The sequence below is a fragment of the Methanobacterium formicicum DSM 3637 genome (genome assembly GCF_000302455.1).
Lineage (GTDB): Archaea > Methanobacteriota > Methanobacteria > Methanobacteriales > Methanobacteriaceae > Methanobacterium > Methanobacterium formicicum_A.
Genome location: NZ_AMPO01000006.1, coordinates 1 through 115,343, shown reverse-complemented (window position 1 = coordinate 115,343; position 115,343 = coordinate 1). Strand labels below are relative to the sequence as shown.

Sequence of the window (115,343 nt, the reverse complement as noted above, 5' to 3'; positions counted from 1 at the left end):
AAAAAAGTTTTATTAGGCCTTTATGGAGTGCAGTGCCAACTAAAACTTTATTCACACCTTTTTTATCCAGCTGGTGCATGTCATCCTCAGTGATGCCCCCGCCTAAAATAATAGAGTTTTCTAGTCCTGTAAATTCATCTATTAATCCCCAGTTAATTCCACCTTCAGTTCCTACCCTGGAGATATCCAGGAGAATTATATGGGATGGTTTTAATTTTTCCAAATTTTCTCTTAAAATGTTAAAATCAAGTTCCATGTATTTGCTTAAAACTTTATTATCCATCACATCAATGCTTAGGATAATTCGTTCCCTATTAACCCTGCAAAATATTTCATGGAGGTCCTCCAAGTTTTTCAGGGTTTCTGTGGCCACTATTACTTTATCTGCAACTTGAAGAGCATCAGATACTGAATCAATATCATTGGCACCACAATCAAGCATCACCGGGATGAACTGGTTGATCTCACTCACTAAATCCCCATTAGAACCTTTCCCTTCAATGGCATCCAGATCGGCAATGTACAATTGTTCTGCTCCTTTGTCCAGAAGAGAACGAGCAATTTTAAAGGGATGAGAAGAAGGGTGGAAAACTGTTTGAAGTGGTTTGTATGTCTTTCTGTTTCCAGATTTTCCAGAAACAGCTATTCCGTCTTTTATATCTAAAACTGGTATTATCAATTAACTTCACCATTACCAACTTATATTGAATCACTTTTATGTTTTACCTTACTTCCTTTACCTTGAAAACATAATCAAAACCATTGCACATGCCTAAAATAATGAATTAGGTTAAAATGAATAAATAAGTTAAAATAATGGATAAATAGATTAAAATGAATAAATAAGTTAAAATAATGGATAAATAGATTAAAATGAATAAATAAGTTAAAATAATGGATAAATAGATTAAAATGAATAAATAAGTTAAAATAATGGATAAATAGATTAATATGAATAAATAGGCGATGTGAATATATTACTTGAGTTAATTAGGATAAATAGTTTAATCAAATAATAGGCAACAATCAATAAAAAAAAATAGAGGAAATCTGGTTGGTGGGAAACTCCCACCAGATAAGTCAACCCTGCACCATGATCAATTTTCCAGTATTGGGATCCTGATAAACCGTTCCTTTCTTAGAGTATCCCTGTCCCGATCCAGACTCTGATTGGGGTGTGTCATTGACTTCACTGCCCTGATTAATTTCAGCCATCTGCTTCATGGCTTCCATGGTCTCTTGACGTTCTTCCTGGGTCATGTTGGCAAAAACCACGTTTTGCATGTTCCAGGACATTACCAGGAATATCAGGAACCCCACTGCCAGTACCAGCATGGCATCCACCAGGTTGGCTGATCCTGCAGATGGGTCTTCTCCCTGACTATCATCCAACATACGACGGTGCTTGCGCCTTACCATGATCCATCACCTCAAGTGCAGCTTCACATAGAGCATCCAGATTGGACAGGTATTCCTCATACCATCGTCTCCTAACCTTGGATATTACATAAGCTATAGCTCCTGCTGCCAGTCCAACAACAGTAGTGTCAAATGCTATTATAATTGCATTGGCCAGAGTGTTAACATCTCCAGAACCCAATGCTGCCAGACCAGGACCCATAGGGATCAAGGTTCCCATCAAACCCAGAGTAGGCCCTAAACGAGTGACAATATCTGTTTTTTCCAGGCTCTTGGCTGCCATAGCCTCTTCCTTTTCAATGAGTTTTCTAGCCAGTGCTTCCCGGGATTTACTACCAAGTTCAGGGTGGGATGCAATTTTGATAATGATGGCTTTATAATTGTTGGGAACGCTACTTTTATCCATTACTTCTTTAATTCCTTCGGATGTTCCGGTATTGGTAAAATCACTGATAATTTTCTCTATTTCATCTGTACTTATTCGTATACGGTTGGTGTACTCTGATATTAAACCACCAAAGCTTATGATTGCATATAGCATGAAGGCTAGAAGCCCTACAATAACCGGTATGAGAAGGCTTTGGGATATAACGTGCAGAGCTGAACTCAACATTTCACTGCCTGGAATCGCTACCATTGAAATCACCTAAAAATTTGAAATTATACTTATTTTTCACTTTTTTCCCTAAATTTACCATTGTTACTATTTTTGATTGGTTGTTGATGATTGATCCAGGAAAGGGCTTCGCTTGCGGGATATGTAGTAACCAGCCACTGCAAGGACAATGATGGTGACCACTGCATAGACAAATGTCCATATATCCGGGATTTCAACTGGGCTCATTTGCTGGGTTAAAACTGTGCTGATGTTGGGAATGACTATGGCAGAGGTTAAAAAGTAGAAACCTGCAAACAACATGAAGTTACCCAAAAGGACAGGATAGGGCTTGTTTAGAGCTTTACCTAATAATCCTGAGATGAGGTAACAAACAGTCATGGTTATCATTAAAAATATCGCAGCGTATTCCCCCACAGCAAATGCAGAAGCACCGATCATTGGTGCGGCAATGATAATTGCTGCCACCGCTGCTCCAAAACAGCAGGGGCATGGTGCAATCATAGCCATGCAGGTGGCGGTGATACTATCCTTTTTGTGTATTTTCCATTCTTTGAGGGTATGGAATCCTGCATAAAGAATGATAACCGCCATTACAATACCTAAGACAGAACTGTAAGAATAGACAAAACCTTGTACCTGATCAATAAAATTACCCGCAATGTAAGTGAGTAACAATATGCCCCCACCATAACCCAAAATTATAGCTGCTGTTACTTTCTTTGAAAGGCCGGCAAAACCCATTGCCAATCCTATTTTTATTCCAAAAACCATTACCACTGAGAGTATTCCCAGTTGCCAGAGTAAATCCATCATTTTTAATCACACATCCTCATTTAACCACAATAAGAATTTAGTCAAATAGCTTATAATATTTTCGATCAGTTAAGTATTATTACTTTCCTGGCAATATCAGGTCTTATAGTAATACATTGAATTAATTTAATACTTATTCAATTGTTTCAGCAGTAATTGTAATACATACTGCACATTCATTGACAATAATTATCCATGATAATTAGAATCCTAAATTTAAAATCATAATTATCTCCCTAAAAAAAGAAGAAAAGGGGGTAAAAATATTTTATTTTTTAAATATCGCTCCCTTGAAGTAACCAAATCCTACCAGGCCTACCAGTATCAACACTCCCACAATAGCAACTATGGGCATGCTGGACTGTGGAGAAGAAGAACTCTTCTGGGATACTTCATATGTTTTGGAAGATCCATCACTGCCAGCAGTTTGGGCAGGTTCAGATGTAGATTGGGATTCAGATGCACCTTGAGCTCCACTTTCTGTGGCGGGTTGACTTCCCGATGAAGCACCAGCAGAAGAGGATGCACCGGGGGATGAAGCTGAACCGGTTGGCTGGGAAGGTGTTCCAGTTGAACCCATGGTCACAGTTTTACCGGTAGCAGCTTCCATAATAGCCACAAATTCCTGAATCTGTTCTGAACTTAGTGTGGACCCAACAACCACATAATTGGTAAATTCCACATTTCCACATGTGTGGTGACAGCAAACAACCCCATAATCACGGATAACTTTCATATAGATATCTTTGAGCTGAGATATAGTTGCTGAATCTGCTTCCCATAATCCTCTTCGGTTAGCTTCCAGTAACCAAGCAGCTGCTGAAGCAAATGCGTAAGGATTGGCATTCAAAAACTTCGCACTAACAACAGAATCAAAGAAGTATGCACTGGCAATTTGATTCCAAATGTTATTGGACACTGCCCCAGGAGTGACTACCGCCCATGCAAATAAATGTGCAATTTCACTGGCAATGTGGTTAGCCCCAGAATAGCCTTCGTTAAGCATACCTTCTCTCCACTTAGGATTTAAAATACGAGTCCAAACTTCAGTGGATAAAAACTGACCAAGAGTCTCAATATGAGGGTTAGATCGGGTATTTGCAATGTAAACATCCACATCCTTACCTGAAAGAGTTTTAGCAGCCAAAGTCATACCACCCAGGAATTGGAAAACGTCATCGTTGTCTAGAAGTCCATAGTTGTTATCTCTAACCATTACAGTTGCATCGACATTTTTTAACTGATTTTTAAAAGCTTCCAAACCATTGATACCATAAACACCACTACCGTAGATGTAAGACATTCTGGAGAGGTAGGTATCCACTAAATCCGCATCATCATCCCATTTAGATGTGGAGGGTATTAGCTGACCAAGTCCAGTTCCATAGGCTTCTGGTGGTGGTCCGAATATTCGTGCTCCCGCCAGAATATCAGCATCGGCAGAACTCATTCCACTCTGGGTGTATTTATTCAGATCTGCCAGGTAATGTTTCCGGACGTAGTTATCTTCAGGGCTTTCCTGCAGATTGGCAACCTGTCGGACTGCCTGATCGAGTATTCCCACCGTGTAGGAGAATGTGTCTCTGAAAAGACCACTGATGGTTATTAAGACATCTACTCGAGGTCGGTTAATGGTTACACCATTTACGTTTAGGGTTAAGTTCTCCAAAGGAGTGACTTTAACTCCAGTGAATTTACCGTATTTATCGTAACTTGGTTCTAACCCCATGTATCGGAGAATCATTGCCAAGCTCTGACCACAGGTTCGCATGGTCTCTGTGGACCAGACCACAATTCCCACAGTTTCAGGGAAACATTTATGTTCAGCATAATAAGCAGCTAACATTTCATCGGCCAGTTTGGAACCAATAACCCATGCAGTTTTGTCTGGTACTGATCGGGGGTCAAAGGAATAGAAATTGGTACCAGTGGGCAGAACATCTTCTGCTCTCCGAATAGGATCACCACCCAATGACGGTGATATATATTCTCCTCGTAGTGCAGCCAGTAAGTTCTGCATTTCATAATTCTGAGCCAATAAATTCCTGAGCATTTCCCGAAATTCATCGTTGTCCCGGTTAGCTGGATCGAAACTCACTATGGATTCCACCATCTGATCCAGAATTTCACCAGAAAGGGCAAGACCGAAGGTGTGCAATCCATAAGGCATGAGTGTTGCTGCAATATCTTCTAGATGATGCTGGATCTCATTTTTGATGGTTGCAAATGGAGTTGTTTCCAGGTTAAGGTTGATATCCTCATTCAAATTCAACTTGGCAATCAAGGCCAGAATTTCATTTTGAAGAATGGATCTTCTTTCTGGATCGCTGGTACTGTCGTAACTGTTCATCAGATCCTGCAGAGTTGCCAGATCACCGTATAGACCAGAAGCAATTAATGGTGCAGTTAAATGGTCAATAATAACTGCGTATCCTCTTCTTTTGGCTTGGGTTCCTTCTCCAGTGTTATCCACAATATAGGGATAAATATTAGGTATGTCTCCCAGGAGGATATCTGGCCAGTCATCTGCACCGAGTCCCACACTTCTACCAGGTAACCATTCCAGTGTTCCGTGTGTTCCCAGGTGTATCACTGCATTGGCCTGCATTGAGTTCTGTAACCACATGTAAAATGCTATGTACTGGTGTGTTGGTGGTAGAGTTGCCGAGTGGGCGATGTCTGTGGAGTTTTCTCCCCAGCCACGCATTGGCTGAGCACCCAGGAATATATTCCCCAACATGATACCAGGAATTACAATGCTTCCATTGTAAACCATCACACTTCCAGGGATAGGACCCCATGCTGCAATGACTTCCTGCTGTAGTTCTTCAGGCAGGGTACTGAACCACTGCATGTATTGTTCTATAGGTATGGTGATGGCACCAGCTTCCACCAGTTTCTGCAGTTCTCCAGGAGCCCAAGAACCAACATTGTTACCCACGGTGGTTAACACATTGATTATGTAATCAACAGAGTACTCATCAGGGATGGTGTAACCTTCTGCTTTTAGAGCTTTGAGTATTTCAGCTATACTGGCCGGAACATTGAGATAGGATGCTTCCACTCCATCTTTTCCACCTGAAAGATTGTAATAGATAATTGCTATTTTTTTCTCCGCATCAGGTAGTGTCTGGAGCTGTGTCCAGTTAAAAACTCGATTGGCCACTCTTTCCACCCTATCGGTTAAAGGTATGTACCTTTTAACACTGATCCCCGTGTAAGGATCTGTTTCGGCTGATACAACTCCTCCCAGCATAATAGGTTCGATCCTTCCCTCCATCTCTGGAAAAGCTACCTGCCAGTAGATCTCACTGGAAAGTCCGGAAGAGTCATTCTCCCAGTTTTCAAGATCAGACGCATAGATCGGTGCAAATATGGGTACACCCAGCTTTTCCAGTAAATCTATACTCTGGTTCAATGATGATACCATGTCACTACTGGTGTAGACCATGGTATAACCAACACATGCCACCATGGCACTTATCCTGGTGTTGTTGCCATCCATGAAGAAGTTGTTGATGGCATTTATTCGTCCGGGATTTCCATTGGTTATAACCAAAATTACGTTGAGCCCCTTTGCTTCCAAGCTTCTCAAGATTGCTTCCAATATAGCACCATTTCCATTGAGGAAAATGGTATTGTAAGCAACCATTCCAATCCAGGGAGCATTTTCATGGTAATGACCACTCTGTTGGGTGTACCAGTTGTAGTAATCACTCCAGCTGGTGTACATGGGTTTCGTAGAATCTGGGTGGTAGATGAACTCGGTGGGATAAATAACTGCACTTAAATCTCTGGATGGATCAACAGCCATTCCCACTCTTTGAAGTGCTTTGAGCTGGAATCTGGCCATGTTTTCTTCACCAGATTGATCCCAGTAGGTTCGTAGCTCTGTATCATTGGAATCTATGGTAGGGTCGTTTATGAATGTAACACCACATTTTATAGCCAGTATGGTGGCGTTTGTACCTGCAATGAGTTCTCTTAATTTGGCCACTGTATCTGTTTCACTTATCATTTGAATTACAATAATGTCTGCCTTGGCAGCCATCTGCCTTATCCTGTTTTCTATATCTGCATCTCCAGAGGTTATTTCCGTGTTGGTGAAATGGTTCAGGTTGAAGTAGTAACCTTCTTCCCTTAATGCCTCGTTGGAGTTAACAAACGTGGGAGAAACATTGGGTGATCCACTTAATATCAAGAGATTGTAAGCTCTTAGAGTTACATTAGCCTGACCATAAAGAGTAGGATCTGTGGAATTTTTGACAAATACCTGTACATTCACACTTTGAGGTACATGTCCCAGGGCACTTATGTTCAGGATGAAACTGGTCAGACTGCTGGCGAAATTAACCCGGTAAAGGTTATTGCCCAGACTGGTTACGGTTACACCATTAACCACGTTCCCGTTACTGTCAGTTACATTAACAGATGGTAACTTATTATCCGCCAGTGCCTCAGGATGCTCCAGGGTTATATTCAGTGTTATCTCGGGGTCAATTACTGTTTCACTGTTATTATAGCTTGAATTTTGAGTATAATTCCCATTGCCCATTACCTCCTGTGAATCTTCTGCTGATACTGCTCCACACAGGAGCAGTGCGAAAACAATTGTCGTTACTAGTAAAATCGTTTGTTTTCTCAAGATTTTCACCTCCTTTTTGTATTTTTTAAGCAAAATTGATTAAATTCAATAATGCTTGAAAGTGATTAAAGTATTCTTTAATATAAATTTTTCCATAATAATTGAAAAAAAATCAAGTAAAGTTTATATAATAGTAAGTCCAAGGAATGGTTGACATCCTATACCTACAATAAAAATATGACACCGGTAGGGTCCAGTAAACCTCCTTAGTTTTCCTAATGGTGTCAAATTAAGGGACCTAAAAACCAGACGGGTCCCTTTAACCCTATTTTAATATAAAAAGAATTCCCACAAACTTTGGGGACAGAAAGTGAAACTAACCATCATCCATCCAGCAGTCTATGTCCTATACTACTTCATCCTGATAATATTCGCATTCTTATACAACGATCCCTACTATCTTATATCATTTTTAATTTTAATCTCAGTTTTAATAGCGTTACAGGGCATCAGCCAGGAATTTAAAAGCATAATCAAGTTCTTCATTCCCATGTCCATTCTGATTATCATCTTGAATCCGTTAACATCCCACGTGGGAACCACCCAGATATATATTGTGGGAAACTTCTCCATCACACTAGAAGCACTGGTTTATGGAATTTTAATGAGTGTTTCCCTGTTAATTATATTGTTAGTATTCTCATCTTACAATCGGGCGGTTTCATATCAGGAAATGCTTTACCTTTTTTCAAAGCGCTTCCCCCATATCTCAATGGTAATCATAATGGCACTACGTTTTGTTCCCCTGTTAAGCTACAGATTAACTGAGGTAAATAAGGTCTCAAGTTTCAATGAAAAGAAAACTACCGATGGAAAAGGTGAATCCCGGATTGAAAAAATTAAAAAAACCGCAAATATGCTGGCAGTAGTTGTTTCATGGTCCCTGGAAGAATCCATGCTCACTGCAAAGTCAATGAAAGCCAGGGGATACGGCATTAAAAGAAGAACCAATTATCTTTCATATAAAATCCAAAGAATCGATTATATCTTTTTTCTATTTATAGGGATCACCGTCATGATAAGCATCTTTGGTCTCCTGGAAGGATACGGTAGAATTGAAGTTTACCCCACCATTAGCTTCAATATTTCAGAAAACGTTCTGAGCATTTACTACCTTGCATTCCTGTTTTTATTGAGTCCAATCATTTATTTAGAACTAAAAGAAAGGCTGTTGTGGCTAGATTAGAACAATGAAAGAACTAATCAAGTAATATGTGATTTTTAAATCTTACTGTCGGATTATTTAAGTTTACCAGTACCTGGAAAAGTTTACCCATACTTGAGAGTTTATCTATACTGAAAATGTTGAGGAGGATTATTAAATGAGTTTAATAAGATTTGAAGATTTCAGTTTCAAATACCCCCATACTGAGAATACACTTTCTGATATCACACTGGATGTGGATGAAGGAGAATTCATTTTACTGTGCGGACCTTCTGGTTCAGGTAAAACAACTCTTTTAGCTAATCTTAAAAATGAAATACGGCCCAAAGGAGACTCAAATGGTATTATTTATTATGATGGAGAAAATATAAAGGATCTAGAAGATGAAAAATCTGCCTCAGAGATTGGATTTCTGTTTCAAAATCCTGAAGATCAAATGGTTTCTGATAATGTTCTCCAGGAAATTGCTTTTCCCCTGGAGAATATGGGCCTATCCACCGGTGAAATTCGAAACAGAGTTGCAGAGATGACTGCATTTTTCGGCCTGGATAAACATCTATATAAAAAGGTCAATGAACTATCTGGAGGTCAAAAACAGCTGGTTAACCTATGTTCACTCCTGGTTTTAAAGCCCAGACTACTCCTTTTAGATGAGCCCACATCACAGCTTGACCCCATCGCTGCCTATGATTTTTTGTCCATTCTCAGAAGGTTGAATGAGGAGTTTTCCATTACCATAATTGCCACGGAACATAAAATAGATAACATGTTTCCTTTTATTGATAAAGCAGTGTTCTTAAGGGATGGAAGTATAAAGTACTGTGATAAACCACGCAGTATATGTTCTGAAGCATGGACAGATAATATTTTCAGTAATTACCTCCCCTATGTAACACGGATAAACTTCCTCCTCCAGTCCAAATATGATTTTTTAGGTGAAATGGATATCCCACTCAATATAAGGGAAGGACGTGCCAATTTAAATCTTTTAAATGATGAATTGAAAAAATCTCAAACATCCCTATACCCCTTAGACGCTACAGTATCTATAAACCCCACAATATCCTCAAATTACGATAAAGATGAAAATGGAAATGAAAACCTGGTTAATTCATCCCAGAATACCCTGATAAGCTGTAAAGATATCTGGTTTGGTTACGTGCCAGAAAATATTGTTCTAAAGGGAATTTCTATGGATATCCACCAGGGAGAATTCATCAGTATACTGGGAGGAAACGGAACCGGTAAAACAACCCTATTACAAATTTTAGCCGGACTTATTAAGGCAAAAAAAGGGAAAGTCAATTATCGAAAAAATTTAAAAATGGGATATGTCCATCAGAACCCCATGATTCATTTCAGGCAGGAAACAGTCATGGAAGAGTTTTCAGAATTCTCCCCAGAAATTACCCAAATCCATCAATCTGGGAATAAAAAAAGAGATAATCATGAAAAGGGATTTAAAATCTTTAAATCAATTTTTAAATCCAGAAAAACGAATGATTCCACGATAACAGCCTCGAACAATACCCGTTCTAAATCTTTAAATTCAAGCCCCAGTGTCCTCTTTGAAGATGAAAAAATACGATTTGAAGATGAAAAAAACCTCTTTGAAAATGAAAAATTGAAACTGATTGAACTTTTCGGATTGTCCCATCTTCTGGATAAACATCCTTACGATTGTAGTGGAGGCGAACAACAAAAAATAGCCATTGTAAAAGCGCTGTTAACACGCCCAGATATTCTGTTTTTGGATGAACCAACCAAAGGTATTGACCCGGTTAGTAAGTTACATCTTGCGGATTTAATGAAAAACTTACAAAACAACGGTTTAACCATTGTGATGACCACTCATGATATTGATTTTGCAGCAGAATACTCTAAAAGATGTATGCTGCTCTTTGATGGAGGAATACAGGTTGATGATTATCCCCGGGCAATTTTTTCCAATAATAATTTTTATACCACCTTCGTAAACAGGATGGTTAAGGATTACCTGCCAGATGGCATTACCATGAGCGATGTGAAGAAGGAATGGGTAATCTGAGAATTCTATTTTTTTAACTTATTTTTCGTGATTTTTAACTAATTCTCGGGGTAATTGTAACTCATTTTTCATGATTTTCAACTAATCTTCGAGGTAATATCCAGCTGCGGTAGATACCATAAACCAGTAGCGCCATCAGTAAGAATGCAGATAGGAGTTTAGCTGAAAAAGGGATGAACCCGGTGTAAGCATTAAGTTCACTGACTGTGACTGCGTTGAGGAAAAAATCACTGAATAGATTGACAGCGTAACCCACAATAAGGGACACAACCACAATGGACGCTAAGTAGATGGTGAAAAATCTTTTTTTGAATTTAGCCAGTATCATGGACAATGCTGCCATGTTGGTGGCGGGACCAGCATAGATAAAAACCAGTATGCTTCCTGGTGTGAATCCCATGAATATGAAGGCCAGTGCAAGGGGAATGGAAGCTGTGGGGCAGACATATATTGGAATAGCTACCAAGAGGAGTATAAAAAGGGATAAAACTGGATCAGATGCAAAGGTCCTTAAAAAATCCCAGGGCATGCCCATACTCATCAGGGTACCCATCAATGCAGCGAAAAGAAGTCCTATTAAAAGAGATGTGGAAACTTCTGAAAATGTGTCTTTAAATGAGTACCTAAAAACTTCCTTAAGTTTATCATATATTTCATCTGCCCTATCAGTGGTTTCATCTGCCCTATCTCTGGGCTCAGAATGTTCCTCTTCCGAATGATTATAATTATCAGTAACAGTATCTGCAAAGTCAAAGAGTTCCGGGTTACAACCACCGCAGTGTCCACCATCCCAGCTGTCAACAGTACAATGTGAATTATTTGAATTTTTAAAACTACCCGACTCTGTTTGAGGATTATTTTCGGTTAAAATTACCTTATTCGTTGCTTGGCCATCATCTCCAAATAAGTGTACCAGAATCCCAGCAGTTACTCCAGAAATTGCTGCTACAACTGGACGCATTAAAGTTAAAGGAAGACCCAGAAAGGAGTAAGAGGGCACAATGGAACTTACACTAAAACCGGATGTTGAAACCAAAAATGCTGCCGAAACTGAATCCCGGATCCCCTTATCTTTTAGGGCTATGGCTGCTGGTACAATTCCACAGGCACAGATAGGGAGAGGTAAACCAATAAGAATCCCCTTTAATATTCCACCTATAGTTGAATTACCTACTAATTTCCCCAGTAAATGAGAAGGAAGGAGAATGTGAATAAATCCTGCTAGTAAGAATCCTAACAAAATGAAAAATGAATTTTCAATGAGTATCTGGTAAAAAAATTGCAGGAAATTGACAATGAAACTCATAAATTTCACCTTTAGCCATAAAAATGTAGATTAAACTTTAAAATTACATATTTTAACCAGGTGCATGTGGGATGGATGCTTGATGGATTCAAAACACATTACTTGTAAAAGATTAAGCTTTAGTTACTCTACCTTAGTTTGTGATTAAACTTAATGAGTTATTAAAATGGTTACTAAACTAATTGCTTATTAAAATAGTTATTAAACTTAATGGGCATTAAATGTTAATGCATTCTTGTTAAAACAAAAAAAATTAGGAATGACATTTGAAATCTTCCCCTGGATTCCATTGGTTATCTGAATATTTCCAGGTTCCATTCCACATTTTATCGTTGACTGAGGCAGATACAAAAGCTTCATCTTTTGATTTGAAGACTATAGAAGTCCAGATGAGTGATTGGTCGGTTATGTTCTCTTTTTCCGCAACATATGTTTTTACTATCCCATCCAACTGATTAAAGAGTTTACTCTCTTCAGTGGAGTTTATTCCAATATAACAGTCTGTGCAGTTTACACAGTTGGAACAGTCCGCCCCTATTCCAGTTAAGGAACTAAAAATGGTAGAAAATACCATCAATCCGATTATTAATATAACTGCTATTAATACAATTTCCTTTTTCTTAATGACCATGCTACTTCCTTGTTAAAATTGTGGTAAAAACTTAATGGATTAGTGGAAGAAAATCAGTACACCAACAAATTAAATAAGTTTAATCTAACCAATTTTCAGAGATTATGGGATGATTTAGCATCAATGATTTAAACACCCCATTCTAGTTAACCTCAATCATTTATTTATGATTGGAAGGTTTAAACAATGAAGATATGAATTTAAATACATTGGATTCGCTTTTTCTCTCAGGTAAATGTTCAAAGCCACAGTTAGGGCATCTAATCATTTTACAGTTATGTGTGAGACATCCCTGGCAGGTGGCTGTTTTTTCATTTTCATCAAATACATGACCACAAATTTTGCATTTCATATATAACTCCTAAAAGATCCTCAAATTCGGGACCCAATTTTATACTAAAAATGATCAATCCATATTAGAATATTTAAATAAATCCATTTCAGGATATTTAAATTACTTGATATTTGATAAATCACTTAATATGTTTTAATAAAATCAATTAGGGGGTAACTAAGAGATTTTTACTTTGGCAGAGGATGATATATAACAGAACCCCCTAATTGTTAATTATTTAACTATAAATATGAAAAAAGGGTTTTTATTTAATCCTTTTTCCATCATTTATTTATCATTCAATCATTTTTCTTATCAGAGTCTCCATCTGGAGACTCAAGCTTTTCTTCATTAAGCTTCTTACCACTAATTCCACACCTTGAGCTCATTAAATCACCTCCTTCAAGTTGATTCTTGATTTTTTTCACTGTAATTCATCAAAAAATTTTATTCAAATATTCAGCAGTTTACCATATTAGAATCCCAGAGCATCCACTCTAAAATCCAGAAACATTCCATTTAATCCCCGGAACATTCCATTCTAAAATCCCAGGAGCATTCCTCCCTGGTAAACCACAAATGAAACTGCATAAGCCACCACAAAGGTGTACACTGCAGCAAATGCTGGCCATTTCCATGAGTTGGTTTCACGTCTTATGGTGGCTAAGGTAGCCATACAGGGTATGTAAAGGAGTATGAATACCATGTAGGCATAGGCAGATAGGGGAGTGAATAATTCCTGCATCACTGCAACAAAACCTGGATCTTCTTCCGGTGATTTTTCTTCGGCGTTAGATGCATCAGCAGATGATCCTTCTACAGGGGTTCCATTTGATACCTGTTCTGTCTGAGCTACTCCATTAGAAGATGTTGTTTCATTAGAAGATGTTTCTCCACTATTTGTTGCATCTGCCCCACCATCTTCACCCACTCCATAGAGGATACCAAATGTACTTACCACCACCTCTTTGGCCAGGAATCCATAGATTACAGCTACTGTGGCCTGCCATTCCCCAAATCCGAGGGGTGCAAATACCGGGGCCAGGGTGGTTCCTATCTGTCCGGTGATACTGTCCTGGGATGCATATTCCACTCCCACTGGGAGGCTACTGAGGGCCCAGATCACTACCGATAGTGCTAATATTATGGTACCGGCCTTCTTCAGGAAGAGTGCTCCTCTTTCCCACATGTGGATGAGGGCACCCTTGACTGTGGGCATTCTGTAGGGAGGTAGTTCCATTACAAATGGTGCTGACATTCCTTTGAACAGGGTTTTCTTGAATATGGCAGCCATTATAATTGCCACCACTATTCCCAAAAGGTACAGGGAGAATATAACCCATCCCTGGTATGCTGAGAAAAATGCAGCTACAATCAGTGCATAAACCGGTAACCGGGCACTGCAGGACATGAAGGGAACAATTAACATGGTCAGTAGTCGATCTCTCTCATTTTCCAGGGTTCTGGTGGCCATTATTCCAGGTACTGCACATCCAAAACCGAGTATCATGGGTATGAATGATTTCCCATGGAGACCAACCAGTTTGTGCATGAAACGGTCCATTACAAATGCAGCTCTGGCCAGGTATCCACTGTCTTCCAGGACACTGAGTACTAAAAACAGTATGAAGATTATGGGTACGAAAACCAGTACACCACCCACACCACCGATTATTCCATCAACAATGAATGATGTCAGGAATCCTTCACCCATATTAGCAGCTACTGTTTCTCCCAGCCAGCCAAAAGCGGTTTCAATATAGCCCCCCAGGGGGTCACCCAGAGTGAAGGTTATCTGGAAAGTGAGCCACATTATAAGGAGGAATATTGGTATTCCTAAATATTTATGAGTCACGATCCGGTCAATCATGTCGGATCGGGTGACTTTATCGATTTTAGGTTTTTTTACTGATTCAGAGACCAGTCCGGCTATGAAACCATACCGGGCATCGGTAATGGCTGCATCTGCATCATCACCAAAAACATCATTGAAATGTTTTTGCATCTTTTTAACGTTCTGAAGTACTCTTTGACCTTTTCCAGAATCTTCAATTTTCTTCGTGATTTCTGGATCATCTTCCAGTAATTTAAGAGCTATCCAGCTTGAAGGCGCATTTAAAACAGATAGTTTCTCATCGGTAGAGAGGTCCTGGTCAATGATTTCCTGGATTTGCTGGATATGCTCTGAAACCTCGTTTCCATATTCCAGTCTGCCCAGTACAATATTTGGTGATTTTGAAACTTTTACTATGGATTTGAGGAGTTCTTCACCCCCGGTTTCATCCACTGCTTCAATTTCAATCACCGGAACTCCTAAAAGCTCTGATAACTGTTTTTTGTTGATTTTAAGTCCTTTATCCCGGGCAAATTTGTTCATGTTAAGTGCTAAAACTAGGTTAGCACCTAATTCCATCATTTGAACAGTTAAATAAAGATTTCTTTCTATGTTGGCTGCATCAATAACATTAACAATAACATCTGGCTTTTCATCCACAATATAATCCCTGGAAACCACTTCCTCCACTGAATAGGCAGTTAAACTGTAGTTACCTGGAAGGTCAACCACTTCCATTTCATACTGGTTGTACTTGAAGGTTCCTTCCTTTTTTTCCACGGTTTTACCGGGCCAGTTACCTACGTGCTGCCGCATTCCAGTCCAGCGGTTGAAGAGGGTGCTTTTACCCACGTTGGGGTTTCCTGCCAGGGCTATTTTTAGTTTTTCCATTTTCACTACCTTTTATTTATTCAACTGGCTTCGACCATTATCTTCTGTGCCTGTCCTCGCCCCAGTATGAGGCGGGAACCCTTAACATCCACGATTAATGGCCCAGGGATGTCATTTTTTACTACTTTGATCTGGGAATCTTTGTATATTCCCATTTCCCGGAGTTTTTTTTCGAACTTGCCCCCGTGCCATACCTGGACGATTTTCAGGTTTTCATTTTCTGAGGCCATTGCTAAACTCATCATTGTATCTCAATCTCGATTTTTTTGGCATCTTCCTTTCTGAGGGAAAGTGAATAGCCCTTGATTTTAACTTCAATTGGATCTCCCAGGGGTGCTACTCTTTCTACTTTAATATCAGAGCCCCTTACAAGACCCATTTCCATTAAATGCTTTCTTACTTCACCTTTACCTTTGAAGGATGTTATTTTTCCAGTTTCGCCTTGTTTAAGATTGTTTAACGATTTTATCATGGTTAATTTGCCTCCCTATTTTTTTGGTTAACCCCTATTTTTGTGACTAAAAAAGTCAGAGTTAGGTTAGCCTAATTTTCTTAGGTATACCTAACTTTTTTATCATTTATAAATATTTCGATTATGATCCATTATAAGTCCATTATCATATCCCCTTTCAACTAAGGCTTATCATTTTAAAAAACAGCAAAAAAACAGCGGAAATATGAGTTCTAATTTGATTAAAATATAAAAATGTTGATTTAATAGAGTGTATAGGGAGTATTAAAGATTATAAAAAAATTCAATCACACTTTAAAAAAGAAAAAAGAAAAAGGGGAAAAATTGTTTTTATTAACTAGAACTTACCACCTTTGTAGAAGAATCCGACTCCACCTAATGCCAGAACAGCTATCACTCCAACAACGGCATAAAGCCCCCATGGAGTTCCTTCTGAACCTTGTGCACCAGCTTGAGTGACTTCATAGGCTTTTGCTTCACCAGGTTGAGCTCCAACAGAACCACTGGTTGAGTTAGTCACAGTAGCTGCACTAACATTAACCCCAGAAGTGTTAGACCCATTGGATGATCCCAATAAGGAACTACCAATTCCAGTAGTTGAGCCAACTAAAGATCCAGAATTTGTTCCTGTGGGAGTTGAACCTCCAGGTGTCTGAGAACCTCTCATCAAACTAATTAATTCAGCTTGGGTACGTTGAGGTACAGCACTATGAATGTAGCTCAGGGAATCACCGTATTCTCCACCTCCAGATATGATCATCTGCCATTCTTCTTCAGTTACAAATGTATCTGCAGTCAGAGATATTGATGGTCCAGAAATTAGGTTTGGTATACTCGCTAACTCCTCTTGACACTCAGGTGAGTTCCAGTCGTCGTATTTTTGTAGAATTTTGTATACTCTTATGTAGTTATCATAATTGTTACCATCTGAAAATTTAGGGGCAACTAAATTAATGATAGCTACTCTTCTGGTGTTGGTTTTACTGTCATAAACGCTGATTATTCCAACTTCACTACCTGCTGATTTCATTCTCTGGTTATAGTAAGTTCCATCTCCTGCAGATACTCCTAAGAGATATGATAAAATATCATCTCTACAGATGTCATTGGTAGATATGTAGGTGTACTGTTCATCTGCAGTTATTGGGAAGTTGTCATAGACGTAGTCAGTGATTAAGTATCCAGTTGTACTACCTCCACAAACGTGATTGTGCCATAACCATGCCATTAAAACATCGTATGGTGGGTCGTAAGGGATTACCTGATCTATGATACATCCAGCTTTGTCTTTAGCTTCCAGTATTCCTGTTGTTGAATTGTACCAAATAGTTTTAGTGATGACAGTTCCATTATATTCCAGACTGAACTGGAAGTACAGGTCGTTGAATCTTGCATTATGTACCGGCAGTAAGGTTGCTCTGGAAAGTCGGGAACCTAAGACATTATAGATTCCATCAAAAGTCATATCCATTACTTGGCCATTGACACGTACGTAACCTGCAGAAGTGAAGACTGTAAGATTATAGTCATCTTTCTCCAAATTAATGCCATCTGCTGCGAATAATGCAATAGCCATGTTTGCAGCGTCTTCTCCGATCTGTTTGATCTGATCCTGAGTCAAGTTTCCAGTTGTGTAGTTTGTGGCAACTCTCTGGTTTGCTACATTGGTTAAATTCAGGCCCAGTATGTAGTCCATGTCAAGCCCTAAAGCATCACATACAACATTTTTAGAGTCAACTCCTCCAGTTAGGTTGTTGTGAATTTGTGGGGTTATGTTTTCAAAGACGTACATTATCTCCACCAGGGAGTCAGGGTCATTTTCTAATTTATTGACTAACCATGCGTTGAACGCTAATTCACCAGCAATACCTGTGTATGCATTGTTACCTGTTTGTTGTTTGTATAACTGAAGTACAGCTTCTTCATTGAATCGCATTATGATGAGTGTTCCAGTATTGGTGGAATCGCACCATCGGATGAATCCAATCATGTTGTCAGCAGCACCTGAACCACTAGTTTCATATCCCACCCAAGAACGTTTTCCCGGGGTTAAATCTAAGGAATAGATTATTGCATCATCATCTGAGTTACCAGGTACACTGATAGCCCTGTAACTTGTTGCTTCAAGTTCTCCGGAATTACCATATACTCCAGGAGGGTAGTATTTCAGTAGAAGGCTGACCATGGCCTGTCCACTGATAGTTCCCAGACATACGTGACCGTGGTATGCGGCCTGTCTCAGGATGTCGGTGGAGAGCCCTTCCTTCCAGGCGTTTGCCAGACTGACATATCCAAATGCATGTTCACCTAGGGTTGGCGATACGGTGTTTTCCCATAATGCCTGATCAATGGCAGAGAAAGTTCCGAAGTATGCAGGGGTTAATGTACCGTTTTTGAAGAAAGCTGCAGTGAGTTCATTACCATTTCTTACAATGAAACAGAAATCCAGAGGGTCTGTTCTAATTGACTGGAATGTCAGCAGGTTTCCCTGACCATAACTTATTTCACCATGCGAACCGTTTAAAATTCCTTCCAAACAGTCTTCAGTAGTGGTACCATTATGATAAGCTAGTCCTGCTGTAGTTATACATAGAACATCGTCTGCTGTTGCAAAGTGTAGTAAGTTGTCTGCAGCTGCGGTGACATTGCGGCCAATTTTATAGCTATCAGTGGCTTGCATGTCAAAATCTGCAGTTCCAATAAACTCTGGATCGGTACCTGCTTGATTAACCGCTACCTGTTGAGTTTGGGCTATGTAACCTGGAGCTCTGACTATCACATTAAACAGGGTCCCGTTGGTAACATTCGCATATGTGAAGTTCAACTTGTAGAGTGTGTCTGAGTACTTTGTCTTGTCAAAAGTTACATTATTGTTATTGGAATCTGTTACTGCAATTTCAGGGTTAATCTTATCATCTGCATACTCGTATCCTACATCCACCCATAAAATGGGGTCAACAGGTTCAGAAGCATTAACATCAGAAAGATTACCTTCACCTCCAGTAGTAGATGAATCCGTAGCAGAAACTGCTCCACAAAGAATCAGTGCCATCATAGTCGCTATTACTAGTATTACTCCTTGTTTTCTCATCTTTTCACCTCCTTTTTCATTTTTAGTTTTGTTTGAACAGATATTCAATCGAATATATATTCATCACGACGTTATATCGTAGTAATACAATATATAAGCTTTGTGTTATTACTTAATAGCCCCATATAGGATTAATAGTAATAAAAAAAAATATGTTAATAAAAAAATAAGGATTTTTGCAGGTTTTTTAATACAATTAAAACATGATAATTATGAGATAAACAATATTAAAAGAACAGATGAAAAATGTTTATCCAAAACAATTAATTTCTAAATAGTTTAATTGTAAAAAAAACCTAAAATAGCCAAATAAACAAAAAAAACCATATAAAAAGAGTGATATTCAAAAAAGAATGCCATTTTTTATTAATCATTGTTAAAATACAAATACAGTATGAATTATCTAAAAAAGAAAAAAAAGAAAGGGAATGGTTTTTTATCGACCGAACTTACCACCTTTGTAGAAGAATCCGACTCCACCTAATGCTAGGACAGCTATCACTCCAACAATGGCATAAAGCCCCCATGGAGTTCCTTCTGAACCTTGTGCACCAGCTTGAGTGACTTCGTAGGCTTTTGCATCACCGGGTTGAGTTCCAACAGAACCACTGGTTGAGTTAGTCACAGTAGCTGCACTGACATTAACACTTGAAACATTAGCCCCATTGGATGATCCAAGTAAACCAGTTCCGCTTCCATTGGAGGAACTGATTAATCCAGTTCCTGGGGAGGAAGATCCAGTTCCGGATGGATTCGAACCACTGGCAAACCATCTTCTGGCAGTTTGTTGTGAATTTTCACCGTTTTCCCCTCCCTGTTGAAGAGTTGTAAATTGACTTCTTGACACGGTTCCCAAATACGTTGAAGTAGTTTGCTGATTATTTCTAACTCTGGGGTTGGGTATTCCATTGTACATGTCTATATAGGCCTGTATCTGGGCTTCTCGTTTAGCTTCGCTGGTTGTGAGATCAGACACATCAATATCAGCCCAGCTAAATGTGATTATGTATACTTTGCCCGTATTGGTATTGTTGTCCCATACTACCAGAATTCCTTCTTCAGTTCCGCCAGGTATCAGGTCTGAATCAACTTCATCATTGGGCAGTCTCTGGTTCATGTAGGTTCCCATTCCTGGAGAAACACCTAATAAATATATTAGACTGTCATCTTTGCAGTAGATACTGTTAGCTATGTAGTTGTAACTTTGACCTTCACTTAGTGGTATGTTGTTGAAGATGTAGTCAGTTATGAAGAATCCTGGCTGTACTCCTGGGCAGGCATGGTCATGGAACAAGAATGTTACTAACTGGTCAAATTTTGGGTTATTCCTCCATGCGTTGGCAATACTCTGTATATTAAAGAAGTTTCCATCTGGGAATACTTTGTTTAGATTGTTCAGTTGTGTTTTGTTGTTTAAAGCTGCGGGTCCTATATCATTTACTTTGTTCCCATCACTACCGTTTGTTACTATCCATTGTTTGGTTACTGGATCGTATCTCATGTAGAGTGCATTGAGGGTTGTTCCATTTGCATCACGAAGGGCAAATGTGTACCATAATGGTTTCCATAATCCCATGTGTATTGGTAGTAAAGTAGATCTGCTTAGTCGTGAGCCCAGAACTTCGAATATTCCATCCCAGGTTGCTTCGGTGGATTGACCATTTAAGTAAACGTATCCAGCAGACGTTAGAACCGCTAAGTCAGCATCGTCTTTTTCAAGGTCTATTCCAAGTTGATCTTTGAATATCTGTTTTGCTAGATTAGCTGCGTCAATACCTATCTGTTTTAACTGATCGTAGGTTAATTCTGTAGCACTAGTGGTACTTGCAGTTGCTCTGGTTGCGTTGGTTAAGTTCAGACTGTTAATGTATGCCATGTCTAATCCGTGAGCATCCTGAGCAGGTATGCGGACTGTTCCATTTGAGTTGGTAATGTTGGTTGCTGTTCCCAAGATGTAGTAGTACTGTTCTTCAGTGAGTCCTGTTTTTTCAGTTATGAACTCAACCAGTTGTTCGGGGTTAGTTTTAAGTTTGCCCAGTATCCATGTGTTGAATTTTAACTCCGCTAAGTCATTGTTTAGAGTTATTCCTGTTTCCTGTTCGAACTGTTGTCTGTTTTCTGCACGTTTGAACCTCATGATTATGAGTTCTCCAGTGTTGGTGTTACTGTACCATCGAATGAAACCTACCATGTTGCTAGTAGCTCCTGTAGGGGTGGTGTCATATCCAGTGTAACCACCTTTTCCAGCTGTGGCATCGAGGAAATACATTGCTGCATCATCATCTGAGTCACCTGGAACTCCTATAACTTTGTATGAGGTTATATCACCAGGAGAACCGGATCCTCCTGCCGTTTCCTGTATTGGAGGATAGTATTTAAGTAGTGCCTGAGTGATGGTGTATCCACTTATGGTTCCTTGACACACGTGACCGTGGAAGGCTGCTTCTCTCAACAGGTCTGATGGAGCTCCTGCATTCCAAGCGTTTGCAAGGCTGGCAAAGGAAAATGCATTTTCCCCACCTACAGATGCAATTAATTTGTTCCAATCTGCGGCTGACATATTTTCAGAGATGGTGCCCATGTAAACCGGGGTTGCAGTTCCATTCCTGAAACAGATTGCAATTAAGGAAGTTCCTCTTTTAACTATAAATGCAAAGTCCACAGGATCTACTGCAGTTTGCCTGAGCATTAACAGGTTACCTTTACCATAGGATACAAGGCCGTTTGAACCATTTAAAATACCTTCAATACAGTCTTCACTGGTACCTCCATTGAGTTGAGGTACACCTGCAGTGGTTATGGCTAAAACAGCGTCAGCAGTTGAAAAGTTCAGCTGTTGGTTTGCTGTGGAAGTTACTTCACGACCCAGTTTGTAGTTTTCAGTGGCCTTCATGTCAAAATTTAGATTTCCAATAAAATCTGGATCCGTGCCAGCCTGATAAACAGTCACCTGCTTTTTCTGGGTAATGTAACCCGGAGCACTAACCATTACATTAAACATGGTTCCATTGGTAACACCTGCATAGGTGAAGTTCAATCGGTAGAGTGTGTCTGAGTACCTTGTCTTGTCAAAAGCTACACTGTTATTATTGGAATCAGTAACTTTAATTTCTGGAGTTATGTTATCATTTGCATACTCGTAACCAACATTCACCCAGAGGATGGGATCGACATTACCCGAAGAATTAACATCAGAAATATTGCCCTCACCCCCAGTAGTAGATGAATCTGTAGCTGATACAGCTCCACATAGAATTACTGCCATCAAAGTTGCTATTACAAGTATTACTCCTTGTTTTCTCATCTTTTCACCTCCTTTTTATTTTACTTGAACACCTATTCAATCGAATATATGTTCATCGGCATTATATCGTTATAATACTATATATAATATTTATGTTATTACATTAGGTTAAATAAATGAAAAATCGTAATAATAAATATTTTATTAATAAAATTATGTTGATTTAGGCAGTTATAATGATACTAAAACATCTTCAATTAATCCTCCCACTGACAAATATAAACTCGTTTCAAGCGAAAAGAAGATATTAAATACAATATTTATGATTAGGACTTGCTCATTGAAGAAAATATAAAAATTTAGAAGTTAGTTTGAAAATATAGTAATAACCACATTGTTTTTAAATCTAAAAAATAAATTCTTTTCCTAAAGAGTATCTAATTTTTGAGGAAGGCTGCTTAATAGCATCGAATGATTTTAGGTGATGATATTGTAACCACATTGTAGGATCGGGATTCCATCTAATTTGGCAGCCAAATCAAGAACCTGATCTTTGCGACATCTCATCGATGAGTTGCCCTTGGAAAAGAACCCAACTCCATAAAGCTATAACCTATACACTTTCCACCATATATCTTAGCTTTTGGTTAACATGAATCATCATGGCAGATAAAAAAGATAAAAAAATAAAATGATTAATCTTTATTTTCTAAACATGTTTCCCCTGTAATAGAATCCAGCAGCACCTATGGCCAGAACAGAAATAATTCCCCCCACAGCATAAGCACCCCATGGTGTGCCACTGGAGCTTGGAGTTCCTACTTTGGAAGATTCATCAGATTTCCCATTATCATCAGTTGAAGTCCCTGATTCTGTTGTGGCAGTATTTGGAGAATTATTAATTGCATTATCAGTAGATGAACCCGTTGATCCAGTTGAATCCGAGGAGGGAGATGAACCTGTGGATGCAGATGAACCTGTGGAAGTTCCCTGAGATGAATCACCGCCTTGAACATTCGAATCCCCTTGGGAAGAAGTATGTATCCCATTTATATATTCTTGAACATTACTTGATCCACTGCCTCCAGCCAAAAGGTTATTCCACTCTTCTTCAGTAACCCAATCATCTCCAGTTATCCCTGTTGGTATATCTGGTTGATATGTCTCTGGTTGATATTGATACATAGCTGAAGCATTCCCACAGAAAATCACAGCCAATAAAACCACCAATACAATTACTCCTTTTTTCATCACATTTTCACCTTCTTATACAAGCTTATGAGAAATATAAAGACACTGAGACTAATCTTAGTAATAACATATATATTATTATTGTTATATTAAAAAATCCATAACATATAAATAATATTAATGGACCAGATAATAAGACATAATGCATATGTTCTTTTAAAGCAATTGAACTCTTTAAACTCGCATAATAGCCAAATAATCATGAAAAATGAAGATTAAACTAAATTCAGTTACTAAAAAAGAAAAAATTATTTTAGAGGATATTCCTTTCATCAACACTGCCTAAATTAGAATTAAACTAACAAGAATATTATATCAAATTTACTAGTTTACATCTTAGTGAGAACTTGATTTACTGACTGTAATGGTCAGTTTAACATGTTCAACACCTTTAAGTCTTTTAATTTTTTCTGTTAGGTCACGGATGTGTTTCACATCTCCCTTTACTACTATAATTTCCTGGCAGTATTTTTCACCTATTTCAGTACGCATAACTGCAGTTATCTGCTTTCTGAAATCATGCTGGATATCTGCAAGATCTTTCAGGACATCGGTGTAATGGTATTCAAATATAACCGCTATAGTGCCCATTCTTTCTCCTTCCATCTCCTGCATCCACTGGTAACGTATTATGTAATCCTCCAGAGCATCTCTGATTCCCTTAGACCTTGAATTATAACCTCTATCCCGTAGAACTTCATCGAATTCTCCAAGCAACTTTCGAGGTAAAGACATACTAATTCTCATCACTTATTAATCCCCCTGAATAATTAAATTGAATGTTAATAAGTTTTCAGATTCTTATTTCATAGAAAATTGGTTAATCTTGAGCTAATTAATGGAAAGGTTCCCTTAACTCTTTTTGGAGTCAAAGGATACCTATATCTCAAGAGAAAAATCTTACACTGAAAATAGGAAATTCCAGTTTAAACCAATTTCCTCTTCATCCACACAGCACCTATTCCCAATCCAAATACCAATCCAATTAACAGGCCAGATAAAAGTGGGGTTAAAAAGCCAGCACTGTTTGCTCCTGAAACATTTAACTTGGTTAAACCCTGTTGGATTGCATTTTGATTGGCATCCACCACAATAATTCGACTTGAAACTTCGGGATGTTGACCTATAAACTGTTGAACAGTGTCGGTGTAAGCAACTGCCAGAATTTTCTTATTTGAATTTTCAAGGGCGTGTTCCAGTTCATGGGTCACATCATCGGCTGATGCAAACTTGTAAACTGTGACATTCACCCCCATCTGATCCACTACAGATTTGGCCAGTTTTCCAGTGGAGTTATCCGCTATGATAATGTTTGACTCATTGGTGGTTACATGTACCCCATGGGCACTCACTGGCACCATGAATGCAGCAAGTATCAGGATTAAAATTCCTATTTGTTTTAGATTAATCATCACAATAACCCCACTTTATATTTGTTCCACCTTTGCCAGTTCCGGTTTTAGTTTAAATATGGACAGGATTATGAATACATTGATAATGCCCTCAATAACACCCACAAAGAGATAGAATGGCACTAGTGTGGCCATTAAAACCTCAAGGGTGGCAACACCCGCAATCAGCAATATTATGATCTGAGTTATGGTGGCCATAATTATTCCCATGAAGGTTCCTGAGAAAATACTCAACCGATCATCCAGTTCTTTCGTGAATTGGTAGAAGTAATAGGTTGAAAAACTCATCACTATCCCCATGGTCACCACATTAGCACCTAAAGAGGTTATACCCCCCATTCCCAGGAATAAGAACTGTACTATGAAACACAAAAATGCTACTGTAACCCCACTCAAAGGGCCTAGTAAAATTACCACTAAGGGTATTACGAATAAGTGTATTGGAATCCCGAATGGTGAGGGTATGGAAATTGAGGATACAACAACAGTTACCGCTGCAAGAATTGCTGTGTTGACGAGAATTTTCCCTTTATCCTCAGTTTTAGAAAGTTTATACATGTATATTGCCAGTACGGCAATGGTAATAATCCAGTAGATTGCAGCCTGCCATAACGGTATCAGGCCATCAGATAAATGCAAATTTATAACCTCCTTCAATCATTTTTTTGTTATTGAAATTTTTAGATAAAAAGAACTAATAACAATCTAAAATGCAAATTTAAACCTAATTTTCTCCCAAATAAAGTTTTTAAGAAACCACGGTTTTTATCTGCCAAAAATGCTCATTTGTAGCTTGCTTAGAGCACCACCTTCTTTGTAAGGGAAAGACATACCTATTAAACCAACAACCACCATTAAGCCAATCAATGCAGCAGGACCACCTGGTGAGGTATTTGAAGATCCAGTATTTCCACTGACCTCTTCAGAACCACCTGCAGAAGTAGTGGTGGCATTGTTATTGTCATTTACTGGAGTGTTAGTTGTTCCAGTTTGAGCAGATTCTGTTCCCCCGCTTGTACTTCCCGTACTTTTTGAAGTACTACCTGTAGAAACTCCGCTTGATGAACCTCCATATGTTGAAGTAGCACCTGAATCTGTTCCTGAAGAAGTAGATCCTGTTGAACCTGTGTCAGTAGTACCTGTATCCGTACCACCCCCGGTTCCAGGATCTGTAGGCACTTCTATAGGAGTTCCATGTCCCGGATGGGCTGTAACCGCACCACAAAAACAAAAAGTTATTGCTATCAATAATATCAGAAGAATACCTTCCTTTTTTATCAATTTAATGACATCATCTCCTTTATATTAAATATTTAAATTTCTTTTATTATGATGTATATAATATTTGTTATTACGATTTTGGATAATTAATCGTGATTTGTAATACAAATAAAAATTTTTAACTCACAAAGATTATTATAATTTAAAAAAAGAAAAAGGGGAAAATGGTTTATTTTTTGGATGTTGCCATTCCACCCACTAGCATCAAAACTGCCAGTACCAGCCCAACAAGTGGGAATCCAGTTGTTTGCATTGGCACTGTACTGCTGGCTGCATTTACACCTACACCAGAACCGGTTCCATTGGCGGTGGCTGCATTAACCGAAGCGTTGGAATTACCAGAAGTATCAACAGCTCTCTCACGAGTAGTAAGAGTCCGGTATAATACACTGCTTGCAATGGTTGGATCATAGGTAGTGGTGGTAAGCTGAGGCTGTAATCCGAAAACAGCTGCACTTAAAACACGCATATTAACACTGATATACGGGTCACCCACAGGCACAGTATCCATTGTCCAGATAACAGTTCTTGTGGCTTCATCGTATTCAACGTTACCCACATCCTTAGTGGCACCAATATATTCCAAACCCTCAGGTACAGTGAATCTCATCACTACATTGCGGGCTGCATCAGGCCCATCATTACTCAATTTGTAAGTAACAATAACCGTGTCGCCCACAGCAGGATTAGCCTTATTAGAACTGGTCCTAACATGCAGACTGGATTGTGGTACTTTTAGAGTTCCACTAGTACTGCTGGCCAAATGATCTAGATCTCCATCAAAAAAGGCCTGTACTGTGTAATTTCCACCAACAAGACTGACAGGGTAAGTCAGAGTAGCCACACCATTACCATTAGTAGTAGCATTGCCAGCGAACACACCATTAACCATGAACCGCACCGTTTTATTAGCGAGAGGAGCATAACCTAAAGTGTTAGCCTCTGAAAGCGTAGCAGTCAGATTAACAGTTGCATCTTTCTCTCCGGTAACATTACCAGTTGTGATCTGAGTAGGGTTCACGAATTTGGTGATGAACATGTCCCAGACACCGGTTCCGGTACCTTTATAGCCGTTATTTTTTTGGAATGCATCGGTTGTGGTTGGGAAATCTGCTGAGTTAGTGAATCCATATACATAGAATCCTCCTTGACCCAATACAAGGTTATTTGCCTGGTCTGTTGATGTTGCAGTTCCTGCAACTATGGTGTTTCCTCCTAGATAGGTACTGTAACTGAGTACTTTACCATCTGGACTGAGTCTACTCACGAAAGCATCATAGTTACCTGCGTTGGTTGTTTGGTAGGCGTTAGGTGTGGTTGGGAAATCTGTAGATGCCGTTTGTCCGGCTACATAAATAGTTCCGTCACTGTTTACTGCAATACCTGTTCCTGCATCATCCCCATTTCCTCCGAGGAGGGTGCTGAAGATTAAAGCCCCATTGGTATCCAGTTTGGTTACAAATGCATCTCCGTTGTTTTCATCAGGACCTTTGTAGGTTCTTTGGTAGGCACCTTCAGTGGTTGGAAAATTGGAAGAATAAGTTTCTCCGGTGATGTAAGCATTTCCTGCAGCATCCACCGTTAATTTAACTCCCTGATCAGCACCAAGTCCACCTAAATAAGTACTGTAGATAAGTGCTGTTCCATTTGGGTTCAATTTGGTTACGAAGGAATCCTGTGATCCTCCTCCAAAGATGTTTTGGAAGGCATTTTTAACCGGGAAATCCATAGAACATGTTTCTTCTCCAACAATGTAGGCACAACCTGCGCTGTCTATTGCAATGTCGAGTGGTTGTTCAGCCTGGCTTCCTCCAAGGTAGGTACTGTAAATGAGAGCAGTTCCAGTTGAGTTCAGTTTAGTGATAAAAGCATCAAAACTATCCTGGTATACCTGATCAAATTCATCTCCATTATGCCAGACAGGACCACCTTTAGTGGTTTGGAATGCACCTTCAGTGGTGGGAAAGTCCGGGGAATTGGTTATTCCAGTAATATATGCACATCCTGCATTGTCCACTGCAATACCCCAACCTCTGGTGAGGATTGTTCCTCCGAGGTAAGTGCTGTAAACCAGATTTCCAGTTGAGTTCAGTTTAAACACAAAGGCATCGGTTACATTACCATAAATTCTGTCGTAAGCGCCTTCTGTAGTTGGATAATCAGCAGATTGTGTGTGTCCTGTGACATAAGCGTTTCCTAAAGCATCCACTGCCAGGGAATTAGGAGTTTCTCTAAGAGTTCCGCCTAAAATGGTGCTGTAAATTAAATTTCCATTACGATCCATTTTAACCACGAAAACATCATAGTTTCCGCCTGGACCAATTCGAGTCACACCACCAGTAGGGGCGGGGAAGTCATTGGGACTTGTGTTCGCTGATTTAGTCACACCAGATATGTATATGTTACCCTGTTCATCCACAAATATTCCTTTTCCTTTTTCCCACTCACTTCCTCCGAAGTATGTGCTGTAATTTAGGAAGGGATTGTTAGGTAGAGATAGGATAGTGGCATTGTCCTGAGAAGAGGCATACCTTAAATCACCCTTGAATATAGCTTGTAAATTGTATATTCCGGTAACAGTAGGAGTGTATGCATAGGTAGCCACACCACTACTATCTGTGGTTCCAGTACCCACCACGGTTCCGTTGACTGAAAACTGGACAACTTTACCCTGAATGGGGTTGCTGCTGGCATCTTTTAAGAGAGCATTCAAATTCGCACTCTGGTTAGGAATTCCTTGAACATCATTTACAGTGAGTTGTGTTGATTGCTGACTGTTGTTCACATTCAAAAGAATAGTATAACTTCCAGTCAATCCTTCCAGGTTGAGAGCCGTTGCTTTGACACTGTATTGCCCATTGGGAGTGTTACTAGTATCCCAATCATAACTCCAACCATCATTTGGATTGTTATCGGTGGCCACATGACCATCACTCACATTAAAAACAACTTGGGTAATTTCACTATGACTTTCAGCCGTCGCATTAATATGAACTGTTCCGTTCACCTGCGTGTTATGTTGTGGGTTTGTAATAGTCACTGCAGGATAATTTGAATCATGCGCAGTTACAGAACCACAAAAACACAACGCAAACACCAAAACAATGAACAAAAGAATTCCACTTCTTTTTATTTGTTTTTGTTTTTTCATCATTTTCACCTCCTATTTTATTTAAACAAAAAAATAATTGAATAATATTATATTTATATATTGTTATTACAAAATTGTTATCCGCCACCATATAATAATAAAAATAATGATAAATATCATATAAAATAATGTTAGGAACCGGTAACTGACGACTATAAGTAATACTGATTTTGCATCCACCCATCATGACATGTAGCCCAAAAAATTTTAATGAACTGACATTTGAAAAGTACTAAATATACCATGATTTCATCGACAGAATACCCATTTTCTCATGGCTTAAAGTAAAAAATATAGATAAATAGAAAACTTAATGAGTTAAAAACAAATTAAAAGATTTTACAATACATATAAGATCGAAATTTTAAAATTTTAGGTCTTTCAAGTCGTTTATGATTCTAAATTTTAAAATGAACTTGAGATAAAAGGAACTTAAGATTTACAAGCAGAAAATACCATTATAACCAAGATAGTACCCCCTATAACATAGTTATTAGTTAATAATAAGTATTACAAATTAATATCCAGATACATCTTAAGAAACATTAAACATCCCATTAACCCCCTCAACTCAGGATCATAATATAAATTCAAGATATCAGGATTCATTAGTAATACATTATTTTATACAATGATTAATTATTTATATCAGATCAACTAACTGATAATAGTCTACAACCATTTCAACTCCCATTGTTTTGCCACATGGCGAGGGTCAGGGATCTGACTATCCACCAATACAATCCTTGAAAAACATTTTCAGATCCCTGATGATATTTATTTTTAAAGTTTTTATTTTCAATCAACCCCCATAAACTGATCATACCCCAATGATACGATCCACCCCAATGATACGATCTATTACATTTTTTAATACATCAACCCCTAAATGGCACAGCATAGTAATAATAAAAAACAAATAGAAAGTCTTAAATAAGAGCGAGTCCCATGCATTGATTGTACGAATAACACCAAATAAATTATTACTTCAAGGGTGATGAGAGGTGTTTTTGTATTAATCGATGAACTTGCCATTTTCCTCCTGCAAGACGTCTCCAGCAGGGATCACATCAGATCCCTTCTGGCAACATTATATGGGGCATCAAATTTTATTAATCTGCTCAAATGTATCCTATCCACACTGATGCCCCCTATAATCTATTTTCATATATTTTCCAGAATTTCAAAAACACAAAATACCATTTCATTTAAGTTTCAATAGGTGTCACAATGAGAAATAAATCCATTGAAAAAATAACAGTCATGAAAGAATTAGAAAGAATGGAAAAAAAACTAGATGACGGTGCTAATATGGTTTGGACTAATTTTCCATACAGTGTATCTAATCTAGCAGTTATTCGAAGTTCCCTGAAGGAATTAGAACTTTGTAATGAAAATTTCCGTATAAGTTTTGATGAGAATGATATTTTTATTGAAAAAGATAAATTTTTCATTGCAAAGGAAGAGGATTTGAAATTTAATAAAAATACAGAAAGTCCTTGTTGAGGCCCCCAAATACAATTTAAATGTTTTTTTCTCCTATTTATTTATTTTTATTAGACTAAACCATTTTTTATGCAATAAATTAAGTTTTAACTATTATAAATAAGTTGAAACTGTTCTAAATAAGTTTTAACTATTATAACTAAATTTTAACCACCCATTTTTAAGTTTACTTTTTTAGTAGTGCTCATTATTACGTTTTCCAAAAAACCCCCATATTAGTAATACTTAATTAAAAATATTTATTTATGAATGATACATTAAGTTCATGGGGAGGTAAAAAATGTTTGATAACTTGAGAACAAGAATACTGGCAGTTATTTTCACCGGAGCTATTTTGATTGCAATAGATGGGTCAACCATTAGCCCGATTCTGGAATCAATACAGAAATCATTTGGAGTTAATGAGAGTGTTATAACCTGGATATTCAACATGGAAATCCTGTTTTTACTACTGGCAACTCCGATAATGGCTAAACTATCCGACAAATATGGTCGAAAAAATATATATGTTTTAAACGCAGTTTTATTCTTAATTGGAACATTAACCGTGGCGTTTTCCCAGTCCTTTGAAATGTTACTTGTTGGAAGGGCATTGCAGGGTATAGGTGCAGTTTTATCAGTACTGGCCATCACAATAATTGGAGATTACTTTGATGAAACCCGTGGTACAATACTGGGTGCTTTTGGAGTTATAATAGCCCTGGTGTATGCTTTGGGGCCCGCTATATCTGGTTTCCTGGTGAGTTTTGGATGGCACTGGGTTTTCATAATAAACATACCCGTGGCAGCCCTGGTGGTTCTCCTGGGTTACTACCTTTTACCTGCAAGTAAAACCACCGAAAAATATTCTAGTTTCGACTGGAAGGGTATGACCTTCCTGGGAGTAGCCATTGCATCTATTGCTTACTTTATATTCAATCTCAGTGGAGAGGCATCAGCAAACACTCAGTATTATACACTGAGCATATTCATCCTGGCCCTTATTGGATTCTGGTGGGTGGAAAGAAAAGCCCTGGAACCAATTCTTCCCCTTGGTCTTTTAAAAAGAAAAGACACCCTGATTGCAAGTGTGGTAACCCTGGTGGGTTACCTGGCCATGGCTGGAACTTACTACTTCTCTACTTACGCATCCATGGCTTTCAACCTCAGTTATTCAACAGCGGCCTACATGATACTGCCCATGACCATTGCATCCCTCATAACCACACCAGTGGTGGGTAAACTCCTGGATAAAACCGGAGCCAAACCTATAATGGTGGTGGGTGGAGTCTTAACAGCAATTGGAATGCTGATCCTGAGCTACTCATCCAACCTTTACGTATTCGCATTTTCACTGGTACTCATAGGTATTGGGAATGCTTCCATAGTTGGTAACGCTCTTTACTACATTTTCCTGGATGAAACCGGAAAATCAGAAAGAGCATCAGGCCAGGCCCTTTTAAACATACTCCTGAACACCGGATCACTTTTAGGTGGGGCAATTTTAGCCTCGGCCCTGGACTTTACTGCTTCGGGTGCTGCTTCCTTCCGCCATGTTTACCTCTATCTGGCAGTGACCTACGTGGTCTTAACTGTTCTGTCACTGGGACTTAAAGGCAGAATTTCAGGAAGTAAAAAAACAGTTGAAGGATAATCAACAATTTATCCATTTTCATTTTTTTTATGATTCTGTTGATGAATCCGGAAAAGTAACAGATTTTAGGAAATTAAATGACATTCAAATAAAGTTAGATGAGATTTAGGAAAGGCTAGGGGATTTATGAATAAAAATAGGAATGATATGGATGTTTAATAGTCTTAGAACAAGAATATTGGCAGTTATTTTTGCAGGGGCCATACTTATTGCCATAGATGGATCCACAGTATACCCTATGTTAGAAGCAATACAGGACACTTTTGCAGTTAACAAGAGCACAGTAACCTGGATTCTCAATATTGAAGTGATATTTATAATGTTGGGAACTCCTTTGTTTGCCAAGTTATCCGACAGATATGGTAGAAAACCAATATACCTCACAAGTGCCATATTATTCTTATTAGGAACCATAACTGTCTCATTTTCCCAGTCATTTGAAATTTTACTTATTGGAAGGGCATTACAGGGTTTGGGGGCTGTGTTATCAGTACTTGCGGTTACCATTATTGGAGACTACTTTGATGAAACACGTGGTACAATACTGGGTGCTTTTGGAGTTGTGATATCCTTAACATATGCTCTGGGTCCTGCAATAGCAGGTTTTTTCGTAGATATTAACTGGCACTACGTGTTTATGATCAACATACCAGTAGCCCTGGCAGTGGTTTTGTTGGGTTACTTCCTTCTCCCTGCAGGTAAACCACTGCAAAAACACAGAAGTTTCGACTGGAAGGGTATGAGCCTACTAGCCATCAGCATCAGCACATTATCTCTTTTAGTATACAGTTTTAAAGGAAACTGGCTCACTGAAATTGCATATGATGAAATGATTTTATTCCCTCTCCTGATCATATCACTGGCACTATTCTGGTGGGTTGAACGAAAAACAGACGAACCTATTCTACCTATTGGTCTTCTGAAACAGAGAGACATTCTCATAGGAAGTTTAGTTGCTCTTTTAGGTTTCCTGTTCATGGCTGGAACCTACTATTACTCCACGTTTGCCCGGCATGCTTTCAATCTTAGTTATTCAGATGCAGCTTACTTAGTGCTGCCACATACCATTGCTGCCATGGTGGCAACCATAATTGTGGGTAAACTCCTTGATAAACTGGGAGCCAAACCAATTATGGTAGCCGGAGGAGCCATAGCCGTTTTTGGAATGCTACTCATGAGTTACTCTCCCACTCCATTCATTTTTGCCCTGGCTGCAGTGATTTTTGCCATAGGCAACGCAGGTATACTGGGTCAGGCCCTTTACTACCTGTTCCTAGATGAAACTGACAAATCAAAAAGAGCATCAGGCCAAGCCTTGTTAAGTATATGTTTAAATGTAGGGGCACTTTTGGGAGGAGTAATAATAAGTAAATTCCTGGATTTCAGTGCCTCTGCTGCAGGAGTTGATTCTTTCAGAGATATGTACTTCTTCCTGGCCCTATCCTACGTACTGTTAACCATTCTAGCCATATGTCTTAGGGGCAGACTTTTCTCAAATAAGAAACCAGCTAAAGGATAAATTTGTGAAATCTAAATGGTTAACCTTTCTTATTTTTTTTAAATTATTAAACTAAATTAATGTTAAGCTACAGTAATTTTTTGATATTCAGGGTTTTTCTGAATCATTTTAACATATTCATCCGGTGATGGGAACCAGGAGAGATTAACATTCTCTAAATATTCTTCTGCAGCACTTTTTCCTTTGAGAATTTCGTCATAAGTTGGCAAACGCCATGAAACTCCAGGTACAGGGATGTAACCAGTTATATGGTAAGTTATTTCAGGATCCAGTTTTGCAATGAATTCTGCAATACTTGAGATTTCATCCGCTTCCACCAGTCCTGGAATGTAGACACTGCTGGCATCAACATCAACTCCCCTTTCATAAATAGTTCTGAAATTTTCCAAGACCGGTTTATTGGACTGGCCAGTGAATCTCTGGTAAAAATCCTCAGAAAAACTTTTTATACTCACGGAAATAGCATCAATACTCTCAGGAGGTAGTTTAAAACCATTAGAGTGACCTATCTTGGTATAAACTCCCAGTTCATTCTTTGTAAAATCAGTTAGTTTGGAAAGTTGAGGGTAGGTGGTTATTTCTCCCCCTACAAAATGTGCACGTTCTATATCCAATTCACATAGTACTTTTTTGATTTCATCAAGCTTTAGGAATTTTTCCGGTTTTGATCTGCCTTCCAGTTTATACAAACACCAGTTACAGTTGAAGTTACACCCATAATTGTGGAGATTTGCTCTTTTAAATTCCTCTGAATAGGTTATTTTATGGATTGCCATTAAAAACACCGTTAATGAAGTTTAAAAAGTGTGATCCTGGAAAATTATTAAAAGTTTGGTAGCACCTATTCCAGGATCGTGCTACCTTTATAGGTTTTGATATAAAAACCTTCCGATAGCAAACTTTTTAATGAGAGTAGCACTATGTCAATATAAGGATTAAAAGTAAATTAAAATGAAAATGAGGGTTAAATATGGTTGTAGAAAGAGTGGGAGTATCTTTTGAACCAGAACTCCTGGAAAAATTTGATAAATTGCTTAAAGTCAAGGGTTACACCAATAGATCGGAAGCTATCCGTGACCTTGTCCGGAAATCAATAATAGAAGCCCATATTGAAAGTGAAGATGAAGACATCGTTGGAACCCTGACTATAATCTACGATCATGATGTGGGAGACGTTACCAATGAATTGCAACATTTTCAACATTTCCATTTAGGTGAGATCATAGCAACCACCCATGTTCACGTAGAAAAACATGCCTGTCTGGAAGTTTTGGTAGTTAAAGGAAAATCAAAAAGTATACAAAAATTAACAGACCACATAAAAGCCATTAAAGGAGTAAAGCACGGCGAACTGGTTATTACTAAATCAACAGTTTAATAATCACACAGGAGATATTATTGAATACCTATTAAAAACATAAAATTAAAAAACTAATTTTAGTCCTTTATTCTTATTGATCCTATCCAGATTATCCTCTTAGCTTAGAAATTAGCCCATAAATCCAGCAGGAACAAGTAAAGTACCCTTTTTAAATCCATTATTGAATATTTCACCCATAATCCCAGGACTACTATTAGTTTCCAATTTTTAACATGGTCAATCCTTAAAATCTGTAAATTACATGGTTTAACCATGGAATTTAGACAACTTTTCGGATTAGCACAGAGGTGTTGTTAACCTTACCCGTGGGAAGGATCATCACTTCTTTGTGGAAACCACGGGTGGCCTTCTCGGTAACTGGAGAATAGAGAATAGCCCTCATACCTGTGTAGGTCCTGTATAGGACTGGAGTTACTGTATCCACTGCTTCCCAGACATTGGCAAATACCCTCTCCTTGGGTTCGGCCAGGGCTGCCACCATTACCACAGTGTAATCAATATTCCGTAAACTGGTTTCATCACCCAGCACCACTTCTATCTCAGATTCCAGTCCTAATTTTTCAATAACCTTGCGGGATAGTTTAGCCACCTCGGGCAATACCTCCACACTCACGCACCGGGCTTTGAATATTTTATTTAGGAGGATCAATGTCAGGGGGAGTGGCCCTCCACCAATGAAAACCACCTTCTGTTCTGGGGTGAATTTCACCAGCTGGTTTTCGTTTCTTAAAAGACCCTGGTATCGCTGGTAGAAATGGAAAGATTCCAGTGTTTTCCAGGGATCATCTGATTTTAAAATTGATTTAGCATTGTCAGTTTCCAGTCTGGCCCCTAACCCCACATAGAACTTTCTGATTAATTGAAGTGCCTCATTCATCTTTTCATCATCTAGGATATGTTTGGCTGAGTCAAAATCAATCTCCTGATCATGGGCAATTTCTTCCACAGAATCAAGGAGAGGTATGATCTCATCCAGAGGCATTTCATCCACGGTATAATCCCCATAACCTTTAAGGGAATTTGCAATTTCTTTAATTTTATCCCAGTATTTATAACAACTCATATTCAGTCTCCGTAAAGCAATACAAACAATCTATAAAGGTATTTCAAATTCTAAAATTAAATGGGTTAATGAATTCTATAAATAACTTTTATACGTTTTGTGGTTATAGCTATTTAACCTTATCAATTAACATTGTTTTTAATTCCACTTAATTTGATACGAAAATTTTATATACCAAATATTAGTTCTTCATTAATATAAAAAAAATTATTGTTATTACAAAATAGGTCCAAACAGCCAAAATAGTAATAATATTAAGATCAAAATTAATGGAGAATTGAATATGAGCTACTTTGAAATAAAAAGGCTCCAAGAAGAGCATCTTGCCCAGTACGATGTTGAAAAATTCCTTTTTAAAATGATCAAAGCAGAATACGGTTATGGCTTTGTTCCAGAATACCACCAGGACATAATAGATCTGGAAAAATACTATCTCCATCCAGAAAGAAACAACTTTTTCCTGGCCATAGACCCCTGTACTGAAAAAGTTATAGGAACACTGGGTATTCGAGCTTACGATAAAAATTTCCCATTATTTAAAAACATTTACAATTCCCAGAATACTGCCAGCATATGGAGGGTTTTTGTGGAAAAATCCTGGCGCAGGAAGAAAGTCGCATCAACCTTAGTCCACAGTGCAGAAGATTTCTGTCAGAGAAATGATTATGAAAAAGTGTACCTCCACACCCATAAAACAGTTGAAGGTTCCCTAGATTTCTGGATTTCCAGTGGTTACCACGTAGTATCCGACACTGAAAATCATCTTAAAACTGTTCATATGGAGAAACTAATAGAGAATAAAACCAATGTAAAGGATGCTAACGAAGTAATGGTTTTCCAATGATAAAATAAAAGATGTGACTAGGATTATCATGAAAAAAATGATTATGACCCTTTTTTAACAGGTTTTTTATACAAAAATTATTACTTTGCCTCCTTAAAATCCAATCAAAGTAATACCAATAGAAAAGCTTATAATATGCATCATGTTAAGGTACTATGAAGATAAAAGCTTTCATAAGTATTACTAAATCTCTTTTACACCGGTGATAAGTAATACTTAAAAAAGCTTTCCAAGTAAAAAAAGGAGGCAAAAAAATATGCATATACCAGATGGTTTTATTCCTTTGTGGCAATGTGCTATCTACTACGTTATACTTATAGTAGCATTGTACTTCGCCCAGAAATGGGCAAGGGAAAATCTTGATGAAAAAGCTGTTCCATTACTAGCAGTTTTAGCCGCCGGTATATTTGCCATAATGTCCATGAACATGCCCATACCATTTGGGACCAGTGGACACATGGTAGGCGGAGCTTTAGTAGCTATTGTATTCTGCGCCCCAGAGGCAGCAATTATTGTATTCACTCTTGTACTACTAGTACAGGGTCTGTTCTTTGGAGACGGAGGCATAACCGCGTTGGGTGCAAATGTACTTAACATGGGAATTATAGGCGGTTTTGTAGGACTTTACACCTTTAAAGGACTGAGAAAACCAATAGGAAAATATCCTGCAATATTCATTGCATCATGGTTATCTATCTTCCTGGCAGCCGAAGCAGTTGCTGTGGAAATGTGGCTGGCTGGAACTTTCCCATTAGTAGCTGGACTGGCATCCATGGGAATATACCACGCATTCATAGGTATTATTGAAGGTGTGTTAACTGTTGTAGTAATCATGGCTCTGGAAAAACTAAGACCTGATCTGCTTGCTTGGAACCGTAACAAAAAGATTGGTGAACCTAAATCCGAAACCGGTGAGGTGGCTGCCAAATGAGTACCAAAGATAAATACTTCGTTATTGGAGGGTTAATTGTTTGTCTGGTAATCGCATTTATGTCACCGTTTATAGCTTCACCAGATCCTGATGGTTTGGAAAAATCAGCAGAAAACATTGGTGTTGGTGAAACAGAACCTTCTATCCAATCACCTTTCCCTGATTATACAATAGAGGGTTTGGATAAAATTGGTGAAATAGCAGCTCTGGCTATAGGTATCATTGTAACGCTGATAATAGCCTACCTAGTAGCACTGTTGCTGCGAAGAAGGAACCCACCAGAAACATCTCCATAATATATTTTTTTATTTTTTTATTAAATCTTTTTTTAAGGGAAGAAATACCATAAAATTATAATATTTTCAAAAAAAGGAGATTCTTTTATGAATGGAGTAGGCTCAGTAAGAGAGCTTGAAAAAGAAACAGATAAAGATAGTCCCCTTCATTCCATGGACGGAAGAGTTAAGTTAATCTTATTGATATTCATCATTGTTTATGCAGTATTTTCCACTCAGATAATGGTCATGTTGTTCCTGGAGATTTACCTTTTAATATTGATTTACATTTCCAATGTTTCATTCAAAACTTCTCTAACCCGAATTCTATTACTCCTACCATTCGGGGGGTTTATAATCCTGTTCCAACCATTCATACACCCCGGTAATGTGATCTGGTCCGGAGCCTTTGGAATACATATAACAGATGGAGGCCTGATGTGGGCAGCACTCTTAATGTCCAGGCTTATAGTAGCCCTCACATCCATTGTGCTTTTAAGTTCCATAAGCCCCATGCAGGAAGTTGTGGAATCCTTCCGGAAACTGGGTATGCCCAGGGAATTTGCCATGATATTAAGTCTCATGATCCGCTTCCTGTTTATGTTCTACGATGAACTGCACCGGATTACCCACGCCCAGAAAGCCAGATGCTTTGATGCATTCAATAAAAAACTTCCATATAAATGGAGAATGAAACAGATGGGTTATACCGTAGCCATGATGTTTCTTCGGGCCTATGAACAGGGAGAAACAATTTATCTGAGCATGGCCAGCCGGGGATTCTCGGATAAATCAAAACTATACCATGACCGAAAGAAGAAAATCGGATCAGGGGATTACGCCTTTATTGCCTCCACCTTGGGACTGGTAGCCTGTTTACAGATTTTAGCCATGTCCTTCTTTTACCAGTGGGGATTTTTAGGGATGAACATTGTCTAGTACCAAGTAGAAGATGGATTATGAAGATTAATATGAAAATTGACTAGGTATGAAGATCTTAAATTGAACACGTCTTAAATTGAACATAATCATTAAATTGAACAATAATAGACAGACAGAGAGATCACTGGAGAAATTAAATGACCAGAACAATTATTCAAACAGAAAACATGTGTTTCACCTATCCTGATGGCACCTCTGCCCTTCACAACATAAATATTGCAATTGAAGAAGGTGAAAGAGTAGCCATAGTTGGTTCCAATGGTGCTGGTAAATCCACCCTCTTTGCACACTTCAACGGTATAAATCAACCCACTTCTGGATTGATAAAAATTGATGGCAAACCCGCAGTTTATGAAAAAAAGGAACTGCTCCAGATCAGGCAGAAAGTAGGTATTGTCTTCCAGAACCCTGATGATCAACTGTTTGCACCCACAGTAGTAGAGGATGTGGCCTTTGGCCCTATGAACCTGGGACTTTCCGAGGAAGAAGTGGATGAAAGGGTGGAAGAAGCCCTTGAAATGGTGGGAATGAGTGGCTTGGAAAAAAAAGCACCACACCACCTCAGCGGGGGTCAAAAGAAAAGAGTGGCCATTGCCGGTATCCTGGCTATGCGCCCGGAGATCATGGTACTGGATGAACCCACCACTGGACTGGATCCCAAGGGTGTGGAACAGATCATGGAAATACTCTACAAGTTAAGCCATGAAGATATGAGTATAATCATTGCATCCCACGACGTGGAGATGGTCACCCAGTTTGCAGACAAAATCTTCGTACTTCACGAGGGTCAAATAATAGGTCAGGGTACTCCCGAGGAAATATTCAACAACTACGAAACCCTTAAAAAAGCACATTTAAGGCCCCCAAAATCTGCAGAACTTCTGCATATGCTTAAAAGTAATGGGGTGTCCTGTGATGTTAAATTAACAGTTGAAGAAGCGTATCATGAAATATTACATACCATTGGTGCAGAATCTTTCCATAATCTACTGCATTTAATTAAAAATCAACTTCATCACCGTCTTTTGCATGAATTAGGTGAGGAAAACTATCACAAAATGTTACACATTCTGGAAGAAGAACAGATAAATCATCAAAACTCCATAACTCATCAAAAATTCAATAATCATGAATAAAACAGATTAAACTGTTCTTCTCTTCTTTTTGACTAAATTCCATATTTAGTAGAATTATCTTCAGGAAATTACCTTCAAGGAGAATTATTTTATTTCCGTTTATGTTATGGAATAACTTAAAATCCCCTTAACAAACCTAAAAATCTGTTTTTAACTTAAAACGATTGTTTTACAATTTTAATCAGACTTAAAATTTTTTTCTATTTCATAATGTCGCAGGACACTTTCTAAAAGCATAAATGTTTTTTTTATCCCTGATTTCTGCCTTGCTAGGAGCTGATTGGAGTTAGAAGAACAAAGATCAGCAGATACATCTGAAGTAGTTTTAACTGTTAATTTATCAGTTACAATAGAAATACCTCCCCTACCAATTCCTGCTGTGGTTCCTATCCCAATATCTGCCCCAGTTATTTCTTTAACTGCTCTAGCCATCAGCACCGCCACTTCCAGGTCATCTTCCTCCTGGTAAACTTTTATACCGTTTATCAGTTTTTGTGGTTGAGGAGGGTTAACCTTTAAGACTGATTTAACTGCAGATAATGTGGGGATGAACATCCCGCAAAGGAGGATCAATTCGCCACGGCGATCTTTTAACCATTTCAGGTTAAGTGATTTAGGACCGAATTCACCATGATACCCCTGTATAGCTGCATGTATTTCTCGGGCAATGATTCCATGGGTGAAGCATTCGGCAGTGGCAATTGTTATTGTCATATTTATCAACAATATATTGGATATTATTAACAGTTCAATCCTGTTAAACTAATTGGTTTTGAATGATTCATTTACGTACTTTAAATTAATATCGGATTTTTTTAGAAATGGTTAACATCATTAAATGATCTGCTGTAACGCTTTTAGGATTTCCATGGTCATTCTCCGGGCAATCTCATCCAGCACATATGGTGTAACTGGTTCTGAGTCCCTGATGAATTTTCCAGTGGTTATTAGAGTGTGGTTTTCTTCTATGCCTTCTGCTCTTAATTCATCAGCCACAGGATTATCATGATCTGCTGAAGATATGTCCATCACCTTTATTTTCTCATTTCCTATTCCAAAAACTCCAGCCGTGCTTATGGTTCTTGCACCAATTTCATGTGCTCTTTTTATAATGGCTGCTGTGGTAGGGATGGTATTTCCCCCGGCTATTTCCACACAGACCACATCCCTCTGGATTAAGTCTAAGTTTTTAGGGGTGATATCCTGCTTGATTGGTATAACTTCTTTAATGCCACATAGATCATGCAGAAGATCCACCTTGTATTCTCCCAGTTTACCCCCTAACATCTTGAAAATCAGGTCTCCCTGGGAGATTTTTTGAGAATCAATTGCAGTTATTTTCTGGGGACCTCCCCTGTGTACCTGGGCTAAATTAATCCCAGTTCTTATTCCCAGTCTTCCCAGTCCAACCAGGGTGACATGGCCTTCTGGGATTTTATTATTTTCAATTTCTTCGATTTTCATTTGGATACCCATAGATTTTTTTAAAGTGATGAATTTGAGTAGTTTAAGTAGTAGAAACAACAAAAAAATAGAACAATAGGGCATCTAACTCTTGTGATACATTTGAGCGAAAAATGTTAATAATCATCAGATGCCCTAACATTCACCCAATATCCGGATTTTTTTTACATTGAAAGTAATACATCCTTCTATTGAACTTGGGGAGGAGGTATTTATGAGCTAAACCGTCCTCAAAGAATTATATAGTACTAAGTACTATAAATACTTTATCTTATAAAAGTATTACTTTTTCTCTGGATTCATCTTTCTTTTTATGATTTTTAAAGAAAATATATCGATTTTTAATTCAATAAATCTTAATTAAGGATTTATTTTCATCTTAAACCTTCAAATTCTGACAATTGATATGTTCCCAGGGCTTCCCCGGGTCCAGATAATCTGTTTTAATTCCTAGTTTACCAATTAATTGACAGAGTCGAATTAAACCCGGAACTTCTGTTGCCTGATGAGTGGCATCAACCAGGGTGATCCCCAGTTTTCTGGCAAGAATACTTCCAGGATGGGTTAAATCACCAGATAATAATAGATCAACACCTTTTTCACTGGCCAATTGTATATAGTGAGTATTCAAACCGAATCCAGATATTATAGCTACTTTTTTTAAGGTGTTTTTGTTTCCCTTTACCAGGTTAATATTATCAACTGGGATTGACCTGGAAACGTTTCTGAGGAACTCTTCCAAGTTATATCCTGTACTAATGCTGTTTTTTTTGGAATTACCCCTCCTTTTGGAATTACCACTCCTTTTGGAATTACCCATTCTATCAGTATTACAGATTCTACCTATTCCGGTCTCAGATTCCAGGATATCGATAACTTCAAGTTGGAGGGATTCAGCCAGGGCATCACAAGCACCGCCCTGGACAATATCCCAGTTGGAATGGATGATGTAAGTGGGAATGGTTGGAGTAAATAGTGGTGGATGGTGACAAACTAAGAGATCTGCGTCTGTTGTATCTGGGATTATTCCAGGAATAAGATCTAAAACTACTAATGCGTTTTCCACCTCGATTTTCTCCGGATGGCCCGGGCCAATGAATCCTACTGGATCATCCTTTAAAGCTAATTTAAAAGGGACTTCTTCCTCTATGTATTGGAAAAGTTCAGATGCTAACATCAGCCACCACAGAATCAATTTTTTGCAGGTATTCTTCCATTGTATCATCTGGAGAGATGGGTTGCAGAGCAGATATGATCATTGCAGGTTCTGTCATGAGTTTTGTGAATTTAGGGTAGTTTTTTTCTTTAAAAAGGACTCCCTCATAAAAATTCATACCAGCTACCCCGTAAAGAACTCCCTTACTTTTTAATAAATCATGAAGGGAATTTCTGAGGATTTCAATGGTCATGGTCATGGTTCCAGAAGTTTTTGTATTCAAACCACCGGTTTTAAGGATTCCCTTATACTGAGAGCTGGCCAGTTCTAAGCGTTCTGTTATGTTGCTTTTTTCCATGATACTGTTATCGCTACCATCAGAGGTGGGATCTTCTACCATGAATAAGGATACATCGGAATTTACAAATTCCCTGACTGATTCTGGGCTCAATCCCCCCAGACCGGTGGTGTCAATCACCAGGTCCGCATCACTGATCCGGGTTAAATCATCTGTAAAATGAACCCCATCACCCAGAAGAGATTCAAGGTGGGGGTGGATATCAATAACTGTGACCTTTGAAAACTCTTTAAATCGTTCAGCCAGTTTCATCCCGGTGATATAAGCCCCTACAATAACTGTCCTATCTATATTTACATCCAGTGATTCTACCCAGTTGAGGGTGGCTTCACATTTAACATCACCGATTTGGTTTATGATATCTCCGGTTTTCATTCCGGAATACATGGTGTATACCTCTTCAGTGATTCCCCTTTCCTTGATGATCATTCCACCACCATAAATCCAATTCTCAAAAGAGCATGGGTTATTTCATCTCGGACTGCATCTTCTACTTTCTTACCATGTAGAATATGGGAGGGTGATGTGGCTGCAGATAATATTCTACCTTTTTTATCCATTATCACCAGTAATGATCCAGAACCTGGAACTCCCAGGCGTCCTCTGGCAATTACCAGATCACAATCACAGGTATCCAGGGCCATGAGGGCTTTGGTAATGGCAGGAGTTCTTGATAGATCTGCAGAGTTGGTGTGTATACACAAATGCTCAGCACTTGGTAAATTGAATTTGGTTAAAACTTCATTTATGGCCTTTGTTTTTACTGTGTTTCTGTTGGGAACCACGATTCTCTTACAGGAGCGGATGTGTTTTTGGAGTGATAATAATTCCTCTTCTGTATCACCAAATCGTTCCCCTTCAACAGATTCTGCATAGGCATTTTTGATTGTTTTCTCGAAATCCATGGAATAACCTGCTTTTTTCTAGTATCTACAACTGTAACCTGTTATTTCTATTTGATATTTTAATTTCTCATTATATTCCAATGATCCCCTTATATGCCATTATTTTAAGTAAATCTCTTCATATCTCATTATATCTCAGTGATTCCCACTTCTTTAACCGGGCATGGGATTTCATTAATTTCGGGGTTAAGTCCAAGTTCTTTAATGGTGCTAATAACTTCTTTAAGGTTTCCACAACTTGGAGAACCAACCCCCTTAACATCCAGAGGATAGTCGTCTGGAATTACAGTTGCAACATTATCTGCTCCGGATAACAATGAAAACTTAACATTTTCCGGGCCAATGGTGGGGGTGGGAACAGTGATCCGTAAATCATTGAACATCAATCTGGTTATAGCAATGGTTTTCATCTGTTCAATCAGTGAACAGGGCGGATGATCTGCCATGGGTGTGTCTAAATAAGGATTAAAGCCCATAATTGGTATTTCACCCAGGGTGGAGAATTCTTTAAGTAAAAACAGATGGTTTACACGGTCCTGGTACGATTCGCCAACTCCAATAAGCAGACCAGATGAGAGTTCTATATCCACGTCGTTTACCATTTTACATACCATTAACCTGTCTTTAAGTAGTTCACCAGGTTTTAGATGATTGAATAGTTTCTGGTTTATTGTTTCAAGGTTACAGCACACTGTGTCAGTCTGGTATTCTGCAAGTTGTTTCAGGGCTTCATTATTTAGATCAGAACCAACATTCACCAGCAACTCCAGTTTGGTGTTTTCTTTCACAATCTTTGCCGCTTGAACAGCATGCTCTCCGTTGTATCCATGGGCGCCGGAGCAGCTGACCCGGGGAATTCCAGATCTTTCCACAGATCTGGCGGCCATTAATATTTCATCTTCTGTTTTTGTGAAAGAATGATAGTATCCTTCAGAGGAGGTTTTAGCTGCAAAACCACAGTATTTACATTTTGGGGTTACTTTACATAAATTGGTTAAATGAACAGTTGAGGTGAGTTTAATACTCCTGTTTTTGGAATCTCGTAGTTTTGAAGCAGCTTCAAAAATTTTAAGGGTGTTTTCATGAGATTTTGTTCTGAACAATTCCAGAACTTCATCTTTTCTTAAATCTTCTTCATTTAACGCCCTTTTGATAATTTTGTTTATCAATTTAGCACCTGATGTGTTTTTTATATGTTTTGAGAGTAAGACTTATGATGAACTTCCAATCATTAGCCTATTAAAATATGAAGCAATGAGTGTTGGAATTTAAGTTGAAAATTTTCATGTAATCATTTTTATTTTCATTTTTCCCTGTTTTTTTAAAAAAATAAAAAGGGTGGTCTGTTTATATGTTACAGGTTGGTCCCTTTCCTTTTCTGTTTTCCAGTACTTCCAGGACTGAAGGTAAGACATCTGCGGCAGCACCGAAGTTCATGGAGTCTGCTGTTCCCAGGAGTGCTCCGGGGTCCAGTTTTTCTTCCATGTGGTCAATTCCCACACTGTTCATCAGATCGGTTACCTGGGTCAGTGATTCTTTGGCCATCATCTGTGCGAATCCTGCTGGAGCGCCCAGTATGTTCATTACTGAGTCACGGTAGCTCAATATTCCAGCGTAGGTTATGGCAGTGAGTGCCGAGCACATGTCACACACTGGACCTAATAGTTCTGCAGGGAGTTTGAAAGCATCCCCACGGGCTGCTACACCCCAATCAACCAGTTTACAGATGGCATCTTCAGAGGCGTAACCTTCTGCAATGTACACCTGTCCTTTCATTTCAGGTACTGCTCCAGGGTGATACGAAGATACATTGACTTTTGGTGCAATGTTCATTTCATCACTTGATAGGTCTTCGAATATTTTCTGGAACATAGTGGTAGGCACTGTACAGGCATGGGTTAAGATAGCGCCTTCTTTGAGGTTATCGGCGAATTCCTTGATGATTCCCATCTGCATGTCACCCTTAGGGAACCAGGTCATGACCCAGTCTGCATCCTGAACTGCTTCGTTATCATCGGTGGTGACTTCAAAACCAAGATCTTCAGGGTGTGTGAAATGAATAGCTCCTTTAGGTGGCTTTGGAAGGTCTTTAGCTACTGCATTGACTTTTTCCCTGATCTGTGGCATTATGCTTTCAGGATCTTTTTTATGAGCTTCAATAACTGCTTCGTATTCAAAATCATCAATGACAGTGAAGTCATTGTCAAATACCGGATCTGATACCACTATTTCATCTATGCCTGCTAATTCCTTGAGTTCTGCCCCCATGGCAATGGTGGAATGAGTCATGGCTATTTCTGGTTTTCCAACTTGTTCTGCTACTTCGCAGGCTCGGCTGAAGTTGGTTATCCCACTGGCTGCGTGGGTTCTATAACAACCGGCCCCCAATATTGCAAGTTTCATACTATCACTCCTTTTTTCTATCAAATAGTAATAATACTACCATTTTTTGTAGTACAAAATAAGATAGTCTAATTGTAATATAAATGTTTTGATTTATATCACAATCTTTGAATATTAGAGAATAATATAATAAAATTTAATTACTTAATCATAAAATGTCTTTACTAAATGAATATTCTTTATTATATAAACATAGTATCCATTAATCCCCTATACATCGTGGACCCAACCTCTAAGCCCATAAAATTACTATTTTTATAAAAAGAACAATTTTAATTTGATTAATTTAAACCAGTATTTACTCTGGTTAATGAAAAAAATAAACGATTGAAAATAATAGATGTTATTGAAAATAGTAGGGACTTTAAAAGCCCCTGTTACCTATGATGACCCTCATATTTGCAATTCTGGTTTAATTGATTCTATTAACCGATATTTCTTCAAAATATTATTTTTTGATAACTGTCGCTCTTTCATGGATCAGGGCATTTTGATCAGTTAAACCGATCATCTCATCAGGCAAGTGTTCTAAACTAGCCCCATATTTAAGTCCATCAGTCACTGTTTTCTGTTTACGGATGAAAGTTCCTTCACTTATGTTAAATCCAAAAGGTAGATGCCTGGCACATATTTCCCTTATGTTATCGTGGAACTGATCAGGATCTTCTATTTCGGTTGTTTTAACTTCAATTAAAACTCGGCCAGTTTTAACATGCAAATCAATTTTTTGACCCTTAATTGTGATGAACCTGGATTCTTCACCAGTTTCTGAAATTGACATTCTTCTCCCATGTAGAACTATCCTATTAACCTCATTTATACCATCCAAGTCAAGTAATAGCTTTTCAGTAGTTTCACAACCCAACAAACGGTGGGGAAATATTTCAATATCTGTTACCTGATTTTCAACATCACTTTCAATATCCATTTATTTCAACTCCAGTTTTATTTTATAAAGATTTAAATTATAGACCCCAAACATAACATACAAACATTTTGGACCTTTTCCATTGGAATTCAATCGCTACTTCCAATATTTGCCTATTTCTTAAATCCCAAACCCCCTAAAAATATTGTAAAGGAATTCACAGGAATCAAGAGAATTCACAGTGCATTGATGAATTTAAAAGGAGACTTATAAAGTCTCCTTCTCTGTAGGAAGGAATTGACAGTAAATGGTGGCATTCCATTCACACATGTCATAACCAATAGTAATAATATAACTAATATTAATTTTATTACTAATGGTTAGTCTCATAAGAAGTAGTAAGAACTATATAAGATTTACGGTTACTCTGATTAACGGAAGCAATGCCCCATTTTTGCATATCTCATTTTTATCTGGAAAAATTGTTAATAAATAATGCCAGAATAATAATATTTTTTTACAAAATCCCATTTAAAAAAACTTCCATCCAGAACCCTATTTCCACAAATTGCACCAATATCCGTTTATTTACCAAAAATACAATTATTACCCCAACCTCAAAGAAAATTAAATGATGGGCCTTTTAATAGTTTACCAATTTTTTAAAATTTAAATACAATATTAATGCTATTAATCACTTTTTACGACCAAATAACTGCAAAGAATCTATTTTAATAACCAAAACCTTTATAAATGTAATACTACTTAGGTCTTTATTAATCATCACGGAGGTAATATAAAAATGATAACAAGTAATACAAACTTGAATGTTTGTGTAAATAAAATCAAGATGATCAGGCCAGGGAACAATCCAAGAAGCTGTGATCTAAACCTAAATGTCGATTGGACTATTGAATACAATAGAACAGATGAAGGAGACATGGGATACGTTTGTACATTAGATGCAATGGGTGAAATGCCACTCAAATTTGCAATACAGGGTTTCTTAGAATGTGAAACCCAAATAGAAGATTTAGAAAAACGTTCAGATGAACTTTCACCACTCATTCTGGATAAATGTATGAACACCATGGTAAATATTGTAAACGCCACCAACAACAGCATAATCACCATTAACACTGTTCCAGAAGTTTATTTAAACTGTGTTTCCAGTGAGTTCAAAAACTAGACTTTAACACTATTTAAAACTTTGAATATTATTTAAACATTCAATACCGCTTCAAATCATATTTAAACCCACATTCAAGAAAAATAACTGTTAATTTCAAACCTTAGACGTCTAAAAAACATCATATGTCCCTAAATACTATTTAGATAGCCCCTAAAGACCATTTAGATAGTCTAAGATTACCTCAATTATGATCAAAAACCATTTAAAAAAAAACAGGTGTACAAATGTTGAAAATCGCACATACCATCTGCCCATCCTGCAGTGTAGGATGCGGAGTGAACCTTATAATCAAAAACCAGGAAGCAGTGGGAACTTATCCCTACAAAAGACATCCGGTAAACCAGGGAAAAAACTGTAAAAAAGGAAGAGATTCATTCCATATATTGAATGAAAACCGCTTAGAAAATCCACTGATAAAAAAAACAGGTTTAGAACAGGTAAGCTGGGATGATGCCCTTGGGGCAGCTGGTTCAAAGATGAAATCGTATTCTCCAAGTGAAATTGGAATTATTGCCTCTGGAAACTGCACCAACAAGGAATATGAAACCCTGAAAAAATTCGCCAAATCAATGGGTGTTGAAAACGTTGGTTACAATGCAGGGACTGTTCCATCATTTGATTTTGAAACAGCCACCCTAGACGACGTTGAAAACTCAAGTACTATCATGATAATAGGCGATGTTTTAAAAGAAAACCCTTTATTGGGCCGTCGAGTTATTTTAGCACACGAGAATGGTGCCAATATAATATCTGTGGATTTATTTGAAAAAACACTCACCGGAATAAATTCTGATGAATACATACAGGTAGAATCAATGTCTGAATTTTCAGAAATTAGTAAAAAAATCCTTCCCCAACTCAATGAATCATCCACAGTCCTGATTGAGAATCTAAAAACCAGAGAAGAATTTGAAAATGTCCTTAAAATCTTCCAGGATTCTGATGCCAAAATATTACCCGTACTTGAAGATTGCAACAGTAGAGGAGCTATGAACCATCTACCTGCATTGAATAAAGATGAATTGAAGGAGATCCTGGAAAAGGTGAAACTTTTGTACGTGGTAGGTGATGACCCTGCATCTTACTTGGGTGAATCCATGAAAAACTTGGATTTCATTATTACAGAAGGTTATTCTGTTACTGAAACTGTTTTGATGTCTGATGTGGTTTTACCAGGAACCTGCTGGGCTGAAAAGTCAGGATCATTCACCAGCACCACTGGAGAAACTCAAAAAATCTCAAAAATAGTTGAAGCACCAGGAGATGCCAAGGACGACGTGAACATTATGATGGAACTGGCTGAAAAAACAGGACTGGAGTTGTAAGGTGTATAAAATGGAACCACAATTTTTACTTGCCAAAGCAAAAGACGAAGAAATAGCCAAAAAAGGAGAATGTGGAGGTGCTGTCAGCGCTTTATTTAAATATCTTCTAGACCAGGAACTGGTTGATGGAGTTTTAACACTCACCAGAGGAGACGATGTATACGATGGTATCCCCACACTGCTTGAGAATTCAGATGACCTAATAGAAACTTGCGGATCCCTGCACTGTGCACCAACCATGTTCGGAGATCTGATAAGTAAACAGTTAGCTGACATGCGACTGGCAGTCAGTGTGAAACCCTGCGATGCCATGGCCATAAAGGAACTGGAAAAAAGGCACCAGATCGACAGCAATGCCATCTACAAGGTAGGGCTTAACTGTGGAGGTACAGTGATGCCCATCACTGCCCGGAAAATGATCGAAATGTTCTATGATGTGGACCCAGAAGACGTAGTGGCCGAAGAAATCGATAAAGGTAAATTCATCATAGAATTATCCGACGGGACCCATAAAGCTGTTGAAATTGATGAACTAGAAGAAAAAGAGTACGGTAGGCGGAAAAACTGCCAGAGATGCGAACTGAAAATACCTCGAAACGCAAATCTGGCCTGTGGAAACTGGGGAGCAGAACCTGGCTGGACCTTCATTGAAGTTGTGACTGAAAAAGGCAGGGAACTGGTGGAAAATGCCCGGAAAAATGGATACTTAGAAGTTAAAACCCCATCGGAAAAAGCAATTGCCATAAGAGAGAAGATTGAGGGAGTGATGATAAAGTTAGCCCGTAAATTCCAGGATAAATATCTGGAAGAAAATTATCCCGCCCCTAATAACTGGGATGAATACTGGAACCGGTGCATAAAATGCTATGCCTGTCGGGATGTGTGTCCACTGTGTTTCTGTAAAGAATGTGACCTTGAAAAAGATTTCTATGCTGATGAAAATGAAATAACACCAGATCCACTCACTTTCCAGGGAGTTAGATTGTCCCATATGAGTTTCAGCTGTGTAAACTGTGGACAGTGCGAGGATGTGTGTCCCATGGAGATCCCACTGGCTCGAATCTATCACAGAATGCAGAAAAAGTACAAAGGTGAAACTGGATTCGTAGCTGGTGTGAGTGAAGAATTACCCCCACTGTACAGTCCAGAAAAGGAATAAAAATGAAAGCATTTGAAAGTTCATAAATTGGATTAAAATATGTTGAATCTTTAAGAGGAATCTTTAAGAGCTGAAAATTAAAATTAAGGTGATAATAATGTCTGAAAATGATCCAAAAATATTGGGATTTTGTTGTAACTGGTGTTGTTACGGAGGTGCAGACACTGCAGGTACTGCCCGAATGCAGTACCCACCTAATGTCAGAATTTTACGGGTGATGTGCTCCGGTAGAATCAACCCATCAATGATACTCAAAGCATTCAAAGAGGGAGCAGATGGTGTTTTTGTAGGAGGCTGTCATATGGGCGACTGTCACTACGATGCAGGGAACTACAAATGGAAACGAAGGGCTAAAATGATTGAAGATCTCCTGCCAGAATTTGGTATTGATAAAGAAAGGTTCCGTTTTGAATGGATCTCAGCCTCTGAGGGTGAAAAGTTCCAGAAAACAATGAAAGAATTCAGTAATACCATAAAATCAGAAGGACCTCTCCAAAGGAAATTCCCCAAAGAATCCAACCACTGAACAGATTCTAATTTTTCATTTTTTTTAAATAAATTTATTTTATTTATCCATAATTTAAAAATAAGATTAATAAAGCCATTTAATCACGAATAAATTTAATAATAGACCTAAATTAGGAAAATAAGTCCAAATTACGAATATTATCCTAAATTAAGAATATCTGATTAAAATGAGGATATCAGATTAAATTGAGAATATTAGATTAAAATGAGGATATCAAGTAGTTATTTTCAAACTAAACTGAGGATTTCAAATTGATCAAAATTACATTAAACCAAGAATATCGAATTAAATTAATAATATCAACCTTGTGTAGTTTCAAAGGTGAAAAAAATGAAAATAGCAGTTTATGGTGCTGGAAATCAGGAACTTTATGTTAATCAACTGAAATTACCAGAAAAATACGGGGGAACCCCTCCTTATGGGGGAAGCAGGATGGCAATTGAATTTAAAAAAGCAGGTCATGATGTTTACCTTGCAGAACCTGATCGGAGCATGCTTACTATTGATATGTGGAAAACAGTAGAAGATAGTGGGGTGATAGTCACCTCCGACGATGCTGAAGCTGCCCGTAATGCAGAAATAGCGGTTCTCTTCACACCCTTTGGTAAACCCACCTTTAACATTGCTAAAAATATCATAACTCACCTTCCAGAAGGTGGTGTGATTACCAACACCTGCACTGTTTCTCCCCTGGTACTGTACTATGTGCTGGAAGTGGAGATTAAAAGAAAAAGAAAAGATGTGGGAATAAGTTCCATGCACCCTGCAGCCGTTCCTGGGACTCCCCAACATGGCCACTATGTGATTGGAGGCCACACCACCAATGATCTGGACTTAGCCACACCGGAACAGATTAAAAAGTGCGAGGACCTGGTTAAAAGCTGCAATAAAGATGCTTACGTTGTTCCTGCGGATGTTTCATCGGCAGTGGCGGACATGGGATCCCTGGTAACTGCAGTGACCCTTTCAGGGGTTCTGGACTACTATCAAGTGGGCACCAGGATCATTAAGGCACCCCAGGAAATGGTTGAAAAACAGATACTCATGACCCTGCAGACCATGGCCTCCCTGGTGGAGTCATCTGGAGTTAATGGCCTCTTAAAAGCAATGCATCCAGAGTTACTGGTTAAAAGTGCCAGTTCTATGCACCTTTTAGATGAACAGAAAGATTTAGATGCAGCCTTAGAAACTTTATCCAATCTGGATCCGGAGTTGATGGAAAATGCCAGGGATGCAGATATAAAACCAACCAACCTGGTGGCTGCCCAGGCCTTATCAAAGGAACTTCTGAATTTAATGGGGGAAAGGGCATCTGAAGGTACCATCAGGCGGTGCATGCGTAAGATGTTTGAGTGAATCAATCACTTCCCTTTACTAGATAATCCATCTCCAATTTATTTTAAAATCAAAACCCAATCAATACCCTGCAAAAAAGTTGGGTTGGGTATGAGTTTTATACAGTAACCAAACAAGTTTGTAATACTTAAACTACTTTTTATACTAACTTTTAAATAGCTTAACCAATTATTATAATTAGATAGAAAAAGGCCAAATCTGGACTGATAAAGCTATTGATAAACATAATCAAGATTTTATAAACTTTGGAAAAGTCTAAAGGTGATTTTTGTGTATGATATAGTCAAAGAAGCAGTAAATGATATGGATTCAGCTCTTGAACTTAGTAAAGCTAATAAAAATGTCAACGATGTGGTGGATGCAGTTTCCGAACTATCCACTGCTGAGGCCACCCAGCTGGGAATGAACTTCAAAAAATTCCCCATAGGATGTGATCTGACTGAGATCGTGGTTGGTACCTGTGCCTCTGACCTGGGAAGAGATGAACTCATGGGTAACTGCATGTTATCCAACATGCTTGGTGCTTCCATCCATGTATGTGCCTATGCCTTTGCTGATATTGCCGAAGCTAACAACATGCGGGGTATTGATATCCTTAGAGAAGTTAGAGAAGCCACTGATGTTCCACTGGACCTGGACCACTTTGGTCGTTTCGGAGCCATGCGCTTCCCAAGGGAGATTGTTAAATGCCCGGGACAGTGTTATAATCAGGGCCCACCATTTCAGGAATGTCCACGGGACAGGATCCACGCCAGACTCGTGGATAAAGAGGAAGCTGCACAGGACGAGAGGGAAGAATGGATTAAATGTTCATCATCTGTGGCCATTAATGTAACCAGTGCCCAGGGTGGGGAAGGTCATGCTGCACCCTTGGAAGAGGCTGAAGAAATTGCTAGTCTTGCCCAGGAATACGGTAAAGGAGTGGAGGCCATCATGTTCATTGGAGATGGATACGATGATCTGGTCACCGGATTCAGTAAAGCCCTTGAATTGGGGGCGGACATCTTTGTACTGGAGGGAGGACCATTTAACCAATCCAGTAACCGTTTGGATAGCTTTGCCAAGGCCGTTGCCATGGCACGTATACTGGTTCCAGGGAAAATCGTGGCCACCAACGGTGCCTATGAAGATGAATGTCGTGTGGGTCTGCGAGCAGGACTTAACGCCATAATCACTGGTTTTCCCAGTAACCACCATGGATACATGTGCGGATACAGTCCAGGAACTGCGAAAAAAGGTAATTTTGGACTTCCACGGGTTATTAAAATAATCAAAGAAGAACTCAAACCAGGTTTGACCAACGTACCAATACAGAGGGGAGAACTAGAAGCACTGGCCTCTTCAATTAAGGTAGTGGGTCCTGAAAATGTTTATCCACAGAAAATAGGAGAGTTCACATTGGGAGATGCCCATTGGGCAGTGGTTCCCAATTCACCCATTTATGAAAAGGTTGAAGTTCAAAGGACCATCCAGAGTATTCATGAAAGTTTAACAGGTAGTAGTGCTGCACTCATTGGAGGCAGGTTCGTGTCATGGGCTTTAGCCAGAGAACTCAACAAGGATATGGATGAGATCATCATCAGTGATAAAGATCCATGGGTGGAGAAGGTAACTGTGGACATCTTAAATAGAGAACTCCCATCCACTGTCATTGGGGCCTCATCAGATGATAAATTAGCATCACAAAATGCAGATCATACCATAATCACCTCCACCATTCCAGGACTGGTTAGGAGGATTTCAGGGAATTTGGATGGAGCTATTACTTTGATTTGAGTTAAAATAGTATCAAGTCTTTAAAATAAGAGTATCAATTAAAAATAAAGTAAATTCTAAAGAAAAAAGGAAATTCCTAAAATTCCCTTACAAATCTTTTTTTTGCATAAAAATTTTGAATGTCCAGATAATCAGGTTATTCTTCCCGCACTGACCACATCAAACTCATCCAGATTCACACTTCCTATGATACGGTAGAACTCTTCTTCAGGTTGACTGTGGAGTTCCTCATGATCAAAACCCCTCTCCTGTTCCAGTCCACGGATGTAATATTTGAAGTCAGGACCTAATTCATCCATGATCCTGTACCCTCTTCCAATGTGAACCAGGTCTTTTACATCACACTTAGAGGTAAGATTCACGATTTTCCCTAAGAGCTGTTCTGTGGGTTGTTTGTATGTTCCCATTTCCAGTGCTGTTTCAATATCCATTGGAACTCCCAGTTCACGGGCAACTTGGCGTTGGGTTTTCCCGGTGTGTTTTCTGAATCCTAAAACCAAATTTTTTAAATCATCTTCCATAAGATCATGCCTCCTACTTTTGTAAATAATAATATGATCCCCATATTATAAATAATTATTTAAACTAAAGTATTACTTATCTTTGGGTATTAAAAAGTTGAAAATCTCTTTAAAATGAGTTGAAATCTCTCAAAAATAAGGATGAAAATCTCTCAAAAATAAGGATGAAAATCTCTCAAAAATCATTCCCTACCAACCCGAAAGCTTATTTATTTTAAAATCCTATCTAGTTCAAAGTAGGAACTCGTTATAAATCATCTGAAATTAACTACCACTCCAGATCATATTCACGTTTTAATTAAAATAAACAGTTAACTAAATAAATAATTAAATACAGGGTGCCAATTTGCTTAAAAAACGTTATATATTCTTAATTTTACTGATCCTCCTGGGGATTTACATGTTCATCGAGCCATACTGGATTGAAACCAAGTATGTGACCATTGAATCTGATCAGATTCCAAGCCAGTTTGACGGGAAAACCATTGTTTTCCTATCAGATATTCATGCTGGTCCTGATTTTAGTCAGGACCGGATCGACAGCGTGGTCAGCCAGGTTAATGCTCTAAACCCCGATTTAATACTCCTGGGAGGAGATTATGTGGATGGGGATTCTGCCAATATTAACTCAACCTTTGAGTCACTATCCAAACTTAAAGCACCCCTGGGTGTTTACGCAGTCTTAGGGAATAAAGATCCCCAGTATAAAACCCTGAACGCCATTCCCACCTACGGAATTACTTACATTGGCAATAAGGGAACCTGGATTGTGGAAAACGGTTCCAGGATCCGTCTTGGAGGTGTGGGTGATTACAACAACGGTGTTCAGATCCCCAATGCCACCACTTCAGTGGTTACACCCCAGGACTTCGTTATTATGGTTACCCATAATCCTGATTATTTCCCCAATGTGGATAAGTCCAAGGTGGACCTGGTTTTCTCTGGTCACACCCATGGTGGGCAGGTAACATTTTTCGGCCTATGGGCACCAGTCACTCATTCTGATTACGGGAATAAATACAGGACTGGAGTGATTGAAGAGAATAACAGCACTTTAATCGTTAGTAATGGTATAGGAACAACCATGCTGCCCTTACGGTTTTTTGCAAGGCCCCAGATAATTGTGGTTGAACTAAAAAAGACATAACCTGAAATACAGTGATAAGAATAGCCATAACCGGTTGAAAATGAGGAACTGGGAAATTAACAAACCATGTGAAAAAAATGCTCACAAAAGTTATCATGTAAATGGAATGGTTAGAAAAAACCAACCACGTAAATAAACTGGTCGCTAAAACAATCTCATCATGGGAAGATAACATCCATTTCATTTGGAACTTTTCAAACACATCCCCCGAGTCATACCTGGTTTTTTATCAAGAAGGAGTTTTATAGCCTGATCAAAGTGATCTAAAGCTTCTTCAGTTCTTCCAAGCTGTTTAAGAGCCACTCCTTTATTATACCATGCAGGGAAGTAAATAGGGTGCAGTTTTATAATTTTATCAAAACATTCAATAGCATCTTCATTAACACCCATATCCATCAGTATAAGGCCCTTATAATTCAGTACATCCCACTCTTTAGGCTCTATTTTTAAGGCATCTTCAATGTACTTGAGGGCATATTTTAGTTCTCCCATTTCATAGAATGCCCTCCCAGTATTGTAGAGAGCAATAAAGGAAGCAGGATCTGATTCTACAGCTTTGTTGAAATAATCAATTGCATCCGGGTAACTTTCAAGATCAAAAAGTATTTCTCCCTTAGCATTACACAGATCAGGGTACAGATCATCAGATTTTTCAATCAAAGTCAATGCTTCATCAATTAATTTCTGAGCGGTTTTATTTTTCCCCAGAAAATGGTAAGCCAACCCATTGAAATAGAGTGCATCCACATCACGGGGTTCTCGAGATAGAAATTTTTCATAGGAGTGTATGGCCTTATCATACTCACCCAAATAGAATAAAACTGTTCCTTTATCAAAAAATAATCCAACATTTTCAGGATTGTATTCTAAAGCTTTATTATAATCCTTCAAAGCCAGGTTCAGGTCACCAACATCAACGTACACTGCTCCCCTTAATAGATGGGCATCAGGGTTATGGGGTTCAAATTCCAAGGCACGGGAAAAAAGTCAATAGCTTCAAAATAGTTTTTATGATCTAACCAGCTTTCAATGCCCTTTTCAATGTAATGGTGAGCACCTTCAGTGTTCATTAAAACCCCCTCTTATGTATTTATTATTTCTTTATTATAAAATATAAAATTTGGGTAAAAAAATGAAATTTATTAACTAAAATGAAGGTTAAAAAGATAAAAATTAGGTTTTTAAGAAGTAGAAATTAGGATTATAAATTAAAATTGGATTATAAGAAGTTAATACAAGTTTTATGGAATTAAGAATTAAATTTATAAGAATCATTTAATTCAAAAGAAGAATAAAGAGTTCCACCAAATCACCCTGCAGGATGAATGGTGGAATTTTCAAGTTTTATGGACTTACAGACTGATTTTAAGCCGTAAACATCCACGGAATATACTTAGGTTTTTAAGGACCTGTAAAATTTCAGGGACTTTAAGTGCCTGCTCCACCAGTTAAGGTGTCAGTGGACATGTCCAGAAGCAAAGGTTTTGGTAGTTCAATGCCAATGGTTTCCCCTATAACATCTTCCACTGTTTTAACTGGTATGAATTCCATTTCTTCCTTAACATCATCTGGAACATCATCCAGGTCTTTAAGGTTTTCTTCAGGCAGAATAACCCTTTCTATTCCAGCACGGTGGGCGGCTAATACCTTCTCTTTGATACCACCCACTGGCAGTACTGCTCCTCGGAGGGAGATTTCACCGGTCATTGCCAGTTTGGGGTCCACAGTCTGTCCAGTGACCAGGGAGGCTATGGTGGTCAGTAATGCCACACCTGCTGATGGTCCGTCCTTGGGTATGGCCCCGGATGGTACGTGTATGTGCAGGTCCTGTTTGTCGAATTCTACACTCTTCAGGTTGAAGGCCAGTCTGGAGCGTATGAGGCTCTGGGATATCTTGGCGGATTCCTTCATCACATCACCTAACTGTCCGGTGAGGAGTAGTTTCCCGGTTCCGGGCATGAATGCTCCTTCAATGAACAGTATGTCTCCACCAACTGGTGTCCAGGCCAGGCCAGTTACCACTCCGGGTGGGTTGTGTTTCCCAGCCATGTTGATCTGTATGAGTTCATGGCCCAGAAGATCGTAGAGCATGTCCTCTTTAACCACGTAAGGCAGGTCTACAGTTCCCAGTACGATTTTTTCTGAGGCCACCCTGGCCACAGTTGCCAGCTGACGTTTAAGTCCCCTTACTCCTGCTTCCCGGGTGTACTTTTCAATGATGGTTTTTATGGCCTCATCTTCAAACTGTATCTGAGTCTCATCCAGGCCGTTGTCTTCCAAGACCTCATCAACCAGGTGGTTTCGGGCTATGTGGAATTTTTCATGGCTGGTGTAACTGCCTATTTCTATGATTTCCATACGGTCCCTTAATGGGCCGGGTATTCCCTTGAGGGAGTTGGCAGTTGCTATGAAGAACACTTCGGATAGATCGTAGGGTACTTCCAGGTAGTGGTCAGAGAAGGTGTTGTTCTGTTCAGGGTCCAACACCTCCAGGAGGGCACTGGCTGGGTCTCCATTGTAAGATGCCATTAGTTTATCCACTTCATCCATGATGAACACCGGGTTTCGAGTACCGGCTCGTTTCATTCCCTGGATTATTCGACCAGGTAGTGCTCCTACATAGGTTCTTCTGTGACCCCTGATTTCAGATTCATCCTTCACACCACCCAGGCTGATACGTACGTATTCACGCTGTAGTGCTTCGGCAATGCTCTTTCCCAGGCTGGTTTTACCGGTTCCGGGTGGTCCTACCAGGAGGAGTATGGAGCCCTGTTTGTTCTTTTTGAGTTTCATCACTGTCAGGTGCTGGATGATCCTGTCTTTGACTTTGTCCAGACCGTAATGTTGCTGGTTTAAGAGTTCTCTGGCTGATTCAATATCAATATCCTTAACCTGGCTTTCACCCCAGGGGAGACTGGTTAAAAGGTCCAGGTAGTTTCGGATGACGTTTTCTTCAGTGCTGTTGGGTCCCTGGCGTTCCAGTTTGTTCACTTCTTCCAGGGCAACCTCTTTCACCTCTTCAGGCATGTTTGCTTCTTCGATTAACTCCCGGTAATCCTTTTTATGGGTTCCTTCAGATTCAGAGAGTTCATCCTGTATCACCCTGAGCTGCTCTTTCAGGAGGTTTTCCCGGTGTTTTTTGTTCATTTCCTCGTTTAGTTTGGCGGCCATTTCCATCTGGAACTGGATGGACTCTTTCTGCTCCAGTAGGATGTCCAGGAATTTTAAGCTTTTATCTTTCAGTGAGCGTGTCTCCAGGAAGTCCTGTTTTTCTTCCAGGGATAGTCTCATGTAGGGGAATAGGCTGGCTATTACCTTACCCACGTCGTCCATTTTATTGATTTGCTCTGCGTAGGCCTTGGATTCTTTGAAGTTTTCACTGATCTCTGAGACCAGGTAGCGTACGTGTTTTAAGATTTCTGCCTGGTTATCCTTATCTAAATCATCAATATCTGGTATTAAATGGTATTTAGCCTGGTAACTTAGACCATCCTTGATGAGTTCGTCAATTTCTGCTCTTTCTATGATTTCCACTTTAAGGTGGTAAAAGTCCCTCATTTCAGTGGCGTTTTCGATTTTTACCAGGGTTCCTGTGTGGTAAATGTCAGATTCTGAGTAAAACCGGGCAGGTAACCCCTCCTTGGTTGCTACGGCTATACCAAAGTAATCATGATCACGAACACGGTCGTGTATTTCCCTCCCCATTTTTCTACTTATTTTAAGGTTCATGTTAGTTTCGTGTAATAAAACCATATCTGGTAAAACTAACACAGGTAATTCTTCATTTGCGTTTATTTCGGTCATATTATCACTCACAGGTTAATGAGATGTTTTTAATTTTTTGTTTTGATTTTTAGGATGTATTTTTAATAATGATTTAAGTACTCTCAATTTGATTCAAAATCTTTAAATATTGCATTAATGATTGGAAGATGTTAAAAAAATTCAGACCCTAATTTTAGGCCTTTATTCTTCCTTTTTTTCCGAATGTTTGCAGCTGGCCTTTTCCAGCTGACTACACTTGGCAAATGCACAGGTGAATAAAAAATCAATTTGCTTCTGGTGTTTTTCCATGGAGCGTCTGTTGAATCTGTAGTAGATGAAGTTCCCCTCTTTGTGTGCAATGAGTATATTGGCATTTTTCAGGACTTTCAGATGCTGCGATGCTGCAGGTTGAGTTATGCCCATGTTCTTTGATACCTGGGTTACACTGATTTTTTCCACCTCCCCTGAGGCCAGGGAGTAGATAAGTAGCAACCGGTTGACATTGGCCAGGGCTTTAAGCACTTCCTCCAGTTCTTCGGTAGACTCCAATGTTGACTTGGAATTAATCCTAAGCATAACACATGTTATATAAGTATATGCTTATATACTTTTCTATTGTACGGACTGTTCGTATGAGCAACCTTTAAATACTAAGTATGATGATCTATGTAACAGTGTTTTGTTACGCTAATGTAATGTGGTGTTAAAAAATGGAAGAAGAGTTGATTTCCAAAAAAGAATTACTAGAATTAACCCAAATTTCCTATGGCCAGTTATACCGCTGGAAAAGGAAAAATTTAATCCCAGAGGAATGGTTTATCCGGAAATCTACCTACACCGGTCAGGAAACCTTTTTTCCAAAAGAGAAGATTATCGATAGAATCGAGAAAATAAAGAACATGAAAGGAGATATTTCCTTAGACAACCTGGCAGACATGTTATCCCCAAATCTAATGGAAATAGTAATGGAAAGTCAGGACCTGATGAAGCAGAACATTGTTTCAAAAACAACCCTTGATTTCTATACTGCAAAAAAAGGTGAAACCAGAAAGCTGGATTTTGAAACCATACTATTTCTTTACATCTTAGATAAAATGTTTGATGAAGGAAAAATCAATTTTGATGAAGGTAATATGATATTGAACATATTAGAAGAATATTATCCTAAATTTAAGGCAAAAAGCTGTGAATTAATATTTCTACGCAAACTGGGAATTTCCAGTTGCTGCCTGGTTTCAAATGTTGCTGATATCTACTTTGAAAACAGTACCAAAATCATTGCAAAAATGAAATTAACTGATTTAATCGAGGAGTTGAAGATTAAAATAGTTTAAATGGGTGATACCTATGGAAATCGTGAGTGATTTGAGAATTAATGGTCATGGAAGTGCAAGTGGCGGTAAATATAATTCTGTAAACATTAACGGAAGTGGAAAGATAGACGGTGATCTTGAGTGTATATATCTGAAAATAAATGGACAATGCAACTTAAATGGAAATGTTACGACAGATCAATTGAGAGTGAATGGTAATAATTCCATTAAAGGTAATTTAGAAGTAAATAAGATGAAAATTAATGGAACTACTGATATTAAAGGTAATTTATCCGCAGAAAAGGCGGAAACCTATGGTAGTATCAGTGTTGTGGGAGATTGCAATGCTGAATTTTTAAAGATCGAGGGAACTTTTGGAATTGACGGGCTGTTAAATGCCGATGAACTGGAACTCAGGTTACACGGATCATCCCGAGCCGGTGAAATTGGTGGTTCAAAGATCACAATTAAAAGAAAAGGAAAATATGACATATTTGGCCTCAAAGGCATGATCATGCCCTTTGGAGCAGGAAAAGAACTGAACACTGAAACCATTGAAGGAGATGAAATTTACCTTGAAAATACCCAGGCCAAAGTGGTAAGGGGCGATACAATCGAACTGGGTCCAGGATGCAAAATAGAACTGGTAGAATATAACAGCAGCTTTAAAATGCACAATGAATCTTCAGTGGCAGAACAAAGGAAAATTTGATAACATGACTAATAACGTGATTGAAGTTAGATCTCTGGTTAAAAAATACGGGGATTTCATAGCAGTAAATGACATATCTTTCAGTATTGAAAAAGGGGAGATATTCGCCTTTCTTGGACCTAATGGTGCAGGTAAAACCACCACTGTTGAAATGATGGAATGCCTGAAAAATTTAACAGCAGGAACCATTACCATCCTGGGATTTGACATTAAAAAAGATGAGATGGAAGTTAAAAAAAGAATTGGTGTGCTTCCACAGGATTTTAATGCATTTGAATGGTTAACAGTTTATGAAAACATCGATTATTTTGGCCAGATGTACCCTACCCATACCAACGTGGATGATCTAATTGAAATGTTGAGCCTGATTGATAAAAGAAACACCCTGTTTAAAGATCTCTCCGGAGGCCTGAAACAACGGGTGGGAATTGCCATAGCCCTGGTAAATGATCCGGAAATAGTCTTCCTTGATGAACCCACTACCGGCCTTGATCCCAAGGCCCGGCGTGATGTGTGGGATGCAATAAAAGCCTTGAAAACGAAGGGAAAGACAGTATTTCTCACCACCCATTACATGGATGAAGCCCATTACCTGGCAGACCGGGTGAACGTGCTGCACAATGGTCAGATAATTGCAGAAGGAACACCAGAAGACTTAATTAACCACCATGGTGGTGGTAACACCCTCATAATCAGGGAATGCGAGGAAATTGCCAAAAATGAATTAATCGAGGCCATTCCTGAGTCTAAAATTGAGGGGAACAATGTTTTTATAAAATTAGCTGAAGAAAATGGGACAAAATGTATGTCAAAGGCCTTATCTATTATTAATCGAAATGAACTTGCATGTGAAGAAATTTATGTTAAAAAAGCAACTTTGGAAGATGTATTCTTGAATTTAACTGGTGATAAACTCTCAGAAGGGGGTAAATAAATGTCACGGATCAGCACCGATATTAAGTACAGTCTGAAAGAGACATTCCGGGACAGGATGAATATTTTCTGGATGTTCATCTTCCCCATAGTGCTTTTCCTTTTATTTGGATACATATTTGGAGGTCAATCTGACACAGTTACCCTTTATTATCATGATAACGATGGTTCATCCATGTCCAGTAATTTTATCCAGACCATGGGATCTACCGGGGCAGTCCAGCTAAAAGATGGTTCAGGGATGAATCTGGAAGAGATGCTGAAAGATGGGAAGATCACATCGTACCTGATTATACCCCAGGGTTTTGGTCAGAATATTCAACAATCCATAGGCACTACTCAGCAGTCCATAGGCACTGCTGGGGTTAATGTGTACTATGATAAGTCTAAACCAACTTCCATGGCCGTGGTTTCAGTGGTTCAGCAGGTGGCCAATGGTTTCAACATGAAAATTTCCGGTGCCCATGAAGTCATCACCGTGAACTCCCAGGAAGCTGCTACTTCTGGTATGAACTACTTTGATTTCCTTCTTCCAGGAATACTGGCCATTACCATCATGTCTGCAGCAGCAAATATGTCTGTGGGGACAGTGGCCAGGTTACGTAGCACTGGAGTGTTCAGGAAACTTTCAACCACACCCTTAACCAGTAAAGAATGGATTGCTTCCAGAATCACCACCTGGACCATACTGGTGATCTTATCGCTGGCAGTGGCCCTATTACTGGCAACATTTGCATTTAACATTCACCCCCAGATCAACGTAGTGAGCGTGCTGTTAATAGTTGTTGGAACTGCACTCTTCGCCGGATTTGGAATACTGGTTGCTAACTTTGTGAAAAATGAAGAATCAGCCATGAATGCCGTGGGAGTAATCACTTTCCCCCTTATGTTTGTCTCCGGGACCCTGATACCAGTGGATAACATGCCCTGGTTCCTACAGTACCTGGCCAAGATATCCCCTCTAACCTACCTGAGCGAGGGCCTCAGAAGTTCCATGATAACTGGAAATACAGGGGATGCGGTAACCGACCTGGCCATAGTTGCAGCACTGGGAATAGTACTCTTTGGTCTGGGTACAGCAACCTTTAGCTGGAAAGAGGATTAAAAATTATATGAACCTGACATATGCGAAACGGAGGAATTATGATGGAAAAAAGGAAAGACCTGAAGATTTACGGGTCTGGAATTTCAAGCGGCGGTGAATTTAACCGGATAAGTATAATGGGTGAAGGCATAATCCACGGAGACGTGGAATGCTCTAACCTTAAAGTGTATGGGGAAGGCCAGCTGGACGGCAGTGTAAAATCTGCGGATTACGTAAGCATAAAGGGTGAAACAATCGTTAAAGGCGATTTAAATGCACAAAAAGTTAAAGTCCAGGGAGAATTTGAAGTCAGTGGAGATTTACTGGTGGATGAAGCCAAAATCCAGGGAAGTATACTGGTAGGAAAAGATTTTAATACTGAAATCTTGAATTTAGAAGGTGGTTTCACAATTGAGGGAATGCTCAATGGAGATATATTAAGAATAAACCTGTACTGGCCCAGTAAAGTGAATGAAATAGGTGGTTCTGATATTACAGTTAAAAAAAGCGGGAAGCTGAGTTTTTTAGGTATTAAAAATAAAATAATGTCTGAGGGGAAAAATGAACTCACTGCAGATGTAATTGAAGGAGATAATATTTATCTTGAAAATACCACTGCAAGGGTAGTGCGAGGAAACAACATAACCATAGGATCAGGTTGTAAGATTGAAATGGTTGAATATAAAGAAAATTTCAAGACAGATGGAAAATCTGAGGTTGGAATGGATAAAAAAATATGATATCTATTTAATTAAATTTATTTAATTAATTTTTTTGGGGATTTTACGTAATCAAGCGACTTCTGATCCATTAACCTTCCATCAGGTTTATATCACCAATTTTAGTCATTTCAGGTATTATGGGTAAGTTCTCACCAGGAATGAGGGGATTTTTTAAAAACTGTATATTATCCGGCCCGCCTTTACCCTCGTTTCTATCAATCAGTGATCCATTATCAAATGATGCCCAAACCTGGATCAGGGTGTTATCTGGGTTTTTTTCCACGTCCTGAAATATTACATTACGCCGGTTGACTCCCCAAAGATCTGTGCCTGCTATCCTAGCCGCAGCAGCAAGAGGATCACTGTTAAACTCGGTGAAATTCCCATCTCTGTAAAACTGTGGTGCATTGGGCACACTGACAAAATCTCCATCCTTCATTTTAAACAGTTTGGTTAATGAAGTATTTTTGCAGCAGATTGCAGATCCAACATAATTATCCGGGCTTTTGATTAGGAAGTGTCCCACGCACATGCTCCTTAAGATAGATTGGGCTTTTTCCATGGAATCCTGGTTTATTGTTCCATTTTCCATTATTTGACCAGCCAGGGACATTAGTTCATGATTACGAATTGTTCCAATACCCCCACTGGCAATAATCCAGCCATTATCAGTTATTACAGTATGGTAGAATAGACCTCCATTGATTTTGTATTCCACTGCTGCTTTTTTCCCATGAAAATATTTCTGTGTAATTATTAACTCAGCCGGGAATTTTGCATCTCTCCGGAATGCAACCACGTTATGATTATTTGTAACCTGTACTATAACAGAACAGCAACCCTCATCCCAATCATTAGCCATTATTGGCTGTTTTACCCTACTGTCTGCAGTTAAATGATTGAGAAATACCATCAGTTGTCTCCTATTTTTGCTTATCAAGGATTTGTATGCTCTGTATTCATTTTTCAAATATTTTTGTTCCATTAGTTTCCCCAGTTCGTTCTCATTTATTCGCAGACATTTGATTCAATATTCCATGTATTTTTATTCAAGTATACTCCTCTTAATCATAAACATGTCTCATCCTAGTTATAGTTAAATATTGATCTACACCCACGGTTGATACACAGTACATCTATAAACAATGTTGATTGCCAGTTGATTTATACAACAAGCTTGATCGGCAGATGATATACACAACTTGTTTTAAATTCATGTTAATCTAAGAGGCGTTCTTATAACTATCGTTAATTTTATATTGCAGTTCTTCATATCTAAGAAAATAAATGAGTAACTAATCATGTAATATTACCAAAAAAAGCACTTCAATTATCTAAAAAACAGCACTTCAACTAAAAAATTTATCGATAATTTATGAAAGGATTAATAGTAATCAAATATATAAGAAAGTTTTCACTGTTTTTTAAAATACGGGTAAATTATTCTGTAAAATAATTCTGATAAAAAAAATAGGAAAAGAGGATTTTATGAGCTGGGACTTTTCAGAAATATCAAAGTCTTTTTTAAACGATGACAAAGGAAAATTATTGGTAGAAGGTAATTTTGGTCTGGAAAAAGAGTGTCAGAGGGTTCTTTCAACTGGTGATCTTGCTTTAACTCCTCATCCTCAGGTATTCGGGAATAAAACCAAAAATCCCCGTATTACCAATGACTTTTCTGAAAGTCAGATTGAAATGATAACTAAACCCTTCAATTGCGCAGAAGAAGTGTATGATTCCTTAAAAACAATAAACTTTGAAGTCGAAAATGGCATTGGTGATGAACTATTATGGCCACTCAGTATGCCTCCAAATCTTCCAGATGAAGAAAAAATTCCCATTGCATCATTTCCGGATTGTGAAAATGGAAAAGATATGGAAATATATAGAAATGGCTTAGCACTGCGATATGGTAAAAAAATGCAGATGATATCAGGAATTCATTATAATTTTTCTTTTGGCAATGAAATGATCAACTATTTATATGAAAAATTTGGAAATCAGAAGGATAAACGTTTGTTCATTGATGAAATACATTTTGGGCTGGCAAGAAACTTTCTACGCTACAGCTGGATATTAATTTACCTTTTTGGAGCATCACCATTCTGCCATTCCAGTTATTATCCAGTTATAAAAAAGGAACTAATGCTCATTCAAAAATGCTGTCCTGATCCTGAAAATATCATTGAAAACTGCCTCCAATATGCAACATCTCTACGTGTAAGTAGATTTGGCTATTCAAACAGCCTTAAAAATGAAAACATATACTTCAATAGTTTAAAGGAGTATTCCACAAAGATTCACAGGATGCTGTCAACTGAGGATGAAGAATATTCAAAACTGGGGATTTATAGAAACGGTTCTCAAATACAACTCAATGGAAACGTTCTACAGAAGGAAAGTGAATTTTATTCTTTAATTCGATTAAAACAACCCATTCGTAACGGGGAAACTCCACTGGATGCACTGGAAAAAAGGGGTGTTAAATACGTGGAAGTCAGAATTTTAGATTTAAACCCTTTCCATAAACTGGGTTTAAACATAGACCAGATGCATTTCCTCCATGTTTTCCTGCACTTTTGCCTGTTTGAACAAAGCCCTCCCATAACTGACCAGGAACATGACCTGATAAACTTAAATCACCATTTAGTGTCACTTATTGGAAGAAAAAAAGATTTAATCCTCAAACAGTACGATGGTAACAAAATTAGTCTCAAATCATGGGGAGAGGAAATATTTGAAAAGCTTAAAAAGATAGCTGAACTGATGGACAGCAGCACTAAAAATAATAAATATGGAGCATGCGTGGAAACTGAACACCAAAAACTTCTTGATATGTCCCTATTGCCATCTGAAATGATGAATCAGGAAATGAGAGAAAATAATGAAAATTTTTTAGAATTTGGAATAAAATATGCTAAAAATAATGCTAAATAGTTCTATGCTAAAAAACGATCTTAAATAGTCTGATTATAACTTATTCCAACAACCACAATTCAGGAGAAGGAAATTATGTTAAAAAACTATGAAGGACTTGAACTTTCAACTCAAATTGTTATAGAGGAAGCTTTAAGAAGGGATGCTGAGGTTGAAGTGCTGGACTGGGATGACAATTTCATTCGCCTGAAAAAAGGTATGCGGGTTGAATATGTTAAGCAGGCCACCAAAACATCTGCAGACTCATATATAGTGCCATTGATCATGGAAAACAAGGAGTTAACCAAGTTAATTCTTAAAGAACACCACATTAACGTGCCCAAAAGCATTACAGTTAACCGGACCGATGAAGCTTTAGAAGAATATTTGAACCTTAAAAGTAAGGATATTGTGATTAAACCTAAATCTGCTAATTTTGGAGATGGAGTTTCCATAGTTAAGGGTTTAAAATCAAAAAAAGATTATATTAAATCCATTGAAGAAGCACTAAGCTATTCTAACTATGTCTTGATTGAAGAATTCATACCAGGCAAGGAATATAGATTTTTAGTAATTGCGGATGAAGTTGTGGCAGTAATGCACCGAGTTCCAGCAAATGTAACAGGGGATGGAACACACAACATCAAAGAATTGGTTAATGAAAAAAATAAAGATCCAAGAAGAGGAAAAGGACACATAACCCCACTTGAAAAGATTGAATTAGGTTCAGTAGAAAAAAATAACCTGGCTTCCCAAATGAAGGATGTTTACTACTTGCCCGAGGAGGATGAGATTGTATATCTCAGGGAAAATTCCAATATCAGTACAGGTGGGGATAGTATTGATTTTACAGATGATATATGTGAGGATTATAAAATAATAGCCCAGAAGGCAGCAAAGGCAGTGGGTGCAAAAATTTGTGGGGTTGATATGATCATCCAGGATGTGAAAGCAAAACCAGATACAAACAACCACAGCATTATCGAACTGAATTTCAATCCAGTACTCTATCCACACAATTTCCCCTATAAAGGTCAAAACAGGCATGTTGAGAAGAAAGTACTTGATTTGTTAGGTTTTTAATCCGGGCTTACTCCAGGAACCCATAAAGAAGATTAATCATCTGTGGGAATTTAGTTTAGGATATAAAAAAAATAAGGGATATAAAAAGTTAAAAAAAAGGATTGATTTTTAGGGCTATTTTTTCATACAGGCCCTAAGAAGTTTCAGATCTGGAGTGCTTCTGACTTTAACTTTTTGATATCCCCGCTTGGACTGTATTGATAAAGATTTACAAAAGTTAAAGATAAGTCTTCACCTTGTGGGGGTATAATGGCTACAAAGGTCATGGTGCACTTATTTAGATCAACCCATGTGCCGGAATTAACATAGACCTGTTTTTCCTGTTTTTCATTGAAAGATGTTATAACTCGTGCTTCATGGGAATGTCCAAATATAACAATCTTTTTATCCGAATCAGGATTTTTGAAAAATTGCACATGTGATTGATCATCCAGGTGACTTGCGAATGCTCCCTTAAGAACTGCTTCATCTGTTGGAATTTTCACATTGACTAAATTTTTATCCTGCCGTTCATCCCAGGTTTCAACAATCCCCTTATACAGGTTTACATCAATGTAATCATCTTCTGAGTTCTGGTATGGCAGGACATCATTGATGGCATAATAGTCCGTGAATCCATCAATTTGTGTGTTTATGACTTTTTCATCCAGTCCCTGATTTACCGGGAAATCAGTGATAAGGCCTTTCCAAACATTCCAGTAAAGGAAGTAAAGGAATTGAACCTCTCCCAGTTCATTTTTATTAACCGGAGGGAATGTAACATCCAGTTTTGGGCGACCCTGGATAACTGAGCTGGTTGCCATCCGGGTGAAGAAGTATCCTGGGGGTAGTATGGTATCGGTTTGGGTTAAAGCCCGGTTGGAATAATCAGGGGCACAGTAAAAGTTGTATCGGTGTCCGTGTTCAATGATAACTTCCGGAAAATCAGACGGAGTATATGCTCCCAGACCCCTAACATCGCGAGCTTCAGATATTCCTGGTAAAATGCTTTGAATATCCTCTGAATTTATTAATAAATCATGATTTCCAGGGACATAAGTCAGTTTTACCTTACCCTCTTTAATTATATTGTTAAAGGCATCCATCACTGATTTGTTGTTAGATGCTACTGCCTTGGTGAAATCCCGCTGCGTTTTCCCATTGAATGTGTCCAGATGCATGGGGATGAACCATTCGTCAATCAAGTCACCGGCGATGACCAGTTCCTTTACATTAGGGGAATTTTTAACCTGTTCCAGGAAATTAACCAGTGCTTCCCTGTTTTTGGTGAGTTCTGCGTAACTGTCATTTGCGCCCAAGTGCAGGTCACTTATGCACAGTATCAGGTTTCTTTCATTGTTTAAATCAGGAATACCCTCTGATTCCAAGTTGAATGAGTAATCAACAACAAAATAATTAACAAAATCTTCATTAAGGGAGGTTCCATTTACTGATTTCACTTTGCGCGTTACGGAAAGTTTATACTCTTCACCTTCTGAAATCGCCTCAGATTTATTAATATAAAGAACAGATGGGGAGTTCTCATCCACATTTATTTTAACATCCACATCCTGCTGGGTTCCATCTGGTTTAACTTTGTAAAGTTTTATTCCATCGGGAACCGTGCTCATATCCAGTTCTTCACTGAATTGTATATTTATGCGACCTGAGATGTCAATAACCGATGGATCTTCTGTTTTATCCGAGAAAGGGATATTTGTTTTAACATTGAATGTTTTAACAATTTGTTCAGGGTTCAAAGGAGAAACCTCCATTTACAAATATAGCTAATTTAGGTAGATTGGATTAGGGATTTTATTTTTTAATAATATGGTAAATGGAGTATTTATCTTAATTGATTACGAGATAACTTCTGGATTAATGATGCCACAGGTTATGAGTAGGGAGGCTACTAATCATGAGGGAAAGAGGCTACTGATCATGAGGGAAAATTCTCACCAACAGAATATAGTTTGAATATTTGGAGGTGAGAAGTTTCCCTATAAATCTTCCTTACTTGTACCCAATGAAGAAAAGCCTTTTAAATGGAAACAATACATTTCCGTCCTTTTGAGATGAGTATGCTTTTTTAATTTCCTTTAAAACATCTTTTTCAAACTCTAGTTTTTCTTCTCTGGTTTCCAGCATGTCCAGAAACTTTCTCATTCCGGTGCTTTTAAGCATTTCAACAATATTCTCATGGGATGGCATTATATGGAAGTAGGAGGTTTGCCACATGTTGATGGATTTTACCTGAGATGATAGGATGTGGTAGTAATAATCACTGGAGTGAAATGTGAAAGCATCACTGGCCCCGCTGGTCAGTTCTTTCCATCTTCCAGTTAATGATACACCATCTATTACATGGCTAGCTGGCATGTTGTGGTACATTGGAACCTGCACTGCCAGAGCACCGCCAGTTTCCAGCATTCCAACCAGATCTGATATTAATTTTTTCTGGTCCGGGATCCACTGGATGGTGGCATTTGAGAATATGATGTCATATTTTTCTTCAGTTTCCATTTTAGTGGCATCTTCGATTCTCCATTCGATATCCGGATAATTTTTCATGGCTGATTCTATCATGGAAACTGAACTATCTATTCCAACGAGTTCACTCTCAGGCCATCTGCTGGAAAGGATATTGGTACTGTTTCCAGGCCCGCAACCAACATCCATTATTTTTCCAGGATTTTCAATATTTATTCTTGCTGCAAGATCTTTTGCAGGTTGAGTTCGTTCCTCATTGAACTTCAAATAGAGTTCAGGGTTCCAATCTTTAGTAGTTTGCATATAGATTCTCCTCAAATATCCTATTAATTAGTTTTATCAAACTAACTATTATATAAAAATATCGTAACCATAATTCCCCTATTCATTTTTTACAACTGGAAAAGTTAATATTATCCCATATTTTTAGTTTTTATTAAATTCTGGCACATTTTTAACTTATAAATAAAAATTATACGACTAAAGCCAATATACAGAAAAACTAGAAATAATTTAATGATTATTTCTTTAAATTTTTTCACGGTAGTTGTAATAATTTATAAAAGTAGGTATGAACTAATATTAACAAATTTAAACCTTTAAAATGCATTAAAAATTACACTATTTAAATGGAATAGCAGTAAATGGGGGCTTAAATGAGAGAATATACCATATCTATTGACAGATCTTCGCAACCGGTCGTTATTACAGATTTAGATGGTAAAATTATTGAGTTTAATAAAGAATTTATTGATATTACGGGTTATTCTACAGAAATACCACATGAACACATTTCAGAATTTCAAATTGATTTTCAATCCCAAAGACCAGTGATTGAAGAATGGGGAAAAATCGATTGGAAAAAACCTTCACAAGTCACTAAAGGAATATTAACAAAGCCAAATGGCGAAAAAATCAACATAACTATTGAAAAGGTAATTGTAGAATCTGAAAAACAGCTATTCATAGCCACAGTGCTGATGAATGTGACTAAATACAAAAAGGCCAAAGAACTCTTAAAAGAAAACGAATTCAAGTATAAGGCATTATTTAACTCAAATCCAGGTTATATTGTTTATTTTGATAATAAAGGAAAAATTGTTTTGGGTAATGAAGCTTTTGAAAGAGATTTTGGTAATGATCTGAATATTATTAAAGCAGTTACCTTGGAGGGTATTGGAACCTTTATTCGGGGAAAAACAGATGTTGGTCGTGAAAAGGTTTTTAAACTGATGGCAAAATTATCTGCAGAAAATCATATAATTGGTAAGTTTACCTTTAAAAATGATGAAATACACTGGTATCAATGTTACATTATCCCTTTAGAATCAAAGGGAAAGTTAATGGGATATCAGGGAATAGGTCGAGATATTACAGACCTTAAATTGGTTGAAAAAGAGCTTCAGCAATTAATCAAGGAAAAGGACACCTTACTGCGTGAAGTACACCACCGAGTGAAAAACAATCTACAAATCATTTCAAGCCTTCATAACATGAGAACAAACTATGTTAAAGAGGAAGAAACCATAAACATTTTAAAAGATGCACAAACACGAATTAAAGCATTAGCTGGTATTCATGAAAAAATCTACCACTCCTCAGACATAACTCATATCTCAATTAAAGATTACCTGGAAAGCCTGATCTACGATCTATTCCATGTTTATAACATTGATCCCGAGCAGATTAAGTTAATAACTGAAATTGGTGACATAAAACTAAATTTAGAAACAGCCATGCCATGTGGATTGATAGTAAATGAATTAACAGCTAACACTTTAAAATATGCATTTCCCAATGGAAAAACTGGAACATTCACCGTGAAACTCAAATTACTGGAAGATCATGTACATATGACAATCAGTGACACCGGCATTGGCTTATCAACTGAAGACTATCTAAGCGACAGGACATTAGGATTCCAATTAGTAAAATCATTAACTAAACAATTAGACGGCCAAATTGAACTTGATAACAGTCAAGGAACAAAATTTGATATCATATTTAAAGAAGCAAAGTACAAACAGAGAATAAATTAAAATAAGTGGTGAATATCATCCTAATGTGAATTCCAATCACCTGATGAACTGAATTAAGGTATTCTATAATTAATAATTCTTTATTTTATTAAATATCTATTTTCAGCTATTTTTTATTTAAATTCTTTATTAAAAAACACTTATTTCCTGAATTCGTACATTAAATCAATTGATTCTGTGGCCATGGGCCTTAAAAGATTTTTTAGTTGATCTTTTTCTTCTGATGATAAGGATTTAAACCTGTTCTCCCATTCATATTCCATCTTATTTATTTCATTTACAGTTTCCTGTCCTTTTCTGGTGACAGTAATTATGTTACGCCTGCGGTTATTCTCATCAACAGTTCTCTGGACCATACCTGCATCTTCTAATTTTTTCAATGCTCTGGCTATGGTACTTTGATTCATATGGAATCTGTTGGAGAGTTCTTCCTGGGTGATCCCATCTTTACGAGATAATCCGGAAAGGAATTGGAATTGACCCCCGGTAATACCTAATTCTTCGATTTTCCCCAATAAAAAGGCTAAATGCACCCTGCTAACCGTGTTTATCAGGGACCCCAGTGACATTTTCGAAATTTCCTTCTCGGATAGGTGACCCCTTTCTCTCATTTTACCATCCTATTTGTATTCTGTGATCTTATTTAATATTTTTAAGTACTTTATAAAAAACTTAAGTATTTAGAAAAAAAGTGAAAAAATCAGCTATCACTGATCTTTTCCTTCTTTTGATTTGCTAAATTCACCTCATCGGCTTTTTCGTTATCCAATCTTCTTAAAAATAATCTAAAATACAGATAACTTATGGCTGATCCAATAATAACTCCAATTACTATTCCCCAGTAGACACCCTGTTCACCCCAGCCCAGTATAACTCCTAAAAGGTAAGCTACCGATAAAGACATGATTAAATCTCTTATGATAACCATGATTAATGAGGTTGTTCCTTTTCCTGCGGCCTGGAATACTGCTGTAGATGCCAGCCCGAAAGGAATGGCTATGAAGAATACACAGAATATTCTGAGGAATTCTGCTATCATTGGAGTTAGATCTGCACTGTTTGCAGAATATGAAAATAACCATGCGATGTTTGGGGCGAAAATATAAGTTACCGCTGCTAAAATTATGGATATGAGTACTCCCAGTTTTATACCATAATTACAGCTTATTTTCAGATTTTTATAATTTCTTGCACCGTATGCTATGCCCGCAACAGTTAAAACACCGGTTTCTATTGCCAGTGCTGGGATAATTCCAAAGGATACAATTCTCCATCCAGCAGTGTATACAGCAACTGCAGTTGTTCCAGCAACCATAACCAGGATCCAGTTAATTCCAATAGCCAGCACAGACATTATAAACTGTTCCACACTTGCAGGCACAGTTACCACCAGTATATCCCTGATAATATCCATATTGAAATGGAATTTTTCCAGTTTAAATGTGATGTAGGTGTCTTTTTTAACCAAGATCCAATAAAAAATGGCAATTGCAGCTATGGTTGAGGATAGTACTGTGGCCACTGCTGCCCCTTTAATTCCCATGTTCAGAGTGTAGATAAATAGGGGGGCTATAATCATATTCAGGATGCTGGTTAGGGCAATGGCATAGGTTGCTCTTTTCATATCTCCTTCGGCACGGAGGATGCTGGATCCAACCAAGTTAAATAGCAGGGCGAATGATCCGATAAACACGATCTGCCCATATTCAGTTGCCAGATTCAGTACCAAACTGGCCCCCATTGCTATTAATATGTTGTTTAAAAACAAAAGAAGGATGGCAGGGAGAACAATTGAAAGTACGGCCGTGATTAAAATAGCATGCATTCCTGCATTACTTGCTGTTTCATGGTCTTTTTTACCAATGGAACGTGCTATGAGTGATGTGCTGCCAGCTCCTAAACCCTGGCCCAATCCTACTATTATCATGTACAGTGGTGTGATGAAGCCCAGTGCAGCCAGTGCATCAGCACCTAATCCTGCTATCCAGATACTATCCACTACCTGGTAACTGATAACCAGGATCATAATTAACATCATGGGAAAGGAGAGTTTTCTTATAGCCCTTTTAGGATCTCCAGTTATCATCTCAATTCTACTGTTGGTTTTTTCGTTTTTATTTTCCATAATTTTTACCTCGAAATATTTTGCCTCAGATTTTACCTCGAAAGATAGTACTATTGCATAGCGCAATAGTTGTTTTATGCAAGTATAGTTTTCATAGTATAAATACTTGCATAGTGCAAGAGTTATATTGAGTAATATTTTCAAAAGTAGATATTTTAAAAATAATTTTTCAAAAATGACATGATTTAAAAAAGTCACATGAAAAAAGAATAAATTATTTCTTATTTCGAGCTAAGGATGCGAAAATCGCTATTACACTTAAAATTACGGAAATAACAAAGGTGACTTTAATACTCATTAGCAGTTCTGGATAATTTTGTGGAGTGAATTGAACAGAACCAATATAAACTGCAAATACCAGTAAAATTAACCCCATTCCAAAGGTCTGGCCTAAAAGTCTCATTGTACCTAGAATTGCAGAAGATACTCCAAAGTACTTTTTTTCCACGGATCCCATGATGGCATTTGTGTTGGGAGCAGAGAATATTCCTATTCCTATTCCTATTAATGCTAAGGCTAATGTTATAGTGTACAAACTTGTTTCAGCGTTAATTAATGAAAGGATTAATAGACCAATGGAAATAATTACCATTCCCAGTGAAGCCAGTTTTCCAGGATCGAACCTATCAGAAAGTTTTCCAGATACCGGTGAGATAATTACCATGAAAATTGTTTGAACAACCATAACTAGGCCAGTTATCTCCGGGTCATATCCTTTAATGTATTGCAAGTACAAACTCAAAAGAAAACTCACTGCAAAGGTACCTATGTAGGTTATTAAGGTTGCCATGTTAGAGAACGCAAACCTTCTATTTTCAAAGAATAATTTCACTTCCAAAACTGGATTTTCAACCCTTAACTCCCAGAGAATAAAGCCAATGAAACCTATAACTCCTAAGACTACCATTATAATTCCAAATGTTTCAGTTATTGTTGAAAATCCAACCAGAACCAGTGATAACATTAGGATGTAGAGTAAGGTTCCCCATTTATCCAGTTTTTCTCCTTTGCATTCACCCCATTCTCCTTCCATTGTCCATAGAACCAGAACCAGAACCAGTAAGCAGAGTGGTACAATACAGTAAAAGATACTTCTCCATCCCAAGTACTGTGTTAACAGACCACCCAGTACCGGTCCCAGGACCAACCCTGCATATCCTGCCGTGAGGTTGATTCCTATTGCTTTACCTCTTTCTTTGGGGTGGAATACTGATGTTATCATTGCCAGACCAGTGACAAATATCATTGCACTGGCAATACCCTGAAGGGCCCTCATTATTATAAGAAACTCAGCTGAAGGAGATAGTGCAGCCAGGATGGTGGAGATGGTTAAAATCACTATTCCATAGGTGAAAACTTTTTTCATTCCATAAATATCGGCAATTTTGCCAAGGGGCACTGCAAACATGGCTGATGTTAAAATATATCCAGTTGAAATCCAGCTTAAAAGGATGGCATTAACTGCCAGATCACCTGAAATTGTGGGAAGGGCAATGATCAGGGAAGTTCCCATGAATGGAGTTAAAAAGGTGGCCAAAGTAGCAATAAGTAAGACCACGGTTTTGTTCACTTCTTCTGTTGAGTTATTTCCTTCCATTTTCTCCATCTTAACCCCTTCCACTATTTATTACTCTTCACCAGCTTTATTACCCATTACCCATTTCATTAGTTCTAACACTATTAACCAGTTCTAAAAGTCATTCCACGAGTTTTAATACTCTTAACCAGTTCATTAGTCCTTTTAGTCATATAGTTTTAAATTCACATGAACATCATATAAATATAATGTAACTTTAATAGGTGAACAGGTGACTGAATATGATGTTTGATGAGAAGATGGTATCATCATTGCAAAAACTGGGTTTATCCAGTTATGGTGCAAGGACTTACATTGTTATAACGAATTTTGGTCCGGTTGATGCTACAACTATTGCTTCAGAAGCTAATATTCCAAGGACTAAAATTTATGATGTTTTAAACAAGCTGGAAAGAGACGGGTGGATAACTGTGGATCAGGGACGTCCTAAACTGTTCACAGCTTGCGATCCAAGGATGGTTATTGACAGAATGCAGTCTGATCTTATGGGTGAAATTGACTCCTTATCCAGTGAAATGTCCATGATGTATGATCAGCAGATAAAAAAGGAGATACCTCGAGTATGGTTGATTCATGGCAAAAAGAGCATTACTGCCAAATCAGTGGATATGGTGTCCAGAGCTAAAAAAAGCGTTATGATGACGGGTGATCTATATTTTCCTGAAGAAATTGAATCTCTCAAGCCCATTATTTTGAAAGCTAAAAAAAACCAGATCAGTTTTCGAATTATTGCGGGGGATGTTATAAAGACCAGTGAAGGTGAAATTAACCTTATTAGATCATTTGAGGATGTTCAACCTGAGATGATAGTCTCTGGAAAACCGCCCATTAAGTACGTGGTGGTGGATGAGAAAGAGTTGTTGATCGTTTTCCCTAAAATTAATGAAGATATCCTGGATCTAAACAAAGTTGTAGCCTTGTGGATTCCCAGTCCAGCAATAGCATCTTCAATGGCAGACATGTTCAATATGCGATGGAATACTTATATCCAGATGCAAACAGGACCCTAAATTTGTGTAAGAATACACCTCAAAATGTAATGGATCACTATTTTAAAAAATAATTAAAAATTTAAAAAAACAGATCAGAGCAAGAACTCTTTAGGAGGTTCACCTGAAAAATCAGCAATTGTTGCTTTTGCATCCTCAAGATAAAATATCTTGAATATAGGATTATCTGCAGTTTGATAGAGTGACTTTACCAGTTGGCTATTGTCAATTATTGCCTTTTTAATTTCAATATCTTCAGAAAATACAACTTTACCACTGAGCCTTATCCACCTAAAATCAGGACTAGAAGTCGTGATTTCAATATATGGGAATTTCTGGATCTGTTGATAAACATCTTTCTGGTTGTTGGTACAGAAATAGAGTTTTCCGCCATTTTCAAGCATGAACTGGAATGGTCGGACTTTGGGTTTACCATCCAAACCAATGGTTGCAACGTAGGTTACTGGATTTTCATCTAAAAATTTCACTACTTCATTCATAACTGTGTATCCTCCATTAATAGTTAAAGTAACTGTATAATGTAAAGTATATATAGGGCCTGTATCCAAGGATAAAGCAAGTATCAACTGGTAAAGTTGGTATTATAACCTAGTTTCAAGATAATCTAACGTGATAAAATGAGTGAATTGAAATATCCCGATGGTTTTGAAGAGATAGCATGCCCGGTGGAGAAAACAATACTGTTGATCGGGAATAAATGGACTCTGCTAATTGTTAGAGAACTGGTAATGGCTAATGGGCCTTTAAGATATAACGAAATAGCAAAGGCTTTGCCCAGGATCAGTTCAAGGACCTTATCCTCTAAATTAAAAAATATGGTTAATTATGGAATAATTGAAAAAAATATCATTGATGATTCACCCATTAAAGTGGAATATTCTCTAACGGAAAAAGGTAAACAATTACATAAAATAACTCGCCCAATGGCTGAATGGAGTGAAGAGTGGCATACATTCTGAATTTTCAATTATTAATCACTTTAACGATTATTGTTCATCTTGATTAACAAAAAAGTATTCACTATCAAGAAGAACCCCTCCCATATTCAACTAACTAGATGATATATTCATTAATTTTCGCTTAAATATTTAGCAAGCCTTTTTGCAAGAGCCATGATGGTGAGAACTGGTGGAGATCCAGGAGAACTGGGGAAAACACTGGCATCTGCTACGTATAAACCATTTATCTCAGTTTCTAGATTGGTGTCCACTACTTCTCCGATAGCTGCAGTACCCCCAGGATGAGCACCTCTAGCCGGAGTTGAAACAATAGTACTGGTGTCTACTCCTGCAGTTTCAAGAATTGCACCAGCAACGGCAGAACCTTCAGTTAAAAGGCCAACATCGTGTGCAGTATTTTCTTTAACCACTCCAGTCTCTGTAACCATTCCAGATCTATCATCTTTGATCATCACCATCATTCCCAGAATATCATTCGCACCATATCCTGTTGTTTTTAACATTTCCGCAGTTGTGCTGGTATAATGGGGTGTTAAAATGAAATCAATACCTTTCCATAGGGAATTCGTGGACACTTCTTTGTTAAACTTGATGTCTTTTAGGATACCTCCCACTGTTATGAATGTATCAACAAACAATTGCTCCCCAGCATTCAGACCAGATCTAACAAGTATCCGGGGAGTTTCAATGGCCCCTGCAGATAATACGACCATATCAGAATAGTATTCTTTCTCATCAGTTTTTACCCCTTGAACCACTCCATTTTTTGTTATAATCTTTTCAACAGATGTGTTTGATAAGATCTTTACTCCAGAATTCTCTGCTTCTTCAAGATAACTTAAAGCACTCCATTTGGCATGTCTTGGACATCCCAGAAAGCATTGCCCGCAAGGTATGCATTTTAAAGGATCAATGAATTTGGGCATTTTTTCCATTTTCAAGCCCAAATTTGAAGCAGCCTCCACGATGTTTCTCGTTCCTTCTCCTATATGGGAGTCTGGAAGTGTATTTACATTAAGTTCACGCTCTACTTCCAGAAGTTCATGGTCAATATTAATCCCAATATTTTTGAACTCTTTTTGACAAGTTCTAACTGCGTTACCTGCTGTAACCAGGGTAGTTCCACCAACACAGGTGGCTTTGAGAAGTTCTACACCCACATCCATGTTGTCATAACACTGATAAGCTTTTGCAGCATTTATCCAGTTACCCTTTTCGAAGATAGTGACATCCATCCCCTTTTCTGCCAAGTCTTTGGCAACAGTAGCCCCTCCAGCTCCGGATCCCACAACCAGTACTTTTTCCATCAAATCTCCCTCTTAATTATCTTAATATCCTAATTTTTTTTTTCGTTAATATTTTTAGAATACACGAAACTTGAATTGATAATTTTTTCATTTTAATGAATGGTAAAGATGTCAATAATTATTTGTGTATAAATTAATAAATTATTACTTGAAAGTAAATGGTTTTAGAAAAGGGATAAACATGAACGAACTGCTGGTAATATTCTTGTATTCCTTATTACCGGTCTTAGGAACTTTTGCAGGTGGTCTTACTGCTGAATTCTTTCAAATAAGTAAAAAGAATCTAAGTTTAGCATTGCATGCCGCCACTGGAATTATTCTTGCAGTAATAAGTGTTGAATTAATTCCACGTTCTTTAAATGCAACTACTCCCTGGATCGTAATCCTGGCATTTGTGGCAGGCGGTGTGTTTTTTGTCATTCTGGACCAGCTAATAAATTACATGCAGGTAAAAAGTGGTGATCTCAGCCAGTCCACTGCTGCATGGGCCATTTTTGTAGGCACCACCATTGATTCGTTTACTGATGGTTTAATGATTGGAACCGGGGCACTGGTATCTATAAACCTGGGCCTGTTACTGGCAGTTGGTGTAGTTTCAGCAGATTTACCCGAAGGTTTTGCCACTGTTGCTGCATTGAAAGATAAGGAAATTGAAAGGAAAACTCGAATTCTTTTACTCATCTCCGCAAGTGTTCCAGTTTTAATAGGTGCAGCTGCTGGCTATTTACTGGTTAAAGGGCAGTCACCCATTGTGGAATATTCTATTTTAGCTTTCACTGCAGGGATACTGTTAACAGTTACTGTAGAAGAAATAATTCCAGAATCACACAAACATGGAGAAGCCAGATTAGCAGCACTGGTGCTTATTTCCGCATTCGCACTATTTACATTGATTTCCAACTATTTACCAACATAATATTTAAAATAAAAATGTGCAATCCCTATACATAGATTAAAATGGCTGGTCAAGGTCATTTAATTCATTTATCGTGTTTTTGGAATTGATTGCAGCTGCTTTATTTGCCATAATCGTTCTCCAGTAACCTTTTCTATTTGGTTCGGGTAAAGAAGATTTATCACCTTAATTGCATAATCAGACGCCACCATTGCGTGTTCTTTCATATGTCCGGTTGCAATAGATTGACCCACAACCCTTAATGCAGTTTGAATTACTTCATCTTCCGACTCCCTTGCTAATTTGTGAATTTTAAAACCAGCCTGCCTAACATCATGCATGCGAACTTCTCCGCGTTGCCATGCCTCATTTATCAGATAGCCTTCCTTAATAACAGGATTTTCAGGTTCAATATAGTTTACTAATTTTAAAATATGTGTTGATAGTTTTAAAGCATAATTACACATTCTGATTTGAGATGAAACTTCATATTCTGAATCTAATATTTCCCGTAATGCGCTATTGTCATTAATTTTAATTTTTGTCTTTGTAACCATGAATATCTCCTTACTTATGTGTTAAGTTAAAAAAAAGGATTTAAAAGAATTAAGGGAATTTTTAAGCCATAAATTATTAGTTTAATGTTAAATTAGAATTTATTTGAGTTTAGATCCCTCAATTCTTTTTAGAACAATAAGAGTCCGCCTATATTTTCCCCTTTCTCTTTTGCTGTATCATGGTTGGTATGTACATAATTCCAAATCCTATGATAACCGACAGTGCCAGATCCAAAGTGTTTAGTAATCCAGATCCCAGGAAGTTGTAGTAAACATACAATGAAACCGGGACGTATATTGCACCAGCAGTCACAACACCCGGAGAATATTCACCTGTGCGTAGGGTGTAGTATGCATGGATTAGGAAGTTTGAAAATATCCATGCAGCGGTGGATAATCCAATAATCAGTGTTATTTCGTTGGGATAGAAGATTGCAAGTGATGTGGCTACGATGACGTATGCCATGAAAATAACATTTCCCAGAACAAACTGCCCAAATGTTTCAGGTGCACCAAGATATCTGGTTGCCCAGGGCACGAATCTTGGGGATTCTTCTAAAATATGTACAAAATAAGCTACAGGTACCAGCCATAACATATTCAAATCCATAATATCCCCTCTCTAAAATTCATAGTATAACTTTTACACTTTTTTTATTTATAGTTACCAGTAACCTTCATAAATCAGCCAGTTAAGGAAGTCTACACATGTCCAGTTATAAACAAAGTAAACCATACGGAAACTAGGACCTCACGTAGGACATAATGCTTAAAAGTAGGGTTCAGGACACATACTCCCTAGCCCTATCCTATGAATTAAAAATAAGTCACATGACAGTTGTGCCAATTACTTAAATGTGAAAAGTTCACAAGTTAATTTTTCAGTTGATGATATTCTGAAACTACCAAGACAGACAGAATAACGGGATTTTTTTTGATACAGTCCTGGACCTAAATAATGAAATAAAAAAGTTGAAAGTGGGGTTAGAATGGCTTATTTTTTTAAGCTAACATGGTGAATTATATTAAGTCCCTAAGACTACTACGACAATTTCCAGGGGAAAGTGGCAAGTTCAGTCCTCAGACACAGCTTTCTTCACGAGAGAAGTGATCATCATCTCTTCAGTGACAGTCAACTCTTTTAAAGCGAAGGAAGTGGACCATAAGTTGCCTTCATCAAGTTTTGCTCCCTCAGTAAAGCCCAGTGTCATGTATCTCTCAGACGCATCGCCGCGGAAGAAGCAGATGACCTTACCATCCTTGGCATATGCCGGCATCCCGTACCAGGTCCTTGCTGAGAGGGTTGGTGAACTGGCTTTGATGAGGTTATGGAGCCTCTCCCCCATGGCACGATACTTTCCGGGCATCGCAGCGATCTTTGCAAGCACCAAACTTTCTCCATTGGCTTTGTCTGCATGAGGAGCGTGTTTTTGCCTATTATTAGTTGTTTTTTTCATGAATTACCTCTTATCCTTTTTTCATAGTGATTATATAATCATGTGGGCAAATCATTTGCAAATCAACTTTGTATTAAGTTATTCTTTTATTAAGATATTAGTATGTTTATAAAAATAAATTTTTCATTCAGACTAAGAAATCGGCTGCTGTATTTCCAAAAATATTAATTTAATCCCTAATTTGTATTTAATCACTAATTCAAATATTTTTTACCACAAAGAGTGTGATAACACCCTGAAAACTATGTAGTCCATTTTAAAAAGAATTTAAAAAGAATTTAAAAAAAGAGTGTTAATCATTGGAAGTTGCTTGCGAATTTTGTGCCGAAATAGTTACCATAATTGTTATTTTTGGCACCTGTTTCATTTATTGCTTCTTCAACACTCAGTATATTTGGAAATCCGCTATTAAATCCATTTCTCCAGCCATAATATTTGATTTTGTAGGTTCCCCCAACTTTTAGCTTGTTGAAAATATCCCTTGTATTAAATTTACCAAACAGGAAATTTTCCATATTAAAGAAACCTTCATTGTCCGTTGTGACTAGCAATAATTGGTCTGCATTGCTTATAGTCATCATACCATTATTATCAGGAATTATTCCAGGCCGGGGTTCCCATCCTTGAACTGTGATTGTTTTTTCCTGTATAGAGGGTACTTCATATGAATAGAACCAGTATACACAGCCAATTGGGTACACTATTATGATTGCTACAATAAAGGCAAAAGCAAATACTATAATTTTTGATCCCCAGTCTGTTGATCCCCTGCGCTTTGATCGCTTGTGATGAGATTCATCCATATGGGCTTCTTTCTGATGTGATTCCTTCAATTGGGCGTCTTTGTGATGTGATCCTTTATGATGAGTGTCTTTATGATGGGATTCATCCAGATGGGATTCATTTTGATGTGTTTTTTTGCGATTCGATCTTCTCGATATTACTATCACAGAAACTGTGGCAATAATTAAAGGGATAACTACATACATGCCAATTTGTATGAAAAGTCCTTCTAACCAGCTTGGCGGTACAAACATTTTTTTATTCTCCTTCTATTTCTCATGATTAAATGAGTAATACTACGCTAAAACATTAACACAATTAAATTAGCCCATATCTTACCCAAAAATTTAATGAATTTATTTTCATTGAAAAATCCATTCGGACTATCACTTATTTATACCAATATTCAGATTTAAATTCACATTATGCTTATCCAAAGTCTTAGAGCCCTATAATGAACTTCTCAATTCATCGCCAATAGTTGCTTCAAAGTTATATTTATTACTTTCCATTCGTATTTTATCATACTGGTAAGTCCTGTGAATAAACAGATGCTTAAACTGGGAACCCAACAAGAATGGATTTAAATAAAACAGGATTGTTTTCAAAGCAACATCTGCATATCCTGCAAGTTCTTCAACACCCTACCAATAAATAGAGGAAGCCACAAGGAAATAAGAGAACATATGTCATGACATAAGATTAAATGTAGGGTTCAGGACGCATACTTCCTAACCACCCCGATGGCTAGAGAAAAAGTTAGCTGAGACAATATGTCGATTGCTTAAATGTGAAAATTTCAAGTTAATTCTCAAAGATGTGATAAGAAAACTGCAAAGAAGAATAATAGACTTTGCGATAGTCACGTCAATGAATAAAGAATTAAGATATTTAAAAATTGAGGTTTGAGGATTTTTAGACAAATAAAATTATTAAACTAAGTTTTTATATTACTTCCAATCAACCTAGTTTGATCATTATCAGAAAATATGAAGATATTTGAAATAATAATTAAAAATTATTAGTAAAATGGTTAAAATGGAAAAAGGATCACCCAAAAATAACATTATTTTAGGCAGTATCTTTATGATTGTTGCTGTTGCGAACAATTACATAATGTTTGAGGGGTTATGCGCATTTCTTATTGTTTTAGGCATATTTGAGAGTAAAAAATATGATAACAATAAACTTCTTTTATCAATAACAATTTTAATTTTAGCAATATCCTTAATATTAACTTACTTTCAAATGTCAGCACCTTCATATTCTGGAAATGTGTTTTTTAACTATTTAGTTGCAGTATTATTTGTTTTAATTGTTATACTATTTGCATATGACTTAACACACGATTACAAACTCTCTAAAATTAGTAAAATGGAAAATACAAGTCAAAAAATGAAGGATATTATTGCTATCCTCCTTTTGGTGATAGGTGCAATTGTGGGACTAATGATTGGAATATACATCTATAAAATTTAAAACTCAATCAATAATTCATGACCCAACTACATTAAAATGAACTTAACCTATTCATAAAATTTTTACTTTCTATTCTTTACAAAAAAATTCTCTAGTTTTTACTTATACCAATAATATTCTCCCGTTAGGATTTTTAGAAAAAAACTGAAATGTATTGCTCGGATTGTGATTCATACTGGCCTAGTTCAGTTACGTAAATGGGAATTAAATAGTGAAATTTGACTAATTTTAGTGTATCTAAAAAATAGTATTTATTAAATATTTTATACCATTATAGTGTTTAATTATATACTATCAATAATTGACTTGAAGGAATTTAGATGGGAAATGAGTAGAATCGGGGTGATGATCTAATTTTTGTGGATGAAAATATTTAAATAGGAAACTATTGCCGTTTTAAAACTTTAAAAGCTCTGTTTGGTATGAGTAAATGCTAAAAAACCAAATTATTTACTCCACTTTAAATAATTGGGAAAATAATGGCTACAAACAAAAAAAATGGGCTACAAAAATTAATTGATTTTTTATAAAGCTTTGAGAATAATTATTCAAAATATGCTTAAAAAACCTATTCACCACTCATTTGGGATTTAAAAGGGAAAATATTCAAAGGAATAAATCTGTACATAATAAAGCTTGTGATACTATGGAAGAGTTTACAAAAAATAGTAAGGATGCATCGCAAATAACCAAAAAATTTAACGAAGAACTGAAGGAAAAACTACCCTTTAGTGATGATGTTGACTTTAAAGAGGCCCAAAAGGGCTTTATAGAAACTGATGAAAGTTTAATCATTAAAGGTGACGACGCAACTATTCTCTGGGATATGAAGGGCTATGAATTCCTTAAGGGCGAGTGGGAGCCAACTGTTAATCCCAGTTTGTGGAGACAGGCACAGCTAAATTTGTACAGTGGACTATACAAGGTCCAGGATAGGGTTTATCAAATACGATCATATGATATAGCTAATATCACCATTATTGAAGGGGATAGTGGGATAATAGTCATTGATCCTTTAGTTTCTAATGAAACTGCCAGGGCAGGAATGGAATTATACTATAAAAATAGGGGAACTAAACCAGTAAAAGCGGTTATTTACACCCATAGCCACGTGGACCATTATGGTGGAGTGAAGGGTGTTATAAGCCAGGAACAGGTAGATAAGGGAGAAGTTCAGGTTATAGCTCCGGAAGGTTTTATGGAGGAAGCCATGAGTGAAAATGTATATGCAGGAAATGCCATGCTCAGACGGGCCAATTACATGTACGGGTTCACCCTGAATAAATCAGCCAGAGGGCAGGTAGATGTGGGCCTGGGAAAAAATGCATCTGTAGGATCTTCCTCCTTAATTGCTCCCACCACAATAATCAGGAAAAGTGGAGAAAAAATAACAGTGGACGGGGTGGATATTGAGTTTTTAATGGCCAGTGGAACCGAAGCCCCGGCAGAATTCATGATGTACTATCCTCAGTTTAAATTATTTAACGCAGCAGAAGTTGTGACCCATCACATTCACAACATCCTTACTTTAAGAGGTGCCAAGGTACGGGATGCCAAGAAATGGTGGAAAGCAATTGACAGCATACTACTCACCTACGGTGATGAAATAGAGACTCTCATAGCACAGCATCACTGGCCTAAATGGGGAAATAACAAGATCATTGACATGCTAAAAAAGGAGAGAAATGCCTACAAGTTTTTACATGACCAATCCTTAAGATTGGCTAATCAGGGACACACACCAATTGAAATAGCAGAAGAAATGAAACTCCCCCCAAGCTTGGAGAATGAATGGTACTTAAGGGATTATTATGGTAGTTTCAACCACAATTCAAAGGCCATATACCAGTTCTATTTAGGCTGGTACGACGGAAATCCAGCAAACCTGTACGCTCTACCACCAGAAGAAGCTGCTAAAAGATATGTGGAATTCATGGGCGGACCAGAAGAAGTTCTCAGGAAAGCTAAAAAATCCTTTGATGAAGGGGATTACCGTTGGGTGGCTGAGGTATGCAAACACCTGGTATTTGCCGATCCCAGCAACAAAAATGCCCGTTATTTAGAAGCAGATGCACTGGAACAGTTAGGATACCAGACAGAAAGTGGAACATGGAGAAATAATTTCCTAGTGGGTGCTGCTGAATTAAGAGGAAACAAAATTGCCACATCGGTAGATATAACAGATGCACTCTTAAATATGCCCACAGAATTATTATTCGAATTTATGGGACTTTTAATAGACAAAAATATAGCAGAAGGGAAAGAAATTAAAATAAACCTGGATTTAACCGATAGAAACCAAAAATGCAACCTGGATTTTGAAGATTCGGTTTTAATACCCCGGATGAACTACCAGGAAACATCACCCGACATTGAACTGGCTCTTTCCATTCCAACATTTGTAGCCCTACTGCTTGGTGAAACCAGTTATGATGAAATTACAAATGACAAATCAAAATTTAAAGGAAATCCTGAAGATTTAAAAGAATTTTTAGAACTTTTTTCAGGTTTTGATTACGAATTTAACATGGTGATACCATGAATTAAATTTTATTTTTATTTTAATCCACTAAACAAATTAGAAAAATAATTAATAAAATGAAAAATTAGTACCTATTCTTCTTTTCGTTTACTAGTGGTTTTCAGAAGCAGGACCCCTATAAAACCAACACCCAGTACCAATGAAAGTAGCCAGTCCAGGGAGCTTAAAGCATGGGCATGATAGGCATAGAAGATGGTTACCACACAAAATGGGTTTAAAACCAACCAGGTGGTTAAAAATCCAGGATTATAACCTGGTTTTTTTATCTGGAAGATAATGGTATGTTGTATGCCGTTTATGAGTAACTGGAAGAATATTAACCCCATACCAACCCATGGTAAAACAGTGACCAGTAACGCACCCAGTACAGCCCAAATCCAAATGGACATGTTTACAAATAATTTGTAAGCTGGCGATAGGGGTGAGTCTTCCTCTGGTGGATCTTTACTCAATACCGTGTAATAGTTGGCGAATTTTTCAAACCCGATTGGAGAGAGAATATACTCTTCTGTTTCATGGATCATAACCAGTGGTAGATGAATCCAGTATAAAAAAGCAAGCCATGAAAAATTAGGGTCACTAACTTTGAAGCAGATGAAAATAGTTATCAGTATTGGCCCTAGAAAAATCCCCAGTCTTTCCCAGATGTTATTATACGTTTTATACATTTTTTAACCTGGAATTATTTTTTTCCTGAATTTTCCCATTAAAAAGAAGAATATTGAAAAAACTAACTTTTGAAAAAATTAACTTTTTTCATCTTCATCTGGCCCATAGGTTAAAGCAGCAATGGTTAAAAGAATGATTGCTGCAACTATGATTACGATTGCGATATTGACAATGGTCAATGCAGAAATGCTATGCAGATAAAGTAAAGTCGAAACTATCGATATCAACCACACCAGGGTAATAACCCATCCTTGCCACGTTCTTGGAGCCGGCCCATAACCAACACGTTTAGGCCCAAACCAGGGCTTATTTGTTATTTTTTTCATATTTCCCCGTCCTATTATTATGTATTATAAGGTATGTGTTTGAATACTTAATAAATATGTGCAGCCATGAGTAAAAAAAGTATTAATGACAATATTGCTGAATATATGCTTCAGATTTTCTTGGAAACATGGTATAAGGCATATGGATTAATTAATTTTAAAATTCACCAGTTAATTCATAAATGGGAGTGCATTGACCATTAAGGCCCAAAAATTGATTTAACATAAGAATCTTATTAGTATTATGAAATCTTAAATCTACCTAAAATGTCCACAGTGCAAGGAAAATGGGTTATTCATTGAAAGACCGGGCCGATATTTCCGTGATAATTGCATGTATGACTACGCCTAACTAAAGGATGATCCTGCGAAATTGGATGAAATACTGCTTGAAAACATTCAGGAGGCTGCATTTGGTCCTGTAATTACCATGACCCTTTATGAGTGGGTGACTCTTAAGACTCACCATGACCGTGGATCATGTGAAAGATTAGCAGAGGCTAATGATATTGGCATAATGTAAAAAAATAGTAAATTAGATTTCCTAAAAATCCCATTTTACTGATATTTATAGTAATTGACATTTTGTTATTTTTATAAATAAATTCTTGATTTAAAAAAGAATGCCAGGAAGATATTATGGTGAATGAGTTCATAATCGAGGCAAAAAATCTCTTTAAATCTTTTGGAGATTTTGTAGCAGTAGATAATCTTAATTTAAAAATAAAAAGAGGGGAAGTATTTGGATTTTTAGGCCCTAATGGTGCTGGAAAAACCACATCAATCAAGATGATGGTGGGTTTACTTCGCCCAACTGGTGGGGAAATATTAATTGATGGTGAAGACATTGCCCATGCAGATAGACTTAAAATTGGAATATGTCCTCAAGACATAGTTTTATGGGAAAGCCTTACCTGTAAAGAGAGTTTGAAGTTCATGGGCCAAATGTACGAAGTTCCAGAGGATATATTGAAAACTAGAGTAAAAAACCTATTAGAAGACCTTATACTAACGGATAAAGCAAACACAATGGTTTCTAACCTATCCGGAGGAATGAAACGCAGATTAAATCTAGCTATGGCATTAATACACTCTCCAGAGATAGTAGTTCTGGATGAACCTTCAGAGGGACTTGATCCTCAATCAAGAAGGGTTCTATGGAATTTCATCCGTTCATTGAGGGATAATGAAGGGAAAACAGTTATTTTAACCACACATTTAATGGATGAAGCAGACGGACTTTCAGATCGCATTGCCATAATTGATCATGGAAAACTGTTACGACTGGATACTCCTGAAAATCTTAAAAAAGAGTTTGGTGAGGGAGATATAGTGGAGATACACTTGGCTGATTCTAAAATGAATCAGGAAGTGATTTTTAGACTTAAAACCATAGAAAATATTGATTCAATTACTGAAGTTGATGGTAAAATAAACATAAAGACTTTAAATGCAGTTGGGAAACTTCCAGAGATAATGAATAAAGTTCAGGAAATGAATAATGAGATTGCTGATTTATCACTGCACCCCAATACATTGGAGGATGTTTTCATTGAATTAACTGGAACCAGTTTGAGGGAGTAACATGAAATTCATCAGTGTAGCCATTAAAGATTTTAAAGAACTTATAAGAGACCGCAGAGGTCTTTTCATGATATTGCTCTTTCCCATGTTTTTCATGATCATTTTTGGAATTGCCTTTGGGGGTATGGGTACAAGTAATGAAACTCATAATCTGGCAGTTGTTAACCTTGATGAAGGTGCAACGATGCCATTAACCAATGAAGATGTTAATTTTGGAAATAATCTAACCGAAATTTTACGTGATTCTGAATATGAAGATAGTGATGTTAAGTTATTTAACGTTATAAATACTTCAGAATCTTCTGCAAATAAGCTTATACAGCTTAAAGAAGCTGATGCAATGATCATAATTCCCAAAAATTTTTCACAAACTACTGTGGATAAAATGGAGGATTCAATCACTGCGCAAACAACAGGAACAACATCATCTAATAATAATTCAAATAACGATACCCTTAAATTAATTATTAGTGGAGATTCATCCAGCATGGGCTTTGCAGTTTCTCAAGTAGTATTGATTAAAATAATAGGGGAGTATCAGGATAATCTGGTGGCCAATATCCAAAGCCAGACATCAGGATCTTCGGCTAAACCTCTAAAATTGTTTGAAGGAGATGTGGAATCAGTTTCTGGGACGGAATCTTTTTCCCAGTTTGACTTCCTAGCTCCAGGAATGATGCTGTTTGCCATTTTACTTCTGGCCACTACAGTGGCAGCCAGTTTAACCAAGGAAGTGGAAAAAGGTACTTTAGCTCGTTTAAGAATATCCAAAATGCGATCATTTGACATGTTATTTGGTGCACTAATCCCATGGTCAATAGTGGCAGCTATTCAGGTTTTAATTCTACTTACAGTTGCTTTGATAATGGGTTTCAACTGGCAAGGAGGTTTAAACTCCATTGTGCTGGCCATGTTTATAGGAGTCATTGGAGGAATTGGTTCTATTGCATTGGGAATGATAATTGCCTCTTTTGCAAAAAATGATACTCAAGCATTTAATTTAGGTATAATGGTTGTGGTACCTACCAGCTTCGTGGTTGGAGCATTTTTCCAGCTTCCCCAAGTAGTGGTAGGTGAAATAATGGGTAGATCTTTCCAGATATATGATATACTTCCCTGGACTCATATTTTAAATGCATTGAAATCAGTTTTGATATATGGAAATGGATTGAGTGCCATTACTTATGACCTGGCCTGGAGCGCAGTTCTCACCGCCATACTATTTATAATAGGCATGGGATTGTTTTCCAGATTCAGATTAAGTGTTGAAAATTAATAAGTGACTTAATCAGTTAATCAATAATTAAATAATGGCAGACAAATAGAGGATAAATAACTTTTCCATGAAATTTATATGCGGAGAATTTCATGATAAAAATTAAAAATATTCAAGAACCAGCACTGAATGAAGATGGTTTTAGAATAATGGTTGAAGAAATATGTGTTGAGGACGTAGACTTTGAAAAATCAGAAGTTAACTTATTTCTTAAGGAAATAGCACCATCATCTAACTGTTACGCTTTTTTAAATAAAAATAACCTGAATTTTGATAAATTTAAAGAACAATACCGTAGTGAACTCAAAAATAAAAAAACACTACAGGGCATAATTAGAAATTTAGAAAAAGAGAATGGTACTATTACATTATTGTATTGTTCTGGAGACCCAGTGAATAATTGTGCGGCTGTTTTAAAAGAAAAACTCCAGGGGTACCATGTTATCCGTGGTTCTGTAAGTAGAATCCACGGTGGTTAATTGATTCAAGTGATAAATAATCATTAGGCATATTAAATAAGAGATGGAAATGATTTTTAGTTAATTTTAATTGGTTATTTGATTTTAATTCTATTTTGAACCGTTATTTAAGTAAAAACTATTTAAATAAAATATAATGATTAAAATAACCGCTTAATATTCATTTAATTTAATTCAGATTTTAAAATGATTATGTTGAAACTTATTAGAGTTTGAAATTGTATATAAAATACGTAAACGTGAACAGTTCCCCAATTAATTTGAATAATTAATTTCTGTCTATTTCAGTATTTTTTTCTTACAATAACTATTTTTAATATAATATTACATCTTTAACAGGAATTGTAATTTTTTACATTTTCCAAATGTTATAAAAAAAATTGCGGAGGATACAATGTCAGACATTCCTGAAGAAAGGAAGGAAAAAAAAGGATGGTGGCAACGACGAACCACAGCTACTAAAATTTTGATTGGAATTTTTGTTGTGTTTTTGATAATAATTATAGCTGCTGTGGCTCTTGGTATGTGGTTTGTTATGTCGATAACAGCACTGAATGTCACAGATATCAAACCGGTTAGTCAATCCATGGATACATTTGAAGTTACTGGAACTACAGAGCCTGGGGCTAATTTAACCATAAACAATCAAAGTGTCACAACCGACAGTGCAGGTAAATTCTCATACCAGCTAACCAATGTTGAATTGGGTGCGAAAAATATTACTTTTGTATCAAAAGGAAAAGGAAAACTACTAAGAACACTAATTTTGGAGCTAAACGTTTCTTTAAACAATGACTTTTATAGCTCAAATGTTCAGTTTATTAACCAAACCTTTTTCTAAATTTATTTTTTATGAAAATTTCCATTTTTTACAAAACATAAAGCACCTATTATTAAGCTCTTCAATACCCAGCTAATTAATAGATGAAATGCAGAGAATTCAGGACCCCAATGATGGGACATAAGCTTAAGGATAGGGTTCGTGACGCATATTTCCTAGCCGACCCAGATGACCTACGAAAAAGTTACCTGAGACAGTATCGATCACTAAATATAAAAAGTTCTCCAATTAATTTCTCCTTGGATGAAATCAATAATTTACAAAAACAAGTCGTGGAAATGAAAAAAGAGTAAAAGAGTTGAAGGGTGAGGCTTGAGTGGGGCTTATTTTTTTGATTATTTAGTTGCTCTTATTGCAAGTAACTATCAAAGGTTGGAGCTAAAATGATTAGGCAAAATTTTATTTTTAGGAAATTTTGTTAGATATGAGTAAATATTCTATTATTAATTTTATTCAATTTTATAATAAATAGTTATTTATTACTATAAATTTTAAAAAATCATAATTAATTTTAAAAGGGGGATTAATAAAATGGATTTAAGTATTTTATGGCTTGTACCAATAGCTTATTTTATACATATTATTGAAGAAGCACCAAGATTCATGCCTTTCGCTATAAAGTATTATGGACAACCTAAAAACTATAAAGAGTTCTTCGTTGGAAATATTATTCTCATGGCTTATGTTCTAATATCAGTATCTCTTGCAATCTTTTATACCAATGAATGGACTATGGTGATAGGATTAGCCACTGCTGCATGGATATTTACAAATTTTTTAATGCATGCATACTATACCCTGCGGTATGGTGAATATTCTCCAGGTGTAGTCACTGCAAGTGCAATATACGCACCTGTAACAGTTTTCATCTACTATAACTTTATAATATCTGGAATACTAAGCACAACAGACATTATATTGTCCATGATCCTTGGATTTGTAATTATGTATGTTCCAACACTTATGCAAATGAAGAGACATGGAAAAATATAGAAAAATTAATAAATTTGGAAAATATTTTTATCAGACTTCTATAGGTATTGATGTATGATACCAGTTTCCAGGGTATCCCATCTTATTTTATATTTTTTTAATTTCAAATGCTCTTCATTACTCATTAAATAACTGGGAACCAAATGAGGATGCTTCAACAAAGCAACCAGTCATATGCTCAGGAAATTCTTCAACACCCAACTAATAAACGCAGGAATGGCAGAGGAAATCCGGGAGCATATGGGGACATAAACTTAAGGATAAGGTTCAGGATGCATACTTCCTAGCTGACCCCGATGACCTCCGAAAAAGATAGTTGAGACATATCGAATACTTAACTAGTTCATTAGATTTTTAATTACTTAAAATATTTAAGTATTATTTTATTATGAGAACATCTATACCATATTAATAGCAATGAATCATTTTAATAAAATATAATGATGTGGTGAGATTTATGGAATTACCAAAAGCTCCAGTAGGTAGAATCATGAAAAATGCGGGTGCTCCAAGAGTAAGTAAAGATGCATGGGATATTTTAAGGGATTATTTAAGGCAATTGCAGGAGTAATGTTGTATGATCTGGTCTCTTTTTTTACCGGCTTTTTTGGCATCTATCGTTGAATTCGTCGAAGCCCTAACTATCGTACTGGCCATCGGTACAACAATCAACTGGAAAAGCAGCTTGTGGGGTGCAGTTGCAGGATTTGCCGTATTGGCGGTGCTTGTTGCAGTGTTTGGCAGCGCTATCGTCCTGTTTGTCCCTATCGATATCCTGCGCATTGTGATCGGAGTTATTTTAGTGCTTTTCGGTATCCAGTGGCTGGAAAAGGCAATTTTACGTTATACCGGGCTCAAGGCCAAACATGATGAAGCCAGAATATACGAGACACGTAGACATGAGTTTGATGATATGGGCGAAGATAGCTCTAAATTCAGCAAATTCGGTTTTCTAACTTCCTTCAAAAGTGTACTTCTTGAAGGATTGGAGGTCGCCGTGATCGTTATCACTTTCGGTTTGACCGGCGCTACAGATGCATTTCAAGGGCTTTCAACAACCAGTATCGCTGCTCTTATGGCGCTCATTGTCGTGATGGTGCTGGGTGTGGCGATACGCAAACCGCTTACCAATATCCCTGAAAATACGCTCAAGTTCATGGTGGGCATCATGCTAGTGACATTCGGTACATTTTGGAGCGGAGAAGGGCTCGGCATCACATGGCCGCTTTCTGATCTGTTTATCCTCGTGCTGATCGCGTACTATCTACTGTTGTGCCTGCTACTAATCAAGTGGATAAGCCAACGTACGCTGAATTCAAATATAAAAGAGCCAACCCAGCAAAAGTATCCTATTCCGCTCCGCATCCTGAGGGAGCTTTTTGACTTTTTCTGTGGAGACTGGACGGTCTTTTGGGGCTTTACCATTACCATAGTTGCTGTATTTTTCCTCCACAGCATCAGCGCATTCCCAAGTGCTCCGCTGCTTCTAGGTGCCATACTAGTCGCAGGTATCACTATAAGCTTGTGGGCCGCTATGGGAAGACAATCACAATCCATGCAGACTAAATCATGAAATAAGCACCAAAGGAAGATTTAAATGACAAAAGTAACAGTTTCAAGTTTGATTAAGATTGTTAAATAAACTAATTTTCTAGTTAGTTTAATGAATCAAATGTGAAAAAATAGTTCAAATAATATAACCCCAACAAATTAGCTAGCATTAATTACTTGAGACATATCGACTACTTAAATATCAAAAGTTCTCCAATTAATTTTTCCTTGGATGGAATCAGGAAACTAACACAACTTGTTGCAGGAATGAAGAAGGAGTTAAAGGAATTGAAGGGTGAGGTTTGAAGGGTTATTTTTTGGATTAAAAAAAGACTCTAAAGTGGCTGTTTTTCTCCTGAAACAACTTGATATTCTTAAGAAACTGTGACCAATCTTCTTTTTTGTGGTTTATCTGCGTACTTGTTGTAAACTCTCAGTAAACTGCACATGTAATCAGTTAACTCATTTAATGTGTTTATTTATACTGACTCCATCCACCACTTCTCTACCTGTTTTGCCACCCACATAAACATAAAACTTTCTTCTTTTATTTCTCAGGCAGTGCAGATACAGTCTGTGCTGCCTCCATCCTGTGATTTAAATTAATTTTCAAAATATTCAACTGATTAAACAGTTAAGGGAAGATGAGTTATATTCGGAGTAATATTTTTCCACAAAATAGAAACATTTAAATAATATGTAATATATTTCTTACATAAAATGTAATATATTTTTGACAGGTGGAAAAATGATTATTGCAAAACCAGAATGGTTCAAAAGAAAAAATCGGGGTTTTTTGGGTTACAAAATAACCTGGCAAGGGGCAGTTTATTTAACAGTTGCAATAATAGGTCTTTTATTTGGAATATTATTCACAGAAAATTTAATTATTAATTTAATTGCTACAGTATTATTCCTTTTCTTATTTATGGATGCATTAAGCGCATCTTTAAAATCACTGGATGAAAGAGAACAGATCCACTCCGCCATTGCCATGAGAAATGCTGCATGGGGGATGATCATAACCATGATCATCATGTCCATTATATTCTCAAGCTTTAGTGGAATTAAAGCTAATTTAAGCATATTATTCATAATTACAGCACTCATAGGTGGAATAATAAATGTCATGACCCTATATAAACTGGAGCGGAGGAGTTGAAAACGAATTAAAACTGTGGGAAAAAATGAAGACTGAAATTAAAAAATTTAGAAAAGAGCTTAAAATGACTCAGGAAGAGTTAGCAGAAGCTGTGGATGTAACCCGACAGACAATCATTGCTCTAGAGCAGGGAAGGTACAATCCATCATTAATCTTAGCATACAACGTGACAAAAGCTTTAAAAAGAAAAAATATTGAGGAAGTGTTTATTCTAGAAGAGATATGATAATTGCGGAGGAGATTAGACAATTTTCTTATAATAAACCTTAAAATCTTGAAAATATCTTTAAAAACAATCAATAAGGGGAACAAATTTAAAAAAAAGTAAATTGAGGCGAGTAAATGGGCATATATGGATTATCGTTTAAGAATTTGAAAAGAAGGAAGTTGAGGAGTGCTCTTACCATGCTGGGCATAATAATTGGAGTGGCCACTCTGCTTCTTCTCATGGGTGCAGGAACTGGGATGAAAGCCTATACCAAAGACAAAATGCAATCTATGGCCGGTGATATAACCATATATAATAGTTCTGGAGGGGCTTATTCATCAGGAGAATACTATCTAGATTCAGAAGCTGTGAGTAAAATCCAAAACATGTCACAGCTTTATAATGTAAAAGATGAAACTGCATTCTCCTCAGAAATTAACAGAACACCAATATACGTTGTGGGTGTGTCTAGTTGGGATCAATACAAGGTAAACGGAACCAACGGGGTGGTGGTTGATCAAACACTTGTGGATAAATTCGATTACAAAATAGGCAGCAAGATCGTTATTAATGATAAAGAGTTTACTATAACCGGTACAACCAAACAAAAAACAATGCAGGGCCTTGTATTATTAGACATTGACCAAGCCCTTCCTTTAAATGATAATAAAGTATCCGATGTCACTGCCAGTGTTAAAGGAGATCCTGATACAGTCAAAAACACTGTTGAAAGTCAGGTCCCAGGGACCATGGCAATGACCCAGTCTGACTACTCTAAACAGATTGATGATGCAATGAATGGTATAATGCTCTTTATAGGTGCAATTGCCAGTATAGGACTCATAGTGGGAGTTATTAGTATTGTGAACATCATGCTGGTTAATGTAACCGAAAGAACACGTGAAATTGGAGTTTTAAAGGCCATTGGATTTACCAACCGTGAAGTGTTAGGCAGTATCCTCATGGAAGCTGGTCTATTAGGTTTTATTGGATCAATATTTGGTTTAATAATAGCTGCAGTACTCCTGCAACTGGCTATAACATTCTACGGAGCACAGCTTGGAGTGGAAGACATCACTCTAATGTATATGTTACCGGTCTGGCTGGTTCTGTCTGTGGTAGGTGGAGCTACAGTGCTCAGTGTCCTGGCTGGATTATACCCTGCCTGGAGAGCATCAAGACTCAACGTAGTGGAGGCATTGCGTTATGACTGATATACTGGAAATTAAAGAAGTATGGAAAACATACCAGATGGGTGCGGAAAAAATCAATGCTATTCAAGGGATTAACTTCAAGGTAGAAGATGGTGCATTCATAGCAGTGATGGGGCCTTCAGGGTCCGGGAAATCAACCCTTCTGCACCTGGCTGGCATACTTGATCAACCCACCAAGGGAGATGTTATCCTTAACGGTGAAAACATCAAAGAACTTTCAGGAAAACAACAGGCCAAACTGAGAAGAACCAAAATCGGATTCATCTTCCAACGCTTTAACTTACTTTCCCAGTTAACCGCACAAGAGAATGTCATGCTTCCCATGATAAAACCAGACCAGGAAAAAGCCAGGAAAATTCTTGACAGAGTGGGACTCTCAGGAAAATATGATCGACTTCCAACCCAGTTATCCGGCGGAGAAGAACAACGAGTAGCTATAGCCAGAGCCCTGGCCAACGATCCTGTTTTAATACTCGCTGATGAACAGGGGAACTGGACACCACAAACAGCCGGATGATCATGGATCTGTTAACCGAGTTAAACCATGAAGGGATGAGTATTATTATAGTCACTCACGACCCCATGGCTGCAGAGTACGCCCATAAAACTGTCAAGATGAAAGATGGGAAGATTGGTAATAGTAGTTAACTTATTAAACATTAGTTAACTTCTGAAGAATTAGTTAACTCTTGAAGAGGAGATGATTATCCCCCAGAGGGGGATAATTAACCTTTTTTATTAAAGACCTTCCTTAACCTCATTAATAAACTTAGTCTGCCCAATACGTTTTATGGTTGATGCCAGGCGTTCTCTTTGTGGTTTATCTGCATATTTATTGTAAACCTTGAGTACACTGTCTATGTAATCGGTTACTTCATCTACTGTTTCAACCTTGGTACTGAATCCTTGTACCAGTTCCCTACCGGCTTTACCACCTATGTAGAGCATGAAACCTTCTTCTTTGGTTTCCCGTGCATTGTGGGGGCAGGCAGTCATGCACTTCCCACATCCTACGCATATATCGTAGTTGGTGTAGGATGTTTCGCCTCTTATGTTAATGGCTTCCACCTTGCAGACTTCGGAGCATCTTCCACAACCATTACACTCATCTTCATTGGTCTGGGGGTATTTTATACCGGCTATACCTGCATCGTGTATCTGGGGCCTCATGCACTTATTGGGACAGCCACTGACTGCTATTTTGAACTTGTAGGGTGTTGGTTTTTCCATGAACCGTTCTTCAATGGTTTTACATATCGCGGTGGTGTCTATGAGTCCACTGCCACAATTTTCCTTACCAGGGCAGGCCAGTGTTGCCCTGACCAGTGGGCCCTCAGAACCAGTTACCAAGCCCAGTGTATTGAGTCTGGTTACCACTTCCTCCACATCAAAACCTGTTATATCGTGAAGCTCGTATGCTCCCCTGTTGGTCATCTTTATCCTGGCACCAAATTCTTCGGCCACGTTCAGAATTTCCTTGATTTCCTGTGCTTCATACCAGCCAGCTGGTTTGGCCCGTATCCTTATAAAGTAGGTGCCATCTGCTCTACTGGCAACACCAGCATAATCCGAGGCCCAGTAAAAGGATATGAACTCTTCATCTTCTTTTCTTCTTTGCAGTTCCTTCTGGAACCTTTTAAGCTTGAACTGGCGAAGTCTTTCAATCTCCTCAGGCTTAACACCTTCCTCAAGTTCCAGGGCCTCTTTAATCTCCTGACCTTTTGGAGTTCTGATGATGATGGTGGAGTAGCCCACGGGACTTCCCACTGATCCAATGGAAACATCGGCCATCTCGGCGTCAAAATCCCTGCACATCTTGCATCCGGCACAAAGTTCTATCTTATCCAGATCTATTTTCTTCTCCTCTCCATCCACCTGCACCCGGAGTTTTCCCTTTTTAACGTTGAATTTTTCAACGTCTTCCATTTTTATCTGGTTATCTTCCAGGATCTGTTTCATATTTCCGTAATCGAATTTTTCTGTGCAGAAAAGGCCTATGAGGTACTCGATCTTGGGGAGTTTGACTGGTTTACCTGTTCTTCCCAGTTCTTCCTCATGTTTTGCCAGGTATGGGAAGTACTGGAGTTTCCTGAGGCCGTTTATCTGGCAGGGTAGGGCTACTATGGCCACTCTTTCCAGTCCCATGTCTCCTGCAGTTTTCAGTGCTTCCAGGGTGGATATGGTGTATTTGGACTTGGATGTTTTCAGGAGATCTTCTGCATTTTGTACTATGAGTGAAACTGGTTTCCAGTACTCATCACCCACAACTATGGCCCCGTCGATTTTATCGTTTTCCAGTAGATGTTTTAAGAAGGTGGTGACTGCTCCACCATCCTGTCCACTGGAAGAACCCCTTCCGTAGTACATTTCTTCGGTGAATTTCTCCCTGATTTTTATCTGGTATTTTCCGGATGAAACACGTGGACAAACCTCGAAACACATTCCATGACCGTTTCGGAGGCATTCTTCGGTTAATTCTGGTTTTCCATCGAAGGATAGGATGTTGTTGGGACAGATCACTGCACAGGTACCGCACTTGGCACACATGTCGCTTTCAACTATTTCATCCAGTTTCCAGGCGTGGTCCAGTTTGGGGTACATTTTAGCCAGTTTCTCTGGGGTTCCCATCAGGGATATGGCCTGGGCTATTATTTCCTCATTAACTTCCACATTCTTCTCCAATGCTATGGCATCAGCACTGTCCAATATATGAGTTTTAAGTTCTTCAGAAACCTCTTTCTGCTGATCTGGACCCATACCTTTTGTTACTTCTTTAATATAATCATCAATAATCATGTCTATTCACCTATCCTGTGATTTTAAATTGTTTTCAAATTGTTCAATTGATTCATTTATTGATTTGAAAAAATCCAGCCAGTTTTCTCTAACTTTTCTCCCGTAATCAGTTACAGTGTAGTATTTTCTGGGCCGTGTATCCTCAGTATCCCATCGACTCGAGAGGAGTTTGTCATTTTCAAGACGCCTGAGCAATGGATATAATGTTCCTTCTTCTACTTTTAACCCTGAATTTTTAAGGTTCTTGGTAATTTCATAGCCGTAATGCTCCTTTTCAAGTAAACACATCACTGCTACCTGTATAGCGCCCCTCCTCATTTCTTTCTCGAATCTTTCAAAGACATTACTCATTTTCATATTCCTCACTATACCAGTTACAATAACATATGTTACACAATACTGTATGGTACATAGTATATAATTTTTTGGGAAAAGATAAAGGCAGAGTATTGAATTAGATATTTAAAATGTGATATTTTTAAATCAAAAAATGAGTTAATTGAATCTATAAAAAAGAATCCTGATTAAAATAAAAGGATCTTGATAAAAAAGGGGAGTGGAAGTTATTCTGTGAACTTCTCAACCTGTCTATCAATCTCTTCCAGAGCAACCTGTGCAGCTTCATCAGCCAGGTTGTCATCTGCTTTGCAAAGTTCATCCAGGAAGAGTTCTACTTCTACATCAACATCAAGACCATCTTCTTGGTTGAATTCAACTCTTAACTCCATATCCTGGACTTCTTTTTTTGAGACTTTGGAAAAAATATAGTTTTCTGCAGCTATTGCTGCAGCTTCGGATATTTTCTCCATTTCAGGGTCGGTTAATGTTTTCAAACTTTAAACCTCTGTAACTTAGGGTAGGGTACCAATCAACAGTAATTGGCCCCATTTAAGATACTAACATTAGTTAGCGACCTTAGTTGCCCATACCAGGCTGCTGCATCTGCATTGCACCCTGTAGGGTTTCCTGCATTTCCTGCAACCGTTTCATTACCCTTTCTTCCTGCCTTTTAACTGTTTTTTCCCGGAGCTGGAGGGTTTCCAGTTTCTCGGTCAGGTCTTCAGTTAGTTCAGGTTTGGGCATTTTAATTAACAGGGTTCCAGCGGTTTTGTAAACTTCTGCATCATCTGCCACTTTTTCCAGTTCTTCAAGGGCCTTTTCAGTTTCTTTTATCTGCATATCCACGTTCTGTTTCTGCATGGTTATGGCCTGAGCCTGCTGTTGCATCTGCTGGAATTGTGCTAATTGATGTTGGATATTTTGGGGAATTTCCATATTTTCACCTCTAATATTGTAACTAAGTATAAGTCTATGATCAGTAATTTTTATGACCATTAATTACTATTGGTAATTTAGGATCAGCTAATTGAATAATTTCGATCATTTAATTGAATATTGGTAATTTAAGATCAGTTGATTGAATAACTTATGATCATTTAATTCAATGAACTTCTATTTAATTTAATAACTTCCTGAATATTCAATGTTTTTAATTCTTTAAATTTTTTAATTCTAGGATCTCGTTGGAAAGCATTACCCATCTCAGGTATGAATTCAGGGATGCTCTAAGGGATGTTGTGTCCTGTGCAGTGATTGAGATCTTTAGAATGTTACCCTCAGATTCAATCTCAGTACTGGTTCGCTCCGAGGGTGATCCACTGATTTCTGGTTCAATAGCCCGAAGAACGATTTCTGCATCACTAGATGATGGAAATTCAAGTTCAATCCGACTTTCAACCTGTTTAAGAGCTTTTATCCTCATCACCTGCTAGTTTCCATTCCTGAAGGTAAATGCGTGGCCCAGTGGCCTGGCCTTTTCCATCGAAAAATTCAATTAAAGGTCTGGATTTCTGTTTGCTGGTTCTGATGAGTAGAAGGTTGCAATCATGATTTTTCCCCTGCAAATCCGTTATGGAATCTTCAGGGGGAATTGCAAATATTTCCGTGGATAGATCTTTTAACTCATCCACTTCACAGCGGATGCAGAGGTTATCCTTTTCCATTCTTCCCTTGGGGAGGGAAAAGTCCACGGTTATCAGTAGACTGATGAATAGTTCTCCATCCTGGTAGAAATCCATCCGGTTGGGGTTTCCGTTTCTTTCAAATACCACAGCCACCCTGTCGGTTTCCATTTCCTTTGCCTTTAAAAAGACATCCCTGAGGCTCATTTTACCACGGTTTACGCAGCGAGCTTTTAATACTCGTTCAAGACCTCGGCAGAATGTTCGGGTCCTCTGGGATGGTTTTCGGGAAGTGGTAATTAACATGAAATAACCAGAATATGATTGGGATCAAGGAATATAGGGATTTAAATAAGATCTCTGATTAAAAAAGATCTCTGATAAAATATATGATGGATATAGAGATCTAAAACAATCCTATGAACTTTAAAGAGATCTAAAAAATCCAAATGGTATTTTAAAGATATTTAAGGCACCCTATTATATTTAATAGAATCTTTAGGATAAAATTCTAGTGATAAAATCTTAAAGGATAAAATCTTGAAGGGATAAAATCCTAGGGATAAAATCTAAAGGGATAGAATCCTGATGGAATCTGTTAAAGATGCCCATCTACAAGATTTTATCTGGCTTGTACTTGTCGCCTGACCGGGGGGATCTCCTTGAAGAGTATCCGGTAACGGCAGCTGGGACACTTGGATTCTGTGTAACCTTTGATATCTACCAGTGTACCACATTTATCACATTTATACAATTATAAACCTCCAACAATCCTCTTAATGTTCCTGGTAGCGGTTTTACCCATTGGGGTGTTGGGCATGTATGCTCCGCCAGTGAATACTGCTCCGCATTTGCGGCATTTCCATATTCCTGCTGCGGTCCGTTTAACTCCAGGTCGATCACATTTAGGACAGGTGTGATTCTTCTTCATGTTGTCTTCGATGCTTTTTACGGTTCTTTTAGCTTTCCTACCGTACCGGGCTCCGAATCTTCCGGTTACTCCTACTTTTTTAGTTCTTGCCATAATTATCACCTTGTTAGTTTGTTATTTTTTTAAAATGAAAGGAATCCGGATGTTTATTCATCCAAATTACCTGGTCACTGTACTATGTTAGTTACGCTGTATAAACTTTTTTGATCTTATGAATTTTTTTTATTTGAAAATTCTTAACTAACCGAAGGCTCTTCAATTTAACCAAAGATTCATTCTATTTAACCAAAGACTCTTCCATTAAACCAAAGATTCTTTAATTAAACCAAAGATTCTCCTTTTTTTAAGATCAAATTTATCTGCTCAAGTTATGCTTTGGGGATGAACTCACGAAGTTCTTTAGTCTTGGTTTGAGCTATTTTAACAGCTTTCAAAATTTCTTCACGTGTGAGTGGTACTGATCCACCTTTTTGCATGGCGCAGATACTTCCATCGACTCGCACACCTATGGATATTCTGGCATCCAGGACATCATCTTCTTCCAGGGAAGGATCTGCCACTAGTTCTCCACCGATCTTGGCCAGGGTGCACATGAGGGGTTGTTCTGCGATTGGAATTGGAACCATGGTTTCATAGTCAATTACAACTTCATCATCCTCAATGGTTGTGCTTGGGATTTTGGTATTCATCAGGGCAGCTACACTACCCAGAACTGCGGCATCCATGAGGTTGCCATCGTAATCAATTACGTGCAGGTCCAGGAATATCATCCAGACTTTCTTTCCAGGGATGATGACCAGTTTTTCCAGGTCCACTACTTTCCCTTCCCTTACACAGCGGTCGGTTACTCTGGACAGTTCCACTGAAGTTTCATTGGGAGGTCCTGCTTCGAAGTTAGGGGCTGCCATGGGTACGAGTTCAGAGTTGGTTATTAAAACACCCACGTTGGGTGTGTCAGGGAATGGTTCACCGATCTGGGGTTTGGCACCCACTATTATCTGGGTGTTACCTATTTTAACCCGGGCGGAACCTTCTGCTTTTTTAATGACACCGGTTTCAATTGTCACTTCCCGGTACTGGTCCAGGGCTCTTCCGTCTGCTCTTTCTCCGTTCTTGATGAGGTTAGCAACACTTTCCCTTATGATCTCTGGAACTATGCTTTGTACCATCTTAATCACCGTACCTGTTCTTTATGGCTTTTTTCTGTTCTTCGCTGATGATTTTACATCCTTTTATAGCTAGATCCAGTGCCTTTTCGAATTCATCGTCAGTGAGGTGTCCATCCATCTGTAGCAGGGTTATGTCCCCGGTGCGTGGCATCATGGCTATTGGTAAGTCAGCTTCTCCTTCCTTATCTTCCCATTCTGATAGGTCCATGATAACCTGTCCATCAGCTTTACCAGCTGCACAGGCGGATACCATGTCCCGCATGGGTATGCCTGCATCGGCCAGTGCCACGGAGGCTGCGGTTATACCTGCACATCGGGTTCCACCTTCTGCTTGAATGACTTCTATGAAAATGTCAATTGTTGATCTGGGGAATTTTTCCAGGAAAACTGCAGGGTTAAGGGCTTCTGTAGTTATCTTGGATATTTCCACTGATCTGCGGTCTGGTCCTGGTCTTTTCCGGTCATCCACCGAAAATGGTGCCATGTTGTATCGGCAGCGCAGTATGGCCATGTTAGGTTTTAATAATCTGCGTACGTGCAGTTCTCTGGGACCATAAACAGCTGCTAGGACCTTGTTATCGCCGATTTCCACGTATGCAGATCCATCGGCTCTTTCCAGGACTCCTGCTTCTATTTTCAAGGGCCTCAGTTCATCAAAAGCCCTTCCATCTGGTCTTTTTTTAGTGGCAGAAGTTATGAAACTTCCTTTACTATTTTCTCCAATTGATTTGCTGGTTAGAATAATAATCACCCCTTACTGAATCAATTCTTCCTCATATTCATCTTCTTCTTTTGTATCTGGTTTTTTAGTATCTGGTTTTTCGGTTTTTTCACCGAGAAGTTCCAGTAACATGTCCCTTATCCTGTCAGTGAGGCCAGATGTGTGTGCTTCTTCTTCGATGGTTTTAACAACCTTCTGCACCACTCTTTCCATCTCTGGTTTTCCTTTAACCCAGACTACTCCATTTTGACCTACCACTACTTCACATCTGGTCTGGTCTTTGATCATGTTGATCATGGATCCTTTTTTACCTATGAGTCGGGGCACCTTGGTGGGGGTAATGTTTATGAGGATTCCTCCACGGAATTTACCAAGTCCTCTACCTTTGAGACCAAGTTTTACCTTTTTAACTTCGTCAACATCCACCACGCGCAGGAAAAGTACATCTCCCACATTGAAAGCCCGGTTTAAGTCTCTTTTTTCCTTACCGAAAACTTCTGCTGCAGGTAATATTCCAGAGTAAGGTGAGTTTATGTCCAGGTTCCACATGGAAAAGCGGATATCAGATACTTTACCAATAACCACGTCTCCCCTTTTAGGAATGTATTTACTCTGTAATGGTATGACACTGATTTTTTTATCCCTAACAGCCACCAGGCCGACCAGAGAAGAGCATACCTTGTCTTCTTCCTTGAAAGTTCCTCTTCCTGAGTGATAGTCCCCTTCTGCTAAGATCTCACCCGGAATTACTATCTGTTTATCTTCTACTAATAACACGTTTTGCCTCCTTTATTAGGCTAAAGAAGTTTTATTTTAAGAGTTTGGATTCAACCTGTCCATGGGTAATCTCGGAGAGTTTTTGATAGAAACCTTCCTGCATACCACCAGGGATTTCCACTACAGCAACCCATGATCCGTCCTGTTGCCATTCTTCTTTTATGGTTTTCCCGAATTCAGGTATAACTCCATAAACCCGTCCAGTATCCTCTCCAGGTATGTGGATGGCTACTTTCACTTTTTCAAGCCTTATGGGTATTAACTTACGGATGGCTTTTAGAGTGATATTTACCTGCTCATCCACACTCTTAAAGGGATCTATCCGGACTTTAGCCTCTTCCATGGCTATTTCAATCCTTCTAGCAGGGTGGGGGAGTTTTGTTTGAGGATTTATGGCTTCGCGGGATATTTTTGCCACGACCATCCTTCTCTTATCCTCCTGCATATCCCTCCGTTGTTGGGCGGTGAGTTGGACCTGCCCTTTGCGGATGATGATTACAGCGGCTTCCAGGGGATCAGTTGTTTCAAAGGCTTTGTTCATAGCCTCTTCCGATGCTTTATCCCCCTTTTTAGCATCCTTGAAAACCTCTTCAACAGCCAGTATCTCTTCAATTTGGATATCGTCTCCCCTTTTAAAATCAGATGCCAGATCCGGATCCACCAGGATCTCAAACCGTTCCCCGTAGTATTCCAGGCGGGCTATTACTGCATTTTCCAGGGTGATCATGAATTATTCCTCTTCTTCCTCGTCCTCCTTGGACTTGCGGATGAGGAGTTCTTCTACATGTTCTTCTATTTCATCTTCTGTGAGTTTGCGATATTTATGATTGGATTCTTCTATAACCGCAATTTCCACGCTTTCTTTGGTGGTTTTGCCTTCGGTTGCCTCGTAGATTGCGTCCAGTGCCAGTTCCATGGCTTCGTTGATTTTGAGATCTTCACTGTAACCCTTTTCAAAGACTTCCATGGCCATTGCCCTACCAGCTCCAATTGCAGTGGCCTTGTATTCAATTAAGGCACCACTGGGGTCTGTTTCAAACAATCGGCATCCGTTGTCGTTGACTCCCCCGATGATCAGTGCTGAACCGAATGGTCTGACTCCACCGTGCTGGGTGTACATCTGTTTCATGTCACAGATCTTCTTGGCTAACATTTCCACGGGTATGGGTTCGTTGAAGGTGATCTTGTTGACCTGAGATTCCATTCTAGCCTGTTCAATTAGTTTACGGGCGTCGGCCACCAGACCGGAGGTTGCTGCTCCTATGTGTTCGTCGATCTGGAATATCTTTTCAATGGAGGTGGGTTCCACCAGTTTGCTGCTGGGTCTTTTATCTACCACCAGCACAATCCCCTCTGCTGATTTCACACCTAATGAAGTTGTACCTCTTTTGACAGCTTCTCTTGCGTATTCAACCTGAAATAGCCTTCCATCTGGGCTAAAAATAGATATACCTTTATCATATCCTGCTGCTGGGAACGGTTGCATATCTTATACCTCTTTTAAATTTTTTGATAAAATAATGAACTTCAATAAAATATTGGTTTAGAAGTTAATAAAACCATTTATACATTTTACTCATCTGCTGCCTTCAATTTAATAAAGTTTGTTATAGCTGCCTTGATGGTTCCTGAAATTCCAAGAGTGTGAAAAACCACATTTTTCCCGTGGAATTTAGTTATGGTAGGAAGAACTGCTCGGGCTCGGTCTAATTCTTCCCTTTTACATCGGATGATTCCCTTAACCACGTGTTTTCCATTTACAGGATAACAACTACCAGTATCAGGACAGTTCCACACTTTCACCACCCATAATCCCAGTTGGCTGGTCCCACATGCCCCGTAAAGGTTTAAAGATGACTCTGTAACCAGGGATATTACATCATCCCGTTGTAGAGGGATTTCTGAAAAAGCCTCAAATGCCAGGTATCTTTTCTTATCCCTAAGGTGCGTGGGTAATATTTTAAGTTTCATAAACTCTTATATCTCCGTATATTTGAGTTTAGTCCAGTAAATTCTGGGTTTAATAAATATCAGAATTCTAAATTTAGTTAAATTTTAAGTTTATCAATGATTCTGAAATTTAATGTAGTTAATTCTGAGTTTAGTCAGGTTAATTCATTAATTTATTATTTTAGATAAATAAATCCCGGTATATTTAATTATTTTACCAAACGTGCCCCTGGAACTATGATATCATCTCTTATTGTATTTCTGTAGATAATTTCCTGTGGAGTTTTGGACAATGCATTGAAGGCTTCATCCTTGGTCATTCCAAAACAGGCTGACAGTGCCATGATATCTCGCGGGTTACGCAGCCCATAGAATGAACTGGTGTCACTGGTGATTATTACCGGTACCTCGTATTTACGATGCAACTTCATAATCTGCCGGAACTGATTTAAAACCCTGTATTGCTGGTTTGGACGAGTTAAAAGGAGATATTTCAGGTTTATTTCTATCGCAACACTGTTTTCAGCAGCTTTAACTGCCAAAACATGGTTAATACCACTATCAAAACGGCTGCGATAGGGGTGGCTCAGGATATCAACACGTGGATCTTCGGTGGCTGCTCTGTTTATTTTAAGGTCACCACCATGGACCAGAATGACATCGGCCTTCTTTCGAAATTTCTGTACCTGTTTTTTAAGGTCTTCCTGATTTTTGGCCTCTATCTCCACACATATCTGGATAGAAATGTGATCATCCTTATCTTCATTCAGGTCACTGATGCTTTTACGCAGGTTTTTAAGGGTTTCGGGTTTATTGATACAATCTCGGGAATAGACAGTCAACCCTACTCCATGGTATCCTATGTTTCCAGCATCTAGGGCCAGTTCAGGACCACCATGAATATGAAAATCAAAAAACATCTTTTACACCTTTATTCAAATATCTGCCGGGCTACCTTTAGAGCCTCTTCTTTCCTGGAAGGATAGGCAGCTATTTTCAGTTTCAGGTGCAGGGAATCACCATGATCCACTACTTTCAGATCTCCCAGATATGCACGTTGTTTATCAAATCTAAGAAAAAGATTCCCTCTTTCATCCATTTTGAATTCAAGTTCCCTTAGAATCCTTTTTTTGGCAGAGGGGTTTAGTGAATGTAATTTTTCCAGGAAATCTTTAAGTTTTCTTTTTTTGGTGATTTTTCCCTGGAGAATAATAACCTGATTCTTATGGTAACCTTCAGTGATTTCCTTGGTTGGTTGGGCAGCGGGAAGGAGGGTGGATAAAGCCTCCCTCACCTTCTCTTCGTTTTCAGTTCCGTAAACAAAGGCCCGGTAGGAGAGGTTATGTATCATTACCTTAATTTCTCCGCTCCTTTACCTTTATTCCTGAGTCCCCTATTTTTCTTACCTTCACTGGTCAATCCACGGAATGCTCTTCCACGGTGGTGTTTTTCACAGATCCAGTTGATTTTAGGGTCGTTTTTGATCACAGGATGGTTAGGATCAACCAGGATCACTTCAAAGAATTTGAATTTCCCATCTTCCCAGAGCCAGTAAGAGTTTAAAACTTCCAGGTTGGGATATTTACGGGCTACCCTTTCTTCAGCCATGCGCTGAATGGATTTTTTAGGAGTTATCTTTTTAACACCCTGCCTTTTTGGCTTACGACCTGCGGTGAATCTGGTTTTCCTTCGTCCACCACGACGTACACGGGTTCTGACAACTACGTATCCCTTTTTGGCTTTATATCCAAGGGACCTTGCCCTGTCAAGTCTGGTTGGTCGCTCGACACGGGTGATTACACTTTCTTTTCTCCACTGGGGAGCTCTCTGTTGCATTAATTCTTTTACGTAAGACTCATCTGGATTTTTCCAGGCATCTCTTATATAACTGTACATTAAATACACCTCTTTTTGTTCAGCTTTCGCCACATCCATGGGATCATTAGGGGTCCCAAAAAAAGTAGGTCACTTACGCCATATTGGCGGTAACACAATGTTGATCACATGCCCTTAAAAAGGTTGTGTTCAGGGGCATAAAATCAAAAGCAATTTTAGTAAAAAACTTCATCAATGCTTAAGAATGATCCAGCTTTTCTTCAAAGGTTATGTCGAACTTGGTTCCCTTACTGGTGTCCAGTTTGATTTCAGCACCGATCTGTTCAGATAAACTGTAGATGAGCATTATCCCCAGTGAATCAGATTTTTGGGGGTCAAAGTCTGGTGGGAGACCAACTCCATTATCACTGACTGTTAATCTAAATTTATTTGTACCATCATCAGTATCAGAATGGAAGTCAACCTTTATTTCACCACTTTCCTCATCTGGAAATGCGTACTTTAAACAGTTGGATATCAGTTCGGTTAAAATGAGTCCCAGGGGAATGGCAGTGTTTATATCCAGCATAACCTCATCAACATTAACACTCATCTTCACCCGTTCAGGATCAGCGGCATAACTGTAGAAAAGGTTATTGGCCAGAGTGGTAATGTATCCACTGAATTCTATCCGTTTAAGATCACTGGACTGGTAAAGGCTTTCATGTATCATGGCCATGGACTTGGCACGGTTTTGACTATCTTTAAAAATATCCCTGGCATCTGTATCCTTAATATACCGTGATTGCAGGTTAAGAAGACTCTGGATAACCATTAGATTATTTTTAACGCGGTGGTGGATCTCCTTCATCATCAGATCCTTTTCTTTTAAGGATTTTTTCAGTTCTTCCTCCAGTTTTTTCCGCTGGCTAATATCCCTGGCCACGATCTGAACCGCTCGTTGACCATTATAGTTTATTGGGGCATCACCAACTTCAATATCCTTATGTTGGCCATCGAGAGATATGATTTTTTCTTCAATGAAATCTAAAGTTTTATTTTCAACGAAAACTTCATGTAACCGTTTTTTAGAAGTTTCCACCGAATCAGGAGAGTAGAAACTGAAAAGATTTTTATCTAAAAGATCTTGAGGATTTTCCATGCCAAATATAGTGGCGGAAGCCTTGTTGGCGAAAACGATCTTCTCACCCATAACCACCAGAATTGCATCGGGTGAAAGTTCAGATAAATTCTTATAACGTTCTTCACTGTCAATATAATCTTTTTCAGCTCTTTTAAGTTTACTTATATCCTGAATTGTTAATAATCGTCCTTTGAATTCATTTTTATCATAGAGGAATGTGATCTGCATCCTGATCCACCGGTTGAATGGATCACCCACATATATTGTTTTTTCTTCACCAGCTGTATGGTAAAACTCTTTTAATTCAGGGAATTTATCCAGTAAATCTGTTGCCTGTTTCCCCACATCATCTTCAGTTATTCCAATCATTTCTGCAGCAGGGTTAACATCGATTAATGTGCCGTTGGTATCAAAAACCATGAACCCATTTTTTATTGTTTCAAAGAGTTTTTCATAGGCAATGGGCCTTATACCCAGTAGAGAAAATTTAAAAATTGATACTGCCAGTAGTAGTCCAGAAATAGTTAACCCAAATGGAGTTATATCCAGTCCAGGGATGCCAAGTATATCCGTGTTGTAGAGGACACTGAAAAATAGTGGTATCACCCCACTTGTAATCAGGATCAATATTTGGGTATGGTATACCCGGGGGGATTTCATTAAGAGTCTTAACAGGACTACTAATCCCAGGATTATGAGTATGAAACTGTAGGCAATGTTCACCCAGAATGCCACTCCATGGGCGTAGATTAATGGTGAACCAGTCACACTGGAAACTGGGGTGATGCTGGGCCAGATGAGTCCATGTAAATCATTGGTAAATGCCAGGAGGATGATAACCAGGGGTAAAACCATTAACATCCCAATATATTTTGGTTTAAGGTATTTTTCGTGTTGTGCGTATTCCAATATTACAATAAACCATAACGGTGCAGCGGTAGCCACTCCAATGTAACTGATTTTTATCCAGAATATTTTGGCCCACATCTCTAGACTGAAAAATTCCATGGCCGAACCCAAGCACCATAAAAATACAGATAAAGTCAGAAGGGAAAAATAAAAGTATAAATTAGATGAACGCTTCTTTAGGCTGTAAAACGATAAATAAAGAAGTATTATGGCACTAATAAGTAATATAATGCCCAAAATAGAATGTTGTGATGCCATAGTAGATCTACTCAGTGAATTTCCAATTACCATTAACTAATTTTTTTCCTGTGAAAATAATTTTTATCTGTGAAATATAATATAGTTTCTATTTCAAAAAAAGTGGGGCTCTGTCAGAAACCTAAAAACATTCAGGGCTTTATGGTATTGAGAAGTTTATCAAATTTTTTTTCTGCCATTACTTCATGTGTTAAGAACTTCCCATTGTGAAAAACACTGAAAATCCCAAAGGGAGTTGGTAAGTCTTTAGCCTGCTTTAGACTTTCCACCTTGATTTTTTCGGTTTGAAACCCATGTTTCATTGCAACATCAACCATAATATCAACATAATCTGCGTTAAATGGACACATATCCGTGTAAATAAAGGTTAATCCAGTTTTTCCAGGAATCTCAGCTTTTTTTGCTTTATCTGTGAATTGGGGTGTGGGTGCATCTTCAGAGAATTTCTTCACCAGCATTTCAAAATAGGGCGGGGCCTCATCGCATATCTCAAACCCTTTTTTAAGGTAGAATTTCTTATCCACTGTAAATGGGAGTTTTTTACGCCCGGTTACTACTACCAATCCCTTTTTATTATTATTCCGGGAATCTTTCTCCGATTCCTCCAGTAATTGGGAGCCGTAACCTTTACCCTTGTACCGGCCAGATGCCCAGAGACACTGAATAAAATTATAGCCTGGTGCCTCAACTGGAAACCAGGCATATTCTGCAGGGACGTATTCAATGAACACTTTGCCCCGAACATTAAACTTTTTAAAGGTATGGCCCTCTGCAAATCTATCTTTTAACCAGGCCTTCTTAACACCGGCACGTTTCTGATTCTTTTTATTTACCCAGTGCACAGCAAATATGTTCGGTGCCAATGTTATCCTTATTCAGAGTTATTATCTCCAGTTCTTCAGCCATTTATTTCCCCTCAATAGTTTTTGTATTTAAAATCTCCGGATTGAAGATAGTCATTTATCCCCTTATAAAGAAGCTTAATTAGTTTTTAAACATGTTTTTGTTTTTAAACATTTCTGCTCATCTCGTTTTAACAGGAACGTAGAAATCAACCTTAGATTCAGAATCTTCCATGCCTTTATACTGGTTTTTATGGTATGCCAGCGCCATGTAGGGATAAGCTTCATCATACTCTGAATTTGGAAGCCATTCATTCCAGATGTATTCACCACCCCTGAACATATCTTCTCCTTTGAAGGTGAAAACTGCGTATTTTGTTAGGGGTAAACTCTTGCAGAACATTTCCAGGGGCATTTCCTCTAGCTTCTTCATCTCAACTCCCACATAAACATAAAATTTCCCAGTCTCATGGTAATCATCTGGTTGCAGGTGTACTTCATACGCTACATCCCCCAGGGCCTCTTTCAGAATTGAATCTCCAAATCTTTGATATAACTTATAAAAACGACCCCATAAAATTCCAATTTCGTTTTTTGAACTCCATTCCCTATTGGAATGAAAAGGATCTCCATAATAAACGCAACCAACTAATTTTAAACTTATTTCTTCGGTTATCTTAATCTTCTGGGGTTTTGGCTGGTCCGGGAGAGTGTTCATTTTTTTTCAGTCCTTTTTTTGTAGTAGATAATCTGCAATACTCACTAACTATGATACTGCAGTTTTGATAAAATTTAATGATAATTAATTTGTTACCACCTCCTTATTATTCTTGATAGGTAGATTAACGGATAAACTCCCATTAATTAAATTACGGTGAGATAGTTAGGTTTAATAGTGTTGGTTTGTCTTAGTTTTCTTATTTGGGTTAATATTCTCCTTTCCACTGTGGCCATAAGAACGATAACCATACTGGGATCTCAACTTCCTTCACCCGATCAAAGGATGGTGTGTATGGTTTTAGATC

General features: G+C 38.0%; 113 protein-coding genes (1 of these 113 running past the window's edge). 45 read left to right on the top strand and 68 right to left on the bottom strand.

What is annotated here, in order from left to right:
- The 5 genes from A994_RS07930 to A994_RS07910 form a co-directional block, all read right to left on the bottom strand.
- Window positions 1-679, bottom strand: partial view of a HisA/HisF family protein gene (locus A994_RS07930; protein ID WP_004030939.1) — the 5' portion only. It extends 2 nt beyond the left edge of the window; the window shows 679 of its 681 coding nt (coding positions 1-679); it begins with the start codon at window positions 677-679; its stop codon straddles the left edge of the window (only 1 of its three bases is visible, at window position 1).
- A 401-nt stretch (window positions 680-1,080) separates the two neighbouring features.
- Window positions 1,081-1,419: a DUF2149 domain-containing protein gene (locus A994_RS07925; protein WP_048204160.1), complete on the bottom strand. Its 339-nt coding sequence runs from the start codon at window positions 1,417-1,419 to the stop codon at window positions 1,081-1,083.
- Complete coding sequence (locus tag A994_RS07920) at window positions 1,385-2,056, bottom strand: MotA/TolQ/ExbB proton channel family protein (RefSeq protein ID WP_004030937.1); 672 nt, start codon at window positions 2,054-2,056, stop codon at window positions 1,385-1,387. The genes A994_RS07925 and A994_RS07920 overlap by 35 nt, the downstream gene beginning before the upstream one ends.
- Window positions 2,057-2,122: 66 nt before the next feature.
- On the bottom strand, window positions 2,123-2,851 hold the full coding sequence (locus tag A994_RS07915; protein WP_004030936.1) for a DUF2162 domain-containing protein: 729 nt from the start codon (window positions 2,849-2,851) through the stop codon (window positions 2,123-2,125).
- 268 nt (window positions 2,852-3,119) lie between these two features.
- Complete coding sequence (locus A994_RS07910; RefSeq protein ID WP_394295005.1) at window positions 3,120-7,505, bottom strand: cobaltochelatase subunit CobN; 4,386 nt, start codon at window positions 7,503-7,505, stop codon at window positions 3,120-3,122.
- A 301-nt stretch (window positions 7,506-7,806) separates the two neighbouring features.
- Between A994_RS07910 and A994_RS07905 the strand changes: the two genes are divergently transcribed.
- Complete coding sequence (locus tag A994_RS07905; protein WP_004030934.1) at window positions 7,807-8,682, top strand: energy-coupling factor transporter transmembrane component T; 876 nt, start codon at window positions 7,807-7,809, stop codon at window positions 8,680-8,682.
- Window positions 8,683-8,818: 136 nt separating this feature from the next.
- Window positions 8,819-10,708, top strand: a complete 1,890-nt coding sequence (locus A994_RS07900; protein WP_004030932.1) for an ABC transporter ATP-binding protein — start codon at window positions 8,819-8,821, stop codon at window positions 10,706-10,708.
- Window positions 10,709-10,769: 61 nt separating this feature from the next.
- Here A994_RS07900 and A994_RS07895 read toward each other — a convergent pair whose 3' ends face one another.
- From A994_RS07895 to A994_RS12925, 14 genes are all read right to left on the bottom strand, one after another.
- Window positions 10,770-12,014, bottom strand: coding sequence for a permease (locus A994_RS07895; RefSeq protein ID WP_004030930.1), 1,245 nt, complete (start codon window positions 12,012-12,014; stop codon window positions 10,770-10,772).
- Window positions 12,015-12,267: 253 nt separating this feature from the next.
- Window positions 12,268-12,645, bottom strand: a complete 378-nt coding sequence (locus A994_RS07890) for a hypothetical protein (RefSeq protein WP_004030929.1) — start codon at window positions 12,643-12,645, stop codon at window positions 12,268-12,270.
- Window positions 12,646-12,805: 160 nt separating this feature from the next.
- Window positions 12,806-12,997 carry a hypothetical protein gene (locus tag A994_RS07885; protein ID WP_004030928.1) on the bottom strand — a complete coding sequence of 64 codons (192 nt, stop codon included), beginning with the start codon at window positions 12,995-12,997 and terminating at the stop codon, window positions 12,806-12,808.
- A gap of 523 nt (window positions 12,998-13,520) precedes the next feature.
- The gene (gene feoB, locus A994_RS07880; protein ID WP_004030926.1) at window positions 13,521-15,704 is read right to left on the bottom strand and encodes a ferrous iron transport protein B; all 2,184 of its coding nucleotides are present in this window, start codon (window positions 15,702-15,704) and stop codon (window positions 13,521-13,523) included.
- Between the two features lie 20 nt (window positions 15,705-15,724).
- The gene (locus tag A994_RS07875; protein ID WP_004030925.1) at window positions 15,725-15,946 is read right to left on the bottom strand and encodes a FeoA family protein; all 222 of its coding nucleotides are present in this window, start codon (window positions 15,944-15,946) and stop codon (window positions 15,725-15,727) included.
- Window positions 15,946-16,176, bottom strand: coding sequence for a FeoA family protein (locus tag A994_RS07870; protein ID WP_004030923.1), 231 nt, complete (start codon window positions 16,174-16,176; stop codon window positions 15,946-15,948). Before A994_RS07870 ends, A994_RS07875 begins: the two co-directional genes overlap by 1 nt.
- Window positions 16,177-16,513: 337 nt before the next feature.
- Complete coding sequence (locus A994_RS07865; RefSeq protein WP_004030922.1) at window positions 16,514-19,267, bottom strand: FmdE family protein; 2,754 nt, start codon at window positions 19,265-19,267, stop codon at window positions 16,514-16,516.
- A gap of 436 nt (window positions 19,268-19,703) precedes the next feature.
- Window positions 19,704-22,571 carry an FmdE family protein gene (locus tag A994_RS07860; RefSeq protein ID WP_004030921.1) on the bottom strand — a complete coding sequence of 956 codons (2,868 nt, stop codon included), beginning with the start codon at window positions 22,569-22,571 and terminating at the stop codon, window positions 19,704-19,706.
- A 642-nt stretch (window positions 22,572-23,213) separates the two neighbouring features.
- The gene (locus tag A994_RS07855) at window positions 23,214-23,762 is read right to left on the bottom strand and encodes a hypothetical protein (RefSeq protein WP_048204158.1); all 549 of its coding nucleotides are present in this window, start codon (window positions 23,760-23,762) and stop codon (window positions 23,214-23,216) included.
- Window positions 23,763-24,098: 336 nt separating this feature from the next.
- Window positions 24,099-24,509: a nickel-responsive transcriptional regulator NikR gene (gene nikR, locus A994_RS07850; protein ID WP_192812707.1), complete on the bottom strand. Its 411-nt coding sequence runs from the start codon at window positions 24,507-24,509 to the stop codon at window positions 24,099-24,101.
- A gap of 179 nt (window positions 24,510-24,688) precedes the next feature.
- Window positions 24,689-25,174, bottom strand: coding sequence for a hypothetical protein (locus A994_RS07845; RefSeq protein ID WP_004030916.1), 486 nt, complete (start codon window positions 25,172-25,174; stop codon window positions 24,689-24,691).
- Window positions 25,175-25,189: 15 nt separating this feature from the next.
- Window positions 25,190-25,813, bottom strand: coding sequence for an energy-coupling factor ABC transporter permease (locus A994_RS07840; RefSeq protein WP_004030914.1), 624 nt, complete (start codon window positions 25,811-25,813; stop codon window positions 25,190-25,192).
- A gap of 126 nt (window positions 25,814-25,939) precedes the next feature.
- Complete coding sequence (locus A994_RS12930) at window positions 25,940-26,455, bottom strand: hypothetical protein (protein WP_004030912.1); 516 nt, start codon at window positions 26,453-26,455, stop codon at window positions 25,940-25,942.
- A 169-nt stretch (window positions 26,456-26,624) separates the two neighbouring features.
- Window positions 26,625-29,606: an SBBP repeat-containing protein gene (locus A994_RS12925; protein WP_004030910.1), complete on the bottom strand. Its 2,982-nt coding sequence runs from the start codon at window positions 29,604-29,606 to the stop codon at window positions 26,625-26,627.
- A gap of 1,230 nt (window positions 29,607-30,836) precedes the next feature.
- Here A994_RS12925 and A994_RS07825 point away from each other — a divergent pair.
- The 3 genes from A994_RS07825 to A994_RS07815 all read left to right on the top strand — a co-directional run bounded on the left by A994_RS07825 (window position 30,837) and on the right by A994_RS07815 (window position 34,264).
- Window positions 30,837-31,112, top strand: coding sequence for a hypothetical protein (locus tag A994_RS07825; protein WP_004030908.1), 276 nt, complete (start codon window positions 30,837-30,839; stop codon window positions 31,110-31,112).
- Between the two features lie 280 nt (window positions 31,113-31,392).
- Complete coding sequence (locus tag A994_RS07820; protein WP_004030906.1) at window positions 31,393-32,745, top strand: MFS transporter; 1,353 nt, start codon at window positions 31,393-31,395, stop codon at window positions 32,743-32,745.
- A 151-nt stretch (window positions 32,746-32,896) separates the two neighbouring features.
- Window positions 32,897-34,264, top strand: a complete 1,368-nt coding sequence (locus A994_RS07815; RefSeq protein ID WP_052309307.1) for an MFS transporter — start codon at window positions 32,897-32,899, stop codon at window positions 34,262-34,264.
- 62 nt (window positions 34,265-34,326) lie between these two features.
- Here the strand turns inward: A994_RS07815 and A994_RS07810 are convergent, their stop codons facing one another.
- Window positions 34,327-35,040 carry a radical SAM protein gene (locus tag A994_RS07810; protein ID WP_004030902.1) on the bottom strand — a complete coding sequence of 238 codons (714 nt, stop codon included), beginning with the start codon at window positions 35,038-35,040 and terminating at the stop codon, window positions 34,327-34,329.
- Window positions 35,041-35,234: 194 nt separating this feature from the next.
- On the opposite strand from A994_RS07810, the gene nikR (A994_RS07805) reads away from it, so the two are divergent.
- Window positions 35,235-35,642, top strand: coding sequence for a nickel-responsive transcriptional regulator NikR (gene nikR / locus A994_RS07805; RefSeq protein WP_004030900.1), 408 nt, complete (start codon window positions 35,235-35,237; stop codon window positions 35,640-35,642).
- A 262-nt stretch (window positions 35,643-35,904) separates the two neighbouring features.
- Here the strand turns inward: nikR (A994_RS07805) and A994_RS07800 are convergent, their stop codons facing one another.
- Window positions 35,905-36,708 carry a nicotianamine synthase family protein gene (locus tag A994_RS07800; RefSeq protein ID WP_004030898.1) on the bottom strand — a complete coding sequence of 268 codons (804 nt, stop codon included), beginning with the start codon at window positions 36,706-36,708 and terminating at the stop codon, window positions 35,905-35,907.
- Between the two features lie 283 nt (window positions 36,709-36,991).
- On the opposite strand from A994_RS07800, the gene A994_RS07795 reads away from it, so the two are divergent.
- The 5 genes from A994_RS07795 to A994_RS07775 all read left to right on the top strand — a co-directional run bounded on the left by A994_RS07795 (window position 36,992) and on the right by A994_RS07775 (window position 40,836).
- A complete protein-coding gene (locus tag A994_RS07795) occupies window positions 36,992-37,552 on the top strand; it encodes a GNAT family N-acetyltransferase (protein ID WP_004030896.1) in 561 nt (186 codons plus the stop codon).
- Between the two features lie 256 nt (window positions 37,553-37,808).
- The gene (gene cbiM / locus A994_RS07790) at window positions 37,809-38,483 is read left to right on the top strand and encodes a cobalt transporter CbiM (protein WP_004030894.1); all 675 of its coding nucleotides are present in this window, start codon (window positions 37,809-37,811) and stop codon (window positions 38,481-38,483) included.
- A complete protein-coding gene (locus tag A994_RS07785) occupies window positions 38,480-38,779 on the top strand; it encodes a PDGLE domain-containing protein (RefSeq protein ID WP_004030892.1) in 300 nt (99 codons plus the stop codon). Before cbiM ends, A994_RS07785 begins: the two co-directional genes overlap by 4 nt.
- Before the next feature lie 87 nt (window positions 38,780-38,866).
- Complete coding sequence (gene cbiQ / locus A994_RS07780) at window positions 38,867-39,697, top strand: cobalt ECF transporter T component CbiQ (RefSeq protein WP_004030890.1); 831 nt, start codon at window positions 38,867-38,869, stop codon at window positions 39,695-39,697.
- 140 nt (window positions 39,698-39,837) lie between these two features.
- A complete protein-coding gene (locus A994_RS07775; RefSeq protein WP_004030888.1) occupies window positions 39,838-40,836 on the top strand; it encodes an ATP-binding cassette domain-containing protein in 999 nt (332 codons plus the stop codon).
- A gap of 177 nt (window positions 40,837-41,013) precedes the next feature.
- Here the strand turns inward: A994_RS07775 and A994_RS07770 are convergent, their stop codons facing one another.
- The 8 genes from A994_RS07770 to mcrD form a co-directional block, all read right to left on the bottom strand.
- A complete protein-coding gene (locus A994_RS07770) occupies window positions 41,014-41,550 on the bottom strand; it encodes a UPF0254 family protein (protein WP_004030886.1) in 537 nt (178 codons plus the stop codon).
- Window positions 41,551-41,670: 120 nt separating this feature from the next.
- Window positions 41,671-42,300: a hypothetical protein gene (locus A994_RS07765; protein WP_004030884.1), complete on the bottom strand. Its 630-nt coding sequence runs from the start codon at window positions 42,298-42,300 to the stop codon at window positions 41,671-41,673.
- A gap of 379 nt (window positions 42,301-42,679) precedes the next feature.
- On the bottom strand, window positions 42,680-43,477 hold the full coding sequence (locus A994_RS07760) for a Nif3-like dinuclear metal center hexameric protein (protein ID WP_004030882.1): 798 nt from the start codon (window positions 43,475-43,477) through the stop codon (window positions 42,680-42,682).
- The gene (locus A994_RS07755; protein ID WP_004030881.1) at window positions 43,464-44,243 is read right to left on the bottom strand and encodes an SAM-dependent methyltransferase HcgC family protein; all 780 of its coding nucleotides are present in this window, start codon (window positions 44,241-44,243) and stop codon (window positions 43,464-43,466) included. Before A994_RS07755 ends, A994_RS07760 begins: the two co-directional genes overlap by 14 nt.
- The gene (locus A994_RS07750; RefSeq protein ID WP_004030879.1) at window positions 44,240-44,719 is read right to left on the bottom strand and encodes a DUF3236 domain-containing protein; all 480 of its coding nucleotides are present in this window, start codon (window positions 44,717-44,719) and stop codon (window positions 44,240-44,242) included. The genes A994_RS07755 and A994_RS07750 overlap by 4 nt, the downstream gene beginning before the upstream one ends.
- 128 nt (window positions 44,720-44,847) lie before the next feature.
- Complete coding sequence (hmdB, locus tag A994_RS07745; RefSeq protein WP_004030877.1) at window positions 44,848-45,888, bottom strand: 5,10-methenyltetrahydromethanopterin hydrogenase cofactor biosynthesis protein HmdB; 1,041 nt, start codon at window positions 45,886-45,888, stop codon at window positions 44,848-44,850.
- A 178-nt stretch (window positions 45,889-46,066) separates the two neighbouring features.
- Window positions 46,067-47,122: a 5,10-methenyltetrahydromethanopterin hydrogenase gene (gene hmd, locus A994_RS07740; protein WP_004030875.1), complete on the bottom strand. Its 1,056-nt coding sequence runs from the start codon at window positions 47,120-47,122 to the stop codon at window positions 46,067-46,069.
- 448 nt (window positions 47,123-47,570) lie between these two features.
- A complete protein-coding gene (gene mcrD, locus A994_RS07735; RefSeq protein ID WP_004030874.1) occupies window positions 47,571-48,050 on the bottom strand; it encodes a methyl-coenzyme M reductase operon protein D in 480 nt (159 codons plus the stop codon).
- A gap of 742 nt (window positions 48,051-48,792) precedes the next feature.
- Between mcrD and A994_RS07725 the strand changes: the two genes are divergently transcribed.
- From A994_RS07725 to hmdC, 6 genes are all read left to right on the top strand, one after another.
- Entirely contained in the window at window positions 48,793-49,179 is a 387-nt protein-coding gene (locus tag A994_RS07725) for a hypothetical protein (RefSeq protein ID WP_004030871.1), read from the top strand.
- Window positions 49,180-49,406: 227 nt separating this feature from the next.
- The gene (locus A994_RS07720; RefSeq protein WP_052309306.1) at window positions 49,407-50,507 is read left to right on the top strand and encodes a molybdopterin oxidoreductase family protein; all 1,101 of its coding nucleotides are present in this window, start codon (window positions 49,407-49,409) and stop codon (window positions 50,505-50,507) included.
- Window positions 50,508-50,517: 10 nt separating this feature from the next.
- Complete coding sequence (locus A994_RS07715; protein WP_004030869.1) at window positions 50,518-51,666, top strand: Coenzyme F420 hydrogenase/dehydrogenase, beta subunit C-terminal domain; 1,149 nt, start codon at window positions 50,518-50,520, stop codon at window positions 51,664-51,666.
- 97 nt (window positions 51,667-51,763) lie between these two features.
- The gene (locus tag A994_RS07710; protein WP_004030868.1) at window positions 51,764-52,192 is read left to right on the top strand and encodes a hydrogenase iron-sulfur subunit; all 429 of its coding nucleotides are present in this window, start codon (window positions 51,764-51,766) and stop codon (window positions 52,190-52,192) included.
- Between the two features lie 333 nt (window positions 52,193-52,525).
- Window positions 52,526-53,551, top strand: a complete 1,026-nt coding sequence (locus A994_RS07705; RefSeq protein WP_004030867.1) for a H(2)-dependent methylenetetrahydromethanopterin dehydrogenase-related protein — start codon at window positions 52,526-52,528, stop codon at window positions 53,549-53,551.
- A gap of 270 nt (window positions 53,552-53,821) precedes the next feature.
- A complete protein-coding gene (gene hmdC, locus A994_RS07700) occupies window positions 53,822-55,327 on the top strand; it encodes a 5,10-methenyltetrahydromethanopterin hydrogenase cofactor biosynthesis protein HmdC (RefSeq protein WP_004030865.1) in 1,506 nt (501 codons plus the stop codon).
- A gap of 131 nt (window positions 55,328-55,458) precedes the next feature.
- Here hmdC and A994_RS07695 read toward each other — a convergent pair whose 3' ends face one another.
- Window positions 55,459-55,848 (bottom strand): hypothetical protein, encoded by a 390-nt coding sequence (locus A994_RS07695; RefSeq protein ID WP_004030864.1) that lies wholly within the window; start codon window positions 55,846-55,848, stop codon window positions 55,459-55,461.
- 400 nt (window positions 55,849-56,248) lie between these two features.
- Between A994_RS07695 and A994_RS07690 the strand changes: the two genes are divergently transcribed.
- Window positions 56,249-56,995: a metallophosphoesterase gene (locus tag A994_RS07690; RefSeq protein WP_004030862.1), complete on the top strand. Its 747-nt coding sequence runs from the start codon at window positions 56,249-56,251 to the stop codon at window positions 56,993-56,995.
- 180 nt (window positions 56,996-57,175) lie between these two features.
- Here the strand turns inward: A994_RS07690 and A994_RS07685 are convergent, their stop codons facing one another.
- The 4 genes from A994_RS07685 to A994_RS07675 all read right to left on the bottom strand — a co-directional run bounded on the left by A994_RS07685 (window position 57,176) and on the right by A994_RS07675 (window position 61,336).
- Window positions 57,176-57,967 (bottom strand): tetratricopeptide repeat protein, encoded by a 792-nt coding sequence (locus A994_RS07685; RefSeq protein WP_081580333.1) that lies wholly within the window; start codon window positions 57,965-57,967, stop codon window positions 57,176-57,178.
- A complete protein-coding gene (locus tag A994_RS13290) occupies window positions 57,928-58,065 on the bottom strand; it encodes a hypothetical protein (RefSeq protein ID WP_004030858.1) in 138 nt (45 codons plus the stop codon). The genes A994_RS07685 and A994_RS13290 overlap by 40 nt, the downstream gene beginning before the upstream one ends.
- Before the next feature lie 358 nt (window positions 58,066-58,423).
- Complete coding sequence (gene lon, locus A994_RS07680) at window positions 58,424-60,799, bottom strand: endopeptidase La (protein ID WP_004030857.1); 2,376 nt, start codon at window positions 60,797-60,799, stop codon at window positions 58,424-58,426.
- A gap of 162 nt (window positions 60,800-60,961) precedes the next feature.
- Complete coding sequence (locus A994_RS07675) at window positions 60,962-61,336, bottom strand: ArsR/SmtB family transcription factor (RefSeq protein WP_048204155.1); 375 nt, start codon at window positions 61,334-61,336, stop codon at window positions 60,962-60,964.
- A gap of 134 nt (window positions 61,337-61,470) precedes the next feature.
- On the opposite strand from A994_RS07675, the gene A994_RS07670 reads away from it, so the two are divergent.
- From A994_RS07670 to A994_RS07650, 5 genes are read left to right on the top strand one after another with little or no spacing between them, the layout of a single operon-like run.
- Complete coding sequence (locus tag A994_RS07670; protein ID WP_004030853.1) at window positions 61,471-62,094, top strand: YhbD family protein; 624 nt, start codon at window positions 61,471-61,473, stop codon at window positions 62,092-62,094.
- 13 nt (window positions 62,095-62,107) lie between these two features.
- A complete protein-coding gene (locus A994_RS07665) occupies window positions 62,108-62,785 on the top strand; it encodes a polymer-forming cytoskeletal protein (protein WP_004030851.1) in 678 nt (225 codons plus the stop codon).
- Window positions 62,751-63,719, top strand: a complete 969-nt coding sequence (locus A994_RS07660) for an ABC transporter ATP-binding protein (RefSeq protein ID WP_004030845.1) — start codon at window positions 62,751-62,753, stop codon at window positions 63,717-63,719. The genes A994_RS07665 and A994_RS07660 overlap by 35 nt, the downstream gene beginning before the upstream one ends.
- Window positions 63,720-64,823, top strand: coding sequence for an ABC transporter permease (locus A994_RS07655; protein ID WP_004030842.1), 1,104 nt, complete (start codon window positions 63,720-63,722; stop codon window positions 64,821-64,823).
- A gap of 41 nt (window positions 64,824-64,864) precedes the next feature.
- Window positions 64,865-65,542, top strand: coding sequence for a polymer-forming cytoskeletal protein (locus A994_RS07650; protein WP_004030841.1), 678 nt, complete (start codon window positions 64,865-64,867; stop codon window positions 65,540-65,542).
- A gap of 70 nt (window positions 65,543-65,612) precedes the next feature.
- On the opposite strand, the gene A994_RS07645 is transcribed toward A994_RS07650, so the two are convergent.
- Window positions 65,613-66,509 (bottom strand): hypothetical protein, encoded by an 897-nt coding sequence (locus tag A994_RS07645; protein WP_004030840.1) that lies wholly within the window; start codon window positions 66,507-66,509, stop codon window positions 65,613-65,615.
- A 503-nt stretch (window positions 66,510-67,012) separates the two neighbouring features.
- Here A994_RS07645 and A994_RS07640 point away from each other — a divergent pair.
- Window positions 67,013-68,461 (top strand): glutamate--cysteine ligase, encoded by a 1,449-nt coding sequence (locus A994_RS07640; protein ID WP_004030839.1) that lies wholly within the window; start codon window positions 67,013-67,015, stop codon window positions 68,459-68,461.
- A gap of 42 nt (window positions 68,462-68,503) precedes the next feature.
- On the top strand, window positions 68,504-69,523 hold the full coding sequence (gene gshAB, locus A994_RS07635) for a bifunctional glutamate--cysteine ligase GshA/glutathione synthetase GshB (RefSeq protein ID WP_337465998.1): 1,020 nt from the start codon (window positions 68,504-68,506) through the stop codon (window positions 69,521-69,523).
- Between the two features lie 143 nt (window positions 69,524-69,666).
- Here gshAB and A994_RS07630 read toward each other — a convergent pair whose 3' ends face one another.
- Window positions 69,667-71,262, bottom strand: a complete 1,596-nt coding sequence (locus A994_RS07630; protein WP_004030837.1) for a metallophosphoesterase — start codon at window positions 71,260-71,262, stop codon at window positions 69,667-69,669.
- A 253-nt stretch (window positions 71,263-71,515) separates the two neighbouring features.
- Window positions 71,516-72,295, bottom strand: a complete 780-nt coding sequence (locus tag A994_RS07625; RefSeq protein WP_004030836.1) for a methyltransferase domain-containing protein — start codon at window positions 72,293-72,295, stop codon at window positions 71,516-71,518.
- Between the two features lie 353 nt (window positions 72,296-72,648).
- Between A994_RS07625 and A994_RS12920 the strand changes: the two genes are divergently transcribed.
- Window positions 72,649-74,031: a PAS domain-containing sensor histidine kinase gene (locus A994_RS12920; protein ID WP_004030835.1), complete on the top strand. Its 1,383-nt coding sequence runs from the start codon at window positions 72,649-72,651 to the stop codon at window positions 74,029-74,031.
- A 140-nt stretch (window positions 74,032-74,171) separates the two neighbouring features.
- Here A994_RS12920 and A994_RS07615 read toward each other — a convergent pair whose 3' ends face one another.
- The 3 genes from A994_RS07615 to A994_RS07605 form a co-directional block, all read right to left on the bottom strand.
- Window positions 74,172-74,642 (bottom strand): MarR family winged helix-turn-helix transcriptional regulator, encoded by a 471-nt coding sequence (locus tag A994_RS07615; RefSeq protein ID WP_004030834.1) that lies wholly within the window; start codon window positions 74,640-74,642, stop codon window positions 74,172-74,174.
- An 89-nt stretch (window positions 74,643-74,731) separates the two neighbouring features.
- Window positions 74,732-76,156, bottom strand: coding sequence for an MATE family efflux transporter (locus A994_RS07610; protein ID WP_004030833.1), 1,425 nt, complete (start codon window positions 76,154-76,156; stop codon window positions 74,732-74,734).
- A gap of 214 nt (window positions 76,157-76,370) precedes the next feature.
- Window positions 76,371-77,753 (bottom strand): MFS transporter, encoded by a 1,383-nt coding sequence (locus A994_RS07605; RefSeq protein WP_048204163.1) that lies wholly within the window; start codon window positions 77,751-77,753, stop codon window positions 76,371-76,373.
- 224 nt (window positions 77,754-77,977) lie between these two features.
- On the opposite strand from A994_RS07605, the gene A994_RS07600 reads away from it, so the two are divergent.
- Window positions 77,978-78,763, top strand: coding sequence for a TrmB family transcriptional regulator (locus tag A994_RS07600; protein ID WP_237739721.1), 786 nt, complete (start codon window positions 77,978-77,980; stop codon window positions 78,761-78,763).
- A 74-nt stretch (window positions 78,764-78,837) separates the two neighbouring features.
- Here A994_RS07600 and A994_RS07595 read toward each other — a convergent pair whose 3' ends face one another.
- Complete coding sequence (locus A994_RS07595; protein WP_004030830.1) at window positions 78,838-79,242, bottom strand: pyridoxamine 5'-phosphate oxidase family protein; 405 nt, start codon at window positions 79,240-79,242, stop codon at window positions 78,838-78,840.
- 138 nt (window positions 79,243-79,380) lie between these two features.
- Between A994_RS07595 and A994_RS07590 the strand changes: the two genes are divergently transcribed.
- Window positions 79,381-79,722: a winged helix-turn-helix transcriptional regulator gene (locus tag A994_RS07590; protein ID WP_004030829.1), complete on the top strand. Its 342-nt coding sequence runs from the start codon at window positions 79,381-79,383 to the stop codon at window positions 79,720-79,722.
- Window positions 79,723-79,832: 110 nt separating this feature from the next.
- On the opposite strand, the gene A994_RS07585 is transcribed toward A994_RS07590, so the two are convergent.
- Window positions 79,833-81,029: a GMC family oxidoreductase N-terminal domain-containing protein gene (locus tag A994_RS07585; RefSeq protein WP_004030828.1), complete on the bottom strand. Its 1,197-nt coding sequence runs from the start codon at window positions 81,027-81,029 to the stop codon at window positions 79,833-79,835.
- A 181-nt stretch (window positions 81,030-81,210) separates the two neighbouring features.
- Between A994_RS07585 and A994_RS07580 the strand changes: the two genes are divergently transcribed.
- Window positions 81,211-81,945 (top strand): ZIP family metal transporter, encoded by a 735-nt coding sequence (locus tag A994_RS07580; RefSeq protein WP_004030827.1) that lies wholly within the window; start codon window positions 81,211-81,213, stop codon window positions 81,943-81,945.
- Window positions 81,946-82,013: 68 nt separating this feature from the next.
- On the opposite strand, the gene A994_RS07575 is transcribed toward A994_RS07580, so the two are convergent.
- The 4 genes from A994_RS07575 to A994_RS07560 form a co-directional block, all read right to left on the bottom strand.
- Window positions 82,014-82,481 (bottom strand): putative immunity protein, encoded by a 468-nt coding sequence (locus tag A994_RS07575; RefSeq protein ID WP_004030826.1) that lies wholly within the window; start codon window positions 82,479-82,481, stop codon window positions 82,014-82,016.
- Window positions 82,482-82,629: 148 nt separating this feature from the next.
- A complete protein-coding gene (locus tag A994_RS07570) occupies window positions 82,630-83,091 on the bottom strand; it encodes an HXXEE domain-containing protein (RefSeq protein WP_004030825.1) in 462 nt (153 codons plus the stop codon).
- Window positions 83,092-83,554: 463 nt separating this feature from the next.
- Window positions 83,555-83,938, bottom strand: coding sequence for a DUF1801 domain-containing protein (locus A994_RS07565; RefSeq protein ID WP_004030824.1), 384 nt, complete (start codon window positions 83,936-83,938; stop codon window positions 83,555-83,557).
- 296 nt (window positions 83,939-84,234) lie between these two features.
- On the bottom strand, window positions 84,235-84,975 hold the full coding sequence (locus tag A994_RS07560; RefSeq protein WP_004030823.1) for a hypothetical protein: 741 nt from the start codon (window positions 84,973-84,975) through the stop codon (window positions 84,235-84,237).
- A gap of 784 nt (window positions 84,976-85,759) precedes the next feature.
- Between A994_RS07560 and A994_RS07555 the strand changes: the two genes are divergently transcribed.
- Window positions 85,760-86,200 carry a hypothetical protein gene (locus A994_RS07555; protein WP_004030822.1) on the top strand — a complete coding sequence of 147 codons (441 nt, stop codon included), beginning with the start codon at window positions 85,760-85,762 and terminating at the stop codon, window positions 86,198-86,200.
- Between the two features lie 646 nt (window positions 86,201-86,846).
- Complete coding sequence (locus tag A994_RS07550; protein ID WP_004030821.1) at window positions 86,847-88,742, top strand: alkyl/aryl-sulfatase; 1,896 nt, start codon at window positions 86,847-86,849, stop codon at window positions 88,740-88,742.
- A gap of 71 nt (window positions 88,743-88,813) precedes the next feature.
- Here A994_RS07550 and A994_RS07545 read toward each other — a convergent pair whose 3' ends face one another.
- Complete coding sequence (locus tag A994_RS07545; protein ID WP_004030820.1) at window positions 88,814-89,410, bottom strand: HXXEE domain-containing protein; 597 nt, start codon at window positions 89,408-89,410, stop codon at window positions 88,814-88,816.
- A 78-nt stretch (window positions 89,411-89,488) separates the two neighbouring features.
- Window positions 89,489-89,638: a hypothetical protein gene (locus tag A994_RS13545; RefSeq protein WP_237739720.1), complete on the bottom strand. Its 150-nt coding sequence runs from the start codon at window positions 89,636-89,638 to the stop codon at window positions 89,489-89,491.
- A 472-nt stretch (window positions 89,639-90,110) separates the two neighbouring features.
- Here A994_RS13545 and A994_RS13285 point away from each other — a divergent pair, with 472 nt between their 5' ends.
- The 14 genes from A994_RS13285 to A994_RS13540 all read left to right on the top strand — a co-directional run bounded on the left by A994_RS13285 (window position 90,111) and on the right by A994_RS13540 (window position 99,693).
- On the top strand, window positions 90,111-90,260 hold the full coding sequence (locus tag A994_RS13285) for a hypothetical protein (protein WP_157787269.1): 150 nt from the start codon (window positions 90,111-90,113) through the stop codon (window positions 90,258-90,260).
- Window positions 90,261-90,379: 119 nt separating this feature from the next.
- The gene (locus A994_RS07535; protein WP_192812709.1) at window positions 90,380-91,321 is read left to right on the top strand and encodes an ABC transporter ATP-binding protein; all 942 of its coding nucleotides are present in this window, start codon (window positions 90,380-90,382) and stop codon (window positions 91,319-91,321) included.
- 1 nt (window position 91,322) lies between these two features.
- Window positions 91,323-92,597, top strand: coding sequence for an ABC transporter permease (locus tag A994_RS07530; protein ID WP_004030817.1), 1,275 nt, complete (start codon window positions 91,323-91,325; stop codon window positions 92,595-92,597).
- A gap of 92 nt (window positions 92,598-92,689) precedes the next feature.
- Window positions 92,690-93,076: a DUF488 domain-containing protein gene (locus tag A994_RS07525; protein ID WP_004030816.1), complete on the top strand. Its 387-nt coding sequence runs from the start codon at window positions 92,690-92,692 to the stop codon at window positions 93,074-93,076.
- A 394-nt stretch (window positions 93,077-93,470) separates the two neighbouring features.
- Complete coding sequence (locus A994_RS07520; RefSeq protein ID WP_004030815.1) at window positions 93,471-93,917, top strand: Ig-like domain-containing protein; 447 nt, start codon at window positions 93,471-93,473, stop codon at window positions 93,915-93,917.
- Window positions 93,918-94,030: 113 nt separating this feature from the next.
- Window positions 94,031-94,210 carry a hypothetical protein gene (locus A994_RS13400; RefSeq protein WP_237739719.1) on the top strand — a complete coding sequence of 60 codons (180 nt, stop codon included), beginning with the start codon at window positions 94,031-94,033 and terminating at the stop codon, window positions 94,208-94,210.
- 238 nt (window positions 94,211-94,448) lie between these two features.
- Entirely contained in the window at window positions 94,449-94,910 is a 462-nt protein-coding gene (locus A994_RS07510; RefSeq protein WP_004030813.1) for an HXXEE domain-containing protein, read from the top strand.
- 457 nt (window positions 94,911-95,367) lie between these two features.
- Entirely contained in the window at window positions 95,368-95,481 is a 114-nt protein-coding gene (locus tag A994_RS13060; protein ID WP_004030812.1) for a histone-like protein, read from the top strand.
- Window positions 95,482-95,487: 6 nt separating this feature from the next.
- Window positions 95,488-96,483 (top strand): COG4280 domain-containing protein, encoded by a 996-nt coding sequence (locus A994_RS07505; RefSeq protein ID WP_004030811.1) that lies wholly within the window; start codon window positions 95,488-95,490, stop codon window positions 96,481-96,483.
- A gap of 726 nt (window positions 96,484-97,209) precedes the next feature.
- Window positions 97,210-97,623, top strand: coding sequence for a hypothetical protein (locus A994_RS07500; protein ID WP_004030810.1), 414 nt, complete (start codon window positions 97,210-97,212; stop codon window positions 97,621-97,623).
- 25 nt (window positions 97,624-97,648) lie between these two features.
- Complete coding sequence (locus A994_RS07495; protein ID WP_004030809.1) at window positions 97,649-97,849, top strand: helix-turn-helix transcriptional regulator; 201 nt, start codon at window positions 97,649-97,651, stop codon at window positions 97,847-97,849.
- 179 nt (window positions 97,850-98,028) lie between these two features.
- Window positions 98,029-99,045 carry an ABC transporter permease gene (locus A994_RS07490; protein WP_004030808.1) on the top strand — a complete coding sequence of 339 codons (1,017 nt, stop codon included), beginning with the start codon at window positions 98,029-98,031 and terminating at the stop codon, window positions 99,043-99,045.
- The gene (locus A994_RS07485) at window positions 99,038-99,562 is read left to right on the top strand and encodes an ABC transporter ATP-binding protein (RefSeq protein ID WP_004030807.1); all 525 of its coding nucleotides are present in this window, start codon (window positions 99,038-99,040) and stop codon (window positions 99,560-99,562) included. The genes A994_RS07490 and A994_RS07485 overlap by 8 nt, the downstream gene beginning before the upstream one ends.
- Window positions 99,563-99,564: 2 nt before the next feature.
- Window positions 99,565-99,693: a peptide ABC transporter ATPase gene (locus tag A994_RS13540; RefSeq protein WP_237739717.1), complete on the top strand. Its 129-nt coding sequence runs from the start codon at window positions 99,565-99,567 to the stop codon at window positions 99,691-99,693.
- A gap of 90 nt (window positions 99,694-99,783) precedes the next feature.
- Here the strand turns inward: A994_RS13540 and A994_RS07480 are convergent, their stop codons facing one another.
- The 20 genes from A994_RS07480 to A994_RS07385 form a co-directional block, all read right to left on the bottom strand.
- Complete coding sequence (locus A994_RS07480) at window positions 99,784-101,841, bottom strand: Coenzyme F420 hydrogenase/dehydrogenase, beta subunit C-terminal domain (protein ID WP_004030805.1); 2,058 nt, start codon at window positions 101,839-101,841, stop codon at window positions 99,784-99,786.
- 6 nt (window positions 101,842-101,847) lie between these two features.
- On the bottom strand, window positions 101,848-102,159 hold the full coding sequence (locus A994_RS07475) for a PadR family transcriptional regulator (protein WP_237739716.1): 312 nt from the start codon (window positions 102,157-102,159) through the stop codon (window positions 101,848-101,850).
- A 245-nt stretch (window positions 102,160-102,404) separates the two neighbouring features.
- Entirely contained in the window at window positions 102,405-102,674 is a 270-nt protein-coding gene (locus tag A994_RS07470; protein WP_004030801.1) for a DUF3194 domain-containing protein, read from the bottom strand.
- 82 nt (window positions 102,675-102,756) lie between these two features.
- Window positions 102,757-103,116 carry a prefoldin subunit beta gene (locus tag A994_RS07465; RefSeq protein ID WP_004030800.1) on the bottom strand — a complete coding sequence of 120 codons (360 nt, stop codon included), beginning with the start codon at window positions 103,114-103,116 and terminating at the stop codon, window positions 102,757-102,759.
- A gap of 214 nt (window positions 103,117-103,330) precedes the next feature.
- A complete protein-coding gene (locus A994_RS07460) occupies window positions 103,331-103,603 on the bottom strand; it encodes a KEOPS complex subunit Pcc1 (RefSeq protein ID WP_004030798.1) in 273 nt (90 codons plus the stop codon).
- Window positions 103,584-104,108, bottom strand: coding sequence for a Brix domain-containing protein (locus tag A994_RS07455; protein ID WP_004030796.1), 525 nt, complete (start codon window positions 104,106-104,108; stop codon window positions 103,584-103,586). Before A994_RS07455 ends, A994_RS07460 begins: the two co-directional genes overlap by 20 nt.
- Window positions 104,109-104,424: 316 nt before the next feature.
- Window positions 104,425-104,556 (bottom strand): DNA-directed RNA polymerase subunit P, encoded by a 132-nt coding sequence (locus tag A994_RS07450; RefSeq protein WP_004030795.1) that lies wholly within the window; start codon window positions 104,554-104,556, stop codon window positions 104,425-104,427.
- Window positions 104,557-104,826: a 50S ribosomal protein L37Ae gene (rpl37A, locus tag A994_RS07445; RefSeq protein ID WP_004030794.1), complete on the bottom strand. Its 270-nt coding sequence runs from the start codon at window positions 104,824-104,826 to the stop codon at window positions 104,557-104,559.
- A 275-nt stretch (window positions 104,827-105,101) separates the two neighbouring features.
- On the bottom strand, window positions 105,102-105,902 hold the full coding sequence (gene rrp42 / locus A994_RS07440) for an exosome complex protein Rrp42 (RefSeq protein ID WP_004030793.1): 801 nt from the start codon (window positions 105,900-105,902) through the stop codon (window positions 105,102-105,104).
- Window position 105,903: 1 nt separating this feature from the next.
- A complete protein-coding gene (rrp41, locus tag A994_RS07435; protein WP_192812708.1) occupies window positions 105,904-106,599 on the bottom strand; it encodes an exosome complex exonuclease Rrp41 in 696 nt (231 codons plus the stop codon).
- A 57-nt stretch (window positions 106,600-106,656) separates the two neighbouring features.
- A complete protein-coding gene (gene rrp4, locus A994_RS07430) occupies window positions 106,657-107,400 on the bottom strand; it encodes an exosome complex RNA-binding protein Rrp4 (protein WP_004030791.1) in 744 nt (247 codons plus the stop codon).
- Window positions 107,401-107,431: 31 nt separating this feature from the next.
- On the bottom strand, window positions 107,432-108,127 hold the full coding sequence (locus A994_RS07425) for a ribosome assembly factor SBDS (RefSeq protein ID WP_004030790.1): 696 nt from the start codon (window positions 108,125-108,127) through the stop codon (window positions 107,432-107,434).
- Between the two features lie 3 nt (window positions 108,128-108,130).
- Window positions 108,131-108,886, bottom strand: coding sequence for an archaeal proteasome endopeptidase complex subunit alpha (gene psmA, locus A994_RS07420; RefSeq protein ID WP_004030788.1), 756 nt, complete (start codon window positions 108,884-108,886; stop codon window positions 108,131-108,133).
- An 86-nt stretch (window positions 108,887-108,972) separates the two neighbouring features.
- Window positions 108,973-109,371 (bottom strand): Rpp14/Pop5 family protein, encoded by a 399-nt coding sequence (locus tag A994_RS07415; RefSeq protein ID WP_004030787.1) that lies wholly within the window; start codon window positions 109,369-109,371, stop codon window positions 108,973-108,975.
- Window positions 109,372-109,559: 188 nt separating this feature from the next.
- Window positions 109,560-110,270: a ribonuclease P protein component 3 gene (gene rnp3, locus A994_RS07410; protein ID WP_004030786.1), complete on the bottom strand. Its 711-nt coding sequence runs from the start codon at window positions 110,268-110,270 to the stop codon at window positions 109,560-109,562.
- Window positions 110,271-110,281: 11 nt separating this feature from the next.
- Window positions 110,282-110,701, bottom strand: a complete 420-nt coding sequence (locus A994_RS07405) for an RNA-binding protein (protein ID WP_004030785.1) — start codon at window positions 110,699-110,701, stop codon at window positions 110,282-110,284.
- A complete protein-coding gene (locus tag A994_RS07400; protein WP_004030784.1) occupies window positions 110,701-111,246 on the bottom strand; it encodes a 50S ribosomal protein L15e in 546 nt (181 codons plus the stop codon). Before A994_RS07400 ends, A994_RS07405 begins: the two co-directional genes overlap by 1 nt.
- Window positions 111,247-111,424: 178 nt before the next feature.
- Complete coding sequence (locus A994_RS07395) at window positions 111,425-113,476, bottom strand: histidine kinase N-terminal 7TM domain-containing protein (protein WP_048204153.1); 2,052 nt, start codon at window positions 113,474-113,476, stop codon at window positions 111,425-111,427.
- A gap of 131 nt (window positions 113,477-113,607) precedes the next feature.
- The gene (locus tag A994_RS07390; RefSeq protein WP_100222275.1) at window positions 113,608-114,339 is read right to left on the bottom strand and encodes a GNAT family N-acetyltransferase; all 732 of its coding nucleotides are present in this window, start codon (window positions 114,337-114,339) and stop codon (window positions 113,608-113,610) included.
- A gap of 160 nt (window positions 114,340-114,499) precedes the next feature.
- Window positions 114,500-115,036 (bottom strand): GyrI-like domain-containing protein, encoded by a 537-nt coding sequence (locus tag A994_RS07385; protein ID WP_004030780.1) that lies wholly within the window; start codon window positions 115,034-115,036, stop codon window positions 114,500-114,502.
- Between the last annotated feature and the right edge of the window lie 307 nt (window positions 115,037-115,343).

Bases quoted from the DNA above. Each gene is read 5' to 3' on its own strand.
- nikR (WP_192812707.1), bottom strand. From the start codon at position 24,509: ATGAGAATTAGTATGTCTTTACCTCGAAAGTTGCTTGGAGAATTCGAT.
- lon (WP_004030857.1), bottom strand. From the start codon at position 60,799: ATGACCGAAATAAACGCAAATGAAGAATTACCTGTGTTAGTTTTACCA.
- A994_RS07860 (WP_004030921.1), bottom strand. From the start codon at position 22,571: ATGAGAAAACAAGGAGTAATACTTGTAATAGCAACTTTGATGGCAGTA.
- A994_RS07915 (WP_004030936.1), bottom strand. From the start codon at position 2,851: ATGATGGATTTACTCTGGCAACTGGGAATACTCTCAGTGGTAATGGTT.
- A994_RS07870 (WP_004030923.1), bottom strand. From the start codon at position 16,176: ATGATAAAATCGTTAAACAATCTTAAACAAGGCGAAACTGGAAAAATA.
- hmd (WP_004030875.1), bottom strand. From the start codon at position 47,122: ATGAAACTTGCAATATTGGGGGCCGGTTGTTATAGAACCCACGCAGCC.
- A994_RS07660 (WP_004030845.1), top strand. From the start codon at position 62,751: ATGAATCTTCAGTGGCAGAACAAAGGAAAATTTGATAACATGACTAAT.
- A994_RS07400 (WP_004030784.1), bottom strand. From the start codon at position 111,246: ATGTACAGTTATATAAGAGATGCCTGGAAAAATCCAGATGAGTCTTAC.
- rpl37A (WP_004030794.1), bottom strand. From the start codon at position 104,826: ATGGCAAGAACTAAAAAAGTAGGAGTAACCGGAAGATTCGGAGCCCGG.
- A994_RS07545 (WP_004030820.1), bottom strand. From the start codon at position 89,410: ATGTATAAAACGTATAATAACATCTGGGAAAGACTGGGGATTTTTCTA.
- cbiM (WP_004030894.1), top strand. From the start codon at position 37,809: ATGCATATACCAGATGGTTTTATTCCTTTGTGGCAATGTGCTATCTAC.
- psmA (WP_004030788.1), bottom strand. From the start codon at position 108,886: ATGCAACCGTTCCCAGCAGCAGGATATGATAAAGGTATATCTATTTTT.
- A994_RS07510 (WP_004030813.1), top strand. From the start codon at position 94,449: ATGGATTTAAGTATTTTATGGCTTGTACCAATAGCTTATTTTATACAT.
- A994_RS07710 (WP_004030868.1), top strand. From the start codon at position 51,764: ATGTCTGAAAATGATCCAAAAATATTGGGATTTTGTTGTAACTGGTGT.
- A994_RS07925 (WP_048204160.1), bottom strand. From the start codon at position 1,419: ATGGTAAGGCGCAAGCACCGTCGTATGTTGGATGATAGTCAGGGAGAA.
- A994_RS07785 (WP_004030892.1), top strand. From the start codon at position 38,480: ATGAGTACCAAAGATAAATACTTCGTTATTGGAGGGTTAATTGTTTGT.
- A994_RS07605 (WP_048204163.1), bottom strand. From the start codon at position 77,753: ATGGAAGGAAATAACTCAACAGAAGAAGTGAACAAAACCGTGGTCTTA.
- A994_RS07885 (WP_004030928.1), bottom strand. From the start codon at position 12,997: ATGAAATGCAAAATTTGTGGTCATGTATTTGATGAAAATGAAAAAACA.
- A994_RS07575 (WP_004030826.1), bottom strand. From the start codon at position 82,481: ATGGTTACAAAGACAAAAATTAAAATTAATGACAATAGCGCATTACGG.
- A994_RS13060 (WP_004030812.1), top strand. From the start codon at position 95,368: ATGGAATTACCAAAAGCTCCAGTAGGTAGAATCATGAAAAATGCGGGT.
- A994_RS07695 (WP_004030864.1), bottom strand. From the start codon at position 55,848: ATGGAAGATGATTTAAAAAATTTGGTTTTAGGATTCAGAAAACACACC.
- A994_RS07865 (WP_004030922.1), bottom strand. From the start codon at position 19,267: ATGAGAAAACAAGGAGTAATACTAGTAATAGCGACTATGATGGCACTG.
- A994_RS07690 (WP_004030862.1), top strand. From the start codon at position 56,249: ATGTTCATCGAGCCATACTGGATTGAAACCAAGTATGTGACCATTGAA.
- nikR (WP_004030900.1), top strand. From the start codon at position 35,235: ATGGTTGTAGAAAGAGTGGGAGTATCTTTTGAACCAGAACTCCTGGAA.
- A994_RS07900 (WP_004030932.1), top strand. From the start codon at position 8,819: ATGAGTTTAATAAGATTTGAAGATTTCAGTTTCAAATACCCCCATACT.
- A994_RS07670 (WP_004030853.1), top strand. From the start codon at position 61,471: ATGGAAGAAGAGTTGATTTCCAAAAAAGAATTACTAGAATTAACCCAA.
- A994_RS12920 (WP_004030835.1), top strand. From the start codon at position 72,649: ATGAGAGAATATACCATATCTATTGACAGATCTTCGCAACCGGTCGTT.
- A994_RS07465 (WP_004030800.1), bottom strand. From the start codon at position 103,116: ATGGAAATTCCCCAAAATATCCAACATCAATTAGCACAATTCCAGCAG.
- A994_RS07610 (WP_004030833.1), bottom strand. From the start codon at position 76,156: ATGGAAAATAAAAACGAAAAAACCAACAGTAGAATTGAGATGATAACT.
- A994_RS07505 (WP_004030811.1), top strand. From the start codon at position 95,488: ATGATCTGGTCTCTTTTTTTACCGGCTTTTTTGGCATCTATCGTTGAA.
- A994_RS07655 (WP_004030842.1), top strand. From the start codon at position 63,720: ATGTCACGGATCAGCACCGATATTAAGTACAGTCTGAAAGAGACATTC.
- A994_RS07765 (WP_004030884.1), bottom strand. From the start codon at position 42,300: ATGAAAATCGAAGAAATTGAAAATAATAAAATCCCAGAAGGCCATGTC.
- A994_RS07755 (WP_004030881.1), bottom strand. From the start codon at position 44,243: ATGATCATCAAGGAAAGGGGAATCACTGAAGAGGTATACACCATGTAT.
- A994_RS07895 (WP_004030930.1), bottom strand. From the start codon at position 12,014: ATGAGTTTCATTGTCAATTTCCTGCAATTTTTTTACCAGATACTCATT.
- A994_RS07650 (WP_004030841.1), top strand. From the start codon at position 64,865: ATGGAAAAAAGGAAAGACCTGAAGATTTACGGGTCTGGAATTTCAAGC.
- A994_RS07475 (WP_237739716.1), bottom strand. From the start codon at position 102,159: ATGAGGAGGGGCGCTATACAGGTAGCAGTGATGTGTTTACTTGAAAAG.
- A994_RS07580 (WP_004030827.1), top strand. From the start codon at position 81,211: ATGAACGAACTGCTGGTAATATTCTTGTATTCCTTATTACCGGTCTTA.
- A994_RS07640 (WP_004030839.1), top strand. From the start codon at position 67,013: ATGAGCTGGGACTTTTCAGAAATATCAAAGTCTTTTTTAAACGATGAC.
- A994_RS07595 (WP_004030830.1), bottom strand. From the start codon at position 79,242: ATGAATGAAGTAGTGAAATTTTTAGATGAAAATCCAGTAACCTACGTT.
- cbiQ (WP_004030890.1), top strand. From the start codon at position 38,867: ATGAATGGAGTAGGCTCAGTAAGAGAGCTTGAAAAAGAAACAGATAAA.
- A994_RS07485 (WP_004030807.1), top strand. From the start codon at position 99,038: ATGACTGATATACTGGAAATTAAAGAAGTATGGAAAACATACCAGATG.
- A994_RS07795 (WP_004030896.1), top strand. From the start codon at position 36,992: ATGAGCTACTTTGAAATAAAAAGGCTCCAAGAAGAGCATCTTGCCCAG.
- A994_RS07845 (WP_004030916.1), bottom strand. From the start codon at position 25,174: ATGATTAATCTAAAACAAATAGGAATTTTAATCCTGATACTTGCTGCA.
- A994_RS07560 (WP_004030823.1), bottom strand. From the start codon at position 84,975: ATGTTTGTACCGCCAAGCTGGTTAGAAGGACTTTTCATACAAATTGGC.
- A994_RS07705 (WP_004030867.1), top strand. From the start codon at position 52,526: ATGAAAATAGCAGTTTATGGTGCTGGAAATCAGGAACTTTATGTTAAT.
- A994_RS07625 (WP_004030836.1), bottom strand. From the start codon at position 72,295: ATGCAAACTACTAAAGATTGGAACCCTGAACTCTATTTGAAGTTCAAT.
- A994_RS07820 (WP_004030906.1), top strand. From the start codon at position 31,393: ATGTTTGATAACTTGAGAACAAGAATACTGGCAGTTATTTTCACCGGA.
- A994_RS07460 (WP_004030798.1), bottom strand. From the start codon at position 103,603: ATGAGGATAAAAGCTCTTAAACAGGTTGAAAGTCGGATTGAACTTGAA.
- A994_RS07530 (WP_004030817.1), top strand. From the start codon at position 91,323: ATGAAATTCATCAGTGTAGCCATTAAAGATTTTAAAGAACTTATAAGA.
- A994_RS13400 (WP_237739719.1), top strand. From the start codon at position 94,031: ATGGGACATAAGCTTAAGGATAGGGTTCGTGACGCATATTTCCTAGCC.
- A994_RS07615 (WP_004030834.1), bottom strand. From the start codon at position 74,642: ATGAGAGAAAGGGGTCACCTATCCGAGAAGGAAATTTCGAAAATGTCA.
- A994_RS07525 (WP_004030816.1), top strand. From the start codon at position 92,690: ATGATAAAAATTAAAAATATTCAAGAACCAGCACTGAATGAAGATGGT.
- feoB (WP_004030926.1), bottom strand. From the start codon at position 15,704: ATGGAAAAACTAAAAATAGCCCTGGCAGGAAACCCCAACGTGGGTAAA.
- A994_RS07565 (WP_004030824.1), bottom strand. From the start codon at position 83,938: ATGAAAAAAACAACTAATAATAGGCAAAAACACGCTCCTCATGCAGAC.
- rnp3 (WP_004030786.1), bottom strand. From the start codon at position 110,270: ATGTTTTTTGATTTTCATATTCATGGTGGTCCTGAACTGGCCCTAGAT.
- A994_RS07920 (WP_004030937.1), bottom strand. From the start codon at position 2,056: ATGGTAGCGATTCCAGGCAGTGAAATGTTGAGTTCAGCTCTGCACGTT.
- A994_RS07585 (WP_004030828.1), bottom strand. From the start codon at position 81,029: ATGGAAAAAGTACTGGTTGTGGGATCCGGAGCTGGAGGGGCTACTGTT.
- A994_RS07815 (WP_052309307.1), top strand. From the start codon at position 32,897: ATGTTTAATAGTCTTAGAACAAGAATATTGGCAGTTATTTTTGCAGGG.
- A994_RS07775 (WP_004030888.1), top strand. From the start codon at position 39,838: ATGACCAGAACAATTATTCAAACAGAAAACATGTGTTTCACCTATCCT.
- A994_RS07715 (WP_004030869.1), top strand. From the start codon at position 50,518: ATGGAACCACAATTTTTACTTGCCAAAGCAAAAGACGAAGAAATAGCC.
- A994_RS07890 (WP_004030929.1), bottom strand. From the start codon at position 12,645: ATGGTCATTAAGAAAAAGGAAATTGTATTAATAGCAGTTATATTAATA.
- A994_RS13290 (WP_004030858.1), bottom strand. From the start codon at position 58,065: ATGAACACTGAAGGTGCTCACCATTACATTGAAAAGGGCATTGAAAGC.
- A994_RS07550 (WP_004030821.1), top strand. From the start codon at position 86,847: ATGGAAGAGTTTACAAAAAATAGTAAGGATGCATCGCAAATAACCAAA.
- A994_RS07490 (WP_004030808.1), top strand. From the start codon at position 98,029: ATGCTGGGCATAATAATTGGAGTGGCCACTCTGCTTCTTCTCATGGGT.
- A994_RS07720 (WP_052309306.1), top strand. From the start codon at position 49,407: ATGTTGAAAATCGCACATACCATCTGCCCATCCTGCAGTGTAGGATGC.
- mcrD (WP_004030874.1), bottom strand. From the start codon at position 48,050: ATGGATATTGAAAGTGATGTTGAAAATCAGGTAACAGATATTGAAATA.
- A994_RS07480 (WP_004030805.1), bottom strand. From the start codon at position 101,841: ATGATTATTGATGATTATATTAAAGAAGTAACAAAAGGTATGGGTCCA.
- A994_RS13540 (WP_237739717.1), top strand. From the start codon at position 99,565: ATGGATCTGTTAACCGAGTTAAACCATGAAGGGATGAGTATTATTATA.
- A994_RS12925 (WP_004030910.1), bottom strand. From the start codon at position 29,606: ATGAAAAAACAAAAACAAATAAAAAGAAGTGGAATTCTTTTGTTCATT.
- A994_RS07415 (WP_004030787.1), bottom strand. From the start codon at position 109,371: ATGAAACTTAAAATATTACCCACGCACCTTAGGGATAAGAAAAGATAC.
- A994_RS07645 (WP_004030840.1), bottom strand. From the start codon at position 66,509: ATGGAACAAAAATATTTGAAAAATGAATACAGAGCATACAAATCCTTG.
- A994_RS07800 (WP_004030898.1), bottom strand. From the start codon at position 36,708: ATGAGTTGTTATAAATACTGGGATAAAATTAAAGAAATTGCAAATTCC.
- A994_RS07810 (WP_004030902.1), bottom strand. From the start codon at position 35,040: ATGGCAATCCATAAAATAACCTATTCAGAGGAATTTAAAAGAGCAAAT.
- A994_RS07600 (WP_237739721.1), top strand. From the start codon at position 77,978: ATGTTTGATGAGAAGATGGTATCATCATTGCAAAAACTGGGTTTATCC.
- A994_RS07555 (WP_004030822.1), top strand. From the start codon at position 85,760: ATGGAAAAAGGATCACCCAAAAATAACATTATTTTAGGCAGTATCTTT.
- rrp42 (WP_004030793.1), bottom strand. From the start codon at position 105,902: ATGGTACAAAGCATAGTTCCAGAGATCATAAGGGAAAGTGTTGCTAAC.
- A994_RS07750 (WP_004030879.1), bottom strand. From the start codon at position 44,719: ATGGATTTCGAGAAAACAATCAAAAATGCCTATGCAGAATCTGTTGAA.
- A994_RS07385 (WP_004030780.1), bottom strand. From the start codon at position 115,036: ATGAACACTCTCCCGGACCAGCCAAAACCCCAGAAGATTAAGATAACC.
- A994_RS07395 (WP_048204153.1), bottom strand. From the start codon at position 113,476: ATGGCATCACAACATTCTATTTTGGGCATTATATTACTTATTAGTGCC.
- A994_RS07825 (WP_004030908.1), top strand. From the start codon at position 30,837: ATGAGAAATAAATCCATTGAAAAAATAACAGTCATGAAAGAATTAGAA.
- A994_RS07675 (WP_048204155.1), bottom strand. From the start codon at position 61,336: ATGCTTAGGATTAATTCCAAGTCAACATTGGAGTCTACCGAAGAACTG.
- A994_RS07495 (WP_004030809.1), top strand. From the start codon at position 97,649: ATGAAGACTGAAATTAAAAAATTTAGAAAAGAGCTTAAAATGACTCAG.
- A994_RS07570 (WP_004030825.1), bottom strand. From the start codon at position 83,091: ATGGATTTGAATATGTTATGGCTGGTACCTGTAGCTTATTTTGTACAT.
- A994_RS07405 (WP_004030785.1), bottom strand. From the start codon at position 110,701: ATGATACATAACCTCTCCTACCGGGCCTTTGTTTACGGAACTGAAAAC.
- A994_RS07760 (WP_004030882.1), bottom strand. From the start codon at position 43,477: ATGTTAGCATCTGAACTTTTCCAATACATAGAGGAAGAAGTCCCTTTT.
- A994_RS07520 (WP_004030815.1), top strand. From the start codon at position 93,471: ATGTCAGACATTCCTGAAGAAAGGAAGGAAAAAAAAGGATGGTGGCAA.
- A994_RS07725 (WP_004030871.1), top strand. From the start codon at position 48,793: ATGATAACAAGTAATACAAACTTGAATGTTTGTGTAAATAAAATCAAG.
- A994_RS07455 (WP_004030796.1), bottom strand. From the start codon at position 104,108: ATGTTAATTACCACTTCCCGAAAACCATCCCAGAGGACCCGAACATTC.
- A994_RS07770 (WP_004030886.1), bottom strand. From the start codon at position 41,550: ATGACAATAACAATTGCCACTGCCGAATGCTTCACCCATGGAATCATT.
- A994_RS07500 (WP_004030810.1), top strand. From the start codon at position 97,210: ATGATTATTGCAAAACCAGAATGGTTCAAAAGAAAAAATCGGGGTTTT.
- A994_RS07425 (WP_004030790.1), bottom strand. From the start codon at position 108,127: ATGATCACCCTGGAAAATGCAGTAATAGCCCGCCTGGAATACTACGGG.
- A994_RS07590 (WP_004030829.1), top strand. From the start codon at position 79,381: ATGAGTGAATTGAAATATCCCGATGGTTTTGAAGAGATAGCATGCCCG.
- A994_RS07855 (WP_048204158.1), bottom strand. From the start codon at position 23,762: ATGAAAAAAGGAGTAATTGTATTGGTGGTTTTATTGGCTGTGATTTTC.
- A994_RS07875 (WP_004030925.1), bottom strand. From the start codon at position 15,946: ATGAGTTTAGCAATGGCCTCAGAAAATGAAAACCTGAAAATCGTCCAG.
- A994_RS07665 (WP_004030851.1), top strand. From the start codon at position 62,108: ATGGAAATCGTGAGTGATTTGAGAATTAATGGTCATGGAAGTGCAAGT.